A 115,343-nucleotide genomic window follows, 5' to 3' on the forward strand; every position below is an offset into this window, starting at 1 on the left:
TCAAATTAGGTAAAGTTGTTAGAAGATAAACTATTGTGGTACTTTTTACCGTATTACAATTACCTGACGTTTAAGCATTTTATGTTCCAACTTGGCATATCGCCTTGGTGGTCAGACATGAAATGCTTAGCGTCTGTTTATTTGACACGATAGAATGCGTTCCAGTATTCGTTAATCCGACAATTTGAGAAGTAGAGTGGATAAATACGCTGACATTAGACCGTATAATGATGATGAAGTGGTGCCAGCATTGGCACGTCTACTAGGTGATGATCAATTCATTGATGTGATTGCCAAATATAACCTGCCAGCTTGGTTGAATGCTTGGCCCGCTATTGCACGCCCACTCGTAAGAATGAAACTAAAAAAGAAGTGGGGAGATTTTTGTACAATTGAACAAGTACAAGATGAAGTGGCGTACTACCTACAAATTTTGATCAATAAAACGACGTCTAAAGTGACTTATTCTGGCCTTGAAACATTAGACTCGAATACCTCTTATTTATTTATTTCAAATCACCGTGACATCGTGCTAGACCCTGCGCTTGTTAACTGGGGCTTGCATCAGCAGGATATGCGCACGGTGCGTATCGCTATTGGTGATAACTTACTGCAAGTACCTTATATCACCGAGCTTATGCGTCTTAATAAGAGTTTTATTGTAAAACGTTCGGCAAAAGCGCCAAAAGAAATGCTAAAAGCATTAACTCAGCTTTCAGCCTATATTTTTGACTCACTAAGTGAAGGTAACTCCATTTGGATTGCGCAAAAAGAGGGCCGTGCAAAGGACGGAGTGGATCAAACCGATCCAGCACTGTTAAAAATGCTACAGCTCAATGGTCGCAAACAAAAGTTAGATTTTTCAGATTATGTAAAGCAGCTAAGAATTGTGCCCGTTGCTATTTCCTATCAATATGAGCCGTGCGCGGTTGCTAAGGCTAAAGAGCTATACCATAAAAAGCAGTTTGGCCAATATGTGAAAGCACAAGGCGAAGACATTGCTAGCATTGTCGAGGGCTTTAGTTCAGATAAAGGCCATGTGCATATCGCATTTGGCGACCCTATCACTGCGGATGTTGAAAACCCAGATGAACTGGCGAATGTCATCGATAAACAGATTTTAGATTTATACTATCTGCATTCAACCAATCACCTAGCAGCAGGCGATGATGCGCAAGTTAGTCCAGAAGATAAAGAGGACTTTATCTCTAAATTAGAGTCTGTACCTGAAGAGCTGAAGCAATTGGTGCTGAGCATGTATGCCGAACCACTGCGTCGCAAAGGCATTTAATAGCAGCGAACTAGCGCAACCCTGGTGTTAAGTGGTTGCGCTTTTGTTCGGTTAATTAAGAACTTTATGATAATAAACGACTTCCATATCTCCTAAAATATCTTTGTGAAGCCCTTTTTTCACATAACTCATCCCAAGTTTCTTCATGATGCTGATGGAGCCAAGGTTTTCTTCTTCAGCGATAGCGCTAAAGTGCGTCAAGGTAGGGTTTGCTGCTATTAGCTCTGGAATAAGGTGTTGTGCTGCCTCTGTCGCAAACCCTTTGCCCCAAGTGGCTTGTTTAAAACGCCAACCCAGCTCTAAATCCTTATAGTTTCTTTGTTCTGAAAAGAAGTTAGCAGGGCGAACCAAAACCCAACCAATAAACATCTTGTGTGGCAGCTCGAAACAGCCCCAAAGCCCCCAGCCTTTGCTCTCATCAGTAAATTCGGTTAAACGTGGAATATATACGGCTTTTACTTCTTCAAGTGAGTTAGTTTGACCGCCTGTGATGTATTTCATTACTTCAGGGTCGCTATCAAGATCGGCGAGCAGCTGTGCATCTTGTGGGGTGAGTAGGCGATAACTCAGTCTTGCAGAGTCCGTTACTTGCATTTGTATACTCCTAAGGTGAGTAGAGCTCAATAAAACTATAGAGTACAAAAGCTTGCGTGGTGAGTAAATGAGTTACATAAGTTTGCGTAGACGCCAGCCTAGCGCTTTACTAAAATACGCCAGCATTTTTAGATGGGGAACAGAGTGAATAATTCAGTACTAGCGCTTAGGCAGCGCCAAATCGCTGCGGCTCAACGTGAATATAAGGCAAGAGGGTCAAAGCTTACGCGCTGTGAATGCTGCTTATTAGCCACGACTCTATGTATTTGTGATAAAGTTGAAGTGGCTAAAGCAGACTGTGCTGTGTGCTTGCTTATGTATCATAACGAAAGCTTTAAGCCCTCTAACACTGGACGCTTAATTGCCGATGTGATCCCAAATAATCATGCCTTTCGTTGGGATCGAACTGAGCCTGACGCTGCGTTATTAGCGCTTCTTTCGGACGAGCAATATGCACCAATAGTCATTTTCCCAGAGCAGGGCGTGGAGCCTGAAAGGGTAATTACTAATGTGACTCGCACTGAAAATAAAACACCGCTATTTATCTTTTTAGATGGCACATGGCGTGAGGCTAAGAAAATGTTTAGAAAGAGTCCCTATCTCGATAACTTACCTGTGCTATCCATCGCCCCTGAAAAACTCTCGGATTACAAGTTGCGAGTCGCACCGCACGAACATCAACTTGGCACGGCAGAAGTCGCGTGTGTACTGTTTGCTGAATGCGGTGAGCAGGATGCGGCAGATAAATTAACCGCGCACTTTATCGATTTCAGAGATGCCTACTTAAAAGGTAAGCGCAGCAAACTGTAGGCCGGGCCCTAAACCGTAGGTCGAGGTTTATCTCGATAAAAAAACAGTATTGTTTACGCGGTACAGCGAGAAAGATGACGGTAGGTCGAAATTTATTTCGATAAAAAGCTGCATTATTTGCGCAGCACGGTGAGCAAAATGATGGTAGATCGAGACTTATCTCGACAAAAAGCAGTATTATTTACGAAATACGGCGAGCAAGATGGCGGTAGGTCGAAATTTATTTCGATAAAAAGCTGCATTATTTGCGCAGCACGGTGAGCAAAATGATGGTAGGTCGAGGCTTATCTCGACAGCACGCTCACCTTAACAACACAAACACAATATCACACGATAGATAGGAATAAAATAAGAAGCGCGCGACCCATTGCTGAGCCGCGCTTACGGAATCTTCTAAATGCATCCTGCAAAGTTGAGTAGTTCAACGTCCTGAATCTTTCCTCTTCCATGGCATCGCTTGGTGTTCTCGTTTTGCGAATAAAGGCATCTTGCCCTGTGTCCATCTTCCTTTTACACGTCCGCTGTCTTATCCATTGCCATCCACTTGCTAAGAACAAGCCCTTGTTCTAATTCTCCTTGTTTGCTACTTTCCAAAATAGCAGTGCCAATCATCACCTCATTTTACCTTGGCACTTGGTAGCCTGAACGTGTTGCTTCAAGCTAGGTGTTGCACTGTTAATTGCAACAATTGGCATCTCCTAAGCCACATTTTACCAGTACATCCGATGTACCTTCCTTCCTCATCCTTAACCACCTGCATATCCAATGCAGTAACGTTATCCTTCAACGTTTAGCCTCTCCCCTGAAGCAATCCCTAGATTCATCATGAACCTTTAATCCCTGTCCTTTAATGTAATCACACCATGTGACATACAATCTCGCTCGCTTTTCCCTATATTCCTTTAAGTGGGTGCTTATCCATTAGCAAGTCCTGCCCTGAGCGTATCCTGTGTATCCTTTATCTCTCTTCCTGAGATGTTGTAAAGTATATGCAGACTAAAAAAAATCGGGAGCAGTGAAATCCAATCTTTTTTGAGTCTTTTTCTAGTAATAATAAATAACTCTTTATTTTTTAATTGGTTACTTTAATTTCGAGTGTTATTTCAGCATGTCTTTACTCAATTTCTGGTAGTTAAGTGAGATATATCTCACAGGTAATTCTCCCGTTTTCTACAACGCTAATTTTATCTTGAGCGTAGTTTCAAATATTCAGGGTGTAAAACGGCACAATTACAGGTAGAATTAGTTGATAATAATTATTGTTTACCTAATGGAGTCTTTATGAAAAAAGCACTTGTTACTTTACTGGCAACGCTTACTTGCCTACCAGCAATGGCTGCAGAGGAAGTTAATATCTACTCGTTTAGACAACCTTTTCTGATCCAGCCTATTTTGGATGACTTCACCAAGCAAACTGGTATCAAGACCAATGTGGTTTTTGCAAAAAAAGGCTTAATTGAGCGTGTAAAGCGTGAAGGCAAACATAGTCGTGCCGATCTTGTACTCACTTCAAACTTCAGTGCGCTAATTCAGCTTGAGGACGAAAACTTAACACAAGCAATTGACAGTGAAACGGTCACTAAGAATATCCCAGCTAACTTCAGAGATCCTGAAGGTCAGTGGGTTGCGCTTACTAAGCGTGTGCGCAACGTATATTCTGCAAAAGACCGCATAGGCAAGTTAGATAGGCTTACGTATGAAGCGCTAGCGGATGAACAATACCGCGGTAAAATTTGTACGCGCTCAGGTAAGCATCCCTACAACCTTGGTTTAGTGGCGTCTATGATTGCTCATCATGGTGAAGCAAAAACCAAAGAATGGCTTGAAGGCGTGAAGAAAAACTTAGCTCGTAAGCCTCAAGGTAACGACCGTGCACAAGTCAAAGCAGTAAAAGAAGGGCTGTGTGATTTGGCCATCGGAAACAGCTATTACTTTGGTAAGATGGTGGAAGATGAGAAGCAAAAAGCCTGGGCTGAAGCGGTATATATCAACTTCCCAAATCAACAAGATCGTGGCTCACATATCAACGTTTCTGGTGTTGTCTTGACCAAGCACGCTAAAAATACAGAAAATGCCTTGAAACTCATAGAGTTTATGACCGACAATAAGGCGCAAAATATGTATGCGTCGATGAATATGGAATACCCGGTTAAACCTGGCGTCGAGTTATCGAAACTTGTGGCATCTTGGGGTGAGTTTAAGGAAGACAGCCTACCATTGTCAGAGATCAGTAAATACCGTCCGTTAGCGCTTAAGCTAATCGATGAGGTAAAATTTGACCTTTAATGCAATTATCATTTTCACTGTCTAAATGGCAGAGTTTTGCGTGGCTGATAGGGCTTAGCCTATCAGTCCCGCTGATATTTTTAATCTTTGAGTCGCTACAACCTGACTCCGAAGTCTTCGCTCATCTTTGGGATACCGTTTTGTGGGATTATGTCCGCAATACGATTTTGCTGATTGTGGGTGTATGCATCCTCTGCGCTTTGATTGCGCTGCCACTTGGCTGGCTAACCGCGTATTGTGAATTTCCTGGACGGCGCTTTTTCGAGTGGTCGTTGATGCTACCTCTTGCGATGCCAACCTATTTGATTGCTTACGTGTATACCGATTTGCTTGATTACGCAGGGCCTGTGCAAATTGCGCTGCGAGAGTGGTTTGGTTGGCAATCTCCAGACGATTATTGGTTCTTTGATATTCGCACTTTGTCAGGTGCTATCGTGATGATTGCACTGGTGCTTTATCCTTATTTGTTTTTGATTTTTAGAACGGCGCTAAGGGAGCAGTCGTTTAAGCTGGTTCAAGCTAGCCAATTGATGGGTAAGTCGCCTTCACAGAGCTTTTTTAAGGTAAGTTTACCTTTGTCGCGAGGCGCGATTGTGGCAGGGCTCGCGCTGATCGCCATGGAAAGCATGGCAGATTTTGCAACCGTACATTACTTTGCTGTGAGCACACTAACCACCGCCGTTTACGATACTTGGTTGGGTTATTATTCACTGACTGCTGCGGCTAAAATTTCAGGCATTATGCTACTGTTTTTATTTTTAGCCCTAACACTGGAGCGAGTGAGCCGCCCAACTCAGGTAGTGCACGAGCGCCAATCAAGTGTTAACAGTACCACGCTTTATCATCTTAAAGGGGTGCAGGCTTGGCTCGCGAGCGCTTTTTGTTGGCTTATTCTTATTGCGGCTTTTATCGTGCCTACATGGGTGCTTGCAGATTACGCCATCGACTATTTTGAACAAGCTTGGAATGACGACTTTTTCTTGTATGCGTGGCAAAGTTTAAAAATAGCGTTTTGGGTGAGTGTGGTATTAATTATCATGAGCATGCTGGTGGTGTTTAACCAGCGAGTTAGCAGTGGTAAACGGGTCACGCTACCGGGCAAGCTTGCAAGTACCGGATATGCGCTACCGGGCACTGTGCTGGCAATTGCGGTACTTATTCCACTCACTTTATTAGACGATAAGCTAAATACTTGGCTTGAAGGTACTTCATTTGAGCCAGGTTTGCTGTTCAGTGGGACGATTTTTGCGCTGGTTTTCGCTTACGTTGTACGATTTTATGCGATTGCGCAAGGTGCGGTCGAATCGAGTTATCAGCGGATCAGCCCAAGTCTAGATATGGCAAGCTTTTCGTTGGGTCGCAATCGTTTCAAAACCATGTTATCAATACATTTGCCATTGCTGCGTCGGGGCATTTTAACCGCAGCATTGTTGGTTTTTATTGAGTGTATGAAAGAACTTCCAGCGGCATTGTTATTACGACCCTTTAATTATGAAACACTGGCAACACACGTTTTCCAATATGTGAGTGATGAGCAGCTGGAGTTGGCTTCTGTCTCTGCGTTATTTATTGTGTTGGTTGGTTTAATTCCGCTTTATGTTGTAAACCGTTCTATGGAGCAGCGAAATTAATGCATAGTTTAGTGCTTGAAAATCTCTCTTATCGCTATGATGGTGAAGCCGTTGTGGATAGCCTAAATCTGACCGTAGAACAAAACGAGATAGTTTGTTTGCTTGGTGCCAGTGGCTGCGGTAAAACGACCACGCTGAAGGCGATAGCAGGCTTGATCGAACCATTTCAAGGCTCGGTGAGTATTTTAGGCAAAGCCATGAATGGTAACGGCACTTTCGTACCTCCACAAAAACGCAATATTGGCATGATGTTTCAAGACTATGCGCTATTCCCACACCTCACTGTGGCGCAAAATGTCGCGTTTGGCTTAACCTCAAAAAGCAAGCGTGAACGTCAAGACCGAGTGGCTGAAATGCTCCATTTGGTGCAGCTGCAAGACTACAGCGACCGATTTCCACACGAGCTTTCAGGTGGCCAGCAACAACGTGTCGCGATTGCGCGCGCACTTGCGTACAAGCCAAATCTGTTGCTGCTTGATGAGCCGTTTTCAAATATAGATGCTCAAGTGCGGTTTCAGTTAATTAACGATATTCGCCGTATAATCAAAGATCAGCAAGTTTCCGCGATTTTTGTTAGTCACTCGAAAGAAGAAGCTTTTGCTTTTGCCGATCGGCTGGCAATTATGGATAAAGGGAAGATCGCACAAGTGGGCGAGCCGAGAACATTATTCCAACGACCAAAGAGCAAAATGGTTGCCGAGTTTTTGGGTCAGGGTATTTATATTCCTGCACAGCGAGTGAATGGCGCTTCAGTAGAAACCCAATTTGGTGCCGTAAAATCTCTCGTTGAGCTCGGTGATCTCGACGCGAAGGGCGAAATGTATGTGAGGCCACAGCACATCACGTTAGAAAACGCCGAGCTTGGCAGCGTTAAAATACTCAATCAGCGCTTTATGGGAACAGAGTACATTTACCGTGTTGCATTAGAGGGTCAAGAGCTCGAAATACCGCATCCAGCGCATGAACCGCTCGACTTAAATCAACCAATCTCTTTAAAAATTAAGGCACATGCTGTAAATTTCTTTTCTTAATAGCAAATGAATAAACGCAGGGAGTAGAGCATGGCGCTTGCCCAATCAGGTGTGTGTGCTGAAGCCAATTTGCACGGCTTACACTTGTTCTTCAATGTGCTTGAAGGACAAGACGAGGCGCTAAGAGCGGCGCTCGCCAATTGTGGACGCTTGCAAGAGGAGTTGGAAGATAGATTCTCCGAGTCTATGTTATCGAGCTTTGTCGCAGTTGGTGCGCAATATTGGCCGCACATTTACCCTGAGTTTATTCCTAAAGAGCTGAAAAGTTTTCCTCATATTGTTGAGGCTGAGCACACCGTGCATACCCAGCCTTTTGACTTGCTTTATGTGATCCGCTCCGACCGGGAAGACGTTAATCATATCTTTGCTCAAAGTGTGCTACACATGCTAAATGGCCTAGTCGAAATGGTGGCACATGTGCGCGCTTTCCGTTTCTTAGATGGTCGTGATTTTAATGGCTTTATTTATGGTGCAGACACCCCTAGAGGGCGCAACAAACGGGAAGTTGCACTTGTGCACAACCCGAATGCAGCCGACCATCTCGGTAGTTATATTCACGTACAGCGGGTGAAGTTTGATTTACTGCGCTGGCAGGCGTTGCCGCTCGCTGAGCAAGAACAGTTGATGGGGCGTACACGTTTAGACAATGACCTAATTGAAGGTTGCGACCCCTGTAATCATGCAGCATTAACCGAATTGAAAGACGTAAACGGTAATGCGCTACTGCTTAACCAAAGCATGCCGTTTGGTGATGTATTTGAACAAGGAAGCTTGTTGCTAAGTTGCAGCGCCAAAGGCGATGCTTTTGAGCAGGTACTAAGAAGCCGATTGGGTGAAGGGGATGAATACGACCCCATATTGGATTATTCCAGTGCTGATATGGGTTCCGCGTTTTTTGCGCCATCTTTGGAGTTCTTGTCAGTGATGGCAAAAATGCCGGAATAAGGCGCAAGTTGATCTGAATATTATTTTGACTGAACGGCCTTCTTATCTGGAATTAGACAGAAAATGATATATAGCAACCATTGAGGCGATGGCCATCTCTGTCCTTTACTCAACCCAAATAGTTGTAAATTTACTTGTTACAAACTATCCAGCATGGTAATTTTCTGTAATTAATAATTCCCTGCTTATTCTTTTTGGGAATTATAATTGCGGGGCAGTGCTATTATCAACATAATTTACTCCCCTCAAAATAGTTCACTTATTTAAGCGAATTGGTAAAAGCAAGTTTGTATCACTTTAATAATGGATAATATAATGAGAATAAAAACCTTCTGCCTGACTACACTGTGTCTTTTTTCATGGTCGGTTAGTGCTGCAAATGACGTATATGGAACTGTCGAGCAACTGATCACAAGATCGGGCGCTAGTGACGACCACGCAGTTTACTTTAGAGTTGAAGTAATGAGAGAGCTCTCTAATTTTGAAGCTTGTATCGGCAATGGTGATGAACTTACATGGCAATTAGACCTTTCTTCACCTGTAGCTCAATATCAATTTGATATTCTAAAAAAATCATATTCGGAGCGTTTGCCTGTTCGGATCATCGGACATGAGGATGTTTGCGCTAATGGTGAAGCTCAGTCCGATAAAATATTTGAGCTCAGCCCTTGGTCATGGAGTGAGTACTCAATGGAAAAAGTCGCAGAGTCCAAATAATCTGAGCCTTGGATAATTCATATCAATTTGGTAACTAGTTTTAGCGCTAATTGCGCTGAAATTACTTCTAGCATCCATTGCCATATATTGGTGTGCAAAGCCCTTCCTTGGGCTTTTTATGTGCGACAATTTCTTACAACATGTACGGATTTTTCGCCGGTGAAGCGTTACTAACTACAGGTCTTGATTGAATTTCCTCAAGCTTTTGTAAAATGTCTTTTAGCTGTTGCTGCTGGACTTGTTCAGCGCTTGAGTTTGCTAAGGTATTTGTCAGCAAAGTGGTGACGGCTTCAAGCGCTTTTGCACTGCTATCATCAACGTGATTGTCGACTTGAATATGTGGTTGTGCCACCGCTTCTAAGCGCTCAGACAGGTTCTCAAATAGCGTATTTTGCTGCTGACCTTGTTGACCCAATGCTTGTTGTATTTGCGCTTGGTTGCTGAGCAAGTCATTGAGTTTGCCAAGGTTAGCGAGTAGCTGCTCGTTGTTCGCGGTGTGTTTGATGGTGTTTTGCAGCCCAGCAATTTCCTCTGCGACTTGTTGCTGTGAACCGATCAATTGCTTTAGTGGTGTAGCGTAAGGTTGCTGCGTTAAAGCCTCACGTAGTTCAGTTAACTGCGTGGCAAACTCTTGTTCATTAAACACCTGAGCCAATTGTTGCAACAGCGCGCTGTAATCAAAGCTAAGCTGCTCTTTATCGAGTTTAGCGGCGATTTGCGAAAGGGATTTATTAACAAAGCTCAGCTGTTCAACGGCTAGCTGTGCAGGACTACCCTCATCGCTATTGCGGTGCAGGCGGGCATATTCGGCCTTGATTTCATGCCAGCGCGTTGTTTCTTCAGCTGTTAAGGTACCGCGTAATTCAGCCAGTTTCAGTAAGTTTTCTTCGCTGCCTTTGCTAAGTGTTTGTGCTTCACCGCGATAGTGATCTTGAATTAGGTTTTCAAGTTCACTGTCATTCATGGCAGCAACCACCTTTTCAGCCATCTTATTCATGTTACGGTAACTGCCTTGTAGCTTAAACGGCGGCTCGGTTCGATAGCTATCATCTTGCGCTGCTGAGGCAATATATTGGGCATTTACTTTGAGCACGGTGTTGCGAATGATGAGCAGTTTTTTCAGTACGCTGACAATTTCATTCACTTGCGCTTGAGAGTAATTAAACTCCAATTCATTGATGGAGATGTCTTCTCCGTCGGCAATGCGCACTAACTTGTATAAGTCTTCCATACCACGATTAGCAAGTGGTGCAAGCACTGCATTGGAAGTGAGCGTATTTTCAATAAAGCTCATGGCAAATTCTTGTTCGCAGCCACTGAGGGTGTCACCGAGATTATAAATATCGGCTCGGTTGGCAAGCATATCAGGGATCTTAAAAGATTCACCGGATTCGGTGTAGGGGTTTCCTGCCATCACAACGGCAAACTTTTTGCCTCTGAGATCATAGGTTTTACTGCGGCCATTCCACACCCCGTCTATGCGTCTTGAACCGTCACATAAAGAGATGAACTTTTGTAAAAACTCGGGATTAGTATGCTGAATATCGTCAAGGTACAGCATCACATTATTGCCCATCTCAAAGCTTTGGTTAATCTTCTCAATTTCTTTTGCGGCGGTTGCGTTGATGGCTTGAGCAGGATCTAAAGAGACTTGGTCGTGACCGATAGATGGACAGTTGACCTTAACAAAGGTGAGTCCTAAGCGGTTAGCCACATACTCTATTAACGTGGTTTTACCATAGCCCGGTGGGGAGATAAGCAGCAACATGCCCATCAAGTCGGTGCGCTTATTGTTTCCCGCAGCCCCAATTTGCTTTGCTAAGTTATCGCCAATAATAGGGAAGTAGACTTTGTCAATCAGCTGGTTACGTACAAATGAGCTTAGCGGTCTGGGTTTAAACTCATCCAATTGCAAGCGCTGCTTTTGTGCCTCAAGCACTTGTGCTTTTAACTGTTGGTACTGTTTGTAGGCCGGAACATGAACCGTGAGATACTCGTTACTACGGGCAAAAAAGTCTGCATAATCTAGGTGTAGTACTTGGTTCTCGATACGTGGGTGTTGGCCCATCAAACCTGAAATTTCGGTTTTTATTTCGGCTTCTTTGACTTGGTATGTGATATCTAACTGGGTAGAAAGCAAAATGCAGTTAGCGGCCTCAAGCAAGGTCTCAGTACTTTCATTTTGCTTACTGCCATAGGCGCGCAGCCAGCTGCTTAACAGGCGGCATTTGTCCGCAAGTTTAGTCAAATGTGTTAATGAGTCTTCAAGCTGTTGCCAAACGCCTTTGGCCTTTGCCATCGAGATAAACTGCTCGCTGATGTGTTTTGCAGGTGAAGCTAAGTCAAATTGTCTCGGCTTGACTTGCTTGGCAAGGGCTTTAATTAAGTAAGTTGCGCTTAACTCGCCTGAAAAACGGTGTAGCTCGGTCAAATAGCTCGATAAATTTTGTTGGCAAAATGTGGTGATCTTTTCACTCAATTCTTTGCTTAGCTGTTGGCTAAAACTATGGTCATCTAACTTCGTTGCCATCAGCTCTGCTTGTGTAGCCTGAAACGCCAATTCAGCTAGCTCAGCCTTACTTTGCTGAGTATAAAATAGCTGTGCCGCAATTCGACAGCTGGCAGGGTAGACGAGTAACTCAAGCTGTCGTTTTTGTTTCAGTAAATTTGCTAAGATCAGGCTGGCATCTTGATCATGAATGCCTTTTTCATAACCTTCTTGATATCGGGGTTCTGCAAATTTTTGTACGATAGGCAGTAAACTTCCTTCATCAACGGCAAGTTCTAGATCTGCTTGACTAAAGTCGTTGCCATCTTGCTCCGCAGCCGCTAATACTTGAGCTGCTAAGTATTCGCCTCGATACAAGTGACGATTTTCTGAGATCAGGTTTTGCTGCCAATACTTGCTTGCGTCATTGAGCTGTTGATTGACCTTGGCGTCAGGAATAGGATCAAAATATTCAGTGCCAGTGAGGTGTAACATCAGCTCTTCACCACGAGGCAGTAAAGTCAAATCAAGAATTTGTTTATTGAAACTAAACGCATGTTTGCCGATTTTAACGGTATTGCCACCATCAATGTAAATATCTTGCTTGTCTCGCAAAGCGCGGATCGCTTGATCTTTGCAGGCCTTGAGTTTGGCTTGAATATCATCCGCTTTCACTTCATCGCTCAGACTTTTTAGCTCTTGCGTTAAATCGCGAAGCTTGCCAATCATAGGATCGGAGGCAAAATAGCTATTGATGTCGTCTAAGGTTTTGAAACTTTGTGAGCGTCGCGTCACCCCCTGTAAAATCCGCTCGGCAGCGTTTGCTAGGCTCAGGGCGCGGCGCTGTCTTTCGTCAATGAGCTGTTGTTTGTGCGCCTCAAAGCTCTCATAAACGTCATCACGTTTAGCCAAGATCTCCGTTAAAAACTCATCATACTGACTAAATTGAGACTCGAGCTCTTCTAATTGAATAAGTAAGCGAGATAGTTGGTCGTCACATTGCTCTGGGGTTTTGGCCGCGCTTAGACCGCTGGTAATACTTTGGCTGAAAAGCTTAAAACGAGCCGCGAATTCGGCTTTTGCTTCAACACTGCCCACGCTCTTTTTCTGAATTTCTAATGCTGCTTTGGCGCGGTTTACTTGACCATAAATGGCGCTGACATCTTCCAAAATTTTAGTGCGCACACGGCTATCGTCAATATCGAGATCCAGCATGGTATGGTTGAGCAAATCAAGTTCGGCGCTTAAGGTTTCCAAGGTCGCCAAAAAGCCGTTAAGCTCGGTAACACTCTCTGTTTGCGCTCTGGCTTGCTCTAAGGAATCTAGCTGCTCGTAGTAGGGCGCCAGAGCACTATCTTGCTGCAAAAACTCCGCGGTTTTATGGCTTAAACCCAAGGTTTGCTCATCAATCTGCTGCTGCATGGCAGATAGCGCGTCAAGATTGATGTACTTCACTTCTTCAAGGCTTATCACTTTGCCTTTTAAGCGTTTGAGAGACTCTAAGCTCTGGACAAATTGCTCGGCTGTTTTAAAGCTATCAGGTCTTACCTCGCGAAGCACATCTTGCATGGCTTGTTCGATTTCGGCTTCTGCGCGCCTAGCGTCGGCCTCAATTTGGCTTACCTTTTCAAATTCGTCTAGTACCTGCTCCGAGGTTTCAAAAATTTCATGTAGTTTTGCTGTGACATCCGCAAAGTCCGCCTCGGCAAGCCAATGATAGCGGTCTAAGATACTGCGGGTGAGTGCAATTAAATCTTCATAATGAAAGACCGTGGGGCTTTGTTCGTTAATGGCTTTGAACACACTGTATAAATCAGAAATTGCACGTACTAAATCCGGATTGCCTATCCGGCCAAATAAGCCGGTTGCTCGAGGGGCTTGTGCGGCAAACTCGCTGCCACAAAATGGGCTTTGCCAGATTTGAATAGGGTGCACGCGCTCAGGCTCAGGCTCTGCTTTAAAGGTTAGCGCTAAGCCATCATCATAGATACCATAGCCATGACAATAGATAGGATTTTGCAGGTTTTTCTCAATAATATTGTAAGAGAAAAGTGCGTAACGACCCTCGTTTGGTTCGTAGAAGATATACAGTACATCTTCACCGTTGGGTGATTTGATCTGGCGATGGAAAACTAAATCGTCCAGTTGGTCGTCAAAATAGCGTGTTTGCCCCGATTGTAAATAATAGCCACCAGGAAAAATAATCCCTTGGTTCTCAGGTAATTGAACACAGGCACCACCCAGCGCATCTTGGCGCAATACCTGCTGGGTGCGGCAATTATAAATAAAATAACGCCACTGTTTTTCTCGGTAGGGAAGTAACTTTAACAGCACCATTTCGCCAACTTCGGCAAAACGTAAATCACAATCTGCAAGTGATTGGCTGGCGTCATCGACGGCTTCTTGATAAATACCTTCACCGCTTTGGGTATTGTTTTCTATTTTTACGGTGAGTTTGCCACCCGATACTTCAATAAACACTTTGTCGTTTACATTAATATGTGGGTGACGGCCTTCGACGTGATCGGCGCGGTCGGTTTTTTGCCATTCAAAGTCAAAGTTTTCCACTTCACCTATGTCACGCTCTCCTCGATTATCAATATAATCTAAGGTTTCGTCTTTGGCGATTTGCCAGCGGAACACACGAACATCGGAGAGCTTTTCGCCAATTTGAAATAGCGCAAAGAGCTTGTTTGATTTAACAAATAGATGTTGTAGCCGGGTGTCTTTGTAATATGTGTATAGTTCATCAAAGTCCCGTAAGAAACGTTGGTCAGTGAGGAATTTGGTTTCTTGCGGATAAGGTTCTATTTCGTAGTGGTCTTCTTGCAAGTGCAGCTTTTGTACGGTGAATACATCGCTGACTTGGGTATTTTGTTTAAGCCCCATAAACACATTGTAAGCAAAGATAAGCTTGTCGCCGATCAGCACGATATCGCGCGGTACACAGTTATGCTCAGTACGCACTCTTGCTCGACCTTTCACTTTAAGCTCGGTGCTTCCAAAAGTGTCAACACGCTGTTGGTTGAGTTTATCTATTTGGCTTTTTAGATCATTACCAAAGTTACCAAGTCGGCGCTTAATCAGTTGATAAGAGTCTTGTTCGAGCGTTCGCTCTGGCGCTTGTTGCGTTGCTTCCGTCATTCTTTACTTTCCTATTGTGCGCTGTCGCAAATGGGGGAGAGGAGCCAAGAAGATTGACTCCTCAAGGTTAATTACTCTAGTGGTTCGCTTTGTTTACTGCCATTTAACGAGCCGCCAAGTAACTTGAGTAGCTGCTGTTTGTCCGCATCTGAGCTATTACTTAGTTGTTGGAAGAACTTACTCATGTTGATGTTTTTTAGCGTTTCTGACGACGCATTAGCACCAGCTAATACCCCTTTTAGATCGTCCATCAAATTACGCTCACCGTTTAGGTGATCTTTGAATACGGTTTGTACCGTCTTACTTTCGCCGACTAAGCCGTCAATTGACTTGCCTACTGTGATGGCATTCATAAACTGGTTAAAGAACTGGCCGTCGCCGCCCATAAAGTTGATATCTGCACCGCTCAGCGCTTTACCTAATACTTCAGCCTGACTTGCAGAAACCTGCTTGTTCGCTTCGATATTCGCAAGCGTCAGTTCTTTCTGTTGGTTTAGCTGTAGTGTAAAGCCTTCGTATTCACGGGCGTCTTTATCCATCTTATTAAGTGCTTCCAGCTTCTCCGTAAGGCCTTTAGCTTCTGCCGACATCTTACGCTCAAGGTTGATAGCTTCTGCTTCACCTTGTTTTTCAATTGCCTCAGCCATTGCTGCTTGTACTTCAGCTTCTGCCAAACCAATTTCACGTTTGCCTTGTGCTTCGGCTTCACTTTGCTTCTTAGTTGCTTCAGCCATTGCTGCTTGTACTTCGGCCTCGGCACGGCCAATATCACGTTTACCTTGCGCTTCGGCTTCTAGTTTTTGCTGTAGCACTTTGGCATCTGTTTCGCCTTGTATCGCACTTGCAGTGGCTTTAGCCTTGATGATATCAGCCTCAGCAAGACCTGGTGCGGCAGCCTCAACCTGAGCAGCCTCTGCAAGAATTTTCTTCGACTCAGCGGTCTGGTTCGCAATACGCAGCTCCGCCGCAGCCATTTTTTCCATTTCTCGGGCTTTAAATTCAGCAGCTTGTTCTTTGGCTTTAGCTGCTTCAATATCTTTAACCAACGCCTCTTCGGCTTCTGCTTGAGCAAGAATAATTTTCGCTTGCTTTTCTCGTTCAGCTTCTGCAATACATTGTACGTCTTTGATACGCTCCTGTTCTTCAGCAACGGTTTTCTCTACGGCAACACGTTCGCGTTGGACATCGGCGATTTCTTTTTGCTCGACTTCCAGTGCTTTGGCTTTTTGGATACGTAAAATTTCGGTTTCGCGTTCGCGCTCAATAATTTCTATCTGGCGAGAGCGTGTGACTTTTTCTTCTTCGATGCCGAGTAAGCGAAGGCGATTTTGCTCTGCAACATCGATTTCACGCTGTTTATTGTGTTCTGCAATTGCAATTGCTTCGTCCGCTTTGAGGCGTGCTTCTTCGGCTTTTAAGCGCTCTTCATGCTTAACACGTTCAGCTTCTGCGGCTTCGCGAGCGCGCACTGATTCGATTTCACGGCGCTGTCTTGCGCTAGCGTCTTCTTTTTGTCTCTCGACTTCTGCGGCTTTTTCAAATGCTGCTTGGTTTTGGTTGTCGATTTGCGCTTTTTCATCGCATTTAAGCTGGTTAGTTTCCACGTTTTGGCGTGAGGTTTTTTCGGTAATACGGCGAATACCTTCAGCATCAAGAATGTTATTTGGATCTAACTTGTCGATTGAGGTTTGTTCAAGATAGTCAATTGCGACATCCTCTAACGTATAGCCAGATAAATCTTGTCCAATCACTTCTTTAATAGAATCTCGGAACTCGTTACGATGTGTAAATAGCTCCTCAAAATTCATGCGCTTACCAACGGTTTTCAAGGCTTCGGAGAATTTTGCCTCAAATAATGCTTGTAAGGTTTCTGGTGCCGAGGCACGTGCACAGCCAACTTGTTTCGCAACGCGTAGGATATCTTCTTTGTTTTCGTTTACGCGAATGTAAAAAGTGATGGCGATGTCAGCACGGATATTGTCTTTACAGATCAGGCCGCTATTTTCACGACGCTCCAATACCATGCGGTTAGTTGAAATATCCATGACTTCCATTTTATGGATCACGGGTAGCACAATGCCGCCCGTTGTTGTGACATCAGGCTCATTTTTCATCTTGTTGATGATCAATGCCTGACCCTGTTCGACCTTGCGGTAGAACTTTCCAATCAGAAGTAGAATGGCAAAAATAATGACGATGGATATGCCCACGATTGCGAGCACCGGTCCGAGGTTGTTTAGAAATTCCATGTTTTTTCCTGCGTTGCGCTATGTTGTTTGAGTTGGTACTAGCTATGCCAACTCGTTCCTAAATTCCGTTATTTTCCGTACTATTACCAAGGTTTAGCCACAATCGTGTAGCTATGTGTAAGGGGGTCATGTTCGATAAGTAAGGCATTGTCTCCTAGTGTGAAAGTGTTTTCTTCGTCCGAGCGCACTTCGATAAGTTGCTCTGTTCCTTGAATATATACTCTGGCTTGACCAAACGTGTTGTTAACTCTTGATGTTGCAATAACGCATTCGAGCCCAACCAGCGCTTGCTTTGATGTGGTTTCTTGGCTTTCGAAAAAGCGTCGTAGTGGCCTTACAATGACGGCGGTTAGTGGTAATGCAACAATGAGGCTAGCAAGCATAAATACCGTGCCCATCAGGTAGTAAAAAATGCCATTACCCAGCAGGTAAGCAAAAAACTGTTGCACATAAATACTGGTAATCCAGCCTAGCGCGATGATTAAACTCAATGAAATACTCACTGGGACACCACCAAAAGCGACCTCCCAAAAAGAACCAGAGCTTGCGCCTTCGGCTTCAATATCAACATCGCCTTCTAAGATATCGATATCAGCAAAACCAAGTAAAGCAATTAACCAGAACAACAGCACAATCAGTAGTAGTGTTGAAAAAATAACAGTGGGAAACGTAAATGCAGTATTTAAAAATTCCATTGCTGTTCCTTAGTTCCTTGTATTTCCATTTTTTGCGGTAGGGGGCCTATCAATGTTATTAGGTGTCTCTAATTTGTCAGAGCGATTGAATCCCCGTTCCGTATCATAGGATAGTGAGATGATTGAGTAAAGAGAATAGCGAGCAGATCCAATGAGCTTAAATGCCGCCGAAAATAAGCTATAGAAGCTAATCAATCAGCTTAAAAAACTATCCACGCGTAATGAGAAAATCCCACCTTGCGTTTCTAAAGTTGCCACACACGGACATATTATGTCAAACATTTTTTGCTGTAAAGATAAGCAGTTTATTCTGTTTATTGTAATAGTGAGAAAGCGTAATTGCTCAGAGGAAAGTACCAGAGTAAGTGCTAACTTGTGAGTCAGCACTAATAAAAATAACAGACTAAACGTTATCGAACAGGGTTTTTACTTTGTCTAAAGTAATGTCGATTTCAGAGACTTTTGCAGGCGCAATGAAAATCGTGTCGTCGCCAGCAATGGTACCTAATACGCCATCTGCGGTACCTAAAGAGTCAAGTAATCTTGCAATTAATTGTGCAGCCCCCGGGCTGGTTCGAATTATAATCATCATTTCGTTGTGCATAATATCAACGACTAACTGACGCAAAGGACTTTTTGCTGTCGGTACGCTCATTTCTGCGGGTAAACAGTAAACCATTTCTTGCTTAGCATTGCGTGTACGTACAGCACCAAACTTGCTCAGCATGCGCGACACTTTACTCTGACTGACATTGTCAAACCCTTGTTGTTTTAGAGCATCAACAATTTCGCCTTGAGAGCCAAAGTTTTCTTCTTTTAAAATGGCTTTAAATGCTTTGATAAGTGCTTCTTGTTTTTCTTGCGGCTGCATAGTCTGTCTTCTTTTACGGCTAATCTTTAAATTCTACACAAAACCACTAAGATTCCCAAATTTGCGCGACCAAAATGACAGTCGTAAAGCATAAATAGACAAAGTGTCGCGATCTTTACACTTTTATTTAAGACATTAGTCAAAAAATCTCGAAAATAACCGTGATTAATTTGTGTTTAACAGCGCTTTTCATTATCTTTACTGCACACTCAATTCCACCTTCAAATTATGGAGAATTCAAATGAAAGTTGCTGTATTAGGTGCCGCTGGCGGTATCGGTCAAGCTCTATCTTTATTGCTTAAAAATGGTCTTCCAGCTGGCTCTGAGTTAGCGCTTTATGACGTTGCACCTGTTGTACCTGGTGTTGCAGTTGACTTATCTCACATCCCAACTGCGGTAAAAGTAGCGGGTTATGGTAAAGACGACCTAGACCCAGCTCTTGCTGGTGCTGACGTAGTGCTTATCCCAGCTGGTATGCCTCGTAAGCCTGGTATGGACCGTGCTGACCTATTCAACGTTAACGCAGGTATCATCAAGACACTTGCTGAAGGTATCGTTAGAAACTGCCCTAAAGCACTTGTTGGTATCATCACAAACCCAGTAAATGGCACGGTACCAATCGTTGCTGAAGTGTTCAAAAAAGCAGGTACTTATGATCCAGCTCGCGTATTCGGTGTAACAACGCTTGACGTTATCCGCGCTGAAACTTTTATCGCAGAGCTTAAAGGTCTAGACGTTGCTGAAGTTAAGATCCCAGTAATTGGTGGTCACTCAGGTACTACAATTCTACCTCTACTTTCTCAAGTTGAAGGTGTTGAGTTCACTGACGAAGAAGTTGCTTCACTAACAACTCGTATCCAAAACGCGGGTACTGAAGTGGTTGAAGCTAAAGCGGGTGGCGGTTCAGCTACACTTTCAATGGGTGCAGCAGCAGCACGTTTCTGCTTCTCACTAGTGAAAGGCTTACAAGGTGAAGAAGTACTTGAGTACGCATACGTTGAAGGTAACACAGGCGACGCAACATTCTTTGCACAGCCAGTCATCCTTGGTAAAAACGGTGTAGAGAAGTTACTTCCTTACGGTGAGCTAAGCGCGTTTGAGCAAAAAGCAAAAGACGACATGCTAGCGACACTTGAAAAAGACATCAAAGAAGGTGTTGATTTCATGGCGTAAGCCAAATTGATACAAAAAAACCAGTCGCTTCACAGTGACTGGTTTTTTTTATGCTTGATTCTTCTTAGTGAAGAATACGTGCTCTGATAGTGCCTTCAACCGCACTTAACTCTTTCAACGCCACTTCAGAGTGGTCACTATCGACGTCGATAACCACGTAACCAATAGATTCATCCGTTTGTAGGTATTGCGCCGCTATATTGATACCGTGCTGAGCGAACGCTTGGTTGATTTGCGTTAGTACGCCTGGGCGGTTTACGTGTACGTGCAATAAACGACTTCGGTTTGATAATTCAGGTAGAGAAACCTCAGGGAAGTTAACAGCCGTGACTGTTGAACCGTTATCTGAATACTTCGCCAACTTACCCGCGACTTCCACACCGATGTTTTCTTGTGCTTCTTGGGTAGAACCACCAACGTGTGGGGTTAGCAGAGCATTATCAAACTCGCGTAGTGGTGAGACGAATTCTTCATGATTAGATTTTGGCTCAACGGGGAATACATCGATAGCAGCGCCGGAAAGTTTCTTAGCCGCTAATGCTTCAGCTAAGGCGTCGATATCAACAACCGTTCCACGTGATGCGTTAATTAGGATTGCGCCTTGCTTCATCACTTCAATTTCAGCCATGCCAATAAGATTTTTGGTTTGTGGCGTCTCTGGTACATGTAAACTGACTACGTCCGCTCTTTGCAGCAGTTGCGTAAGCGTGTGTAACTGCGTTGCATTGCCGAGCGTTAACTTATCTTCGATGTCATAAAACTCGACGTTCATACCGATATTCTCAGCCATAATGCCGAGCTGGGTGCCGATGTGACCATAACCGATAATACCCAGCGTTTTACCACGGGCTTCGTACGAGCCGTCGGCAGATTTATCCCACTCTCCGCGATGCGCTTTTGCGTTACGTTCAGGAACACGGCGCAGTAACAAGAGAATTTCACCTAATACGAGCTCGGCTACAGAGCGGGTGTTAGAAAATGGGGCGTTGAACACGGCAATACCACGTTTTTTAGCAGCATCTAAATCTACTTGGTTGGTGCCGATGCAGAAGCAGCCAATAGCGACCAGCTTTTCAGCCTGTTCTAGTACTGCCTCTGTAAGGTGGGTACGTGAGCGGATCCCGACAAAGTGAGCATCTTTGATCCGCTCGATCAGCTCAGGCTCCGGTAAGGATGTTTTAACGTAGTCTATGTTGCTATAACCGTTGCGCTTTAGTGTCTCAACGGCGCTTTGATGTACGCCTTCTAACAACAAAATTCGAATTTTATCCTTTGATAACGAAACCTTGCTCATCTGTAATCTCACTAGTTGATTTTAGGCCCTTCTGGAGTGCCTGTTATTACAACGTCAGCGCCACGTGCGGCAAATAAGCCGTTAGTCACAACGCCAACAATCTGGTTAATTTTTTCTTCAAGCGCTTTTGCTGCGCTAATTTCTAGGCCATGCACATCAAGAATGACATTGCCGTTATCTGTGATAACGCCTTGGCGGTAAACCGGATCGCCACCTAGTTTTAGTAACTCTCTTGCCACGTAGCTACGCGCCATTGGGATCACTTCAACAGGTAGTGGAAATGCGCCTAGCGTCTCAACATGCTTTGTATTATCAACGATACAAACAAATTTCTTGGCAACTGCTGCAACGATTTTCTCGCGCGTCAGTGCTGCGCCACCACCTTTTATCATTTCGTTGGTGCTATTGATTTCGTCTGCGCCATCGACATATACCGCAAGCTCTGACACATCGTTTAACTCGAAAACTTCAATACCAAGTGCTTTTAGCTTCTCTGTTGAAGCTTCAGAGCTTGATACTGCCCCTTTGATTTGATCCTTGATACTGCCAAGCGCATCAATAAAGTGGTTTACCGTTGAGCCTGTACCAACCCCAACAATGGTGTTTTCTTCTACATAGTTCAAAGCTGCCCATGCTGCGGCTTTTTTCATTTCATCTTGAGTCATAACGCTACACTTAGTTGTCATTGAAGTTGTATGGAGTATAACTCAATCAAAGTGTCAGCGTCATGGTCAAAAGCGCCTCAAAATGCGCTTAACTATTTGCCTGCTCAATTATTTTTTGGCCAAGTGTACAGTTTGGTTGGAGTGAGGATAGTTGGGAGCGGTACATCCCAAGCAGCTGTTGGTAAGCTTGGAACTTGCTGGCAATCATGAGCAAGACCAACAAGTGCTGGTTTAGCTCGTTGCTCAGCGTAGTGTAACGCTAATGTTCTATCGTAGTACCCACCGCCCATACCGAGGCGATTACCTTGCTCATCAAAAGCAACGAGAGGCATCAAAAGTAAATCCAATGATGCAAGCGGTGCTACTGCTGAGCAATCTAACTTAGGTTCCAAGATAGCATAGCGATTTGCCTTCATGGGTGAGTTTTTTTCATACTTCTGGAAGAGCAGATTAGCATGATTAAAGGGGTGGATTACAGGTAAGAAAACGTGGTGTTTTTTATCCCAAAGAGATTGAATTAAAAGGGATGTATCTAGTTCGCCATCGTTTTGTATATAGACCCCTACATTGGCATTTTTAGGTAGCTCTATATGTTGAAAAAAATTAATGTTTAGGTTTGTCGCAGCTGCTCTCTGTTGCTCTGCTGACAGCGAATTTCTTGCGTTTCTAATCATTTTTCTCAAATTAGTACGATCAACTTGAGATTTATTTATGTTGCTATTAGTTTTATTCATTCTAACGCGAGCCACTCAGGGAAAAACAGACTTACGCCAAGCAGAATAAATAATACAATGAGTACAGCGAGCAGATAATATAGCCAAGTCTTCGATTTAGCAGGAGGGCTAGGTTCAAAGTCCAACTCATCGAATAGTTCTTTAGACTCCCACTCTTCGTCTGCTGTATCTTCAATTTCAGTATGAGTGGTGGGGGCTATGCGCTGTTCAAGTTCCTCTAATCGCTCTTCGATACGTATTAGACTGCTCGTAATGTAATCTAGCGCTTCAAATACGCGCTCTTGATCTGCATTGGTTGGTGCGGCGGTTGTTTGGCCTTGCAGCTTGGCATTGATCCCAGCGCTTGCAAGTAATTTTACCTGTTTCAACGCTTTGGTTTTATCTGCAGGAGCAAACAAGTTTTTGCCAGCGTAAAATTGCTGAATCTTTGAGGGTGAGGTTTTCAACCGTTCTGCCATTGCGATAGCGGCGCTTTGTTGATCCTTACCGTCGGCCATGCCAACGAAGACGACTTTAAACTGCTCGTTCATGGTGCGTGCCTAAGTTGTAGAGAGATTGTATTGAGTATATCTAGATTATAGGTAACTGTAGACGGATAAAAGAAAATTTTTACAATCTGGTGCACGTTAAGATAAGTGACCGCTTGCGCGGCCACAGTTGGTTGGAAATTTAGTAAAGCGCTGACTGATCCACTTTTGGTGTTGTTTTTAAGATAAACTTGCGGAGATCTTCGTTCGACTTTTGTAAATCTTCATGACGCAGGTACATCATGTGCCCGGAGCGATAACCTTTAAAGCTTAAGCGATCACGCATTTTTCCGCTCGGATCGAGTTGCCACATATTGTATTTGGCATCAAAGTAATTCGTTGCGCCATCGTAATAGCCAGATTGGATCATCACGTTTAGGTAAGGGTTTTGTGCCATTGCTAATCGTAATTGCTCACCGACATTATTATCGCTGTTATCCCAAGGGTGAACGGAGCCAAACATATTGTATTTTACATCGGTTTTATAGGTGAGCTCGGTTGCGAAGTAATGGTTAATCGCAGGGGTAAATGAATGCAGCCAAGAGGTTAGCTCAGGCCAATAATCAGGGCGAGAACCAGCGTCTCTTTTATCAATACCAAGATAGCGTGAGTCTAATCGGCCTAGCGTATAGCCACGGTCACGCAACAGTTCTTTCCAAAATGCCGCAGTAGGAATATCTAGGTTGTTTTGAGCCACAAAACGTTCGCTTAAACCACTATATTTAGCGACGGCCTGTGTCACACTTTGCTTTTCTTGGGTGCTGATAAATGCGCCTTTGGCGAGTGCGGGAAGATATTTTTCAATCGTATATTGTTCAACCTCAGCCAGTACTTCCAGTAAATCTTTATTTTGCAATTCAGAAGACAACGCTTTGTGGTACCAAGCGGCAGCAGCGTAATATGGCAAACGATTTGCTACTTTAACAGGACCTTCTCGCTTAATGCCGATCTCCGTCGGAGATACCAACACCACGCCATTGAGATAAAGCCACTGATTGTTTTGCATCGCGTGCGCAAGGCCTGACACTCGAGTCGTGCCGTAGCTCTCACCAATCAGGTACTTAGGGGAAAGCATACGCTCATTGCGGTGAATAAATGTATTGAGCCATTCGGCTAAGTACTTAACGTCAGCATTGACGCCAAAAAACATCTTTGTTTGTTCGGCTTTAGTCGGATATTTACCTTCAGCATTTTTTAGTACGCGAGAATAACCTGTGTTGACTGGGTTTACATAAACAATATCGGCAACATCTAGCACTGAATATGGGTTGTCTTTCAGGCCGTAAGGCTGCAATGGGTACCCTTCGTCATCAATTTTTAATACTCTTGGGCCAGTATAGGCAATGTGCATCCACACGGAAGCAGAGCCAGGACCACCGTTAAATGATATCAATAGCGGTCGCTTGCTCATATCTTTGATTTTTGTGCGCTTATAGTACGTGTAATGCAGCGTTGCAACTGCATCGCCGTTTTCGTTCCACACCGGCTGCGTGCCCGTTGTCGCGGTATAGTTAATACGTTCGCCTTTTATTTCGGCTCTATGCTCAGTTGTTATTTTATGATCTATCTCAATGGCGCGGTTGTGCTCTTCAGCTATGCTTGGCCTCGAGAGTAGAGCACAGCTCACTATCAATAGGGGCAGTAGTTTTTTCATTGCTTCCTCGGTAATGCAATAAGTGTGTCTGCATTAAAGAAGTATTTCACCCGAAATTCAAAGTCATTGAGACAAACTGAACAAAAAAAACGGCAAGTTTGAAAAAATAGACTGTTGTAACCTCACATATCGAAAAGTAACGAATTTGAGCCGATTTGGTTTTTTTTGGTTCAAGATTCGCGTATATTTGGTACTTAATTATGTAGTAATAAAGTATTTAGCCCCGTTAAATTCTTGTTTCACTGCGCTTCTCGTTGTACTTAAGAGATTTCATTCCATGCAAAGAATTTTAATTGTTGAAGACAGTAAAGTCGTACAACAGGTATTGCGACATCTTGCTGCCCAGCATCTTGATGTTGAAATAGATTTTGCTTGGTCCCTCAAGGAAAGTAAGGCCTTTTTAGCACAGCACCAATATACATTGGCGCTGGTTGATTTAACGCTGCCCGATGCGATGGACGCAGAGGTCGTGCAGCTTACGCTCAGTCATAAAATCCCCACCGTGGTGCTGACTTCAAAAATAGATGAATATAGCCGCCAGCAAATGCTTGAAATGGGTGTGGTGGACTATGTGATTAAAGACAACCGCGATTCATATCTATATGCGGTTAAGTTAGCATCTAGATTGTTGAGAAACCAAGGTTGCAAGGCGTTGATAGCCGATGATTCTGTGATTAGTCGAGCGGTAATGAAGCAAATGCTTGAAAAGCAATTATTTACGGTGCTTGAGGCAGAAGATGGTGAACAGGCACTGGAGATGTTGCTATCTGACCATGAAATTAAACTGCTACTGACTGACTTTGCAATGCCGACGATGGATGGTTTTGAGCTGGTGAAATCCGTTCGCAATAGTCGTGGGCGAGATGAGTTGGCCATCATCGGTTTGTCTGGCGCGGGAAGCCATGGCTTGTCAGCAAAGTTTATCAAATACGGCGCCAATGACTTTTTGGCAAAGCCGTTTATGAGTGAAGAGTTTCATTGCCGTATCATGCAGACGATGGAACAGCTTAATTTGATTGCAGAAATCAAAGAATATGCCCATCGAGACTATTTAACAGGGCTTTATAATCGCCGCTATTTCTGTCAGCAAGCGGAGCGTTTAATCAAAAACAAGCCGGGTCAGCATATATTGGCATTGTTAGACCTCGATCACTTTAAATCTATTAATGATCAATATGGCCATGAAAGCGGTGATGATGTACTTAAACAGGTCGCTGATTTACTGCGTAGTGCATTTGGTCATTATATTGTCGCACGTATTGGTGGCGAAGAGTTTGCGTTACTCATTCCAAGCTCCGATATGAAGGTGGCGCAGCAAATGTTGGAAGATTTCCGGGAACGTCTTGCTCAGCAGGCATTTAATATCCCAGCAGGTAAGTATTATTGCACCATCAGTATTGGCCTCGCCGCTTGCCAATCAAAGAGTTTAAGCGAAGTGATGCGCAAGGCAGATAAGGCCCTTTATAAAGCGAAAGACAAACAGCGCAATTGCGTTATTGCGCATTAGTTTTTCGTTATTTGTGTGCTTATGCACCAACTCAGTTCAGTCTTAATATCAATGCACCTAGATGGTGCATTTTTTATGCGTAAAATTCCATCTCCCACTTTAATTCATTGTTAATTAAGGAATAAAAAATTTGGCACAAAGGTTGGATTACTGCATACAACAGGATCAACTGTCCTAAGGGGACTCAGCATGAAAATGATAAGTGCAATAATAAAACCATTTAAGCTTGATGAGGTACGTGAAGCGTTAGCCGATCTGGGGATTGAAGGCATGACGGTTGTTGACGTTAAAGGGTTCGGACGTCAGCGCGGCCATACCGAACTGTATCGCGGTGCAGAATATCAAGTCGATTTCATTCCAAAAATAAAAATAGAAATTGCGACGTTAAGCGAAAACGCTGAGCGCGTTGTGGAAACGGTTACAAAGGCTGCATTCACTGGAAAAATTGGTGACGGAAAAATCTTTGTTTACGACTTAGACCAAGTTGTTCGGATCCGTACCGGCGAACTTGATGAAGAAGCCATTTAAGGGGAGCTAAGCGATGGAAAATACAATAATAGAACTACAATTTTCATTAAATACTTTTTACTTTCTGATCTCTGGCGTCTTAGTTATGTGGATGGCAGCCGGATTCGCTATGCTTGAAGCGGGATTAGTACGCTCAAAAAATACCACTGAAATCCTCACCAAGAACGTCGCGCTGTACGCTATTGCTTGTACTATGTATCTGCTTATTGGTTACAACATCATGTATGTTGATAATGCCGAAGGTGGGGTTTTACCAAGTCTTGGCACGCTCATTGGCAGTGCTGCTGACGACGCCGACCATGCGCTGCAATCTGACTTTTTCTTCCAAGTGGTATTTGTTGCAACGGCTATGTCAATTGTCTCGGGCGCTGTTGCCGAGCGTATGAAATTGTGGGCGTTTTTAGCATTTTGTGTGGTGTTAACTGGCTTTATCTACCCGCTAGAAGGTTATTGGACATGGGGCGGTGGTTTCTTATCTGAGCTTGGCTTTGTTGATTTTGCGGGTTCTGCCATTGTACATGGTGCTGGCGCTGCAGCTGCACTTGCGGGTGTCCTGTTACTTGGTGCACGTAAGGGCAAGTATGGAAAAAACGGTGAGATCTATCCAATTCCTGGTTCCAACATGCCCCTGGCGACACTTGGCACCTTTATTTTGTGGATGGGATGGTTTGGCTTTAACGGTGGTTCTCAACTGTTCCTTGCTGATAAAGAAAATGCCATTGCTGTCAGCCAAATCATGTTAAATACCAATGCGGCGGCGGCGGCAGGTGCGGTTGCTGCACTGTTGGTGTGTAAATTAATGTGGGGCAAGGCAGATTTAACTATGGTGCTAAATGGTGCACTAGCAGGTCTGGTGACCATTACCGCTGAGCCTGCCTCTCCAACACCTGTATTAGCACTGATCCTTGGGGCGCTAGGTGGTGCATTGGTAGTGTTTAGTATCGTTGCGCTAGACAAAGCAAAAATTGATGATCCTGTCGGTGCTATTTCTGTTCACGGTATATGTGGTGCGCTAGGTGTGATGATGGTGCCATTTTCAAACTCAGACGCCACTTTCCAAGGTCAGGCTGTGGGACTTATTACCATTTTAGGTTTTGTTTTCATTGCTTCTTATATTGTCTGGAGTGTATTGAAAGCGAGCATGGGGATCCGCGTTGGCGAAGAAGAAGAGCTAAGTGGTATGGATCAACATGATTGTGGCGTAGATGCCTATCCCGAGTTCGTGACAGTTCGCGGACAGTAATACCAATTTGGCTCTCGGTCAATATTGTAAAGTTCTCGTTGTCTAAACAAAGTGAGTCCAGTAGGACTCACTTTTCTTTATAAATATTATTCTACTTTCAGCAGTTGTTAATTTAGGTTACCCTACCATCTTGCGATTCATTTTTTAGTTTTACTTGGGTCATGACGGATAAAAAGAAAAGAACACCTGCCAAAAAATCAAACGTCAAAGCGAACACTTCGCGTAAAAACAATACCCAGCAAAACGGTTCTAAGATGCAAAGAGTGAAAAGCCGTGTACTGAGCTCATTGTGGTCTTTCTTTTGGAAGGGGACCATTGCGGCGATATTCCTTGTAGCAATCTATATCATCTACTTAGACGCGAAAATAAGCCGGCAGTTTGAAGGCAATAAATGGGAACTTCCTGTTCAGGTTTATGCCAGATCGATGCAGTTTTTCCCTGATCAGTTCCTAAATGAGGATGAAGTGTTGTGGGAGCTGAAACGGCTTAATTATTCCCGTGTAAATCGTATCAGTCGTACCGGTCAGTACATTGTTCAAGGTCGTACAATCACCATCCATCGTCGCGCATTCGAATTCTACGATGGCCCAGAAACCGCACGTATTTTTACGCTTAATTTTGCTGGTAAGAAGCTTGCCAATATTGTTGATAATCAAGGTCGACGCTTAGCCGGCGCTCGCTTGGAGCCGGTGCAAATTGCCCGGATCGGCAATGAATCGCGTCAAGACAGAGAGTTTGTTCCGTTCGATAAATTCCCTAATATTTTAAAAGAAACACTGCTAGTGGTAGAAGATAGAGACTTTTACGAACATCATGGCGTTTCTGCGCTGTCTATTTTGCGTGCGCTGTATGCCAACATCAAAGCTGGGCGAACTGTGCAAGGTGGTAGCACGCTTACGCAACAGCTCGCAAAGAACTTTTATCTCACTAGAGATCGCACCTTAATTCGCAAGGTGAATGAAGCATTCATCGCATTGATTTTAGATTTTCGTTACAGCAAAGATGAAATCCTTGAAGCCTATTTAAACGAAGTGTTTTTAGGACAAGCCTATAATCAGGGCGTTCATGGTATGGGGCTTGCGGCCGACTTTTATTTTGGTAAGCCTGTCGATGAGCTTGAGTTTGATCAGGTCGCTATGCTAGTTGCGATGGTTAAAGGGCCGTCTTTTTATAATCCAAGACGTTACCCTGAACGGGTAATGGAAAGGCGCGATTTAGTCTTAAGGTTGATGGTAGAAAATGGCCTTATCACAACGCCCGAATATCGCGCAGCGCTGGCAAGGCCGATTGATGTACAGCCTTTAAAAGCGAGCCGTATGCAGTCATACCCTGGATATTTGGAGTTGGTGAATCGCGAGTTAAAGAAGCTTGTGCCTGATGATGACATCGTAGACTCTGGAATTCGGATTTTTACCTATCTCGATTTACAAAAGCAAACGGCGATGGAAGATGCCGTTAAAAAGGGCTTACCTTACCTAGAGCGTCGCTTTAAAACGGAAGATCTAGAGACTGCAATGCTGTCAGTCAATGTTGAAAAAGCGGGCGTATCTGCGTTAGTTGCTGGTCGTCAGTTGAAGTTTTCAGGTTTTAATCGGGTATTAGACACCGAGCGCAATATAGGTTCACTGGTCAAGCCCGCTATTTATTTGAGCGCTTTGTCGAATCCAAACTATCACCTAGGTATGCTACTTGATGATAGCCCCCTTGAAGTGACAGATGGTTCAGGTAAGGTCTGGTCTCCAGAAAACTTTGATCATAAATTCAGAGGCCAAGTGCCAATGTTTGAAGCGTTTAGCAATAGCATCAATATCCCAGCAGTAAACCTTGGTCTAGATATGGGGGTTAATCGAGTGGCGCAAACTTTGAATGATCTTGGTGTCTCTAAGTCTATTCCACTTTATCCTTCTTTATTGTTGGGGGCGTTAGAGCTATCCAGTTTTGAAATTGCACAGGCGTACACCACACTTGCTGCAGACGGTAAGCAGAGCAAGCTGACCAGTGTCATGGCTATTACCGATTCACTGGGTAAGCTGGTATACGAACACCCAGTGCAAAAAAGCCAAACCCTAGACAGCGACGCGGTATACATGACGAAATACGGCATGAAGAGAGTAACCAAAAAAGGAACGGCTAAACGTCTTAACCTTCACTTTCCCTCTATTCAACTTGCAGGGAAAACGGGGACTAGTAATGATTTACGAGACAGCTGGTTTGCAGGCTTTGATCAAAATACGGTCACCGTTGCTTGGATTGGTCGTGATGATAATAAGCCAACGGGATTAACGGGCAGCCAAGGTGCGCTTGAGCTCTATATTCGTTATCTTAAACCACTGAACCCACAAGCGATTGTTGATGAGCGTCCAAAGTCCATTCGCTGGGCGTTTATCAACCCGAAAACGGGCAAGCAATCGCCTCCGAGTTGTGGTCCTGTATTACAGCTACCTATTAGAGAGAGCATGTTCGAACCAAGGCCCAGATGTTGAGCCAAGTAATGACAGCTAGGATCTATTGATACTAGCTGTCAGTCTTAGGCTTTAAATTTATCGATTTCTCTATTTAAACTTTGTGATAGTTTGCCAAGTTTTTTTGCATCGCTTTGAGTTGCTCTTGCAGAGCCCAGTGTATGTTGTGCTAAGTTACTGATCTCAGATGATTCATTCAATGCGTGTTCAGTCGCTTGGGTTTGTTGTTGCACTAACTGACTGATCAGTTTCCCTTGTTCATCTATGTCTCGCATGCTTTGCTCTGCGTGCTGAAGCACTTCATTGGTTTCATTGGCCGCAATAACACTTTGTGCCATATTGTCTTCACTGCTACGCATTTTGTCTTGCGTGTCTCTGGACGCGGCTTGTAGTGATTGAATAATATTATGTATTTCTTCTGTTTGTTGCTGCGTTCTTTGCGCAAGCGTTCGAACCTCATCTGCTACCACCGCAAATCCTCTACCTTGTTCACCTGCACGAGCAGCTTCAATTGCGGCATTGAGCGCAAGTAAATTGGTTTGCTCGGCAATCTCTCTAATCGCAGAACTCACTTGGCTAATGTTTTGCGTGTCTTCCGCGAGCTTATCTAAGGCTACGCGACTTTGTTGAAACTCAGCTTGTAGTTCGGTCATTTGTCCCGCTAAGGCTGTGGTATTGACGCTGCTTTGTTTTACTTGTTTAGCTGCTACGGAGGCCAGCTCTGTGGCGCTAAATGCGGCGTCCTCGACTGAGCGAGCAGACTGCGCCATATTCTCGAGTGAGTGGTGGATAGACTGGATCTTATTCTCCTGCTGGGCGACATCCTTCTCAGTATCTTGGCTTATTTGGTTGAGTGTTTTTGTTGCTTGCTGCAGCTCGTTACTACTTAGTCGAACGTTACCAAGTAAAGAGATAAAGGCGTTTAGTACCGCATTAAATTGTTCAATAATTTGACTAAGCTCGTCGGAACCCGTTGTCTGCGCTTTGATGCTTAAATCCCCTCGAGAAGCGCTCTGAGCGGCATGTGAGAAAGTCGTGATGGTACCCATGACAGAGGAGTAAAAGCCAAACATAAGATAAATGGCAATAATTAGTGCGAGTAGTGAAGCCAAGGCAACAGTGTTCCTTATCCACTGTTGTTGGTTTTGTTTTTCAGCGACAAGCGCGGCAAGTGTGGGTGTCGCAACATTAACAAACTGCTTGATAGCATCACTTGCACTTTGATAGTAATGGTTAAATTGCGCTTGTGAGAGTGCCAGCTCATCAGGATCTAACAAGCCTGTTTTCACCGCTTGCTGATAATCTGACAGGCTAGACTCAAGCTCAGCTAATGGTTGACTGAGCTGCTTTTTGAGTTGCTGATTATCATTGATTGCAATATTGAGTTTGCCGGAGAATTGTGTAGTAACGCCTGGGAGACCCTTGTTTAAATTGGACAGTGCAATAAAGCTATCAGGAGTAAAGCTTCCCCTTTTGATGATATCGCGTGCTTGCGCTTCAATTTGATTGATTTGCGATATTAATCTTGGCGCAGATTCAACAAGCGTGCGATTCAGGTAACTGCGTCCAAGATCATCATCGACGGCAAGTTGAGATGCAATAGAGAGCTGCTCAAGGGCGCTTGCACCTGCGGCATTCACTTTGGGCAACTTAGCGCGTTGCAATAAAATTGAATTATCGGAAGCTTTACCCGCTAATATATTTTCCAACATGCTAGGGTAAAGCGTGAGCCCCTGTCTTTGCATCTCACTGACAGAGATGGAATGGTTAAGTACGCCATTCAGAAAAAACAAGCTGAGGCTTAGCGGTAGTAATAAAATACCAAATACAACGGCCATTTTGGTTTTGTATCGCAACCGCGCCATCAAACGGGTTGCAGGATTAATTAGCGTATTAAATCCAGCCATCACTTCCTCTGTATGATAGTTTTAACTTTGCATAGCGTTATTAACTAAATGCGCTTAAATAACTTGAGTCTAGGTTATACCAATTGAATTAATTCTCTAATCAATTTGAAGGGTGAAATAGCATATTAGCTTCGTTAAAAATTTCTCATTTAGAACAACTAAAAAGCAAAATTTTTGCCTTGCTACTAAAGCTATTTCCCCGCTTCAAGATAGATCATTTACTTAATACAACTGGTATTAAATAGACCGAAGCTTTTGAAAAGCTTATTCAAAGCGTAGCTGAAAAAACAAAAAAAGCCCTGAATGGGCTTTTTAAATAGAAACTAATGTAAGTTTTAATCTGTGATTACAACTTGGCAAAAGCACGCTTTGCAGCATCGATAGTGTTAGCGATTTCTTCGTCAGAATGCATTGTACTCACGAAACCCGCTTCGAATGCAGATGGGGCTAAATAAATGCCTTCATCTAGCATTAGGTGGAAGAACTTTTTGAAGCGCTCTAGGTCACATTCAGTTGCTTGCTGATAGCTGGTTACTTTCTTAGCGTCAGTAAAGAAGAAGCCAAACATACCACCTGCGTAGTTAGTCGTAAGCGCGATACCTGCTTCATCAGCAGCTGCTTGGAAGCCTTCGCACAGGGCTTTACTCTTAGCTTCAAGCTCTGCGTGTAGCCCTTCTTTTGAAAGCAGCTCTAGCGCTTTTAAACCGGCAGCCATAGCAATTGGGTTACCAGACAGCGTACCTGCTTGATAAACAGGGCCAACTGGGGCGATGTAATCCATGATTTCTTTTTTACCACCAAATGCACCCACAGGCATACCGCCACCAATCACTTTACCTAAACAGGTCAAGTCTGGGGTGATGTTGTAGTACTGCTGAGCACCACCAAGTGCAACACGGAAACCCGTCATTACTTCGTCAAAGATAAGCACGCTTTGATTGTCAGTACATACTTCGCGTAGACCTTCTAAAAAGCCTTCTACCGGTGGAATACAGTTCATATTTCCAGCAACAGGCTCGATGATCACACACGCGATTTGATCTTTATACTGGTCAAAAATCGCTTTTACTTCATCAAGATTATTAAATGAAACTGTTAATGTATGTTTGGCGAAATCTGCAGGAATACCAGGTGAATTCGGCACACCCATGGTAAGTGCACCTGAGCCTGCTTTAACAAGCAAGGAGTCAGCGTGGCCGTGGTAACAGCCTTCAAACTTTAAGATTTTATCGCGGCCTGTGTAACCACGAGCAAGGCGAATGGCACTCATGGTCGCTTCTGTACCTGAACTTACCATGCGCACTTTTTCAATAGATGGTACTAGCGCTTTTACTTTTTCCGCCATTAGGATTTCAGTTTCCGTCGGCGCGCCATACGAAAGGCCATTTTCAACCGCTGCAAGCACTGCTTGTTTAATCTCCGGATGGTTATGACCTAAGATCATCGGGCCCCAAGAGCCTACATAATCAATGTACTGTTTACCATCGGCATCAAAGGTGTGAACGCCCTCGGCTTTGGTAATAAATAGTGGCGTACCACCTACACCATTAAAAGCGCGAACAGGAGAATTGACGCCTCCAGGGATTGAGTCTTGGGCGCGTTTGAATAAGTCTTGACTGATTGTCATTGTCGATCCTTTTTAGCTTTCACGTTTGCGGCTAAACCAAGGTACTTCTACCTCGTATTTTTCCACTTGGTTTTCAACACCTAGCGTTAGGGCAAAAAGTGCCATACGGATCAATACACCATTTTGAACTTGGCGGAAGATAGCTAGGTTGTTATTGTTATTTAGGTCGTTGTCTAGCTCGTTTGCATCGCTGCGGCTATCGCGTGGTAATGGATGCATTAATACTGAGCTTGGTTTACAGTGAGCGTCATAAATTGCTTGGCTGATCCTAAAACCGCCGCGGTATTTGTTTGCTTCTTCTTGAGACGGGAAACGCTCTTCTTGAATACGGGTTTGGTAAACGATATCGGCAGCTAAATTGCCTTCCATTTTAGACACGACTTCAATACGGTGACCTGCATTGTCTACGACATCTAAAATAGACTGAGGCATTTGTAAGCCATCAGGTGCAACCATCGTAAAGCGGATATCTTTGTAGTGACTAAGTAACTTGGATAAGGAATGTACGGTGCGACCATATTTTAAATCACCGACTAGCGCGATGTGCATGCCGTCAATTCCAGTACCAAAGCGGCTAAGCTCTCGGTCAATTGTCAGTAAGTCCAACAGTGCTTGAGTTGGATGCTCATTAGGACCATCGCCACCGTTGATGACAGGAACGTCGGAACCGGTCGCAAATTCGGCTACTGAGCCTGCATCTGGGTGGCGCATTGCCACGGCGTCAGCATAAGCAGAAATCACGCGGGCGGTATCATACAAAGATTCGCCTTTAGCCAATGCTGAACTTTGCATCCCGGTGGTTTCGCGGACTAGGCCGCCCAGCAGGTTAAATGCGGTGCCGAAACTTACGCGTGTTCTTGTGCTTGGTTCAAAGAATAGATTTGCCAAAATCGCCCCATTGAGTACTTGGGTACGTTTTTGCTTTTTAGCATAGGGTTCCATTTTTTTTGCAATGGAGAAGATGTGTTCAATTGAATCTCTGTCTAATTGGTTGACAGAAAGAATATTTTCACCTTGGAAACTGAACATTTGGCGATTCCTAAAGACAAATTGACTACCGGGTTGCAAGGTCGCTCACCCATCCAGATAACACGCAGAATATGGGCGGTTACTTGGGCGCATATTATACCCAAGAACCCCCAATAATGCACGGTTACAGTGCAGGTTTTAAAACGGCAAGAAAGACTATGGCTAATAAGATTAGTACGGGAAGTTCGTTGAAATAACGATAAAACTTGTCGCTTTTACGATTGCGATCATGTTTAAAGTCGGCAAGTAATTTAAAGCAATAACCATGATAAATATAAATTAAAATCACGAGCGCCAGCTTGTAGTGTAGCCACATACTGAGCTTAAACCACTCACGTCCGTATTCTGTAATCATTAAAACCCCAAACACTGCGGTGAGAATAGCAAATGGGGTTACAAAAAAGAGCAGACGGCGCTCCATGATTTTGAGCATTGAGCTGCAAGATTTTTCTTCAGTCATCGCGTGATATACAAAGAGACGTGGCAGATTAAAAATCCCTGCAAACCAGGCAATCATAAAAAAGATATGTAAGGCTTTATACGTTAGCAATAAGCTCATTATAAATTCCACTTTTTAGACTAGAGTAAACTGTTTCTGGTGGTGAGTATGTGACGAATTTGGTCCCATCGCAATAACCCAAGTATTTGTTTATCATCCTTTTGATTATATATATACACCGCGCCCGAACGCTTGTCTTTTAGCACATCAAAGGCATCAGCTAAGGTCGCTTGTGTACTTAATCCTTGTAGCTCGATATAAGAGACCGATACGCTACCTTCAGAGATTAAGTTCAAATCGTATTCCGCTAAACGGTAGCCGCTTTGTTCGTCATAAACAATGAGTGGCGTTTGGCTATCAACAGCAGACAGGGTCTCTTTTATTTGCTCTTTATCGTCAGAATAGAGCAGCTTAAAATTCTCATCCATCTCAGCTACTATTCCTACTTTCTGTAATGCCTCTTTTGCAGGGGATACTTGGTAAGGTAGTCCTTGGAAATCTAGTTGTTGAATAAAAATAGAGCGATTGCCAAATGCCTGTAAAGCTGTCACGTAAGCTGTGGTGATCACTAGCATAGCTGGAACAATTATTTTTGGGTTGGAAGTAAGCTCCATAACCGCAGTGAGCGCAGCAAGTGGAGCGTGTAGTGTTGCAGCAAGTAAGCCTGCCATACCGAGGACACCATAAGTTCCCGCAACATCGACACTGGGTTCAATAAATTGAGCAAAGAAAGACATCAAAGTGCCCATGATAACCCCAAGCCCAATTACTGGGCCAATAAGCCCGCCTGGTATACCAAGCCCAATTGCGAATATAGTTGCCATCAGCTTAGCAATTAATATTGTTGTAAGTAGCTGTAGGTTGTGTGGAGACTCCACGGCTTGGGTGATAGCACTCATACCTGAGCCCATTGCTCCCGGCACGGCATAGCCAATCAATCCCGCGATTAACCCCGCTAATAAAAGACGAGGAAACATACTGATGGGCTTAAAAGTTTTGATGATCAGCATTAGGTTTTGATTAAAAGCGAAAGCAACTGCCCCTAATGCCGCACCACAAATAATTAAATAGGGGTAATGCCAAAAGCTCAATGGAGTGATATGAATGAGTGCCAGCTCAGAGCTATTGCCAAATACATATTGCGTGCTCATTGCACCGATCACTGAGGCTAACATCACGGGCACGAAAATATGGATTTTATACTCCCTTAGCACGACTTCCATAACGAATATAACTGCTGCTAGCGGGGTATTAAATGAGGCAGCAATACCCGCAGCTACACCGCAACCGGCTAAAGTCCGTGCAGCATTTAATGGTAAATGTAAGCGCTCTGACAAAATACTCGCGGCTGTTGCTCCCATGTGTACAGATGGTCCTTCTCGACCAACAGAAAAGCCACTGATCAAAGCGACAGCGCCACCAAAAAACTGGTTAGCAGAGTTCCAAATTGGCATATGACCGTAATGGTGTTTGATTCGATTAATCACATATGGAATGCCCAAACGGTAATGCTTAAACCCTGTTAATGCTGCAAAGACTGCGATGAGTAGAGCAGCAAGCACAGGTAAAAATAACCGGTGTAGCTCAGAAAGCTCTGTAAAGTCATCTGGTTTGTCGAGAAATGTGCCTTGGATCAATTCAATAGTAAGACGAAAAGCAATGATAAGTATCGCCGCAAGCAGGCCTGCACCAGCACCAAGCAGGCACAGTTGTGCTGAAGTTTTAGGTTTTGCAAGGCTTCGTCTTAATGCATCCAACGACATGAACGTCATTCCACAGTGATAAACACGTTAAGAATAACAAATTTTTTATCTTAAGTCCTTGTGCCAGCGCAACTAAGCCGCTGAGATATTATTACTTTATTGTTCTTAATCTAGTGATAACTGAATCACATTAAGCGTCACAACCCTCAGCGAAATTAGCCTCAGGCGATATTATTGATGAAACTATGTTTTTCAAATATGTGGCATCTTGGTGGGGTTGGTACAAACGCTATACTTGATTAAAATACTCAGGTATTAGATAATTTACGGATTACAGGATTAGGGGTCTAAATCTATGTCTGAACAGTTACCAATTCAGTTTTCTGACGCAGCGGCAAGTCGCGTAAAAGAACTTATTGAAGAAGAAGAGAATGCCAATCTTAAACTACGTGTTTACGTAACAGGTGGTGGTTGCTCAGGCTTTCAATACGGTTTCACCTTTGATGAAAAAGTAAATCCAGGTGACTTAGAAATCGTTAAGAATGGTGTGACTATGGTTGTTGATCCTATGAGTATTCAGTATTTAATCGACGGCATCGTAGATTATACCGAAGGACTTGAAGGCGCGCGTTTTTTCGTAAATAATCCAAATGCAACGACCACCTGTGGTTGTGGTGCAAGTTTCAGCGTCTAAATCAAATTAGAATCGCTATATCGTTAAAGAGTCATGCTTTGGTCATGGCTCTTTTTGTTTTTGCCCACCACAACTCAATTTGCTTTATTCGCTAAAAACTACCTGTTAGATACATCATTAAGACGAAAAAACCTAAAACAAAAGATGAAAATACTAAGATGTAGATAAAGCCTTTTTTTCCTTGCTTAAGCGGCACGCCGTTTGAGCGAAGGAAGTAAACCCAGCCTAAGCACAGTAGAATTGGCAGTAAAAACAGTAATCGAATCATCTAAGAATAGCCTCTTTTTTAACCTCTTAATAAATGTTAGCTTTAAGTTTTTATTTTTTAAAGGAAAATAATTTATTTCAAATACTGGTACATTTTTTAAAAAATTTGTTAAAGTGTTACTGGATATTACAGGCCTTAACAATTTAAGAAAAAGTAAAAAATTAATTAGGTGTTACTTGTGTTTTAGTCTATACCTAATTGGGTACATAGGGACAAGTTAACAATTTGTCTACCTGTTACTAATTTTGGCACAATTTACCATGGATATCTGGTAAGTTGTAGCAAAATGGGGGTAAACTGTAATCTTGCTTAGAGTGAGTAGTAGTAAGCTTTAAGTTCATGCAGGCTTAATACTTTACCTCGTAAAGTTTTGGGTTCAGGTACAACTGTAGTATTTAGAGTATAACTAAATGAGACGGGCATATTTCATTTAGGTAATTTAGTCTTTCATCTAGTAGGAGATGTATAATTATGATGGGTAAAACGGTTTCTTCTGAAGAAAACGGTAAACTAACCAAGTGGCTAAAATCAAAGCGCCACGAGAAAGGTCACACAATGCGCAGCCTTGCGCAGGTGTTAGGTACGCCTCATTCATTCATTGGTAAGATCGAAAACCAAGAGCGCCGGTTGGATGTTATTGAGTTTTTACGTTACTGCGAAGCGCTAGAAGTTGATCCTTATGAAGGCTTACAGCTAATCAAAGAAGATCAATAAGCGTTTAGTTAGCAAAAAACGTAAAAGGTGCAAGGACCTGCACCTCTAGTTTTTGCTAGCATGATACGCTTTTTCAATAGCATAAAGCTTGTGCCGAATTAAATATAAAAATAATAATGATGGAAGCACCATAAGCGCTGTTAGCGCGAAGAAGAGTGCCCAATTACCTCCAAGCAAATCATCTATCACAAAACCGCTATAGCCCGACAGCACGGTACGGCCTAAACTGCCAAGTGATGCCAGTAAGGCATAGTGGGTCGCACTAAATGCTCTATCACAGAGCATAGAAATAAACGCCACCATGGCTACCAATGACCACGCCTGAGTAAAGCCATCCACTACAATTGCTAGTGCGTAAAGGTGTTCTTTGGGGCCTGCAATTGCAATCCAAGAAAACATTAAATTAGATGCGGCCATAGCGACGCCACTGATAAACAAGCCTTTTACGATACCGTACTTGTGGTTAAAAATACTGCCAAGAAATGCAAATACAATGGTGATCACACCGGTCCCAAGTTTGGAATATTGTCCGATTTGGGTGTTTGAAAACCCCACTTCTTTATAAAATACGATGGACATGCGGGCTAAGAAGGCCTCTCCTATCTTAAATAGGAAAATAAAGGCGAGTAGAGCACATGCCGTTTTAACCCCATTTTTTTCAAAAAATCGTTTAAAGGGTTCAATCAGGGTCACGGCAAGCCAAGCATAGACCTTTTTGGAAGCATTTGATGAAGCGCGGTGGTTAAGTTTTTGTTCGTAACTCTTCTGTAGCTGCTCTTGTACTTGCTCGCGATGAGATTTTGGCTCTTTTGCCAACAAAGTGACCACTAATAAACACACGACGACGACGCTTAGCATCTGATAGATAATGGGCCAACTAAAGCCGGGTAAATCGGCTATAAAGAACGGAATGGCACCAAGTAAGGCATAGCCAGACCACCAACCTGAAGTCGCCATCGCTGCCGCAGCCGTTGCCTTTTCACTTTCGTCTTCTGGTAAAATATCGATACGATAAGCATCTATTGCAATATCTTGGGTAGCTGAAAATAACGCAATAATAAAGCACAATAATGCAGCATACGAAAGGTGGGTTTTAATTGAAATAGTGGCTAATGCGAAGGTGGCAATAATAATAATAAATTGGCAACTTGCTATCCAGCTTCGCCTTTGTCCTAAGCGATTATACAGCAAGGGGATTTTTATGCGGTCAACGAGTGGGGACCACAAAAAATTAATGGTATATGCACCATATACTAGGCCAAATAGGCCAATGGTGCTGCGGCTTAATCCTTCATCTTTAAGCCAAGCTGACATCACCGAGCCAATCAATACCCAAGGAAAACCGCTACTTATTCCAAAAGCAAAGACAGTTAAGAGGCGCTTGTCTTTGTAATAACTAAGATATTGCGAAAAGCTAGATGATATCAACATAAAAGGGTATTACTCTGGCTGTTTTAATACTTCGACTGAAAGAATAATGACGGGCTCTTTAGGTATAAAGGTATAGCCAAGCTTTTCATTGTAGCCGGTTTCCACCTTCATAATTGCGTCCAATGTTTCATAGCCCTCAGAGACGTTCCCGAACACGGCAAAGCCCCAGCCTCTACCTGGGTTCAAGTGATCGTTGTCGTCCATATTAAAGAAAAACTGTCTGGTACCAGAGTGTGGTTTGTTGTCTTGGTATGCCATGGCAATGGTATACATATCATTCTTCAAACCATTACCGCTTTCATTGAAGATAGCTTCGCGCTCAAACATTCCATCGTACTCTTTGTCGTAACCTCCACCTTGAATAACAAAGTCTTTTTCGTTGGCTTCATCACGTTCAACTCGATGGAAAACAGAGCCGTTATAATCTTTGTTGATCACGTAAGTTAAGAAGTTATTTACTGTGATTGGGGCTCTCGATCTGTCTAGTTCGACAATAATCGGCCCTTTACTAGTATTGATTTGAACTCGAGGGAATAGATTATTCTTTTGTACAAATTTACCGCTCATTTCGGCAAAGACATTCATGCTTAATAATAGGGCGGTTAAGCTTAGAATTATTTTTTTCATTAACTTCCTCTCACAAATTGAATAAATTCAGGATCTTGAACGATTCGAGTAACAACCTGTTGAGCTAGGTTGTTGAGCTGTTCTTCGATTTTGGCTTGGTCGTGTTTTAGAGGACCATTTAAATTAGCGTTACCTTTATATTGCTTTTTGAAACTGCGAGCCCCTTGCTTTATCAGTACGGTGACGTCAGCTTCAGCATCGCTTTGGTGGTTCGAGAAAGACTCCTCAATAATGGCTTTAAAGCGATTGATATTCACAGTGATTTGCGTTGCAGCGACCGGTGTTATTTGCGCGCCATGTGCAGTGAGAGCTTGTGTTAATACCTGATTAAAATTAACTGGTAAATTAGCATCAGGTACGTAAAGTGCGGGTTCTTGGTTTTTCACGCGAATAGTGTATTTTGTAGTCCGTAGGTCGTTTACTTGTACCGCCACGTTGGCGGCGAGCGCGTTTGACGAAGGACCTTGATATTCCGGATGAAGAATGACACTGCGTGGTGAGCTTTCACAGCCCACGAGTATCAAGGTTAGCAGAATAATCAGCAATGAAAAACGCATGAAGTTAGCTCCTCTTTATTGCACTTAAAACAGTGAACTTTTTGTTATTGCCTAGTGTCTTGCTGTTACCGAACAAACGCTTGAGTTTATCGTCGTATTCCAAGTGGCGGTTACCGATAATTCTTAACTCACCCCCTTGTCGAAGCGCTGCCTTAGCTTGTAAAAACATCTGCCAAGCGATGTGATCTGTGATTGCATTGGCCTGATGGAATGGCGGGTTACACAGTACCAGATCCGCACCGTAATTTTCAAAACCCGTTAGACAGTCGTTTTGGACAAACTGACAATCAGCAACACGCTCAGGTAAATTATTAACGATATTTTGCTTCGCGCTGTGCACCGCCATCGCCGACTCGTCGATAAAGGTGACGGTAGCATTTGGCATTTTTGCGAGCGTCATCAATCCAATGACACCGTTACCGCAGCCAAGATCAATGACCTTCATTGGTTTCTTACCCATAGGAAGGTAATTAATAAAAAAACGAGCGCCAATATCAAGAGAATCTCGTGAGAAAACATTTGCTTCATTCGACAAGGTAAAATCGGTTTTTTCCAGCGGCCAAGACACAGGGAATTTACTATCAATGGCTTTGGCTGACGTCTTGCTGAATACCAAGCGCGATTTTTTTACCGCTAAGCTAGTCGTTGGCTCCGTCAAAAAGTGGCTAAAGCTTTTTAATGTGGAGGTGTGAATTTCTTTTGCTTTGCCCGCCGCAATTACGGGAATGCCTGAAGTTAGTTTACTTAACTGTGCAAGTTGCGCTTGCAATAGCCCTGAATTTTTAGGAATTTTTATTAATATCAGAGCGATATCTTGTGGTAGCTCATCCATGCTAGTGAGTACATCAACCTGAGCGCCTGCGAGTCCGTTGGCCTCCAAATTATGCTCGTAGGCGAGGGTACTCACATAAGAGTCGGTCACTACCGTGCAGTGCTTGTCGGCAAGTGCACAGCATAACGCGCCAAAACTATCGTTGAGAATGAGAATACGGTTTGCATCGTGGTGATGTTCAAAGACATAATCTAACAGGTATTCGTCGGCTGAATCCCAAGCTTGTAAGCTACGGTTTTTTTGATCGAGTGGAAACCTATGTAGCGTAAAAGGGTTTCCGGCTAGAATTGCATCAGTCGTCATGTGAATGTTCTATAAATAAAAGCAGCGGGTAGTTTAACATGAGAGCAGTAGACAAAGCACGGAACTTGCCGAGCGGTTTTAGCTATCAAGCACAGGCTATTAGCTTCGATAAAAGTCTAGCGCTATATAATGTACTACTGAGTAGCCTTGCGTGGCAGCAAAATACCATCACCTTATTTGGTAAGACCCATCAAACGCCTCGACTAGAACGCTTTATTGCCGACTCTGACGTGCATTACTGTTATTCGGGGAAGCGACTTGAAAATGCGCCTTGGCCTTCGGTATTGCTAGGGATAAGACAAACGCTAGAACGCAGATTTAATATTCCTTTTAATGCGGTATTGGCTAATTTTTATCGTGATGGTCAAGACAGTATGGGCTGGCACAGTGATGATGAACCTGAACTCGGTTTGACGCCTACAATTGCTTCACTGTCGCTTGGCGCGACCCGCAAATTCAAAATACGCCACAAAGTAAGTCACTCTGTAACCGATATTTTATTGGAAACGGGTAGCTTATTGGTAATGCAAGGTGATAGTCAGCGCGACTATCAACATGCTTTGCCAAAGCAGACCAAAGTGTCCCAAGGGCGCATTAATCTCACCTTTCGAAGTGTTGGAAATACGCGCTGAACGGCGTATAGTAGCGTCACGAATTGCTCTAGGAGACAAAGTATAATGTCAATGCAATCACAGATTTATGACAAGATAGCTGAAGCCGTTGCATGCAAGCACTTGAACGTTATCAATGAAAGCCATATGCACAGTCGTGGCGAAGAGTCTCACTTTAAAGTCATTGTAGTAAGCGAACAATTTATTGGCCAGAGACTGCTGCAGCGTCATCGAAAAATCAATGAAGTGCTAAAAGATGAGCTGCAAAATCATATTCACGCTTTGGCCATTCATGCCTATACACCTGAAGAGTTTTCAGAAAAGGAAGGTCAGACGCCTGAGTCACCAAAATGCTTGGGTGGTTCTAAGTTCGATAGCTGATCAGATGTGTGTTTTACATATCTGCCAGTACACTACGCAGTAATTTTAATAAAGTGAGTCCAACCTCACTTTTATTTTGTATCAAATCAATGGATAGGATCTCTTATGGTCATCAAACCAAAAATTCGTGGATTTATTTGTACTAATGCGCATCCTGTAGGCTGTGCAGCACACGTTCAAGAACAGATTGAATACGTAAAACAACAAGGCCAAATCGAGAATGGTCCTAAGAATGTATTAGTAATAGGTGCATCAACAGGTTATGGCTTGGCATCGCGTATTACTGCTGCATTTGGTGCTGGTGCGAAAACGCTAGGTATCTTCTTTGAAAAAGAAGGTTCAGAGAAGAAAACCGCATCAGCAGGTTGGTATAATACGGCTGCGTTCCAGCAAGCTGCAGAAGAAGCGGGTTTGTGGTCTAAAAATATTAATGGCGATGCGTTTTCTGATGAGTTGAAGCAAAAAACCATCGAAACCATTAAAGCTGAATTAGGCAAAATAGATTTAGTGATATATAGCCTTGCGTCTCCTCGTCGTAAAGACCCTAAATCTGATGAAGTTTACTCTTCAACACTTAAGCCAATTGGCTCAGCTATCACAACTAAAAACTTGAATACGTCAAAGCGCGTCATTGATGAAATGACGGTTGAAGCCGCGAACGAAGATGAAATCGCCAATACGGTTAAAGTGATGGGTGGTGAAGATTGGGAACTTTGGATTGATGCGCTTAAGCAAGCGGATGTGCTGGCTGATGGCTTTAAAACAACGGCATACACTTATATCGGTAAAGAGCTGACTTGGCCAATTTACGGTCACGCGACTATTGGTAAAGCAAAAGAGGATTTGGACCGTGCGACGCAGACAATTCGCGAAACCACAGCGGATATTAAAGGCGAAGCGTATGTATCATCTTTGAATGCGGTAGTGACGCAGGCAAGCTCTGCTATTCCAATTATGCCTCTTTATATCTCTGCACTATTTAAAGTGATGAAAGGTGATGGCACATATGAAGGGACTATCGAGCAAATCCATGGGCTGTTTACTGAAAATCTATATGGTCAATCGCCACGTTTTGATGATGGCGGTCACTTGTTCCAAAACTATAAGGAACTAGAAGACGGTGTTCAAGCGCGTGTACAGACCATTTGGGATACTGTTGATACTGATACAATCGATGAGTTAACTGATTATGTTGGCTACCACAATGAATTCTTGAAGCTATTCGGCTTTGGAGTAGACGGCGTAGATTACGAAGCGGATGTGAATGCGGCGGTAGAAATTAATCATCTCGTTTAATTTCACGGTTTTTGAATTTACGGGCAAAGTACTAATTGGTACTTTGCCCGTTTTTGTTTAATAGCGAATTTTTTACTTATTTTGCAGATTAGGGTAAGAAAAATTTTATCTATACCACTTTGGTCTATACTCCTTTCTGTGATGGATTTTTCAACTAATCCAAATCCACGTTAAAGTCGTATTAATTTCATAATTCCACTCGCATACTCAGTACGATTAATGTTAAAATCAGAGAAATATGTGAGGACTTTTATCACGACGCTGCTTTTTTGTGCGCGTTGAGGGGTATTTTAAAGGGGCTGTTTGGGAACCCTATCCGGACTCATAACTTTCTGCTCTTTATACCTAATACTTAGTACAAACGAGGTGGCGCTGTGGTGACTAAAGATATTTTCAGTTTCTTTCCGTTAATGTAATGCAAGTGCGTATGATCAACATAAAAAAAGGTCTGGACTTACCAATAGAGGGCGCACCTCAGCAAGTTATTCATGATGGTTCTGCTGTCAAACGAGTAGCTGTGCTAGGTGAAGAATTCATCGGTATGCGTCCTACCATGCATATTCGTGTGGATGACCAAGTCAAGAAAGGCCAAGTTCTTTTTGAAGATAAAAAGAACCCAGGCGTCAAGTTTACTGCGCCAGCTTCTGGTGTAGTTAAAGAAATTAACCGTGGTGCTAAGCGTGTACTTCAATCCGTTGTGATCGAAGTTCAAGGCGACGAGCAAATCACTTTTGAGAAGTTTTCAGCTGCTGACTTAAGCAACTTAGACTCTGAAAAAGTGAAGGAAGTGCTAATCGAGTCTGGTCAGTGGCCAGCACTTCGTGCACGTCCATTTAGCCGTGTCGCTGTGCCGAGTGCAACACCTAGCTCAATCTTTGTGACAGCAACAGATACTAATCCGTTAGCAGCAGATCCTGCTGTTATCATCGCGGAAAACGTGGAAGCGTTTGAAGCGGGTCTAGCGGTTGTATCTCGTTTGACTGAAGGCAAAGTATTTGTGTGTAAGAAAGCGGGTGCTAACGTACCTAGCTCTTCGATCTCACAAGTAGAAGTTCATGAGTTTGCAGGTGTTCACCCAGCAGGTAACGTGGGTACTCACATTCACTTCCTAGATTCTGTAGGTACAAACAAGCAAGTATGGCACATTGGTTACCAAGATGTCATCGCGTTTGGTAAGTTGTTCCTAACAGGTGAAATCTACTCAGACAGAGTTGTTGCTTTAGCAGGTCCTCGAGTTAAGAATCCTCGCTTAGTGAAAACTCATGTCGGTGCGTCGCTAACAGATTTAGTTGCAGGCGAGCTTGAAGACGGTGATAACCGAGTCATTTCTGGCTCTGTGTTAGCTGGTAAAACAGCAACTGGCCCTCACGCTTACCTTGGTCGTTACCATACTCAAGTATCAGTATTACTTGAAGGTCGCGAGAAAGAGCTATTTGGCTGGATCGCTCCGGGTAGTGACAAATTCTCAGTAACACGTACATTCATTTCACACTTAACACCTAGCCGTTTGTTCAAGATGACAACGTCTACTGGTGGCTCTAAGCGTGCGATGGTACCAATCGGTAACTATGAGCGTGTTATGCCACTCGATATTTTGCCAACGCTATTATTACGTGATCTTATTTCGCGTGATCTAGATTCTGCGATTTCGTTGGGTGCATTAGAGCTAGATGAAGAAGATTTAGCACTATGTACTTACGTATGTCCGGGCAAATATGAGTACGGTTCAATCCTGCGTGATTGCCTGACTACTATCGAGAAGGAAGGTTAAAAATGGCCTTAAAGAAATTTTTAGAAGACATTGAACCTCACTTTGAACCTGGTGGTAAACACGAGAAGTGGTACGCGCTTTATGAAGCCGTAGCAACTATCTTCTACACTCCTGGTTATGTAAACAAAGGTGCAACGCACGTTCGCGATAACATCGACCTAAAACGTATTATGATTTTAGTGTGGATGGCGACGTTCCCTGCAATGTTCTTTGGTATGTTCAACATCGGTCACCAAGCTGCACTTGCACTAGGTAACGGTTTTGAGCTTGCCAATACTTGGCAGGTAGCTATTTTCCAAGCGCTTGGTGGTGAATTAACCGCTGATGCAGGTTGGGGTGCCAAGATGTTCTATGGTGCGTGTTTCTTCTTGCCTATTTACGCTACTGTGTTTGCAGTTGGTGGTTTCTGGGAAGTGTTATTCGCGTCAGTTCGTAAACACGAAGTAAACGAAGGTTTCTTCGTAACCTCGGTATTATTTGCGCTTATCCTGCCTGCGACAATTCCGTTATGGCAAGCTGCTTTAGGTATTACGTTCGGTGTTGTAATCGCGAAGGAAATCTTCGGCGGTACGGGTCGTAACTTCCTAAACCCAGCACTTGCAGGCCGTGCGTTCTTATTCTTCGCATACCCTGCTGACATCTCTGGTGACACAGTGTGGACAGCTGTTGACTCATTCTCTGGTGCAACTTACTTAGGTCAAGCGACTGCAGGTTCACTAGACTACAACAACATGGACCTTTGGTTTAACGCGTTTTACGGCTTTATCCAAGGCTCTGTAGGTGAAACATCAACACTAGCAATCTTACTTGGTGGTTTGTTCCTTGTTTATGCTCGAATCGCGTCATGGCGTATCGTACTAGGTACATTCATCGGTATGGTTGTAATGTCATTCGTTCTAAACGCAATCGGTTCTGAAACAAATGCTGCGTTTGCTATGCCTTGGCACTGGCACTTAGTACTCGGTGGTTTTGCATTTGGTATGTTCTTTATGGCAACAGACCCTGTATCTGCGTCTTTCACAGACAAAGGTAAGTGGTTATACGGTGCGCTAATCGGTGTAATGGTTGTGCTTATCCGTGTTGTTAACCCGGCATACCCAGAGGGCATGATGTTAGCAATCCTATTCGCTAACCTTTTTGCTCCACTATTCGACCACTTCGTAGTGCAGTCAAATGTGAAGAGGAGATTGGCACGTGTCAACTAATAATGAATCAATGGGCAAAACGCTCGGCGTAGTTGTTGGCTTATGTTTAGTGTGTGCAATCGTAGTATCTTTTGCTTCGGTTCAGCTTCGCCCTATGCAGCAAGCAAACAAAAACGAAGATATTCAACGAAATATTTTAGCCGTTGCTGGCTTCGATAAAGTTAAAAATGTATCTGAAGTTTTTAACCAAAATATCGAATCGCGTGTTGTTAGTCTTAAAACCGGTGAGTTTGTAGAAGACGTTAAAGCGGAAACCTTTGATTTTGAAGCAACTAAGTTTGATGCCAAACGTAGTTACAAGCTTTCAAAAGAAGAAGACAAAGCAGGTATTCAACGTATCACGAATAACTCTCCAGTTTATTTTGCAAAAGATGACCAAGGTCAAGTCTCTACTATCATTCTACCAATCCAAGGTTATGGCCTTTGGGGTGTGATGTATGGCTTCCTTGCGCTAGAAGCTGATGGTGAGACAATTAAGTCAATCAACTTTTATAAGCACAGCGAAACTCCAGGTCTGGGTGGCGAAATTCAAAACCCTAAGTGGACTGCACTTTGGGAAGGTAAAGAGCTTCCTGTCGACGTAGTTAAAGGCAGTGCTGGCGGTAACGAACACAAGATAGACGGTCTATCTGGTGCAACGCTTACCTCTAACGGTGTTGATCACACAGTTGATTTCTGGACAAGCGACAAAGCGTTTGGTCCATTCCTTGCGAAAGTACGTAAAGGAGCATTGAACTAATGGCTAATGCAAAAGAAATGAAGGAAGTCTTGTTTGGTCCTGTTTTTGCGAACAACCCGATTGCACTGCAAGTGTTGGGGATTTGTTCTGCACTAGCGGTAACTTCAAGCCTTAAAAATGCACTTATCATGTCAATCGCGTTGACATTGGTTACTGCGTTTTCAAGTTTATTTATCTCAATGATCCGTAATCACATCCCTTCTAGTGTGCGTATCATTGTACAAATGACGATTATTGCATCTCTAGTAATCGTTGTAGACCAAGTGCTTCAAGCCGTTGTTTACTCAACAGCGAAAGAACTATCAACGTTCATCGGCCTTATCATTACTAACTGTATCGTAATGGGTCGTGCAGAAGCATACGCAATGAAGTCACCACCAACAATGTCGTTCCTTGACGGTATTGGTAACGGCTTAGGTTACTCTGTTGTACTTCTAACAGTTGGCTTTATCCGTGAGCTATTCGGTGCGGGCACATTGTTTGGCGTTGAAATCTTACCACTTATCTCTGAAGGTGGTTGGTATCAGCCTATGGGTCTACTAGTTATGCCATTCAGTTCGTTCTTCATCGTAGGTGCATTTATTTGGGCACTGCGTACTTGGAAGAAAGACCAAGTAGAAGCGAAGGCATAAGGGGAGAGAGATGGAACAATATATTAATTTATTTATCAAAGCAGTTTTCATTGAAAACTTAGCTTTATCTTTCTTCTTAGGTATGTGTACTTTCTTGGCGGTATCTAAGAAAGTAACCACGTCGCTAGGTCTAGGTATTGCGGTAATCGTTGTGCTAGGTATTTCTGTACCAGTAAACAACTTAGTTTACCACGCAGTGCTAGCGCCAGGTGCCCTAGAGTGGTTAGGCTTCCCTGAAGTGGATCTTAGCTTTCTACGCTTCTTGACGTTTATCGGTGTAATCGCAGCGCTTGTTCAAATTCTAGAAATGACATTGGACAAGTTCTTCCCAGCTCTATACAACGCGCTAGGTATCTTCTTACCGCTAATCACAGTTAACTGTGCGATTTTCGGTGCGGTATCATTCATGGTTGAGCGTAACCTAAACTTCGGTGAATCTGTAGTTTATGGTCTAGGTTCAGGTGTGGGCTGGGCACTTGCTATCGTATTGTTAGCAGGTATTCGTGAGAAGATGAAGTATGCAGATGTTCCTGATGGTTTACGTGGCTTAGGCATTACCTTTGTTACTGTAGGTCTAATGGGCTTTGGCTTCATGTCATTCTCTGGTATTTCACTGTAAGGTAGCGAGGAAACTATACGATGGAAACTATTGTATTAGGCGTAAGCATGTTCATCGCTATCGTTGTGATGCTAGTGCTTATCATCATTGCAGCGAAATCTAAGCTTGTAGCAAGCGGTGACGTTACAATTGATATTAACGGCGATCCTGAAAAAGCGATCAAGACTCCTGCTGGCGGTAAGCTATTAGGTGCACTTGCAAACGCGGGTATTTTCGTATCGTCTGCATGTGGTGGCGGTGGTTCATGTGGCCAGTGTCGCGTACATATTAAAGAGGGTGGTGGTGATATTCTACCAACCGAACTTGACCACATCTCTAAAGGTGAAGCACGTGAAGGCTGTCGTCTGGCGTGTCAGGTGAATGTTAAAAACGACATGGAAATCGAAGTTGAAGAATCAATCTTCGGTGTTAAAAAGTGGGAATGTACAGTTATCTCTAACGATAACAAAGCAACTTTCATCAAGGAGCTAAAGCTAGGCATCCCTGAAGGTGAAGTTGTACCTTTCCGTGCAGGTGGTTACATTCAGATTGAAGCACCAGCTCACCATGTTAAATATGCAGACTTTGATATTCCTGAAGAATATCGTGCTGACTGGGAACGTTTTGGTTTCTTTAAGCTAGAGTCTAAAGTTGACGACGAAACGATCCGTGCTTACTCAATGGCTAACTACCCAGAAGAGTTTGGCATCATCATGCTAAACGTACGTATCGCAACTCCGCCGCCAAATAACCTAACATTACCTTGTGGTAAGATGTCATCGTACATCTGGTCACTTAAAGAAGGTGATAAGGTCACTATTTCTGGTCCATTCGGTGAGTTCTTCGCGAAAGACACTGATGCAGAAATGGTATTCGTTGGTGGTGGTGCTGGTATGGCGCCAATGCGTTCGCACATCTTCGATCAGCTTAAACGTCTTAACTCTAAGCGTAAGATGTCTTTCTGGTACGGTGCTCGTTCTAAGCGTGAAATGTTCTATGTGGAAGACTTTGACGGCCTAGCTGAAGAAAATGATAACTTCGAATGGCATGTTGCCCTTTCAGACCCTCAACCTGAGGATAACTGGGAAGGTTACACTGGCTTCATTCATAACGTACTTTTTGAAAACTATCTTAAAGACCATGAAGCGCCAGAAGATTGTGAGTTCTACATGTGTGGTCCTCCAATGATGAACGCAGCAGTTATTAACATGCTTAAAGACTTAGGTGTTGAAGACGAAAACATCCTACTTGATGACTTCGGTGGTTAATTAGGTTTCGGTCTAACAATGAACTTAAGTTAGAATATAAGCCCTCCAGCAAAATGCTTTGCTCGAGGGCTTTTTTATACCCGTTGGTACTAAACTCAGGGAATTCAGATGCAAGCAAGTTACGCTTTTTTATCTAGATTTTTTATCATTTCGTTTTTATTTGTTTTTTTAGCAGGGTGCCAAGACGCAAAACCTGAAACCAAGGAAATCTTGCTGTCTGGTAAAACTATGGGCACGACATACAACATCAAAGTATTCCCCGGTGAAAAGCCGCTCGGACAAGCACAGTTGCATGATGAGGTTGAGCAAGCATTAAAGGCTGTTAATCAATCTATGTCCACCTATATCCCAGACTCTGAGATTAACCAGTTCAATCGTTTAGCAGCGAATACCGTGATGCCTATCAGTGAAGACTTTCGCTTGGTAGTTGCAGAATCTATCCGCCTTGGGAAGTCGACCAAAACGCTTGATGTTACCATGGGACCGCTTATCGATTTGTGGGGGTTTGGTCCTGACAAAAGGCCAACAATGCGTCCGTCACAGTCAGAGTTAGACGATATGCGTACTCGTATCGGTGTCGATAAACTTGTATTAAATGACAGCGGCCTTGCTAAAACAATCGCTGGGCTTGAGTTATCATTCTCAGCAACCGCTAAAGGTTATGGCATTGATAAGGTCGCTGAGGTGATTGAAAACCATGATATTCATGACTATATGGTTGAAATCGGCGGTGAGCTACGCGTTTCTGGCAAGAAGCCGGATGGTGAGTGGCGTATTGCTATCGAGAAACCCGATGCGCCTGTTGGTCAACGCCAAATTCATCGCGTGATAGAGCCAGGCAAAAACGGTATTGCAACTTCAGGTGACTATCGTATTTTTTATGAAATGGATGGTGAAACCTTTACACACCTTATTGACCCAACAACGGGTCGCCCAGTTAAACATGAGCTGGTATCGGTAACGGTACTACATCCATCTGCGATGACGGCTGATGGCCTAGCAACAGCATTGACTGTGATGGGCACGGAGCGTGCAAAGGCTTATGCCACTGAGCATCAACTCCCCGTGTATTTGATGTATAAAAGTCCTGAAGGGATCAAGAGTTACGCGAGTGAAGCTTTTCAGCCGTACTTGAATTAAGCTGCACAACACCCCATAATTTAATTGTGAGTGACGTCATGAAAGCGTATAATTTGCGCGTCGTCACTCAATTCAATGTAGCAATAAAAGGGGCTAGATAATGTCTTTATTCCTCCTTACTTTCGGTTTACTTATGCTTATCGCTGTTGCGATGGCTGTAGGCGTTATCGTACAAAAGAAATCCATGGCCAGTAGCTGTGGTGGTTTGGGCTCAATGGGCATTGACAAAATTTGTGATTGCGACGATCCATGCGACAAACGCAAAAAGCGGTTAGCAAAAGAAGAGATGTGGAAAGAAAACCAGATCCTGTAATCGTAGAATGATATTAATTGAAAACGCAAGCTTAGCTTGCGTTTTTGCTTTTTGGGTAACAAACCTCAGGTTAAGTAAAAATGCAGCGGCAGCTATATTTTGTTCGTCATGGTGAAACGACTCTATCAGGCCATTTACTTGGAGTGACAGATCCCGAACTCAGTAACATAGGTGCTCAGCAATTGCTGCAATCGTTAACGAGCCTAAGTGGCCTGCAGCGAATTATTAGTTCTCCAAGGAAGCGCTGCCTGAATACTGCTAACGCTTTTGCAAAGCAGTATCAACTCCCTGTTGAGGTGGAGCCAAATCTCGCCGAATTTGATTTTGGTTTATGGGATGGACAACCTTATGATACGCTTTGGCGAGAAACCCAATCTCCAAGTATTGGCGATTTTTGGCAAAATCCTTGGCTGCACACGCCTCCTGAGGGCGAGTCTATGTATGATTTTCATCATCGGGTCACCACGTGGTGGCACAGCATTTTGGCGTCGCCAAGTGAAGAGTGTATCGCTGTTGTTGCGCATGCAGGAGTAATAAAAGCGCTTGTAGCACTTATTCTTGACCTATCGCCCGAACTTACCGCATACCAATCGAAGATAGATATTCCCTATGCGGGTATAGTAAAAGTTGAGGTGTTTTACGACAGCAGCCAAACCGCTTGGCCAAAAGTTGTATTTTAGACGTCTAGACTTCATAATATTGCAAATTTCGTGATAGGCAGATATTGGGAATGAGGTGTGAGTCCTCAACTGTCCCCGCAACTGTAAGTGCTTGAGCCTTGTCTCTTGCATAAGTCAGATACCAAGGCCTATCCATATACTTAAGCGGGCAGACTTAAGTCAAAGTTGTCGCTTGTCTATAAGCTACTACTTTGCCGTGCCCAATCAGAGGTGCTATGGCAGTCACTCCACAGTTTCAAGTCGATAAACTTAGCGTGCAGCTTGGTGGTAAAGCCATCTTAAAGGCACTCAGCTTTGCTATTAATTCGGGTGAATTTATTGGTTTGCTCGGACCGAATGGTGCTGGAAAGTCGACTTTGCTGCGCACTTTATATCAATACACAGCACCAAGCTCTGGGACGCTATTTTTCAACGGTAAGCCGCTAGCTAGTTATGGACGTAAGGCCTACGCGAGACATGTTGCTGTGGTGCTGCAAGACATCCCCGCTGAGTTTTCTCTGCCATTATTTGATATGGTATTGATGGGTCTAACACCGAACAAATCACTGCTCGCGACAACGACGGCTGCTGAAAAACAGGCAATCCTACATGCCATTGAGCAGGTTGGATTGAGCCATAAGTTGGAGCAATGTTTTAGCTCCTTGTCTGGCGGGGAGAGGCAAAGGGCAATGATCGCACGTGCCATGGTGCAAGCGCCTCAAGTATTGATAATGGATGAGCCCACCAGCCATTTGGACATTAAATATCAAATCCAAATTATGGAGCTGGCCAAACAGCTTGGTGTTACTATCATTGCGTCTTTTCACGACTTAAATTTGGCTAGCGCCTTGTGCGACCGCTTTTTAGTATTAAATAACGGTGAGCTGGTTGCAAATGGGTCGCCACTTGAAGTCATTAACGAAACCCTATTAAGCCAAGTTTTTGGGGTATGTGCAGAGGTTTCTACTGTCCGTCATCCGCCAAATAACGGTGAGATCCCACATATACGCTTTCATTACGGGTATCAGTTATGATTGCCGCAAAGCGGATCGCGTTGATCTCGATACTGCTATTGAGCTTATGCTGTTTTAGCATGCTGATGGCACTTAAGATCGGTGCGATTGATTTATCTTGGCATACGGTTATACAAGCGATTATTAATTTCGATCCCAACGTACTTCAACAACGGGTGGTAGTTGAACTTCGTCTGCCACGGACGTTACTGGCGATGAGTGCGGGAGCAGGACTGGCGATAGCGGGTCTTATTTTGCAAACCGTGACGCGTAACCCGCTAGCTGATCCTTATTTATTTGGTATTTCTTCAGGTGCTTCATTCGGTGTGGTGGTGCTTATTGCGCTATTTGGTGCACAGTCTAGCCTAATGATGTCTGGGGCTGCATTTGTCGGAAGTTTGCTGTCGATCATACTGCTTTTATTTGTAGCAAAGCGCAATGCACTACAGCAGGTGGAAACTATGCTCTTGGCGGGCGTCGCACTTTCTTTTCTGTTCAGTGCCTTTACCAGCTTGTTGCTTTATTGGAGTGACCCTCAAGCCATCAGTGCAATCTTGTTTTGGAATCTAGGCTCATTTGCAAGGGCGAGCTGGCAATGGCTATGGCTTCCATGTTTGGTCGTGTTGCTGAGTTTTATCACGCTTTTAGTGATGCGTCGGCCACTCAACGCCTTGTTGCTCGGAGATGAAAGCGCCACCACGCTTGGCGTGAATGTAGGACGAGTGCGAATAGGTATGTTGTTATTGAGTTCTTTACTCACCGCAGTACTTGTGGCTGCGTGCGGCGGAGTCGGATTTGTAGGCTTGATGATCCCGCATATCGTGCGCTTTTTTATCTCGCAAGCAAAGGTGATTGGGCTTGTGGCCACCGCGCTGTGCGGTTCGCTTTTGATGCTATGGGTGGATGTATTGTCGCGCACGCTTATCGATAATCAGGAACTTCCCGTGGGGGTGATCACCGCCGCCATTGGCAGCGTGTTCTTCTTAGCATTGCTTATTTTCAAAAATCGCCGCTCTGGAGGCATCGGAGTTACCCATGGTTAAACCGTTAGATACTCGCTTAAACACGCTTATTCAACAGCGCATTGACTTAAAAACCAAACCGCTAGGTGCGCTTGGTAAGCTTGAGGCTTTGGCCGCGCAGCTAGTACAGATCTTCTCACAAGGGCAGGCGCAATTAGACGTAGATCAGTTAGCAATAACACGCCCTGCAATGTTTGTTTTTGCGGGCGACCATGGTATTGCAAGTCAAGGTGTTTCTATTGCGCCAAGCGAAGTGACTGGGCAAATGGTTGCAAACTTTGTGCAGGGCGGTGCAGCGATCAACGTCTTTTGTCGACAACTTGGTTGGCAGTTAACCGTAGTAGATTGTGGCACATTAGTGCTATGTGAGCCTGCGCCGAATTTTCGCTCACAGCGACTTGGCGATATTACTCATGCCTTCCATAAACAGCCTGCGATGAGTGAAATGCAGCTCAAACAAGGACTTGAATATGGAGAGCAAGTGGTGATGTCCGCTATTGAAGCGGGTAGCAACGTGATTGCTTTTGGTGAAATGGGGATTGGCAACACCAGTTCTGCAGCTGCAATTTTAGCGGCGCTCAGCGGGGCGAGTGTGGAATTATGTGTGGGGCGCGGTACAGGCATTGACGATGAAACGCTTTGCAAAAAACGGGCACTTATCAAACAGGCTCTAGAATATCATCAAGATAAGCTTGCGACGCCAGAACAAATTTTACAGCGCCTAGGTGGCTTTGAAATTGTGCAAATGGTTGGTGCCATGCTGGCGGTTGCTCGTGCACAAAAAGTGATTATAGTGGATGGCTTCATCTCCACCGCAGCGGCTATGTTGGCAAGTAGAATAGCACCACATAGTAAGCAATATATGGTGTTTGCTCACGGCTCTATGGAGCAAGGCCATAAGTTAATGTTAGAGCAGTTAAACGCTGAGCCATTACTGTATTTAAATATGCGCTTGGGTGAGGGAACGGGCGCCGCTCTAGCGCTTCCATTATTACAAGCTGCGCTAGGCTTTTTTTGCGAAATGGCAAGCTTTGCCGATGCCCATGTTACGCAAGTGGTAGACGCATAATGCAGTGGCAACAAGAGTGGCGACTGTTTAAGCTTGCTGTGATGTTTTTAACGCGGGTGCCAATTCGTTTGGATCCTGCCCCTTCATCTGATGAACTTAACGAAGTGAGTGGTTACTTTGCTTTAGTTGGTTTATTTGTTGCTAGCTTCTCGGCCATACTTGGCTATGTTGCCGGTAGTAGTGTAGCGCCAATGTTCGGCGCCGTCGTTGCACTGGCTGTGAGTATTTTACTTACCGGGGCTTTTCACGAAGATGGTCTTGCCGATGTTTTTGACGGTTTTGGCGGTGGCTGGAGTCGTGAACAAAAGCTTGAGATCATGAAAGATAGCCGTCTTGGTACATATGGTAGTTGTGCGCTGATATTGCTGTTATTGGCCAAATTTTCGCTTTTGGCCATGCTCTTTAATGACTTTGCAGTGACACTCGCTGCACTTATTTTAGCCCATAGCCTCAGCCGTGCCTTTGCGGTGTCTTTAATCGGTGCACTTAACTATGTACAGGCTGATGAGCTGAGCAAAGTTAAGCCGGTAGCGAAACATCTATCAAGTGCTGCGGCGACTCGCCTTACGCTCACTACCATCGCGATTTTAATTTTCTGTTGGCCATGGCTTGCGCTTTCACTGTTCGACTTGCTGATGCTGTGTACTTGCTTATTTGTGTTAAGACTTGTGTGCATTAAATGGTTTAACGCTCAGCTTGGTGGTTACACCGGAGACTGTTTAGGGGCTGCGCAGCAACTTGCTGAGCTTGTTATTTTGCTTTTTATTGTGGGTCATCTCTAATGGCACAAATACAGTTAATACTGGGCGGTGCTCGCTCAGGCAAGAGTCGCTTGGCAGAGCAGCGCGCTATTCTATTGTTAGAGCAAGGTGCGGTGAACGAACTTTACTATGTTGCAACTGCAAAAGCTCAAGATGAAGAAATGAAAAGCCGAGTGTTTGCTCACCAGATGCAGCGCGATAGCCGCTGGCATCTAGTAGAAGAGCCATGGCATATTGATAAGCTTATTGCTACTGCACGCGAAGATACGCTGTTACTTATCGATTGTTTGACCTTATGGCTGAGTTTTGGCTTATGCGAAATGGGCAAAGCCGCGACCATAGACAAAAAAGAGCATTTGCTGGCGGCACTAGAAAGCTGCGTTGCCACTGTTATTTTGGTGAGTAATGAAGTGGGGCATGGGATAATCCCGCTTGGCGAGCTAAGCCGTGAGTTTGTTGATGAGTCTGGTTGGCTACATCAAGACATTGCTAAAGTGGCCGACAGAGTCGATTTTGTTATTGCAGGCTTGCCACAATGTTTAAAAGGTCAAGACGTATGAAAACCTTAATGGTACAGGGCACCACGTCTGATGCCGGTAAAAGTACACTGGTTGCGGGACTTTGCCGGGTGCTGCAACGAAGAGGCTTATCGGTTGCACCTTTTAAGCCGCAAAATATGGCACTAAATAGTGCCGTCACACCTTGCGGCGGTGAAATTGGTCGAGCACAAGCACTCCAAGCCGAAGCCGCAAAAGTCCCGCTATCCACAGACTTTAATCCAATTTTACTTAAGCCAAATTCCGACACTGGCGCACAAGTGATCATTCACGGCAAAGCCATTAGCAATATGGAAGCAGCCGCTTATCATGATTACAAAAAGGTAGCGCTGGACGCCGTACTTTCCTCACATCAACACCTCAGCGAACAATTTGAGCTGTGCATAGTGGAAGGGGCGGGGAGCCCTGCTGAGATCAATCTGCGTGAAAATGACATAGCCAATATGGGGTTTGCCTGTGAAGTTGCATGCCCCGTGATCATTATCGCTGATATCGACAAAGGCGGGGTGTTCGCACACTTGGTTGGCACACTTGCACTATTAAGCGACTATGAACAAAGCTTGGTGAAAGGGTTTGTGATCAATCGCTTCCGTGGTGATATTGCGTTATTGCAATCAGGACTTGACTGGCTCGAGCAAAAAACGGGTAAGCCTGTACTTGGGGTATTGCCCTATTTGCACGGCTTAGCGCTCGATGCAGAAGATGCGGTGACGGTGGACAATATCTGTGAACGGGGATCGTTAAGCGTTAGGGTTTTACTATTTCCTCATATTAGCAATCACACCGACTTTGACACCTTGCGCTTAAACCCTGAAGTGGATTTGCGTTATGTACGCTATCAAGAATCTATCGGTCCTTGTGACCTAATCATATTGCCTGGCAGTAAAAATGTGTTGAGCGATTTAACCTTCTTAAGCAAACAGGGTTGGGCAGAAGAAATCAAACGGCACCTGAGATATGGTGGTAAGGTACTAGGTGTGTGTGGCGGTTTGCAAATGTTAGGTAAGTTCATCAGAGATCCAAATGCGGTGGAATCAACACTCGGTGAAGTCGCTGGGCTTGGTCTGGCTGACTTTGAGACCACACTCTCAGAACAAAAAGTACTGACGCAAGTATCTGGCATTTGTCAATTGGATGAGCAAAGTGCTGAAATTTGTGGTTATGAGATCCATGCAGGGGTTTCTTCTGGAGCGGCACTAGAGGTGCCATTCTTGCGATTTAACACACATCCAAATAACAATGTGCAGGACGGTTTTATCTCCCGAGATAATCAAATTGCAGCCACCTATTTACATGGTTTATTTGATACGGTCGCCGCCACACAGGCTATCTTGTCTTGGGCCGGTAGTAAGCAAGCGGGCACTGCCGCGATTGATTTAGCGAAGCACAGAGAGCAGCAAATTACGCGTCTTGCCGACAGCTGTGAAGCACATTTAGATTGGCAAAAATTGATGAAAATAATTGAGGAATAACATGAGCGAACAACAAGATAAGCATCAGCAACGACAGCAAAAAGTAAAACAACAAGTCGATGAAAAAATTGCCGCAGCGCAGCAAGAGCAGGGCATTTTGCAAGTGATCACAGGTAACGGTAAAGGTAAGTCAACATCTGGTTTTGGCACCGTTGCGCGTTGTGTCGGTCATGGTATGAACGCAGCAGTTGTGCAGTTTATTAAAGGAACCTGGGATTGTGGTGAACGCAATCTGCTCGAAAAAGTCGGCGTACCATTTGCGGTCATGAAAACGGGCTTTACATGGGAAACGCAAAACCGTGAAACCGATACTGCCGCTGCACAGGCGACATGGCAGCAAGCAAAAGTATGGCTACAAGACGAAAGCATCGACTTGGTATTGCTCGATGAAATTACCTATATGTTGAGCTATGACTATCTAGATTTGGACGAAGTCATAACGGCGCTAGAAAACCGTCCTAGCATGCAGTCAGTGATTGTAACTGGACGCGGTGCACATCGACGCCTGACCGAGCTTGCAGATACCGTGAGTGAAGTGCGTAATGTGAAGCATGCGTTTGAGGCCGGCATTAAGGCGCAAAAAGGGTTTGACTACTGATGCTAAAATTCGCCTTATTTATTGTACTAGGCTTGGCCTTTAGCGTTAATGCTAAGCCCGCAGAGCGGATCATCGCGCTTGCGCCTCATATTGTCGAAAATTTGTATGTAATAGGAGCTGGGGAGCGGATTGTAGGCACGGTCGCCTATGCCGATTATCCAGAATCAGCCAAGCAACTGCCTCAAGTTGGCGACTATCAAGGCATTTCGGTTGAGAAAATTTTGGCACTTAAGCCTGATCTTATCATTGCGTGGAAAAATGCAAGTCACGTTCCTATGCTTGAAAAGCTCGAAAGCTTTGGTGTTGACGTGATTTATAGCGAAGCGAAATATCTAGATAAACTACCTGAGGAGTTGCTACGCCTAGGTAAAATTACTGGCCTTGGAGCTCAAGCACAGCAACAGGCTGATTTATTTACTAAACGTTTAAATGAACTAAAAGATCAGTATAAACAAAGCGCTAGCTTAGCTGTATTTTATCAATTGTGGCCATCACCGCTGATGACCGTAGGAGGCGAAAGTTGGCTACAGCAAGTCTTTACTGTGTGTAATGTGAAAAATGTTTTTGCTGACGCCACCACGGACTATCCACAAATTAGCATTGAAAATGTTCTGTTGAAAGCACCACAAGTGATAGTGATCCCTGAAGAAAAGACCAAAAAAGAGGTTAAATCAATAGCATGGCAGCAATGGCCTTCAATCCCAGCGGTAAAGCATCAACAAACCATTTCGGTAGATGCCGATCGGCTCCATCGTTATAGCTATCGTATGCTCGAGGGAATATCGGATTTATGTGGTAAACTCGACGTTTCTCGAAGCCATTATAATATGATGAAAAAAGGTGAAGCATGACAACGTGGAGTGACGTGTTAGGTCAGGAAAAACAACAAGATTACTTTAAACAAACCATGGATTACGTGGCAGAGCGTCGCGCTCAAGGTATAAATGTGTTTCCGCCCCATGAACAGGTATTTGAAGCGTTCAAAGTCACGCCTTTCGACCAGGTGAAAGTGGTAATTTTAGGGCAAGATCCCTACCACGGCCCCAATCAAGCCCATGGTCTATGTTTCTCTGTGTTGCCGGGGATTAAGCCGCCGCCGTCGTTAAATAATATGTATAAAGAGTTGGTGCAGGATATTGACGGCTTTCGCATACCTAATCACGGCTACCTAATTGACTGGGCTAAACAGGGCGTGCTGTTGTTAAATACGGTGTTGACAGTAGAACAAGGCCAAGCCCATTCACATAAGCATTTGGGCTGGGAGCGCTTTACAGATGTAGTGATTGAAAAGCTGAATGCTCACAGCGAAGGTGTTATTTTCTTGCTTTGGGGATCACACGCCCAGAAAAAGGGTAAGAGTATAGACACAAATCGTCACCATGTTTTACACGCACCACATCCTTCGCCGCTCTCCGCACATCGCGGTTTCTTTGGAAGTGGCCATTTCAGTAAAACCAATCAGTTGCTCACACAAATGGGTAAGCAGCCAATCGATTGGCGATTGGCCGAGCTATAGCAGATAGAAACCAAAAAGAGCGCCGTGAAGGGCGCTCTTTTTAGCTTAAATCAAATTCGTCTAAATCAACATTGTCTGCGAAAATATCTAATTCCTGTAGTTCTTTGCGTAGCCGCTGTTTATCTTTTAGCGCTTCAATTTCACGCCATTTTCTCTTTTTGCCCTTAGATGAAGTTTTTTTCCTAGTATCCGGACTTTCTAATAATTCTAATAACTCGTCTAGGGTATCCATGAAAATCTCCTATTGATAAAAACAACCTAAAGTGACATTTGCTTTGGTTGTTGTTAGTACTACAACTGCAATGACACCGTTGATTTCTTCATACTATTTGGCAAACCTCTACATGAGGAACCGATAAAAGTCTGATAGCTAAAGTACGTTACAAACAACCCCATGTTGCTTGCTTTTTGTACCAAAACCAGAAGGTAGCGGTATCAATTTTCACTTCAAGTGATATTGATATACCACAGACGGGATAAAAATAAAACACAATTGTGTCTTTTGGGTTAAAAGCAAGTGACAGTTTGATGAAAGTCAAAGAAGGTGTGGAGGAGAGTCTTAATGCAGAGTGTGGGGGAGGGTTTAAAGTTATAAGAAACGCCGCATTATGCGGCGCTTTGAATTCGAATGTTTAAGGCTCTTATAATGCTTTAAAGCGTGCAACTAGTGTTTCTTGCGCATCGGCAAATGAGCGGATACCCTCAGCTAGCTTTTCAGTGGCCATTGCATCTTGGTTATGTAACCAGCGGAACTCACTTTCGCTAAGCGCTGCAGGTTTTGCTTTAGGCTCAAAGTCAGCTTCAAGTAAGTAATCTTCGTTTGCAGGCATTGCAGCAAGCTCTTCTAATAAAGAAGGGCTAATCGTGAGCTTATCACAACCCGTTAGGGCTAGGATTTCACCTGTGTTTCTGAAGCTGGCGCCCATTACAACGGTTTTATAACCGTGCTGCTTATAGAATTCAAAAATACTACGAACAGATTGCACACCCGGGTCTTGTAGTGGGTCAGTTGGTTTTTCTAAGCCATTGGCAACGTGCCAATCTAGAATTCGACCAACAAATGGCGAAATTAAAAATACGTTTGCATCGGCACATGCACGCGCTTGCGCTTCGCTAAATAGTAGCGTTAGGTTACACTTAACACCTTCTCTTTCCAGTGTTTCAGCAGCTTTAATACCTTCCCAAGTCGATGCAATCTTAATCAAGATTTTGTCTTTGCTAACGCCTTGCGCTTCATATAAATTTAATAGCGTTTTTGCTTTTGCGATAGTCGCTTCGGTATCAAAAGATAGACGTGCGTCTACTTCGGTTGAGATATATCCCGGCACAGAGTTCGCGATTTCTTTACCAATCACAACGGCAAAATAGTCACAAGCAAGCGCTAATTGCTTGTCAGCGTCACTTTCATTGGCTTTGGCATAATCCCAAGCTTCTGTTAGATAAGGCTGATAAGCAGGCGTCTCTGCTGCTTTAAGTAAAAGAGAAGGGTTGGTCGTTGCATCCTCTGGCTGTAGCTTACGGATGGCTTCAATGTCACCGGTGTCAGCGACGATTGATGAATGTTGTTTTAGCCTATCTAATGCTGAAGTCATGTGTTCCTCATTCCAATATTGATAACAGCGAAGTGATATTAGACGCCTTATGTTGCAACACCATTAAATGGCTGAATAGGTCATATGTCCGTATCGGGCGACATATCACACTCGCTATTTAAGGTTATTGTTATATAAGGTCGAGTTGTAAAGCGAAGCTGTACTTTCTACAGCGAATTACTTAAACCCAAGTGAAAGCGGACAAACACTTGAAGTTACTTGGGGATAGTGTTGAAATTGACATTAATTACTAGCTAAGTCAATAGGCAAACCATGATCACAGTTATCTCTCCTGCGAAAAACCTAGACTATGAAACACCCGCACCAATCAAGACGCATACTCAGCCAGAGTTGCTGGAGCATAGCGAGTCACTTATTCAAGTTTGTCGTGAGTTATCTCCACAACAGATCGGCAGCTTAATGAAGATAAGCGACAAGCTCGCAGGCTTAAATGCGGCAAGGTTTGCCGAGTGGTCAAAGCCCTTTACACAAGACAATGCTAAACAAGCTATTTTTGCTTTTAATGGCGATGTATATGTCGGTTTAGAAGCGCAAAGCCTAACTGAGGCTGATTTAAATTATGCGCAAAATCATTTACGTATCTTATCTGGGCTGTATGGCATTCTAAAACCACTTGACTTAATGCAGGCCTATCGTTTAGAAATGGGTACAAAGTTAAGTAACCCGCGTGGCAAAAACCTATACGAGTTTTGGGGCACGATTATCGCCGAAAAACTGAATAAGGTCATGGAAGGGGCACAAACACAATACTTGGTGAACTTAGCTTCAAACGAGTACTTTAAAGCGGTAGATAAGAAAGCGTTAAAAGGCGAGATTATCACACCTATCTTTAAAGATTGTAAAAATGGTCAATACAAAGTCATCAGTTTTTACGCGAAAAAAGCGCGCGGTATGATGGCAAGGTATATCATTGAGAACCAAGTATCGGATTTGGAAAGCTTGAAAGCGTTTGATATTGCAGGATACCGCTTTAGCGAAGAAGCGACGCAAAAGGCCCAAGAACCGGTGTTTTTGAGAGACGAACAATGACAACAAAATTATGGGTAGCAACCGTGTTCGCCGCTGTGTTTGTTAGCGGCTGTAGTGGACATTTTACAACTAGAGTTAGTAATGTGCCGGTCGATTGCGAAGGCGATTCACGTTCGTGCTCGCATAGTTGCCGCAAAGATTACTCTGATCCGATGCAAGTGCAAAACTGTGAGGACCGCTGCTTCCAACAGCAAAATCAATGTCGAGTAGATAGACCGACAGAAGATAAATGGGAAATTACTGACGAAAAACCGACTTATCCCATTACCTTCTAATTCACTATGCTACGCGCCTTTGGGCAAACTCATGTAGGCGCGTACGACTCGATCTCTAAATGTTAAATCTTCTGCTTTTGCAGCCGTTCTGTATAGCTGGCAAAACCCTTCTGGCTTCCCTGTTTGTAATAAAATGTCATCTAAAGAATCGATGTCAGTTAGGGTCTGCCTCCAGCGTGATACTATGTTAGTGTCTGGCTCTGGTAGCTGGGAGAGGATTTGCTCAGATAGCTTAAATTCACTGTTGGTAGCGACTTTGATCATATCGTCATTAGCCGCGGCTAGCCAAGTAGCGCCTTTTGCGTTGACACAAATTAACGGTAAATAAGGTGCGATGGCTGGAAAGGCTGTGTTTTGAAACACATCCACTTGCCAATAAGATCGGGCAATCTTCACGAACTGCTCGAAACTGGTGATGGCTGAAAAGCCTGATTGTGCAATGGGCTTAATTTCAACTCTGGGCTTGTTTGCGTTCACGGTATCGTTTGCAGTATCTATATACCAATCTCCTACAAACATTGCATTTTGAAAGTATTCATCGCGCAGTGAACCCCATACCTTTGTGAGCTCGGCATTTTCTCTAAGCATGTAATTTCTGAGTACAGATAAACATTCTGAATTTTGTTTTAGTTCAGTTGTGACGAGTTTAAACATTTCATCGCGAATCTCTAAGCTGCGACCAAGCGGGTAGGGTTTATCTGAGAAATAGGGATACTTTGGCGCGAGTGTAAGATCGGCTTTGAGCCGAAGGTTTGCAAGTTCAAAAGCGAGTAAATCAATTTCCTGTTGTTTCAAAACAAAGCCACTGTGTCGATACGAGGTAGTACTAGTATAACCACAGTGGCGAATTTGGCCTATTTAATTGAAGAAATTAAATAACTTAGGATTGCATCTGGCTCTGGATCTCGGCTCGTGTCCGGCAGATACTTAGGTCTTGTAAAGATGCCTTGTTCTACTAACGCGTCCAGCGCATCTAAGTGTGCAATGCCCGTTTTACCGAGATATAAATTATCCAAGCTGCGAGCATTGGCAAGCTGCACTATGTCTTTAAAGCCTTTTAAGTAGAGATGGTCTTTAGTAAAGCCACCACCACGGAAAATACGTGTGGTCAGCGCAAAGGCTTCATTGACGTTTAATACGCCTGAGTCAGCTAAAAACTCATACACTTGATAGAATTTATCGCCTTTAAGTAGCATATTAACCGCAATCACCCTAAGCGCTAGTACCTTTAATCGTGTCAGATTTATTTGCCCTGATTGATACTCGCGATAGATGGCAAGGCCTTCTTGGGTGTAAGTATTACCAGGTAGACCTAAGTGCAGCACTTTTAGTTGCTGAGCGTCAGCATTTAAAGTCGTGAGTAAGTGCACGCCAATTTCATGCTCTATCAAGGCATTGATATCGAGCTCAGATAGCATCGCACTGCTATTTACAAGCAGAAGACGCTTACCATTGTCGACCATTGCTTTGGCAACGAGCTTGCTTGATATCGCGACCTTGCAAGGTAAGCCCATAGTCTCAATCGCTTGATTAAAACGTACCAAGGCTTGCTCGGCTGTAATGTCTTTTTTTGGCAAGGTCTCTGTTTCGCGCGCGTGCAGTAAGAAGGTCGCATTATTTATATCGTTGTAATCCGGCTCACCATAATAGCGTAGCGAGTTATACAAAAAGGCTTCGCGACCAATTTGGGTGATCAGTTCGATTTTAGTGGCGTAGCTATCGATCACTTTACGATATAAGTCTTTTACGATCGGATCTTGAATTTTTCCAACGGGCAAGCGATAGAGTTGCTCTTTAAACTCATACGGGTCAATTTTCAGCGGACGATATTTAAACGCAGGCTGGTAATGACGTTTCGAGAAAAAGCGTCGTTTCTCTTGCGCGATATTACTTGGGTTAACGTAATGCAGCGTTTCAAGGTTTTTGGCTATGCGGTAAAGTGCAGAGTCTACATTAATCAGTGCAGGGTCAAGCTGCGACGCTGATTTTGCTTTGCGAAGTGGCTTATAGCAGTGATTTTTAGCAAATGTTTTTGCCGTTTTACTCAAAGCTACATGCATGTTGCGCTGTAGTTTTTCAAACACCACAGGGAATAATTCGCCACTGTTTTCGTCCATAAAGACTTTTTTCACTTCCAGCGGTACCACTAAGGTGTTATCAAAGTGGCAGGTAACATAGTGCGCTTGATAACCTTGGCCCTGAAAGACTGTATTTTCAGCACAATCCACCAGCTGGCCTGCCAGTTTTTTCAGCCCTAGCTGTTTTTTCAGTTCATCTAATACGGCACGAAAACGCAAGGTATCCAGTTGTGCAGTGCCAATGTTAAAGGTTGGTGCATAAGGGTAGCTACGAATTTGATAGTTATAGCTGTGCACATCAAATAGCAAGCAGGCACCAAACTTACGCTCAAGCGTGGTTAATAGTGCACTGAGCACACGGTAATAGGCTGCATGCTTTGACAAGCTAATATCTATGTCTGCATTTGGTAGCGCTTGGTTCCACACTTGTTTACCCCATGCTTCTTTGTATATCGCAAGCTCTGGCGCACGGTTAAGATCGTATTCGTAACGTGAGTCACGCGCGATAAGTGTGATGGGTAATGATTCAATCATGCCATCGGTAAAAGGGTCTTCTTCTTGTAAGCGTTCAGCATCGCTCATGGCGAACAAGCCTTTTAGGCTAGCACGGGTACGGTGGCCTGCGTGTACAGCGGTGGCGACATAAGGTACGTATTCTCTCACTTCGAGGTGAAAGGCGCCTTCAGCAAATTGTCCACTGATGGGTTTACCGGCTTCAAGCGCGGCAATGATGACTTGTTCAGATAGCATGAGCATCTTCTATTACTTGGCGGAATTGGTTTTTGCGATGCGTTACTAGCTCTTTGGCATGCACCACACTCTCTACAAAATCGATAACTTGCACTTGCAGCTTGCAGCGGTTTAAACGGTTAATACGGGTTATCCCACCAGGCGAGAGTACGTTAACTTCAATAAGCTTGCCGCCTATTACGTCAATGCCTACAAAGTACAAACCATCACGCACAAGCTTAGGACCGATATGCTTACATAATGCTTTTTCTTGGTTGGTGAGTTTGTGTTTTACCACTTTGCCGCCAGCATGCACGTTAGCACGCACTTCATTTGCTGCAGGCACTCGTTTCATGGCGCCAATCGGTTCGCCGTTAAGCATTAGGATACGAACATCACCTTCGTCGGCACCTTCAACATAGTCTTGTAAAATGACATAGTTGCTGCCTTTACCGGCCTCGTCGCCACCAATATAAAACTCAAGGAGTGAACTAAAGCTTTGCTTCGCGCGTTTTTCAACGACGATAACACCGCGACCACCAAAGCCATCAAGCGGCTTTAAGATCATTTTCTCTTGCTCTGATTCAGAGAATATACGCTCTAAATACTCTTTGTTTTTAGATACATGCGTATTTGGAATAAATTCTCTCGCAATACCTTGGAACGACGCCGTGTATAGCTTGTTATTTGCAATACGCAGGCCATCAATATCGTTGACAATGAAAGTGTCATCACGAACAGAGTCTAAAAAGTTCATCGCTAAGGTATCAAGTGGTGGGTTGGCGCGCATAAATATCGCGTCAAAACCTGCCAAAGGAAGTTGTACTTTTTTAAACTCAGCTTTGTTGTAAAAGCTCACTAAGTTGTCAGATACTTTTTGGCCCGCAACAAATACATCACAGAAGGCACTGGCGACACTTTCGCGAATAGTGAGGTTGTTTACGGTGGTGATAGCAACGACGTGACCGCGTGATACGGCTTCGTGGATAAGTCTTAGCGTGCTGTCGTTTTCAGCTTCTACACGCTCCCAAGGGTACATAATAAAACAGATTTTCACGGGCTATTTTTGCTCAGCAAATAAATTGGCAATATAGCGGTAAAATAGCGTAGATGCTCACGGATTATTTTTATCGACAAGATAAGGAATATCAATCATCTATTGGGCAAGAAGCAGAGCACTGACTGGTGCTCTGCAAGGTGGGTATCATACTTTAAAGCGGTTAACTATGTCACTCAATTCGTGACTTGCCTGTGTGAGTTGCTCACTGGTATTGTTGAGTAAGTGTGTGGTATCCAAAGAGTGGTGGGTGGAGTCAGAAAGTTGAGCTATTCGCTCGTTGACTTCTTGTGCTGCAAGACTCTGCTCATCAGTGGCTTTGGCGATGTGGGTGCTCATATCCGAGATAGCGTCAATTAGGCGCTCAATCTCTGTCAATGCGCTATCTGCATGTTGGACCTGTTCCACTGTTTGCTCCGAGATTTGCTGGCTAATTTTAACCGCAGCTACGGCTTGCTGCGCTTCTTTTTGCAGTCGCTCGATCATGTTGTGGATTTCATCTGTGCTTTGTCCCGTACGACTTGCAAGGGTGCGTACTTCATCGGCAACAACAGCGAAGCCGCGCCCTTGTTCACCTGCTCGAGCCGCTTCTATCGCCGCGTTTAACGCAAGTAAATTAGTTTGCTCGGCAATACCTCGAATAACATCGAGCACAGATCCTATATGTTGACTCTCTTGTGCAAGACTCGTTGTTGTCACGCTCACAGATTGAATTTGCTCCGACAGCTTTTTAATGGCGGCGATGGTTTGAGAAATTGTTTGTTTGCCTTTTTCACTGTAATTACGTGCGTCTGCGGCGGAATGCTCGGCAGTATCTGCATTGCTACTGATCTCACGAACTTGCATGGTCATTTGTTCTGCAGCAGTAGCTACTTGGCGACTATTGTCATTTTGTGACTCAATAAATGCAAGATTCTCTTCACCAGCCGCTTTTACCTGATTGGCCAGTGTTTCCACTTCTTTGGCGTTATGGGCCACTGTCGCGATGGAATGACGCATCTTTTCAGTATATAAGTTAAAGTACTTGGCAAGCGCGGTTACTTCATCTTTACCACTCTCGTCGAGTTGTCGAGTCAAATCACCCTCGCCCTGTGCGATATCTTTCATCATGTCTTTGGCTTGTGTGATAGGGCCGATAATACTCTTACTAATGAGTGCGCTAAACGGGAATAACAGCACGATGAGTACAGCCATTTCAATTAACAGCAAATTTCGAATATAGGAAAACTCAGCTTCTATCGTGTCGAGGTACACACCGGAGCCAATGATCCAACCCCAAGGTGTAAATGCTTTGACATAAGATATTTTCTCGACAGGAGCATCTTTGCCTGGCTTTGGCCACAGGTAAGGAACAAATCCTGCTCCACTTTTTTCTGCCACTTGTACCATTTCAACGAATAAGCGCTTGCCGTTGGGATCTTTTGATTGGCTGAGATCTTTGCCGTTAAGCTCGCTCTTGAAAGGGTGCATCACCATTTTTGGGTGATAGTCGTTGATCCAAAAGTAATTATTTCCTTCGTATCGTAATGCGGCAACGGCATTAAGGGCTGCGGATTGAGCTTGCGCTTCAGGGAGTTCCCCAGATACATATTGTTGATGGAAGTAAGCCACTAAACTATAGGCATTTTCAACAAGGTTTTGGGTTTTATGATATTGCTGCTTTTCGAGTGCATCATATTGCTGCGATAAGCTCACTGCGCTTTGAAGGATAACGCCAATAATAACCACTATGATCAGTAACGCGAGTCGCTGGAAGATGGTGAGGTTTCGGAAAAACTGTTTGGACATAATGCAATCCTTATGTCGTTTTATTATTGAAAGTAGCAAGCGGCGCGAACGCCTCATCAATTCATACTAATTAATCTTAGTAGTCATAACTTGAGATAGAACAATAATTTCAGTTTTTCTTAGTCTTGACGAATAAACAATTAGACCAATGGATTAGAACTAAATGTTGAAAAAGGAGAAGAAGCGCTCAGCTTATAAGAGGCTGAGCGCTATTAAGTGTTTACTTAGCTTCAACCTCAAAATGACGATTAAAAAAGTCAGTAATGGTTTGATGCAAGTGGGTTTGTACTTTTTTGCCACGTAAGCTGTGCTTCGAGCCTGGATAAGTCATCATTTCAAATGGCTTAACTTCGTCCTGCAACTGTTTGAATAGTTTAGTTGCATGGGTAAATAGTACGTTGTCATCGGCCATACCGTGATAGATCATCAGCGGGCCCTTTAGTCCATCAGCATAAGGGAACACAGCACTTTGCTCATAGCCCTTGGCATTTGTATTTGGGTGACCAAGATAACGCTCAGTATAATGTGTGTCATATAGAGCCCAATCAGTTACTGGCGCACCAGAAACACCGGCTTTAAAGTAGTCGCCAGCTTTAAACATTGTCATCAGCGCCATATAACCACCATAGCTATGACCATAAATACCGATACGCTCAGGGTCGACGTACTCTAGCGTACGCAAGAACTCTACGCCTTTAATTTGGTCGGCGACTTCCACGACGCCTAAATGCTTGTAGATTGGATCTTCAAACTTCTTACCACGGTTATATGAACCTCGGTTATCTAATTGGAAAATCACATAACCTTGCTGTGCAAGATATTGGAAATACAAGTTTTTGCTACGCCAGCTGTTGGTCACGCGTTGTGCATGAGGTCCGCCATACACGTTCACAATAACAGGATATTTCTTACCGTTTTCAAGCTTTGCGGGCTTAAATAAGCGGTAATACATGGTTTGACCATCTTCCGCTTTAAGCGTGCCATATTCTGGCGTAGCTAGATTGCTCAAATAAGGCGTTAACGGATGTTCGTTATTCAGCGCATTTTCTTCAAGCCAAGTAACAAAGTCTCCATTCACTTTGCGTAGCGCAACGGCTGGTGGACGGTTTACAGAAGAGCTTTTATCGATAAAGGTACGGTTATCTTTCGCCAGTACAACACTGTGATAGCTGCCTTTTTCGGTAATACGTTTTGCTTCACCATCTTTAAAAAGTGGTACGCTGTATAGGTGGCTTTCGAGCGGCGTGTCTTTGCGGCCAGAGAAGTATACGATACCTTTTTTCTCATCAATGCCCTGAAGGCTTTCAACAATCCAATCGCCTTTAGTGATTTGGCGCACAAGTTGGCCATTGGTTCTGTACAGGTAAAGGTGTTTAAAGCCATCGCGCTCAGATGCCCAAACGAAATGCTTTTTGTCTTTTAAGAACTCAAGGTCAAAATGCAGGTTAATCCAGGTATCACTGGTTTCGGTTAGGGCGACTTGCTGTTTTTTGCTTTTAGTATCGTAAAAGCGCAGTTCCAGTTTTTGCTGTGAGCGATTTTGCCACTGATATGACAATGTTTTGTTGTCTTTCAACCAGTTTGCACGGGCGATGTAAATGTCTTTATCTTCGCCTAGATCAATCCAATCCACCTTTTGGTCATTGATCTTTACAACACCTAATTCAATCTCAACGTTAGCAGTCCCGGTGTATGGGTATCGTTGATTGAATAGCTTGACTTCTTCGGCATAGATTTCGTTACGAATGGCTTCTTGAACTGGGCTTTCATCAATGCGAGTAAAAGCAATTTGTTGCTCATCACCCGACCACCAGTAACCTGTCATGCGGCTCATCTCTTCTTGGGCAACAAACTCAGCCATGCCGTTTTTAATTACGCCACCGCCGTCTTTAGTTAATTGCGTTTCTTTGCCTGACTTGAGATTGATGGTATAGAGGTTTTGCTCACGAATAAATGAAACAAAGTTACCTTTTGGTGAGAAGCGAGCATCGGTTTCGAATGCTTCAGTTTCCGTTAGTTTCTTGCTCTTACCTGAAGCGATTTCATAGTAGTACAAGTCGCCATTGAGTGGGAAAAGTAGCGCTTTGCCATCTTTTGACCATTTGTATTCTAAAATACCACGGCCAAAAATACGTTGACGCTCACGTCGTGCTTTTTCTTCATCTGAGAGGTTCTCTGGGCCAGAAAATAGCGCCGCAGAATCTACCAACAAGCGGTTGGTATTGTCTTTTAGATTGTATTCCCAAAGGTCGTAACGGTTATAGTCTTCTTTTTTACCTTGAAGATAAGTAACACGAGAACCGTCAGGAGAAAATTGCAGTTTTACAGGCGCTTTACCTGAAAGAGACGGGTCGTCAAAAAGTCGCTCTAGCGTTAGTTGCTCTGCGCTAGCGGTGACAGAGGCAAGTGCTAATGGAAGAGCGATGGTGTAGTGTTTAATGCGAGAGTGCACGGTAGCCACCTTGTTATATTTTTAAAGTCTGATTGGATGGTAATGAAGCTACTTTGCAATAGCAACAAATTCGGATAGAGTGCCGAGTAAATCGGATTTAAAGAAGTTCACTATGTCATTTGAATTAGCCAAAGAATTACAACGAGACTGTATCCTAATTACCGAGTGGCCGTTGTGTAGTGTGTTGTTAATGAATGATGCTCAGTACCCTTGGTTTATCTTAGTACCTAGGATTGTGGGCGCGAAAGAAATTATTGATTTACCTGAGTCGCAGCAAGTTCAATTTTGGCAAGAATCGGCCAAGCTCAGTCGTTTGTTGCAAGACACCTTTACCCCAGATAAATTAAACGTGGCTGCGCTTGGTAATATGGTGCCACAACTACATGTGCACCACATCGCGCGATTTAAAACCGATATTGCATGGCCAAAACCGGTTTGGGGACTCTATCCAGCAAAACCCTATAGTGATGAGGAAGTTGAGCAGCTAAAAGCGAGTTTTGAATAGATAAGTATTGTATTAGGGACGAGGGTCGATTAAAGTTTCATTGAGTTTGTTTCTGTAAAAGGGATTTGAAAGGTGTTCCATAATAGCTTTACCTCTCTTTTCCAGCTCAAGCCAAATAAGAATAACTTCTAAAACAAAGGAATATTATGAAAGTTACTAATCTATTTAAATCAATTGTGCTTGCTTCTTTGGTTGGCGCTTCAGCTATGTCTTATGCTCTCGCGGAAGGTGAGTTGAGCTCGCAGCAAGGCGTCGTGATAAGCGCAGAAAATATGGAGGTGGGTGAGCAGGGTGTTAATCGAGGGCGCTGTGAGACTTATAAGTACACCAGATATAAGAGCGCTAAAGTGGGCCAAGAAGTTACCCTAACTCGCTTTTCTAGCGCTAGTATTAGCTGCAACTCTTACTTCTTCACCATAGAGAAAAACTATGACGGCCATGATATGGAGCTAATTTTATATCGTGATAGCAAAATAATTGACCGAGGCACGCATATTGGTAGATATCTACCTCGTGGTAACTATCGCTTAGCGTTAATGAATAATGGCGGTGGTACAGGCACTCGTGGTGGTGTACGTTACGAATACCGAGAGAATTAATTCAATATTACGCAGGCTACTTAAGCCTGCGTATCAATTAGTTGAGTTTCTTGGCTTTTTAAAAAGCTGATTGCTTTTTCTTGATATTCTTTAATAAAAGATTCGGAAGTGATGAGCGCTACAGTTTCTTGTTGCTCTTGAGCATACCCTAATACACCATGAAAAGAGCGGTAGTTCTCTTCTTCCATATTTCTGGCTTCATCTACTGACTGCCCATAAAATTGTGAAATGTTGATTTTTTCGTCAGGCTTTATTCCTTGCTTCTCATAATTTACACCTTCCAAAGAGCCCTTAACAGACATCACATCATGCCAAAATGTATCACGTAAACTTCCCGTATTACCACTAGCACGTTCTATATCAAACTCTAAGGTTCGAATCGCATCAACAACATCGTAAAATTCATTGAGGGACATATTGTCAAAATCAAAACCTTCTGGGTTTAATAGTGCATTGTAAGGTGAACTATTGGGAATATCACCAGTGTAGGCTGCAATAGCATTTGACTTGTCTGATGGTTGTTGTACTTCATCCCCCTTAGGGGTAGCAGCTTCTGACGCTGCTTTCACTTGTGTAGCAGCAGGCTTTGCGGGTGCCATAGTCAGTGATGCAGAATGGATGCGAAAGTTCATTGTCATAAAAACTCCTTTTTGTTTTAACACAATGTTTGTTTTCTATCGGCCTTGTTCCTAGTTTACTTTAGGTGATGTCGCGATTTTTATTTAACTTGCAGTGTAATGGGGTAAGTCATGCCATAGGCGTTTAGCTTGCGCTTCAGTCACTATGGCATGGTGCGCTTGTTAGTACTAGAGTCCTAGCACCTGCTTACCTTGCTTAAAGGTAACATCAACAGGAATGTTCGCTTTAGAAAGCTTATCTAGGTCTTTTTGTAGTTCTGCTTTGATATCGCCGTGCGTGGCGATCAGTTGATCGACTTTTTGATAGTCGCCGTCACCTTGTAGCGTTAGGATAAGGTTAGACAGTTTCTCCATCGCTGCGCCCATCTTCTCCATATTCACTTGATATAGACCGTCCGTGTTTTTAGAAAATGCGCCTTCTTCTTTAAAGAAGTTAAAGCGGATCATGTTCGCTTTACCATGTGCACTGGATGCGCCAAAACGTACTGAGCGGAAGATACCAGCCATAAAGGTGATGTAATAATCCTCAAGCGTACCTTCGGTGATCTCGCCTTTTTTAAGTAGTTGCTCAACCATGTATAGGCCTAGAATATCGGCTTTACCTTCTTCAAGTGCACTGGCGTGTTCTTGCAGTGATTGGCGCACAGTACCTTTACCTGTAATGGTATTCTTAATACCTAGTCCATGGGCGACTTCATGGAACATGGTATTAGCAAAGAAAGCATCAAAGGTGATGTGCTTACGTTGCTCCTGGACGATAAGTTGATCAGCGATCGGTACTAAGATCTTATCGAATTTTGCGCGCATAGCGTTTTTAAGCTGTAGGCGACGCGTGCCTTTTTGGAGTTGCACCTCTTCGTCATTTGGCAGGTTAATCGCAATGGTTTTACTACCAGCGTTTGAGTGGCCTGCATAATAAATGACGTCATATGCGTTTAGGTCGGCGTCAGAGCCTGGCACTTCTTGCTTGTATTTATCATCAACTGGCAAGCCAGTTTGTAGCTCAGGTAAAAAAGCGGCAAACTTAGCGAGACGCTCACTCCACGCCAAGTCTTTAACTAGAACGTAAGATTCAAAAGCGGCGCGATAGCCAAATAGCTGGTCTTCATAGGTTTCAATTGGGCCAATCACCACATCAATCGGGTTATTCTTCATGTCCATCCAAGCAAAGTCAGACGCTTGGTAGCTATTATTGACTAATGCATCTGCGCGCAAGTTTAAGTAATTTGCAAACTCTTTGTCTTGTGCCAGTTTACTTGCTTGGCGTAATAGCGCTGCGGCTTTATCCAACTCTGCTTTATATGCAGATGAATAAGAAGTGCTGTATAGCTTGCCGTTTTCATCGCGACGGATAAGAGAATAAAGTCCTGATTTATCTTTTACATCGACGTTATTTAGCTCATCTTTGGTGATGTCGCTTGGGTAAAACTCCGCGCCCAGTGCTTTTTCTTCAAAGCCAGAAAGAAAAACTTGGTCGCCATTTAAACGATCCCAAGGCCCATAGTTGATGTCTGCGAATTGGCGTACTTTTTCGTCTGAGATTTTGCTTAGGAATGTTGCTTTGTCTTCGCCGAACGCTTGTTGCCAAAATAAATCATCCATAATAACCGAAGCGTCGATGAGTAAAGCTAGCATCTTTTTCTGGTTGTCGCTTAGGTGACTTAAGTCTGTTTCTAGCGTTACTGGGGTATAAATATCTAGCCGCTCTTGAGATGCATTAACTAGCTTATAGCCTGACTGCTTGACATCTTTTTGTACTTGTTCAGTTTGTGAGCTAGGTTTTTCAGAAGAAGTGGATGGCTCAGAGCAGCCTGTTAGGGTGAGACCTGTTGCAAGCGCGATTGCAACTGAAATCATAGAGTGTTTCATAATGCTCCCTTGTTGTCTTAATTATGTGGCGATCACCTTACACGATTTTGTATCACTATGCTTAGTTAACTTAGACTGGTATGTGGTACGTAAGCCGCAGTTAACGTGAAAGGTTACCATTTGCACCCCATTTGGGGTCATTTTCAGTATTTTTGCGATAAAGCGTGCCGCAAAGTACGGTATGCCTTGAATTCTAACTTGCTAATTATTGAGGGTATATAAATAAAATATTATTTTCCTAGATTTTCTTAACTTTATCCGAAAGTTAGACAATACTTACGACATAGATACTAAAAATCAGCAGTGTGACCACCAGCAAGCGCAGTGCCTACTTTTGCTATAAACTTACGTTTGCAGTCGGGTCTTTTATTCAGTTATTAAGGGATTTGGTTTCATGTCTACAGAAAATGCTTTGCTCACGATTCTAACTGATAGGATCAATAACGACACCTTGGTATTGCCGACATTACCTGAAATTGCAGTGCGTGTTAGGCAGGCGGCAGATGATCCTGAAATTAACCTGATGCAGATGGCTGACGTTATTTCTCATGACCCAGCTCTTGCTGCGCGTATGATAAAAGTTGCCAACAGCGCTTTTATGGGCCGTTCGGTGAAGGTGAATACCCTAAACCAAGCGGTAACTCGGATCGGTCTTAGACAAATCAAGAATATTGCTACTGCAATGGCAATGGAGCAGTTATTTGTTTCTAATAACAAACTCATCAAGACATACATGGACAAAGCTTGGCAGAAGACGTTAAAAGTCGCTTGCCAAGCGATAACGACAATGGACTTTTATCTCCGTGTCAATAAGCACACTTCGCTCAACAGAGATACAATCACGTTGGCCTCTTTGGTGTTCAATATCGGTGTTTTACCTATTTTGACAGAGGCTGAACGCCACCCTGAAGTGTTTGCCAACCCAAGCTTTTTGGCCCATGCCATCCAGAAATTAGGCGGTAAGATAGGTGGAGCAATAATGCGTGAGTGGGAATTCACCGACGAGTTTGTTGAGGTCGCAGAAAGCTGGGCAAATCCTAATTATCGGCCTGAACATGTTTGTTATGTCGACTTTATTCGTGTGGGTGCAATCGTAGAAGGTATTTTACAGGTGTCTGATAAGTCCGCAGCATTAAAACAGTATGAAGAAAAGGGGGTTATTAAGGAGGTGAACATGTTTGCCGATGATACTTATTTAAGTGTACTCGAAGACGTCAAAACAATGTTTGCCTAGTGCCTTTTGCTTCCTTTGAATACAAAGACCTCTGTTGAGGTCTTTGGCGTTTAGGGCAAAACCTCGGCTCGGGGCTTTCTAAATATTTTGCTTATCCGAGCACCTGTAACTGAAATCGTTAAGCCACATAAAATAAAACCAGCCCCAATAGCTTCCATTAGCATCAACTGCTCATTAAGTAATAAGGCTGAACCTATAATGCCGACAATAGGGATTAATAAAGCAAAAGGCGTTACTGCTGCGGCCTTGTGATTTTTAAGTAGCCAACCCCATATTGCGAATGCAATCAGTGTCGAGATATAACCCACATAGGCAATGGATAACCAAGACTGTGTTGTGGTGTTCAGTAGTAAGGTCAATGGAGAGTCAGTTTCAATAAAATAAGACAGTGTAAAAAGTGGCAATGGCGGCACAAGGCTTACCCAAACAATAAAATGGAGTAAATTAACGCTTTTCAGGCGCTTCATGATGAGGTTTGAAAACGACCAAAATAATGCCGCGAACAGAATGAGCACCGCGCCCAATATCGTCGTTGACCCAGACGAGTTGATAAAAAACAAACTAAAGCCAAACGTTGCGATGCTGATCCCCACCATTTGAAAGCGATTCATGGTTTCCTTTAACAACAATACACTTAGCAAAATCGTGAAAATGACTTGGGCTTGTAGCAGCAAAGAAGCAATGCCAGCTGACGCATTTGATTCCATCGCAATAAACAGCAAGCTAAACTTAAGCACACCTAAAAATAGCCCAACACTGAGTACGTTCCATACCGACGTTTTAGGAAAAGGAATAAAGAATACTGCAGGGATCGCGACTACCAAAAAACGCAAGCCTGAAAATAAAATAGGAGGCAACTCTGCTAGGCCAAATTTAATGACCGAAAAGTTAAGCCCCCAAATTATCACTACTATTAAAGCCAATGAAATGCTTTTTACATTCACGCGCGTAAAACTCCGTTTAATTGTACTTATTACTGCTTCGGGTATCGGACTACTGATGTAAATTGTCTTCGATGCCTGAAATTCAGGTTAGCAAAGCGTTACTGCCAAAGCCGGATTCCTATCATGCCATTGAAGAGTAAATAAAGCGCTACAAATGCGTTGGTTAGTGCAAATAAAGTGGCGAGCCAGTAACTATACGTTTGCACTTGAGTGCGTGCAGTCCGTTCGCTATTGGCACAAAGTAACCTTGTGAAGATAGAGTATTGCGCTGGATAAAGAAAAATTGATAGCTATATCCGCTATCAATTTTTCGTATCAAAAGCTCAACAAGCTCTGGATGATGACTCTAAGATTAAGACTCTAGGCTTTCGTCGTCACCAAGGCCTTTGGTTAGATCTTCTAACAACTCTTTGATTTCTTCCGAGACCAAAATAAAGTCAGCATCAAGTTTAACGGCTAGATCTTCTTTCGGAATATCCGCATTCTGGTCCTTAAGTGTTTCTGCATAGCTTAAACGCTTTAACGTACCATCGTTTTGTAAAACGAATTTCACGCGCTCACGCCAATCTAATGCGAGTTTAGTCACACGCTTACCGTTTTCTAGGTGCGTTTTGATTTCGTCTGATGAAAGGTCATGTTGTTTTAACTTGACTTGAGCACCGTTGTCGTCTGGCTCTTGCAACTCAGCGTCGGTGCCTATTGCAAAGCCTTCAGGTGCACTAAACTCGGTGAGCCAGTGTGTTAGCTGTAAGTCTAAATCATAGTTTGCAAACGCAGGTACAACAGGAAGCGTGCCCAGAGATTTACGCAGTAGTGCAAGTAGTTCTTCCGCTTTATTGAAGCTGGCACTATTTACAATAACCCAACCTGATTTTTGGTCGATAAAAGCAAATTGTAGGCTCGATTTTTTGAACGCTTGAGGTAATAAAGTCGCTAGGATATTCTCTTTAATATCGTCTTTTTCTTTTTTCTTTACTGGACGGTTTTCTTGCTGCTCTATTTGCTCAATTTTTTCGGCGACCATTTCATTGACTACGGCTGCAGGAAGCACCTTTTCTTCACGCTTAGCACAAACTAAGATACTGTCTTGAGAAAAATGTGAAAGCATCTGACCATGTTTACCGAAGGCTTTTGTCCAGCCAAAAGTGGTCATGTCTTGACTACCACAAGGACGAAAAATATCCTGTTCGAGTGCTTTTTCGAAATCTTCTTGTGCGTAAGTTACATCTTGTTTGAATTTGTAGCAGATTAAGTTACTGAACCACATAGAAATATGCCCGTCTGGAATAAAATTGCGGTCATCATAGCAAAAAGGTCACAGCTTGTATTCCACTAGATGATGTTTGGTGGTGGGGGAGGTATCTTGCGCCAATACGCCACTTTGCAGCTTGGCGTATTGGACGCTTGTCGTGTACTAAACTTGGTTAGCTAAACATCGCCATTGGCTTTTGTAAGTCTTTTGGGAAGCTGATGTAGTAGGTGAGACCCTTGCCTTCTTCACTATTTACTTCGATATCCCCATTCAAGGTTTGTTTTACGAGGTTTAGGGTAATATGGGTACCAAGCCCACTGCCACCTTGATCGCGTTTGGTCGTAAAGAAGGGGTCAAACAACCGGTCTAGTTGGGCTTTACTTACGCCCTTGCCGTTGTCTTTGTAGACGATATTTACCATACCGTTGTCTTCTTTAATTTTAATATCAATTTGGCCTTGCTCTTGATTCTCAAAACCATGGATCAAAGAATTCATGATAAGGTTCGTGAATATTTGACTAATTGCTCCCGCTGGTAAGTTTAGTGTCATGTTTTCAGGGCATTCAATATTCACTTGATGATGAGTTTTCTTCAATTTTGGGTGTAATGAGCGGATCACTTCACCGAGGTATTGTTTAAAGTTAATGGTACGAATCGCTTCACTGGCCTGATCGACTGCAATTTGTTTAAAACTCGCCACGAGTTCTGAGGCGCGGTCTAAATTGGTGGTAAGTAGGCTAGCACTTTGCTTTGCTTCACTAATGAATTCTTCTAACGCTTTTGGTGATAAGGTTTTTCCGTTGTACGCCGCTTCAAGCTGATCTAAGCGCTCCTGCAAGAACGACGTCGCAGTCACGCCAATACCAACAGGAGTATTAATATCGTGCGTAATACCGGCAACAAGGCCGCCGAGTGCCGCCATTTTTTCAGAGCCCACTAAGCGCTCTTGTGCCATATTCAGCTCATCTACGTATTTCTCAAGCTCTTTTTGTTTTGTTAGTAGCTCTTCTTCTGTTTGTTTTCTTAAATCAATTTCTTCTGTGAGCGTTAACTTCTGCTTTTCTAATTCATACTTTTGTTGCTGGAGATCCATCATCGCTTGGCTAAGGTTTGAGGTCTTCCGTGCGACCTCTTGCTCCAACTGAATATTATGTTGATCAAGCTTTTCATTGCTGATCAGCAGCTCCTTTTGAGTTTGATCGAGTTTTTTCCGATATTCAGAGACCTTGTCAATCAGCTTATTAAACGCCTCTTCCATGATCTTAAGCTCGTTGCGCTCTTTGGTTCCGATATCAATCTTATGACCATCAACGTTGTCGACTTCAAAATCTTCTATTTGCTCGGTGAGATCGGTTAGCGGTTCAGTAAGTAGCTTTCTAAAGGCAATTAAAAATAGAATGATCAAGAACGTTGTCTTTATCATTGCATTGCCTATCAAAAAGTAAATTGAGATCATGATGCGACTAAAGACGACCTCTCGACTAGAGAATAGTGTCACGTCACCGACTTGCGTTGCGCGTCCCGAGAATTCAAAAATCAACGGAAAGGTGTAACCAAACAAACCGGATGGCGTATCTTCAATTATTGCTTCTTCTTGAACAAGCTGCTGACTGTAAAGTTCGTGAATATCTAACGAGCGACCGAGTTGTGAAATAATTTCCCCACTGTCATCACGTACAATAATCCCTTCGATCATAGGGATCGCGAGCAAGCCTTCTGCTGTAGTAACAGTTTGCTTTGTATTAAGTTCCCAAATAGCGCGGGTCAAGCTTCGGCTAAAGGTTTTTTGCAGCATGGTAAGTTCATTACGAATATAGTCTTTGGTATTGACGTATTCAGCAATGATTTGACCACATGTGACGACAAAGGTTAGAAGGAAGTAAACCGACAGCACATTGGTGAGCAATTTTTTTGAGAGGCTTTTTTGCAGCATGAATTAAGCTGAGCTCCTACGGTAAGTTCATCGCCTTTGAATAATCTGCTTTTAAAGTTAGCCAATAAATGGTTAAAAATAAATAATTATCTTCATTAAATATGCTTTTTAGCGCCTTACCTAGGAAAGTTTAATATGTTATAAGATAGTGGTGTCCATTGAGATTAATAGTACAAGACTGACCACCTTATGAGTTATTCCGTCTTAGTTTGCGATGATTCGGCTGTCGCCCGTAAACAAGTCATTAAAAACTTACAGAGCAAATTAGAGCTGACCTTACATCAAGCACAGAATGGTCAGCAGGCGATTGATTTGCTGAAAACTCAGCAAATAGATTTATTGTGCCTCGACTTAACCATGCCAATACTTGATGGAATTGCTGTGTTAGAAGCAATAAAAGCCAATCGAATTGAATGTTTTGTTGTGGTTATTTCGGCGGATGTTCAGGCCAAGATGAAAGAAAGAGTAGCAAATTTGGGGGTGTTAGGGTTTTTAGAAAAGCCGGTTAAAGCAGAGCAGTTATTAGAATTACTGCACCAGTTTGGTATCCGCTAACTTATCTATGCAAATTACAAATGTCACTATTAAAAATTTGCATAATCTATTTTGCTCTTTTGTGTTGACAGTGTGGCTAAACATCAGGCACTCTAAAATTATGAAAACGAATATTATCACTACGACCATTATTACAACCACCATCCTAACGGGATAGTGGCATAGGTCGGTGCGAGTTTGAAAAAGGCCTGTGTTCACTACGAACACAGGCCTTTTTTGTTTTTGGAATGAGGAAAAATGATGCGAGTACTAAAGTTTGGAGGGTCTTCCCTCAAAGATTTTGCCTGTTTACAAAGAGTCAGAGAGCTAGTTAAAAATCATGGTCAGCAGCAAGCGCTTATCGTGCTGTCGGCTCCAGGTGGCATGACAGATCAGCTCGTTGAGCTTGCTGATTTGGCTGGGCGAGGAGAAGCGTTTGACTCCCAGTGGCAGTCATTTATATCCCGTAGCCAAGGCTTGTACGATGAAGTGCAAGCGGTGTATGGTGGTGTTGTAGGCTGGCCTGACTTTGAATTACTTAAGAATAAACTAGATGGGGCTAAGTTATTGGGCCATTGCCCAGATCAAGCAAGAGCCTATGTTATTAGCTTTGGTGAGCGCATTAGCGTTGCGCTGATGGACACAATGCTGCAATCAGATTCAGTGGCGCTCAGTGCCGACGCTTGTGTAAAAACGCAGGGCGGGTATCTTGATGCTGAAGTTGATCTTAAGCTAAGTAAATTATGTTTTGCAGAGTTGGTGCGTGCCCAAGCGTCACGTTTTTATATCATGGCGGGCTTTACTGGAAGCAATGAAGCGGGTGAGCTAACAACACTGGGCCGTAATGGTTCTGACTACTCAGCGGCTGTCGCTGCTGCGTGTCTTGAAGCCGAAATCTGCCAAATCTGGACTGACGTCGATGGTGTCTACAGTGCAGATCCTCGCCTGATAAAGAAAGCGACTAAGGTCGACGTGTTATCTTATAAAGAAGCCATGGAGCTATCTTATTTTGGCGCTAAGGTGCTGCACCCAAAAACCATTTTACCTTGCGCCAAAGCCGATGTGCCGTGTGAAATTAAAAATACTCATGACCCAGAAGTACCAGGTTCACTGATTTGTGCTCAAGGCGGTGGCGAGGCTCCAGTAAAAGCGCTTTCGAGCCTTGATAAACTGGCTATGTTGACCGTGGCAGGGCCTGGAATGAAAGGCAAGGTTGGCATGGCTGCCCGGGTATTTTCCGCACTGGCAGCAGATAACGTATCTATCGTACTTATTACGCAATCTTCTTGTGAATTCAGCATTAGTTTCTGTGTTCATGAGCAAGACTTAACACTCGCGCTGGCTGCGCTTGAGCAGGCATTTGAGCTTGAAACGCAAGCCGGCTTGATCGACCCAATTGAAGTGCAACGCAACCTTGCTATCGTGACTTTGGTCGGCGACAACATGAAAGCGCACAAAGGTCTTGCGGCCAAATTCTTTGCTTCACTTGCACAAGCTCAGGTGAATATCGTTGCCATCGCGCAGGACTCAACGGAGAGTTCTATTTCGGCGGTGGTTGACGGTGAACTTTGCCAAGATGCAGTAAAAGTGTGCCACGAGAACTTCTTCACGCACGTACCGTCCATCGATGTTTTCTTAATTGGCTGCGGTCTAGTGGGTCAAGAATTAATGAAGCAGTTTCATAAGCAGCAAGCATGGCTTGAAAAACGCAATATACGCTTGAATCTTTATGGCATTGCAAACTCAAGTAAGTGTTACTTAGACCCAGACGGCGTACCGTTTGATAACTGGGAGCTGGCGCTTGAGAAAGCGGAGTCTGGCTTTGATTTACAACAGGTTAGCCAGTTTGTGAGACAAAATCATTTAATTAACCCTGTGATTGTCGATTGTAGTGCAGCTCAGTTCGTTGCCGATGGCTATTTAGATTTTCTTAATGCGGGCTTTCATGTCGTTGCGGCTAACAAAAAAGCTAACACTGGCAGCTATGAGTATTATCAATCACTGCAGCAAGCTGCACTAGCTAAGCGCCGTCACTTTCTATACGAAACTAACGTTGGCGCCGGACTCCCTGTATTAGACAACCTTAAACTGCTGTTTGGCGCAGGAGATGAACTGCTTTCATTCAGTGGCATTTTATCTGGCTCGCTATCGTATATATTTGGCGTATTGTCGGACGGTTTATCGCTATCCGAAGCGACAGAGAAAGCCAAACAAAGCGGTTTTACAGAGCCAGATCCGCGTGATGACTTATCTGGTACGGATGTCGCGCGTAAGCTGCTTATCATAGCCCGTGAATCGGGGCTGCCGTTGGAACTCAGTGATATTGAAGTTGAATCTGTGTTGCCTGAAGGGTTTGCAGAGGGCGCCAATGTTGATGAATTTATGGCGCAATTACCGCAATTAGACGACGCTTTCGCAGCACGTATTGCTGCGGCAAACGCACAAGGCCAAGTGCTACGTTATGTCGGTTCAATCGTAGACGGTAAATGCCGCGTTGGCATTGAAGCGGTAGATAAAGAGCACGCTCTGTACGATATTCGCGATGGTGAAAACGCACTGGCTATTTTAAGCCAATATTATCAACCAAAGCCTTTTGTGATCAGAGGTTATGGCGCGGGCGCAGAGGTAACCTCTGCAGGCGTATTTGCTGATATCCTAAAAACGCTGTCGAGGTAGGAGTTATGAAAACATTTTATGCACCAGCGTCTATGGGCAATTTTTGTGTTGGCTTTGATGCCCTTGGCGCCGCACTCCAGCCTATTGATGGCAGTTTACTGGGTGATCAGGTCAGCGTTGAAGCCGCAGAGCGTGATACGTTCAATTGTATTGGTCCATACGCTGAAAAGCTCTCCGCCGATCCTAAAGATAATTTGGCGTTTCAGTGCTTACAGCACTTTAAACAGCATGTGGCACCCAACATGCCTGCGGTTGCCATGACCTTGTATAAAGGGCTCCCTGTTGGTTCAGGTCTAGGTTCAAGTGCTTGCTCTGTGGTTGCCGCTTTTGCTGCACTCAATGATTTTGCTAATACACAATTAAGCCAAGAGGCGCTTATTGAGTTGATGGCCGACTTTGAAGCTAAGGTCAGTGGTGGTCGTCACTACGACAACATCACGCCCTGCTACCTTGGTGGGCTACAACTGACAGCAGACTGCATTCCAAGTAAAGCAATCAGCGTTGCGCATAATGAAAGCTGGTTTTATGTTATTGCATACCCTGGCTTTGCGTTGAATACAGCGAAAGCAAGACAAGCACTACCACAGCAGTTTTCTTTGCATGATACGGTGGAATTTGCCCAGCGACTGTCGGGCTTTTGCTTATTGATGCAGTCAGGTCAATTTGACAAAGCACTGTCGATGATGAAAGACAGTATTGCCGAGGAAGCGAGAGCACCACTCATTGCCGGCTTTAACGAAGCTAAAGACGCGCTACCAGCCCTCGGTGCCGAGCTGGTGAGCATTTCAGGGGCTGGGCCTACGCTATTTAGCATTTGTAAGTCTGAGCAACAGGCAAATGCAGTGCAGCAGTGGTTGCAACAAAATTACATTAATGAAGCGGGTTTTAGCCATATTTGCCGATTAGATGCGCAAGGCACAAGAGAATTAAAGGATCAAAAGTAATGAAATTAGTGAATTTAAAAGACGAACATCAGGTTGTTTCATTTGTAGAAGCGGTAAAAATTGGTTTAGGCCGTAACCAAGGGGTCTTTTTTCCTCCTACATTTGAGCGTATTGCGGATGTTGATGCATTACTTGAATTACCTTTTGCTGAGCGTAGTGCCAAGGTACTACATCACCTTATTGGTGATGAACTACCACAAGATACGCTCGATGCGATGGTAAAACGCGCCTTTAATTTCCCGGCTAAGCTAGTAGAAGTTGCTAAGAATCAGCATTGCTTAGAGTTGTTTCATGGTCCAACATTAGCGTTTAAAGACTTTGGCGGCCGCTTTATGGCGGAATGCATTAGCATGTTTAATCAAGGTGAGCGTGTGACTATCCTCACGGCAACAAGTGGTGATACAGGCGCCGCCGTTGCCCATGCATTTTATGAAAAAGAAAATGTCGATGTTGTGATCCTTTATCCTCATGGCAAAATCTCCCTTGCTCAACAAAAGCTGTTTACAACACTTGGGAAAAACATTCATTGTTATGCTGTAGATGGTAGCTTTGATGACTGCCAAGCGATGGTGAAGTCAGCATTTCTTGATGACGAGGTAAAGCAAAAGCTTGGTCTTAATTCGGCAAACTCAATCAATATCAGCCGCTTAGTAGCGCAAGTGTGTTATTACTTTGAAGCACTAGCGCAATTACCTAAGTCTCAGCGTGATAAAGTACATGTTTCAGTACCAAGTGGTAACTTCGGTAACGTCTGTGCAGCGATGATTGCAGCGGCGATTGGATTACCTATTGCCAAGTTAAGTGCCACGACAAACCAAAATGATACAGTGCCCCGTTACATCGCCTCGGGTGAGTGGCAACCAAACGACACTTTGGAGTCACTTTCTAATGCGATGGACGTGAGTAAACCTAATAACTGGCCTCGAGTTGAAATCATGTTGGAAAGAGGGGATTTTAACAAACATGACTTTTATTCACGTTCGGTGTCGGAAGCACGCACTCAAACAGTGATGCAAGAATTACATGATAAAGGTTACTTGGCCGAGCCGCACACTGCGATAGCCTACGAGGGATTAGCGCTGGACTCTCAAGCGGATGAAACCGGGATTTTCCTTGCCACTGCACATCCTGCGAAGTTTAAAGAATCTGTAGAAGGTGTTTTAAATCAGGAGCTTGATATGCCGAAACCGTTGGCCGATGCATTGCAAAAACCATGTTTAGCTGAGCCACTTAGCGCGGATTATGATGCTTTGAAGGCAGCAATGTTAGCAAAACTCAACTAAATCAGAGAGCTTGTCTGGGTGGGTAGAATGCCCATTCAGATAAGGTCAATTTCGAGACTATATTAGCTTTTCAAATGCAACTTAGGTTGTCTTATTTAAAATATTAATGTTTAAATAAAAAAATATCATCGCGATAGGGGTGTGAAATAAATTCAATCCCTGCTTAAATATGCCCATGCTGATTTCATAGGCAAACTGGTTATCTTGTGATGCTAGATTGTCTTTAAAAATACCCTTACGTTTACCTAGGAGAAACCATGTTAGAACGTAACATGAATATTGCAGATTTTGACCCAGAACTATTTGCAGCGATTGAAGCAGAAACTTCACGTCAAGAAGAGCACATCGAGCTTATCGCTTCTGAGAACTACTGTAGCCCACGTGTACTTGAAGCGCAGGGTTCTCAGCTAACAAACAAGTATGCTGAAGGTTACCCAGGTAAGCGTTACTACGGCGGTTGTGAGCACGTTGACGTGGTTGAGCAACTTGCGATTGACCGCGCCAATGCGTTATTTGGTTCGACTTACGCAAACGTTCAGCCTCACGCTGGCTCACAAGCAAACGCGGCGGTATTCCAAGCGTTACTTCAGCCACATGACACTGTACTAGGTATGAGCCTTGCTCACGGTGGTCACTTAACGCACGGTTCACACGTAAACTTCTCTGGTAAAACGTACAATGCTATCCAGTACGGTCTAAACGAAGAAACTGGTGAAATCGATTACGCGCAAGTTGAAGCGTTAGCACTTGAGCACAAGCCAAAAATGATCATCGGCGGTTTCTCTGCATACTCAGGTATCGTTGACTGGGCTAAGTTCCGCGAAATCGCTGACAAAGTAGGCGCTTACCTACTTGTTGATATGGCGCACGTTGCAGGTCTTGTTGCCGCTGGTATCTACCCAAGCCCTGTGCCTCATGCACACGTTGTAACAACAACAACGCACAAAACGCTAGCGGGTCCTCGTGGTGGTCTTATCATCTCTGCTTGTGATGATGAAGAAATCTACAAAAAGCTAAACTCTGCGGTATTCCCAGGTGGCCAAGGTGGTCCTCTATGTCACGTTATCGCTGCAAAAGCGGTTGCGTTCAAAGAAGCACTACAACCAGAGTTCAAGTCATACCAAGAGCAAGTGGTTAAAAATGCACAAGCTATGGTTGCGGTACTTCAGGAGCGTGGTTATAAAGTGGTTTCTGGCAAAACTGAAAACCACCTGTTCCTACTTGACCTGATTGATAAAGACATCACAGGTAAAGATGCGGATGCAGCGCTTGGCCGTGCAAACATCACAGTAAACAAAAACTCTGTACCAAACGACCCACGCTCACCGTTCGTTACTTCTGGTCTGCGTATCGGTTCTCCTGCGATCACTCGCCGTGGCTTTAAAGAAGCTGAGTCGAAAGAGCTTGCTGGCTGGATCTGTGACGTACTAGACAACATCAACGATGAGTCTGTACAGGCACAAGTGAAAGAAAAAGTAAAAGCAATTTGCGCTAAATTACCTGTTTACGCATAATTTCGCTCACAAAAAAGCAGTTTTTTGTTATGATTAAGGCCGCATTCAAGCGGCCTTTTTTGTTTTTGAGTCAACGAGAGCGTCTATGCATTGTCCATTCTGTACAGCCAAAGATACCAAAGTGATAGATTCACGTTTGGTTGCTTCCGGCCACCAAGTCCGTCGCCGTCGTGAGTGCATTTTATGCCACGAACGCTTTACTACCTTCGAGGGCGCAGAGCTCTTAATGCCGCGCGTGATAAAGCAAGATGGTACTAGAGAGCCGTTCAATGAAGATAAGTTACTTAATGGCATGCACCGAGCGCTGGAAAAGCGTCCCGTTAGTACAGAGCAAATAGAAGAAGTAGTGCACCAAATTAAATCTCAAATTCGGGGTACTGGCGAACGTGAAGTACCAAGCGACATGATTGGCGAATGTATTATGGAAGCGCTCAAAAAGCTCGATAAAGTGGCTTATGTGCGATTTGCTTCGGTATATCGCTCTTTCGAAGATATTCGTGAGTTTGGTGAAGAAATTGCGAGGTTGGGGGATTGAGCCAGTTCACAGCGCAAGACCATGATTACATGAGCCGTGCTATCGCGCTTGCAAAGCGCGGTAAATACACCACAACACCCAATCCAAACGTCGGCTGTGTGATCGTAAAAGACGGTGAAATTGTCGGCGAAGGCGCGCACTTAAAAGCAGGTGAAGGCCATGCTGAAGTGCATGCGCTTAAGCAAGCTGGAGCTAAAGCCGCTGGTGCAACTGCCTATGTAACGCTTGAGCCATGTAGTCACTATGGTAGAACGCCGCCGTGTGCAAAAGGTTTGATTGACGCAGGCGTCAGCAGAGTGGTTGCAGCTATGGTTGATCCCAACCCACAGGTTGCAGGGCGTGGATTGGCAATGTTAGAAGCCGCGGGCATTACAACAGCCTATGGTTTGCTAGAGCTACAAGCTAGGGCACTAAATAATGGTTTTTTGAAACGAATGGAGTATGGAGTGCCGTTCGTGACCTGTAAACTTGCCGCTTCTGTTGATGGGAAAACCGCATTAAACAATGGCCAGAGTAAGTGGATAACCTCAGCTGCAGCGCGCTTAGACGTACAGCGCCACCGCGCGCAAAGTTGCGCGGTCTTGACCGGAGCCGATACGGTTATGGTAGACAACGCCAGACTCAATGTTCGTGAAGAATTTTTGCAAGACACCGATTATCCTCAATCTGAGCTACGCCAGCCGATACGTGCGATTATTGACTCACAAAATCGTCTGACACCAGATCTTGCGTTATTTACAATTGCATCTCCAGTGATTATTTTCCGCCGTACTATTGATAATTCAGTGCAATGGCCTCATTTCGTAGAGCAAATTGTCGTGCCTGAAATCAACGGTAAGCTCGACCTAAAAGCCGTGCTCAACAAGCTGGCTGAAAAGCACTGTAATTATGTTTGGCTTGAGGCCGGTGCCACCCTTGCGGGAGTAATGCATGAACAAGGGCTAATTGATGAATATATCATCTATTTGGCACCGAAAATAATTGGCGTTGGAAAAGGGCTGTTTAACACCACACCACTGAGTGCCATGTCGCAAATACCAGAGTTAGTGTTTGGCGACGTTTGCCAAGTGGGGCCTGATCTCAAACTTATCGCGACTAAAGAGAAGTAAAATGTTTACAGGTATTATCGAAGCAACAGGAACATTAACTCAATTGCAGCTCAAGGGCGGCGATTTAATTGTTCGTGTGACCACGACATCTCTTGATATGAGCGATGTAAACTTGGGTGATAGTATTGCCACGAACGGGGTTTGCCTGACCGTAACTGAGAAGTTTCATGATGGCTTCAAAGCCGATGTTTCTAACGAAACCTTAAGTTTGACGCGTTTTGCCGAGTACCAACAAGGCCAAAAGGTCAACCTTGAAAAGGCATTGCAGCCGATTTCACGCCTTGGCGGTCATTTGGTGTCTGGCCATGTGGATGGCATCGCTGAAGTGGTAGAGATAACCGCTAATGCCAGAGCGACCGACTATTGGTTGACTGCGCCATCATCGCTAATGAAGTATATTCCGTATAAAGGTTCAGTTGCCATTGATGGCATCAGTTTGACGGTCAATGCCGTGGAACAAAATCGCTTTAAATTGACCATAGTGCCACACACGGCTCAAGAAACGACGATTGCAGGTTTTCAAGTCGGGTCAAAACTAAACCTAGAGGTTGACCAAATCGCCCGCTACCTCGAAAGACTAATTCAGGGTGAGCCAAGCGCTGCCAGCGAGTCCACTCTCACAACCAGTCTATTGGCGAAAGCTGGCTTTATAAAGTAGCCACAGACAAAGTAAAAATGGGAAAACTATGAGTTTAAATAGTGCTGAGGAAATCATCGCGGACATTAAAGCCGGTAAAATGGTTATTTTGATGGACGATGAAGACCGAGAAAATGAAGGTGATCTGATCATTGCAGCAGAGCACATTACACCAGATGCAATTAATTTCATGGCAACATATGGTCGCGGGTTAATCTGTTTGACCATGACACAGGAGCGCTGTGAGCAGCTGAACTTGCCACTAATGGTGAAAACCAATGGCGCTCAGTTCTCTACCAACTTTACTTTGTCTATTGAAGCCGCGAAAGGCGTAACGACGGGAATTTCAGCGGCAGATCGCGCTCGTACAGTGCAAGCTGCAGTTGCCAAAGGTGCAGTACCTGATGATATTGTACAACCTGGTCATATCTTCCCAATCATGGCGCAACCAGGCGGCGTTTTAACGCGTGCAGGCCATACTGAAGCTGGATGTGATTTAGCGCGTTTGGCGGGATTGGAGCCTGCATCTGTGATTGTTGAAATTCTAAATCCAGATGGCACTATGGCACGTCGCCCACAACTAGAAGTATTCGCAAAAGAGCACGATATTAAAATCGGCACCATTGCTGATTTGATTGAATATCGTAACTTAAACGAAACCACCATCGAAAAGGTAGCAGAGTGTAAACTTCCTACCGAGTTTGGTGAGTTTAACCTGGTGACGTACAAAGACACCATTGATAATCAACTGCACTATGCGATGGTGAAGGGCGAGATCAAATCGGAAGAAGCCAATTTAGTCCGTGTGCATTTGCAAAGCACGTTTAACGACATTCTTCATTCAGATCGTAGTGCGGATAGAAGCTGGACACTGCAAAGTGCCATGAAGCACATCGCCGACAACGAAGGCGTATTAGTCATTCTTGGTAAACAAGAACGCAGCGAAGAAATGGAAGCGCTGGTTAAGGCATTTGCTGCGGAAGATGCGGGTGAACAGGTGAACTACCGTAAATTCCAAGGTACTTCGCGCACCGTAGGTGTGGGGTCGCAAATTTTGGCTGATTTAGGCATTCAGAAAATGCGCCTAATGAGTCTACCTAAAAAATATCATGCACTGTCTGGTTTCCACTTAGAAGTGGTTGAATACGTCGAACCAAAATAATCCCAAAATGCTAAATTGATCGCAATCGCCTATATTCAGATAGTAGGCGATTGCCATATTACTGTGCTATCATGCGCCTCAATTTGGCAATTGCTCATACAGATTAGGAACATCTAATGAAAGTAATCGAAGGTAATAAATACGCTCCTGGCAAAAAATTTGCCATTGTCATTTCACGTTTTAACGATTTTATCGGTAGCAGCCTACTTGAAGGCGCTGTAGATGAATTAAAACGTACCGGTGGTGTTAGCGATGAAGACATCACGGTTGTATATGTACCGGGAGCGGTTGAACTACCACTGGCAGCAAAACGCGTTGCGATGAAAAAAGAGCACGATGCGATTATTGCGCTAGGCGTGATTATTCGTGGTGGTACGCCACACTTCGATTTAGTTGCTAACGAGTCTAACAAAGGCTTAGCTAGCGTTTCATTAGATTATGACATCCCTGTTGCTTTTGGTGTACTTACTACTGAAAGCATTGAGCAAGCTATCGAGCGCGCGGGCACTAAAATGGGCAACAAAGGGGGAGAAGCCGCCCTTGGAGCTCTAGAAATGGTGAACGTGCTAGAGCAAATTTAAGAGGAATCTCAGTGAAACCAGCAGCTAGACGCAAAGCACGTGTACTTGCTTTACAAGCTATTTATTCTTGGCAGCTAAGTGGTAACCCAATTGCCGATATCGAACAGCAAATGCTGATCGAAAACGACGTAACGAAAGTCGATGTAGAATACTTCAAAGACTTAGCACGTGGTGTTGTTGTTAACCAAAAGCAGCTAGACGAGGCAATTCGTCCGCATTTAGCTCGTCCACTCGAAGAATTGGATATGGTTGAGCTTGCCGTATTACGTGTTAGTGCTTATGAGCTTAAATTCCGTGAAGATGTGCCATACAAAGTGGCTATCAATGAAGGCATTGAGTTGGCAAAAATGTTTGGCGCTGAAGAGAGTCACAAGTTCGTCAATGGTGTACTAGACAAAGCGGTTAAGTTTATTCGCAAATAAGCTTTACTATAGGAATAGCCGGCCTTGGCCGGCTTTTTTGTGTATGAAAGAATTTGAGCTAATCAATCACTATTTTAAAGGCCGTGGCATTATTCGCCGAGATGTAGAACTTGGAATAGGTGATGACTGTGCCTTGGTTTCAGTTCCTGCTGGCAGTCAACTTGCAGTAACAACCGATACGCTAGTTGCGGGTGTGCACTTTTTTGAAGATATTCCACCGCGGGCGCTTGGCCATCGTGTTATTGCGGTAAATCTTAGCGACTTAGCAGCAATGGGCGCTGAACCTACTTGGGTGTCGCTTGGTTTAACGTTACCCAGCGCTGACATAGAGTGGCTAGAAGCCTTTACTGAGGGGATGCATGAAATCGCTGAGTACTATAACGTACAGGTGATAGGTGGCGATACAACGCAAGGTCCATTGACCATCACAGTGTGTGCAAAAGGTATTATACCAACCGGTAAAGCGCTCAAGCGTTCAGGAGCACGAGTAGGTGATTGGATTTATGTGACTGGCCCACTTGGTGATGCAGGACTTGCAATCGAAGCGCGCAAGCAAGGTTGGACACTTGAGCCAAAACACGGCAAAGCGGCTCTGGAAAAGTTTCATTACCCAGCGCCACGTGTTGCTGCGGGTCAAGTTCTTAGGGGTCTCGCCACCTCTGCAATTGATATCTCAGATGGTCTACTTGCGGATCTTAAGCACATTTTACGTAGCTCTTTAGTGGGGGCTAAGATAAATGCGGATAAAGTTCCACAGTCAGATGCACTGCGTTCAAGCCTTGATGAAGACGCACGCATGCGATTGGCGCTCGGTTTTGGTGATGACTATGAATTGCTCTTCACTGTCAATGATAATAACAAAAATGCCGTGGAAACTAGGTTAAAGCAATATGGCGTTGAACCTGTTTGTATTGGTCAAATAACGGCTAATAATGGTGAGGTTCAATTACTCAACAAAGGCCAACCTTACCAGCTCACCGGGCTTGGTTTTGAGCATTTTAGCTAGGAGTAGGTTTGGCTAAACAACGTGTATTTAATTTAAAGAAGCCGCATCAATTTTTTGCGCTCGGGTTTGGTTTAGGATTAGCAAGGAAAGCGCCAGGTACATTTGGTACTTTAGCTGGATTACCATTTATCTTTGCAACTCAAGGTGCAGCGATTTGGCTGCAATGTCTAATTGCTATTGCCATGACGTTATTTGGGATCTGGGTGTGTGGTAAAACAGCGGACGATGTTAATGTTCATGACCACCCCGCGATTGTTTGGGATGAAGTGGCGGGCTTTTATATCACCATGATAGGGGCTGCACTGAGTTGGCAGTCACTAATCGTTGGGTTTATTTTGTTCCGTTTTTTCGATATTTTGAAACCGGGTCCGATAAAGTGGCTCGATAAGCGCTTACACGGTGGCTCTGGGATTATGCTAGATGATGTATTAGCCGGCATTTTTTCATTGATTTGCGTGCAAGCTTTGTTTAAAACTGGCATTTTAGTCTAATTGTACTGATGTGATGGAATCGAGATGACAAGGCTATTGTTTTTCATTTTCACCTTGCTGCTACCAATGACGAGTGTAGCGGCGATAGATGATTACGTGGTTAAACAGTGGAATATCCAAAGTGGTTTACCATCACAAAGTGTCAAGAGTGTCGTTCAAGACAATCAAGGCTATATTTGGCTCGGAACTCAGTTTGGCTTAAGTCGTTTTGATGGTCATCAATTCCAAAACTTCAATACGCAAAATACCGAGTTTTTGAATAGCAACGCTATCAATAAATTGGTGGTGGATCAATTCGGTATGCTCTGGGTTGGCACACGTCGAGGACTGTTAAGACTTAACCCACAAACCTTAGAGGCTAGGCGCTTCGACATACAGGGCCCTGTCAGAGATATACTACAAGATGAAGATGGCGGGATCTGGATTGCTGCAAATGGTCTGTATTATGTTTCTGCGAAAAAGCTGACGTTAGCTGCAAATAATATCGAACAAAGTACGTTAGATGTTACCCAAATCAATCAAATAGTGGGCTCAGTGACTAAAATGGCGCTGGTTCCCGATGGCATTTGGTTAGTAAATGAACGTCACTTACTTAAAATTAGCGAATCGAGCAATCGTAATGGAGATGGAGTTAGACTTGAGTTAGCGAGCAAGGTCTCACTACCTGAGCAGTTAGCGCAAACCATCATTCATGACCTAGCTTGGGTTGATGGTAAGCTGTTTTTAGCATCAGAGCTGGGGGCTTATTTTCTAGATATTGATGAAGTATTACGCCGCTATCAAGAAGTGGGTAATAACGCTGTGTATAAATTTCTCAACGATAAAGACGGTGGGCTGTGGGTCTCTACTTATGGGCGACTACTTTATCGACAGAATAATGGCGTTTGGCAAGCGGTAGAGCCGATACAACTTGATCAAAGTATCTGGTTTGCTGATATCTTTATGGACAAAGACAATAATATTTGGCTTGCTAGTTTAAACGAAGGACTTTGGCTTGCGCATTCGGGGAAGGTCGAGCGTCATCATATTGGTTTGAAGACTAACCAAGCCATTTCGGCAATCACACAAGGACCCGGTGGTCAGCTCTGGGTTGCAAGCCGAGAAGGGCTTGGGATCATTGAGCCGAACGACAATTATCAACCAATACTGACGAGTGCTCAATTGAACCGCTCAGTAATACATGACCTTGAGTTTATCGGCGAAAAACTTATCCTCGGTACCGATCGCGGTGCACTTATCTATGAAAACGGTTCACTGCAAAAATTAAATGAAAGAGAACTTAGGCAAAACCCAGTCTTTTCACTTAGCCCATCAAATCGCGGAGGAATGTGGTTTGGTACGGGAAGGGGGCTATACCGGTTAGATTACAAAGGTATAACACCATTTGCCTATAATGCCTTCCTTGGCAGCCAATTCGTTACTTTTATTCAGGACTTTCCGAGGTATGGCTTTATTGGCACGAATAAAGGTGCATATCGCTATAATGAAAAAGGTATTGAAAAAATTGGTGCGCAAACCTCGTTGGACACCGCTTACATCACCAGTATTTTGCATTTAGATACAGTGACTACTTTAGTTGGCTCCCTCAATGATGGATTATTCTATCGCACCTCCGATGGTGACTGGTACCAACTTGATGCCTCAAATGGCCTACCTTATGGCTCAATTTTTTCGTTGCATTATGATAAGAGCAATCAGCTAGTTTGGGTAAGTACGATGAAAGGGGTATATCGCATGCCCGTTGCACAATTTGGCGATGTGATAGAGAGTTTACAAGTTGAGCAAGTGATCAGCCCATTTGACCGGCAGCTTGATGGCAGACCGAGCCAGTGTTGCTCGGGTCTTGGCCATGATGCTGTAGTGGAAACTGAGTCCGCTATTTTTTACCCCAGCTTACAAGGCGTGGTAGAGATCCCCAAAAACGTCCTGCTGTTTGGTGGTGGAGATCTAATGCCTCGATTAGAATCACTCTCTACCCATGACAGAGTATTTAGTACTGAGTCCTTAAATCAAGTTATTCAGCTTAATACTTCAGAGCGTGACTTAACCATTAATTATACTGCAATCGATTTTTACGCGCCGCATAGCATTGAATTTAGATACAAGCTAAAAGGGCACGATACGCAATGGCGTGATGCTCAATCTCGGCGTGAGGCGATTTATACTAATCTACCACCAGGTAACTTTACCTTTATGTTAGAAGTTAAGCGCCAAGGGCAAGATTGGGAGCAGGCGAAGGTGCTTGACTTATCCATCACATTACCGCGCCGTTTCGATGAGACGATTTATTTTAGATTATTTATCACCTGTGCATTTATCTTTATGTTCTATCTGATTTTTTGGGTATTCAGAGCACAAGAAAGAAGAAAACAAGCTGCACTTGAGGCATTAATCGCAGAGCGTACGACAGAGCTCAGGAAAGCTAACGAGAAGCTGAATCAGGTCAATACTCAGCTTAAACTTGTGAGTCACTCAGATGAATTAACGGGGTTACGTAGTCGTCGCTTTCTATTTGATCAGTTACCAAAAGACGTTGAGCATTATCAGCGCAATGCACAGTCATTGCAGGCTCAAAATAAGAGTTTGGTATTGATGATCATGAATATTGATGATTTCAGTAAAATTAATGACTCTTATGGTCCAATTGGCGGTGATAGTTGTTTGCAGCAATTGGCTACGTTATTAAACACACGCACTCAAGGGTCAGACTATGTGGTTCGCTGGAGTGGTGATGAATTCTTATTGCTATTGCGCGATTTTAGCCGAGACTATATCGAAGAATACGTTAGCGACTTGTGTAAAGCGATTGCTGAAACCGATTATCTCTTACCTAACGGCAAAACTACCAAGCTCACAGTGTCAATGGGCTGGTCTTACTATCCGCTACCACTGTTGGGCGGTAAGGTTATTGGCTGGGAGTCTTCGGTGAATCTTGCTGATATTGCCTTGCATCAAGTTAAGCAACGTGGCGGTGATGGCGCGGCTACTATCATTTTTGATGAACAGTTAGATGCGTTTGAGTTTGAGCAAAGTGCGAACATAGAGTCTCAGTTGCAACTATTGCAGGGCAATGGGCTTGCAGACGTTAGGGTGTGGATGAGGTAAGTCTTTAAAACTGCCAATATATCCGATAGTTTGTAGAGAATAAAAAAGGCTTTCAACTGAAAGCCTTTTTTGCAACTTTAAATTTATTTAAGCCAAGCTTTAATTTGTTGGCTTATTCCTTCACTACTTAAACCAAGCTCTGCGTGGATCTCAGCTTGTGAGCCGTGTTTAATAAATTCATCAGGCAAACCTAGTAATTTAATCGGCTTAACGTGCCCTTGAGTCGATAAATACTCACACACAGCAGAGCCTGCACCACCTGCAATGGCATTGTCTTCAAGTGTAACGAAGCGCTCATGAGTTACCACTAGCTCTTCGAGAAGAGCCGTGTCTAAAGGTTTTACAAAGCGCATATCCACAAGTGTCGCATTTAGCTCGTCGGCAACGGTTTGAGCATTTTCAAGCAATGTACCAAAGCTTAAAATTGCAAGCTTTTCACCCTCTCTTACAATTTTTCCTTTGCCAATTTCTAACTCAGCCATGTCTGTACTAATGTCTGCGCTTCCAGCACTGCCTCTAGGGTATCTTACCGCTGCTGGCCTATCTAGGCGATGACCTGTGTAGAGCATTTGACGACACTCATTGAGATCGCTTGGTGCCATGATCACCATATTAGGGATACAGCGCAAGAAACTTAAGTCATATGCGCCTTGGTGTGTTTCACCATCCGCACCAACGACACCTGCACGGTCAATAGCAAACAACACCGGTAGGTTTTGTAGCGCGACATCATGAATGAGTTGGTCGTATGCGCGTTGTAAGAAACTAGAGTAGATTGCAACCACTGGGTTGAGGTCTTCACATGCAAAACCCGCGGCCAGTGTTACAGCATGTTGTTCAGCAATGGCAACGTCGAAATACTGAGTAGGGTACTCTTTTGAAAAGCGCACCATACCTGAGCCTTCACGCATTGCTGGTGTGATTGCCATCAACTTATTATCTTGCGCTGCCATATCACAAAGCCAATCTCCAAACACCTTTGAAAAGGTCGGTGCGCTGGGTTTTGATTTGGGTAAGCTGTGCACGCTTGGATCGAACTTAGGCACTGCATGATAACCAATAGGATCTGCTTCTGCTGGTTTATAGCCTTTTCCTTTTTGGGTTTTAACATGTAATAGTTGAGGGCCTTTCAGATTTCGCATATTGCGCAGTGTATCAACCAAGGTATCTACGTTATGCCCGTCAATTGGTCCAATGTAATTAAAACCTAATTCCTCAAAGAAAGTGCCCGGAATTATCATCCCCTTTAAATGCTCTTCCATACGGCCTGCAAGCTCCTTGACCGGAGGCACGCCAGACAGCAATTTTTTGCTGCCTTCTCGAATGTTGGTGTAAAAGCTGCCGGAAAGGATCTTGGCGAAATGGTTGGTGAGTGCACCAACGTTTTCCGAAATAGACATTTCGTTGTCGTTTAGGATAACCAGCATATCTGGATTGATGTCGCCTGCGTGATTCATTGCTTCAAACGCCATACCTGCGGTCATCGCACCATCACCAATAACAGCGACGGTTTTACGTCCAACTCCCTCTTTTTCGGCTGCGATAGCCATACCAAGTGCTGCTGATATCGATGTACTTGAATGGCCAACGCTAAACGTATCGTATTCGCTTTCTTCTCTGTAAGGGAAAGGGTGCAAGCCATCCTTTTGACGGATAGTATGCATTTTATCTCTTCTACCTGTCAGTAACTTGTGCGGGTAGGCTTGATGACCAACATCCCAAACGAGTCTATCGCTTGGTGTGTTATACACATAATGCAAAGCCACGGTAAGTTCTACAGTACCTAAGCCGGAGGCAAAATGACCGCTACTTTGAGAGACTGAGTTCAGCAAATACTCGCGAAGCTCATCACTGAAGGCGGTTAACTTGTGCTGGGGTAATTGACGGAGTTGACTTGGCTCGTCAATTAACGCGAGTAATGGATACTTGCTACTATCAAGTTTCATGGTATTTATCAGAGTCCTAAGTGAATCTCAGCGCAATTCCTCACGTGGTTCACTTCATAATTATTAAAATTCTTCACTAACTGGTCATGATATTATGTTAGCCAGCGTTTACAAAGTACTTGTGAATATTTTCTTAGCTTGGCGTAGTTATTTTATACGTCAGCTTAATATTCTCGATCTATGATGTATTTTGCTAAATCTGCAAGTATTTCCGTGTTGCCATCGATAACTTTGAGTGCATCTAGTGCTTCATCAATCAATTGTTCCGCTTTCTCTTTTGCTTGTGCGAGACCAAGGAGCGCTGGATAGGTAGACTTGTTGTGTTCCAAGTCAGAACCTTGTGGTTTGCCAAGCACAGAAGTATCGCCTTCTACATCTAGGATGTCATCTCTGACTTGGAATGCAAGGCCGATTGCACGCCCGTATATATGCATTGCTTCACGCGCTTGCTTGGTAACTTGTTCAGGGTTACCGCACAAAATCCCCAACTCTACTGCGCAACTTAAGAGAGCACCAGTTTTTAGCTTATGAATACGCTCAAGTTCAGTAATTGTAATAGACCGATCTGTGGCTGCAATATCCAGCGCTTGACCTCCAACCATCCCCGCTAGACCTGATGCTTTGGCTAGTGCGGAAATCATTTTGATTTGTGCATGATGGCTCACTGTGAATTGCTGATCACTTAATAGTTCAAAAGCCAGCGTTTGCAGAGCGTCACCAGCCAAAATAGCGGTCGCCTCGTCAAATTGAATGTGACAAGTTGGGCGGCCGCGCCTAAGCTCATCATCATCCATAGCCGGTAAATCATCGTGCACCAAAGAATAGCTATGCACACACTCTATTGCGGCGGCGGCCTTGTCTAAGTCTTCTGGAGCAGCACCAAATAATTCACCAGTGCAATATACCAAAAATGGTCGCAGACGTTTGCCACCGTTTTCGATGCTATAACGGGTAGCTGCTTTTATATTTTCTTCGGTATCAAGCGCATTATCAAAATAGTGTAAAACGGTGTTCTCTACACGGGTTTTAGCATGCTGCAGTTTTTCTTTTAATTTTGCTGACATTAGGCTTCGTTATCAAATGGCTGTAATTGTGCTTGCTCACCTTCGCCCATTAAAATAGCGACCTGCTGCTCAGCTTGCTGAAGTTTTTGATTTGATGCTTTTGCAAGCTTAATCCCGCGCTCAAATTGTTTAAGTGCTTGATCTAAAGGCAAGCTACCATTTTCCATGTCCGCAACGATTTGCTCCAGTTCTTGCATAGCTTCTTCAAAGCTCAAGTTATCTGGTTTTTTTACTGCCATATATCACACCGACCCGTAAAGTAAAAGTGTGGCAATTTTAGGGGGATTGGACGTCAAGGTCAAAAAAACCAGTGACTTTTTGATCTGTCCGAGTATCGGCATTACAAGATCTGCTATAAACTCGCATTTTAAACTCTTTTTAATATAATAGTGTTAAGTTGTAGAAAAACTTGCCGATAACTCAAACAACAATAACTGCGTGATTTATCACAAATAACTTCCCCCGGAGGACATGTGGATTTAGCAACGGTAATAGGGATCCTGGGTGCCATAGGTTTGATTGTAATGTCAATGGTATTGAGTAGTGATGGCCAGATCGCTATGTTCTATAACACGCCTTCCGTCGTTATCGTATTTGGTGGTTCAATTTTTATCGTGTTGTCCAATTTTACGCTTGGGCAGTTTTTCGGTATTGGTAAGGTGGCCGGGAAGGCCTTCATGTTTAAGATTGAAACCCCTGAAGAGCTGATTGAAAAAGCAGTTGAGCTAGCAGATTCTGCGCGTAAAGGTGGTTTTTTAGCGTTAGAAGAAGCTGAAATCCCCAACCAATTTATGCGTAAAGGCGTCGATATGCTAGTCGATGGTCATGATGCTGATGTTGTGCGTGCTACATTGCAAAAAGATATTGCCTTGACGTCTTCAAGGCATGAATTAGGCGCAGGTTTATTCAAGTCCCTAGCGGATATTGCGCCTGCGATGGGGATGATTGGGACACTTATCGGCCTAGTGGCGATGTTGTCTAACATGGATGATCCAAAAGCAATTGGACCTGCTATGGCCGTTGCGCTTTTAACAACTTTGTATGGTGCGTTTTTAGCTAACGTGGTTGCGATCCCTATTCAGGTAAAACTTGAACTCCGTAAAGATGAAGAAGAACGAAATCAGCGACTTATCTTGGATGCTATATTAGGTATACAAGATGGCCAAAACCCGAAGGTCATTGAAGGTATCTTGAAGAACTATTTGCCTGAGTCTAAACGTGGTGCTGAGGCTGAGGAATAATCATGTCAGATGAGAACGAATGTAAATGTCCCCCTCCAGGTCTTCCGGCTTGGATGGGAACCTTTGCCGATCTGATGTCATTGTTAATGTGCTTCTTCGTACTACTGTTGGCTTTTTCTGAAATGGATGTGCTGAAGTTTAAGCAAATCGCCGGTTCGATGAAGTTTGCTTTTGGCGTACAAAATAAAATTGAAGTAAAGGATATCCCAAAAGGTACCAGCGTTATCGCGATGGAGTTTACTCCAGGAAAGCCAGAGCCGACACCGATTGAAACTATTCAACAGCAAACGGTAGAGATGACGCAGCAGATGCTCGAGTTTCAGGCTGGTGATGAATCTTCTGCGGGTGGTCGGCAAGAACAGCGTGGCAACAAGCGTGGTGGTGAATCAGCCAGTACTGCGCAGGAAATGGCGTCAACGCAAGCAATTGCATCAGCGGATCAAGAACAAGTTAATGAACTTGTGAAAAAGATTGCGCAGCAGCTAGAAAAGCAAATTATGGATGGTGCAATTGAGCTTGAATCGCTAGGGCAACAAATCATTATACGCATTCAGGAGAATGGCTCTTTCCCAGCAGGTAGTGCATTTTTGCAGCCTAAATTTGAGCCTGTGGTTGAAGAAATTGCAGAGTTACTAAAAGATGTTCCTGGTGAAATCACTGTGTCGGGTCACACCGACGATTTTAGAGTGACGAACGAGCTTTATTCGAATAACTGGGACTTATCGGCAACTCGAGCTGTGGCCGTCGCAACTGTGATGGAGCGAGTTCGTGGTTTTGATAAGAACAGAATGGTCGTGGTTGGACACGCAGATACCAGACCGCTTGTTCCCAATGAGAGCAACGCTGATAGACGGCGTAATAGGCGCGTTGAAATCTCTATCTTACAGGGTAAAGCGAAAGAGTCAGACCCTATTGAAGTGAGGCAAAATTAATTACAGTTTGTTGCCAAATTACCGGGAATTCGCTAAAGTTCTAGCTGCTCTACATACTCTCGATAAGGATAAAATGATGAACATTAAAAATTATAGATTACCTGGTGATAACGGCTCCGGCGGTGATGATGAAGCTGAAAAAAAGCCAAGTTTGACAAAATAATTAATTATGTGGTCCGCGTGGGAGCCTGTTAGGCTCTTCTTTGTTGAGCATAGCGTTTGGGTGTCTTTCATCGCGGTTGTTCTGTGCCTCGCAGTTCGTGATATAAAAGCGTTAAGGTATGCAACTTTAATTGCGCTGTTTTATGTCTTGGGAGTTCTGAATTCTGACTTTATTAGGGCGGCTGATCCCGATAAAATTTATCGGTATATCTATTGGGCTTTTTCAGACATTGTCTTTATGGCAATTATTGCTTATTGGGCTGTTAAAGATAAGATGTATCTTTGGCAAAGTATTCTTGCCCAAATAATCATTATTCCGGCTCCGCTATTACAGTTTTTTAGACTTGTCGACAGACATTTTATGGATCTTTCCTATTCAACTTACCTGTACCCCACAGTTATCCCTATGGTTAATGTGGCTACTCTGTGCTTAGCATTTGTGCCAGTGTTTACTTTTTGGAAGTTAATGCAAGATAGAAAAGAAGCGAGACTGGCTAGGGAACACAGTCTAACAGAAACTACTAGTTAATCTGAACCTTGGATAATTAATGCTTTTCCAAGGTTCAGATTAATTTGCTGTTGTTTTGTTTACCCTAAACTAGGAATAAGGCCAGCCATTTGCATCAGCTGGGAAGCAATGATCATTACACCGAAAGCGGCTGCAAGCCCTAGCCCAAGCGTACCACCTTTAACCTGATATCCATCATTGCCTCTAGCTTTTCTCTGTTTCCAAACCATAGCAACTGGCAGAAACACCGCCAATACCACCAATGCAATCGCTGCGTATCCCAGTGCCATGATAAAACCTTTGGGATAAAAAAGGGCAAACCCTAGCGGTGGTAAAAAGGTAATGAACGCCGTTTTTATACGGTCTTTCTTGGTGTCTTGCTTTTTAAAGGTATCAGCAAAAAAGTCGAATAAACCAAGGCTTACACCCAAGAACGAAGTCGCGAGAGCAAGATCTGCAAATATAGTCACAAATAACTGTACGTTGTCGTTGTGTGCGATAGACGAAATACTAGTGACAAAACCCGGCAGTCCCTCACTTGCCATTAGGCTCTCTTGACCCATAACACCTTGGCTGAGCAACTGCCAGAACACATAGATGATAAGCGGGAGGGCAGCACCAAACATCATTACTTTACGTAGTTGGCGGATATCTACACCCACATACTTAACGATTGATGGGATTGAGCCATGAAAACCAAAGGAAGTAAAAATGACCGGAATTGCTGCAATTACCAGCCCTTGTTCTACCGGCATATCGATGAGGTGTTGGCCGTGAACATAAGGTGTTAAAATAAAGAACAAACTCGCGAGCACAATAACTTTAATAGTAAATAATAACTGATTGAGCTTATCAACTGTACTTGTGCCTAATGTCACTATGGTCGCTATGATAACAGCAAGCAGTACAGAGCCCAGTTGAGGGGTTATGCCATCACCTAACATGCCGACAAGTTTGGTTTGAAGCTGTGCGCCGCCACCTGCGATATAAGCCGCACATAAGGCATAGAACAAAAAGACCATTGAAAAGTTAGCGACATACTGCCCCGTTTTACCAAGTAAGTTTTTTGCTAGTGTATTTAATGTTGCGTCTTGATCTGCGTATTGATGTACTTCCAGCATAAGCAATGCAGTATAGGTCATTAATAACCATGTGATTGCTAATAATGCGATAGCGGTAGAAAAGCCAAGTCCTGCTGATGCAATAGGGAGGGCGAGCATACCTGCGCCAATTGTAGTACCTGCTACAATCAGCATGCTGCCCAAAGTTTTATTCTTAAGCACGTTTTGCCCCTGATTATTATTATCTGGTGAGGCAAGATATAACGAATAGCACGGAATTGAAACCGTTTTGCTGTTAATGGCTGTTAGACGGGGAATTACGGATACAAAAAAGCCGTATAGGAATACGGCTTTCAAAACAGTGAATATAATGGCACTGTTTATTTTACTTCTTTACCCGCGGCTTGCTGATCTGCATGGTAGCTAGAGCGCACAAATGGTCCGCAAGCGGCGTGGCTAAAGCCTATCTCGTCGGCATATTCTTTTAGCCCATCAAACTCAACTGGTGGCACGTAGCGTTTGACTGGTAAGTGGTGCTTTGAAGGTTGTAGGTACTGGCCTACGGTAAGCATATCTACGTTATGCTCGCGCAAGTCTCTTAATACTTCTTCAATTTCAGAGATTTCCTCGCCTAGTCCAACCATCAAGCCAGATTTAGTTCTCACTTCTGGGTGCATTTCTTTAAAGCGGCGTAGCAATTCAAGTGACCACTTATAATCGGCACCCGGACGCGCTAGTTTGTAAAGTCTTGGTGCTGTTTCAAGGTTATGGTTGAATACATCCGGTGGGGTTTCGCTTAAGATTTCAAGCGCTCTATCCATACGACCACGGAAATCAGGTACGAGAATTTCGATTGTAATACCTGGATTGTGCTTACGGATCTCGCGAATACAGTCGGCAAAGTGTTGTGCACCACCGTCGCGCAAGTCATCACGGTCAACAGAGGTAATAACAACGTAGCTTAACTTCATGTCTTTAATCGTAAGCGCAAGCTTTTCCGGCTCTTGTGCATCAGGTTTTAGTGGACGACCATGGGCCACATCACAGAATGGACAGCGGCGAGTACAAATTGCACCTAAAATCATAAAGGTTGCTGTACCGTGATTAAAGCACTCAGACAGGTTAGGGCAAGATGCTTCTTCACAAACAGAGTGTAAACCGTGCTTACGCATTGCTTGTTTAATGCCATCGATACGTTCACTTGATTTTGGCAAACGGATCTTTAACCACTCAGGCTTTCTCAGCATTTCTTCGCGTTCTGTTGGCATGACTTTAACTGGGATCAATGCCATTTTTTCTGCATCGCGGAGCTTTACCCCTGGCTCCATTTTGACTGGTTTACTCATACGTTTTCAAACCCTTCAGTGTATTCGACATGCTCAGCATTAATGCGTTTTAGCATGTGTTTTACCAGACCAGCCCCCGCATCAGCGACGGTTTGAGGTCCATTAATTTCGCTACTTTGCACCATATTCATGCCCGCATAACCACACGGGTTTATTCGTAAAAATGGACCAAGGTCCATATTAACGTTGAGTGCGAGACCATGAAACGAGCAGCCACGGCGGACTCTAAGTCCAAGAGATGCTATCTTGCTATCGTTGACGTATACACCCGGCGCATCGGCTTTAGCGTAAGCTTCTATCCCATATTCTTTTAGGGAGTCGATTATACTTTCTTCTAGCCAAGTGACGAGTTCACGTACCCCTATTTTCAATCGTCGTAAGTTGAGCAATACATAAAGCATTTGTTGCCCTGGACCGTGATAGGTAACTTGACCACCGCGGTCCACTTTTACGACAGGAATATCACCGGGCGCCAAGACATGCTCTTCTTTACCAGCTTGACCTTGTGTAAAAACAGGCTCATGTTCCACCAGCCAGATTTCATCCGCTGTGGTGTCATCACGCTCATCGGTAAAAGATTGCATTTTGTGCCAAATTGGCTCGTAACTACAAAGGCCGAGTTGGCGCACAATTAACTTACGAGATTCCATAATTAGGGGTCCTTACCAACTACAGGATGTAACGGACGTCTTCGATGCCACCGATCTCGGTATAAATCTGCTCGATATGCTCTTTGCTGGTTACGGTAACGACAAGAGATACGGCTTCATAGGTGCCTTTGCTGCTTGGTTTAACCTTTGGTGCATAATCACCCGGTGCAATAACCTGCAGTTTAGTTAGGATCTGATCCGTCAAATCGACATTTGCAAGGCCCATAATCTTGAATGTAAATGGGCAAGGAAATTCTAAGTATTCATCAAACTTAGTATTTTTAACTGGTTTTACCACGACGGTATCCTCACAACGAACTACTTGCTGACGCCTTTATTTGGCCACTAAGATGCTCTTTCAAGCCAGGAGCTGCCAAGGTCGTCATTTATTGGCCGCATTCTATCATTTTTGGCGCAAAAAAAAACGCCTCATGATGAGGCGTTCACTTACATAAAATAGGGTTATTGCGAGATCTGTAAACGTAGATAGTCGTAGATCTTGCTGAAGAATCCACCTTCTTGGATCTCTTCAAGTGTAACTAGCGGGTATTGTGCTACGTCTTCACCTTCAAGCTGTAAGAACAAAGTACCAACTTTAGTGCCTTTCGCCAGAGGTGCTTCGAGTGTTTTATCTAACTCAAAGTTAGCCTTTAAATTCTTACTTTGACCGCGTGGAATAGTAATAGGAGTGTCTTCCATAATGCCCAGCGATACGGTTTCTTTGTTACCCATCCACACACGCTGATCGGCAAAAGCGTCACCAGCTTGGTATGGAGTAATGGTTTCAAAGAAACGGAAGCCGTAGTTAAGTAGCTTTTTGCTCTCAACTTTACGTGCACGCTCACTTTCTGTGCCCATGACTACCGCAACAAGACGCATATCGTCTTTAACCGCTGAAGTAACTAGGCTGTAGCCTGCATCCGAGGTGTGGCCTGTTTTAATGCCATCCACTTCGAGGCTTGCATCCCAAAGTAGTGAGTTACGGTTATATTGCTTTATACCGTTGTATGAAAAAGACTTTTTCTTGTACAAAGCGTATTCATCAGGTACATCACGAATAAGTGCCGCCCCGAGTGTTGCCATGTCTCTTGGGGTGGTGTAATGCTCATCAGTATCTAAACCATGACTGTTAATAAAGTGGGTATTAGTCATCCCCAGTTTTTCAGCATGTGCATTCATCAGATCGGCAAACGCACTTTCGCTGCCAGCAATGTGCTCGGCCATTGCAACACAAGCATCGTTGCCTGATTGAATAATGATCCCATGGTTTAAGTCATCAACACTGACCTGCTTACCTACTTCGATAAACATCACCGACGAACCAGGAAAATTCTTAGCCCACGCTTTTTCACTAATAGTGACTTGATCTGATGGGCTAATGTTACCTGCAGCGATTTCGGTACCAATAACATAGCTGGTCATCATTTTGGTTAAACTTGCTGGCGCTAGCTTAGTATCCGCTTCGCCCTCAGCAATCACTTTTCCAGTTGTGAAGTCCACAAGGAAATAGCCTTTCGCATTGATTTGCGGCGGCGAAGGAATAATTTGTGCGCTGGCACTCATAATAGAGAAAGTGCACACCAGTCCAAGGACTTTTTTAACGATTTTTGGTTTGATAGAAGTCATTATGCTCGCTTTTTTGTTTATCGGCATTCATTGCGGTTATTCTAAAGTTCCTGCTCACTGTAAAGCAAGAAAGCACGACTAAATTGACCTTGTTGTAAGGTTTTTAGTAAAGATTGTGCTTGATTGTCGTCGGTAATAGGGCCGACTCTAAGCTTGTACAGGTTGTTTTCAAACGTGATGGGTGTACCTAACCCCAGCTCTTGTTTTAACTGACCTGCTAATAACTGTATATTCTCAAGTTTACTGCCAGCAGCAACTTGTACATAAGTTAGCCTTGGAGACTCGCGCGATAGAGTAATGGCTTCGACCTTAACGCGCGCTGTACCCTGAAGGTGATAGCCTAGCTTGTAGGCAGCCGCATAAGAGAGGTCGATTAGTCTATCGTCATGGAACGGACCTCGGTCGTTAATTCTAACGATGGCAGAGCGTCCGTTGTCTAAGTTTGTTACTTTAGCAAAGCTAGGGAGTGGCAGCGTTTTATGTGCTGCTGTCATATCGAACATATTAAAAATTTCACCATTGGAGGTGTGGTAGCCATGGAATTTTCGGCCATACCACGAGGCAATGCCTTGTTGTTGATACCCATGTTCGTCCGAAATTGGCGTGTAACGTTTTCCAAGAACAGTGTAGGGGCGATTGGCACTGACGCTCTTTTTCTCGTTGGTGACAATGGCATCCTGCATTTCCAGTTCGGTAGGCTCGCGCAGTGGCGCTTTGTCATGACGAATATGATAACGACTACCGCAAGCGCTTAGCATGCTTAACAGGGCAAATACTAAAATCAATTTTGAAATCAGAGTAATACGAACAGTCATTATTTTAACAACATCCTCTTATCTGTTGCGATTGCCATAATAATGCCAAAACCGGCCATTAAGGTCACCATCGATGTGCCACCATAGCTAATTAGGGGCAGAGGTACACCGACTACTGGCAAGAGACCAGAAACCATTCCGATATTTACAAAGACATAGACGAAGAAGGTCAACGTCAGTGCTCCTGCAAGCAGCTTACTGAAAGCGTCTTGTGCCTGTACTGCGATATATAATCCGCGACCAATTATAAAAAGATACAAGCTGAGTAATATGGTGACACCTAACAAGCCAAACTCTTCGCTCAACACCGAGAAGATAAAGTCGGTATGGCGCTCTGGCAAAAATTCTAATTGAGATTGGGTTCCGTGTAGCCAGCCTTTGCCCTCAACACCACCAGAGCCTATTGCAATTTTTGATTGGATGATATGGTAACCAGAGCCCAGCGGGTCGCTTTCCGGATCTAAAAAAGTCAGTACACGTTGTTTTTGATAGGCATGCATTCCGTAATGCCAAAACGCATAGCCACCGGGGACCGCAAGTAATATACCTGAACCGATTAAACGCCAACTTAATCCAGCTAAAAAGAGCGCAAAAATACCAGAACTGGCAATTAAGATAGAAGTACCGAGGTCAGGCTGCTCTTTGATCAGAATAGTTGGCACTAGCACAATCACAAAGCCGATTGTTAAATTTAAAATACTTGGAGGTAAGTGAGAGCGGCCTATAAACCAAGCGACCGTCATGGGCACTGCTAGCTTCATTATTTCAGAGGGTTGAAAACGGGTAACGCCTAAGTCTAACCAGCGCTGAGCCCCTTTACTGCTGACACCAAAAAACAGCACCGCAACGAGCATGCCAAGGCCCACGAGATAAACGGGAATAGCCACACGCTTAAGCGTATTTGGAGAGAATTGTGCCATAAATAACATGGCAACTAATGCACCAAACATGCGTGTACCATGACGCATCATCATGCCCATGTCTTGCCCACTAGCGCTATAAACAATCGCTAGGCTGCCAACCATCATCGTAATCAAGGCTGCAAATAATGGTAGGTCGATATGAACCTTTTCAAAGAGTGAACGTGGCTTATTCAGCGGACTCATTGCTGTTGCTCCTTCTCAAGCGGGTAGGCTGAAAAGTAATAATCCATCACTTGTCTTGCCATTGGCGCTGCGATTGCACTACCGCCACCTTGGTTTTCCACGACTACAGTAATAACAATTTGCGGATCATCAAAAGGCGCAAAACCCACGTAAATACCATTGTCTCTGTGTTTTTCTTTTAGCTTCTTGGCATCATACTTTTCGCCTTGAGCAATGCTAATAACTTGCGCGGTTCCCGTTTTACCAGCGTGATCATAAGTTACGCCCTTAAACGCATTTTTTGCGGTACCTATTTTTACCGTGTTGTGCATGGCTTTTAATGCAATATCCCAGTGATAAGGGTTTTTCAGCACGACAGGTGGCTTTTCTTCCGTAAATAACTGCTCCACTTCAGTATCTTGCTTAGAGATTTGTACTAAGTGTGGCTGCCTATGTATGCCTTTATTGACCAAAATGCTCAGCGAGTTTGCTATTTGCATTGGAGTGGCAGTCCAGTAACCTTGGCCTATCCCTACGGAAATAGTATCCCCAGGATACCAAGCCTCTTTAAAACGAGCTCTTTTCCACTCAACGGATGGTAAAATAGCAGAGGTTTCTTCGTGAATATCGATACCCGAAAGCTCACCAAAGCCAAACTGGTTCATAAAGTCGCTAATTTTGGTTATGCCGAGTTTATATGCGGTTTCGTAAAAGTAGGTATCACAAGACTGCTCAATAGCTTTATACACATCAACATGCTCATGGCCCCAAGGACGCCAGTCACGCCATTTATGTTTTACATTTGGAATTTGAAAAAAGCCGGGATCCCAAATTTTGGTTGTTTCGGTGACAACACCTTCTTCCAGTGCAAGCACTGCGAGATGGGGCTTCACTGTGGAAGCAGGCGCATAACGGCCCTGAGTTGCACGGTTTATCAGTGGCCTGTCTGGGTTAAGTAAGGCTCGGTAATCTTTGCCACTGATCCCATGGACAAAAAGGTTTGGGTCGTAACTTGGATTAGAATAGAGCGCTAAAATACCCCCGTCGCGCGGATCCATAACGATGATTGCGCCTCGGGTGTCTTTAAGTACATGTTGTACGATTTGTTGTAAACCGATATCAAGCGTTAGCACCAAGTCTTTACCTGGTTGCGGTGTTTCCATGCTCAGCGTGCGAATAATGCGACCACGGTTATTCACCTCGACGCGACGAGAGCCAACAATGCCATGTAGCTGTTCTTCATAAAACTTTTCGACACCGAGTTTACCGATATCATGGGTGGCACGATAGTTCGTGTCTTTGCCCTCAAGCTCTAAATCATAGAGCTCCTCTTTATTGAGTTTTGCTACATAGCCAAGGGCATGAGTGAGGGTATCGCCATATGGATAGTAGCGAGATAAGCGGGCTTCAACGCTAAAGCCGGGCAAGCGGTGTTGGTTAACCGAGAGGATCGCAACTTCTTCCTCATTCAAGCGGCCCTTTAGTACTTGGCTTTTGAAGCGACGGTTATGCTTGATTTCTTTTTTAAAATCTTCTATTTCTTGCTCAGAAATCTCAATAAGTTGGCGTACAGAAGCTAATGATGCTTCGAGGTCTTCAACGTCTTCTGGGATCACTTCAAGATTGTAAACGGGGCGGTTTTCGGCGAGCAACACACCATTGCGGTCATAAATTAGACCACGATTAGGGGCGACAGGAATGACTTTTATACGGTTATCGTTAGAGCGGGTGCGATAGGTTTCGTGTTCAGTCACCTGAAGCGTGTAAACATTGTGAAACAAGATCCCAACAATAATAACGACAAAAACAAAGCCGACAAAGGCCCGTCTCGCAAAGAGGTTCGCCTCGGCAGAATGATCCCTAATCGTCGGCCGCTTTTTTATCATTATTATTCTCTGTGGTAAGGATGATTGTTATTTAAACTCCAGCCGCGATACAAGCTCTCGGCAACCACTATACGCACCAAAGGGTGGGGTAGGGTTAAGTTTGATAATGACCACTTTTGTTCGGCCGCAGCAATACATTCTGGCGCAAGCCCTTCAGGGCCGCCAATCAGTAAGCTGACATCGCGACCGTCCAGCTGCCACTTTTCCATATTGCTCGCAAGTTGGTGTGTATCCCATGGCTTGCCAGTCACTTCTAAGGTTACGATCCGATTGCCTTTTGGGATAGCGGCTAAGGTTTTTTCACCTTCCTGTTGCAAAATGCGTTTAATATCTGCGTTTTTCCCCCGTTTACCCGCGCTAATTTCAATTAACTCCAGTGGCATATCTTTGGGAAAGCGTCTTTGATATTCGGTGAAGCCAGTTTCAACCCACTTCGGCATTTTGGTACCTACTGCAATGAGTTGGATCTTCACATTAACCCCACAGCTTTTCTAGGTCATAAAAGTCGCGGGTTTGATCTTGCATCACGTGTATAACAACGTCGCCCAAATCAACCAATACCCACTCTCCAATGTCTTGACCTTCTTGGCCAATTGGTGTTTCTCCAGCATGACGTGCTTCTTTTGCAACATGATCGGCAATCGATTGTACATGGCGTTTTGAGGTGCCTGTACAGATCACTAAGTAGTCGGTGATTGAAGAAGTTTCGCGAACGTCGAGCTTAACAATATCACGCGCTTTCATATCATCTACTTTGTCTAGCGCGAAATCTAATAACTGTTGTGAATCCAAGTTTTTGTCTCTGTATTTCAAATAATCGGCGATTTTAGCACGCTTTATGGGGTTAATCAGCATACAAGCCATGGCTATTTATATAATCTATGACCAAAGCGGGCAGCCAATGTTCCAAATATTCTGTATCTTGCTGCACGATTGCAGCCCTAATTGTACTCGATGCAATGTCTTTTTGCTCACCGTGAAGGAAATAGCAATGTCCCGCGTTGGTGGTTTGGAGCTTATCTGCGTTATCTGTGCCTGCTTTGGCTAAATAAGCCGAGACTTTAGCATCCGGCGAGCAATGTTCTTTTGGGCGTTGATACACCACAAGATGACACAGCTTTGTGATTTCTTGCCATTGATACCAAGTGTGCAGACTATTAAACGAGTCCATACCCATTAAAAATAAAATCGGTTGGTCCTGATATTCTCTACGCAGTTCTTGCAGTGTTAGCAGGCTGTAAGAGGGCCCTTGTCGGTCAAGTTCTCGTCTATCAATAACCAGTTTTTGTTGCCCTGATAGCAAATTTGCAAGCATCGCTAGGCGATGCTCGTCACTGATGCTGGGCTTTTGTTTATGAACCGGTATGGCACAAGGTAAAAACTTTAACTCAGCCAGACTTAGCTCGTCGACGCAGCGCATCGCCATATTTAAATGGCCTAAATGCGGAGGATCGAAAGTACCACCAAACAAAGCAATCATACATGCTCACTCTGACTAATTGGCAACGGCATTGTGATGGGTGTGGCAAAGGCCAGCGCAATGTGTGCCAGAGCTTGGTATGGCGCAGTGACCCTTGCTTCTTTATATGCGGTATCAAAGTCTGCCATCATACAGAGCAACTGTTTCATCTGCTCTAGCGTTAACCTGTCTAACGCTTGCTGCGTGATGGTTTGCTGATTTTTCCAGACATTATGCTTTTTATAGGCATCCGCAAGTGTAGTGCCAGTTTGCCATAAGGTTTTAACTCCCAGCAGAGTACGAGCTTGGTTTTGCAAGGTCCAGAGAATACTCGCGGGCTCTACATTATCGCTGGCGAGCTTGTTCAATACTTTGATAATTTGCTTAGGGTTGCCAGTTAATAATCCGGTATTTAAATCAAAGATATCGAACTTAGATTGATTTAATAAGCCGCTTAGCAATTGCTGTTCATCAACTGGGTTTTTACCAAATAGTAAGGAGAGCTTTTCGAGCTCCTGATGCGTTGCAAGCAAGTTGCCTTCTGTGGCGACGAGTAGGGCGCGCTTGCCTTGTGGTGAGACAGAAAGCTTCAGCCGCTTACACTCATCATCAAACCAACGTTCAAGATGACGGCCTGTTAACGCATAGCAAGGAACAAATAGGCCTTTAGGCTCTAATGCTTTGAACCAAGCAGTGCGTTGAATGTCTTGACCCGCGCCTAGCCCTTTAAAAATAACAACGACATCAGGATTGACCTGTTCGGCCAAAGACTTTAAAACCGCAACACCTTGGGTAGGAACTTTTTGCTCATTAAAGTCGAACTCGATGAGCGTACGCGCACTGAACAAAGACATACTATTGTACTGCGCACTGAGCTCTTGCCAGTCAAATCCCGGGAGTAGAGCAAATTTAATGACTTCGTCAAAGCCTTGTTGCTTAGCTGCTGTTCGTATTGCAAGTACACATTCACCTTGTTGAAAGGGTTCTTCACCAAAGACAAGATAAAAAGGCGCAAGCCCCTTATTCAGGTAATTGGAGAGTTGATTGGCATAACAACGCATTACAGTTGCGACAACTCTCGAATAATACGTTGGCTTGCAAGGCGGCGCATTTCAGTGAGGATCAGCTCAAGCTCTTTTGCCTTTGCTAGCGCGTTGTCAGGATCGTCCTGATAGTTGCGATACAGCTCGAACATTTGTTTAACGGGTTCTTGGCCCGGACGACTCAATCGATAAGATACGCGATAAGCTAGTTCATACTGAGCAACCTGACCATTTTTGAACAAACTGAGTGTTTGACGTTCAAGTGAGTCATTGTACAAGTACAACTCGGCAGCTTGTTTGGTATTTTTTGGTGTAAGGGATACCTGAGCACGTTGAAGATCGGACTGTAATTGTTCAAACAAGGCTGAGCGCTTGTCGTCACCGCTTAAGGTGATCTCTTTCAGATCGTCAGGAAGGTAAGAGGCTTGCTTGAGGTGAAAACCGCAGCTCGCCACGAAGAAGCAAGCTAGCAAAACTGCTAGCTTGCTGGTGTGCCAAAATAGGCTACGCATCTTAGTTTGCAACCACATTAAGTAGTTTACCAGGAACATAGATCACCTTACGAATGGTCTTGCCGTCAGTAAACTTAGTGACGTTTTCTTCGCTAAATGCAATCGCTTCAACTTGCTCTTGCGTTGCATCTGCCGCTACGGTGATTTTAGAGCGCAGTTTACCGTTTACTTGCACCACGATAAGCTTTTCATCTTCAACTAGTGCGCTTTGGTCGACGATAGGCCATGCCGCATCAAGAATATCACCAGCCTTGCCAAGCTCAGTCCACAGCTCGTGACACATGTGCGGTGTGATAGGCGCAAGCATGATCACCATAGCTTCTAGTGCTTCGTTTGCTAGTGCAATGTCTTGCTCATCATTAAGTGGCGCTTTGATAAGCTTGTTTGAAAGCTCCATCACTGCCGCAATTGCCGTATTAAACGTTTGGCGACGTTCGATATCGTCTGTCACCTTTGCAATGGCTTTGTGGATGTCGCGACGTAGCGTCTTTTGCGCTGCATTTAGTTTGCTTAAATCAAGCTCGGCAGTGCCTGCTTGCTTTACGTCAACCGCGTACTTCCAAATACGACGAAGGAAACGGTGCGCACCTTCAACGCCTGAGTCAGACCATTCCAGCGTTTGCTCTGGTGGAGCCGTAAACATCATGAATAAGCGAACTGT

Annotated in this window: 106 protein-coding genes and 1 riboswitch (2 of these 107 only partly in view); of the genes, 58 read left to right on the plus strand and 48 right to left on the minus strand. The window is 44.0% G+C overall.

Annotated features, from left to right (window positions below):
• Both CWC29_RS02735 and CWC29_RS02740 read left to right on the plus strand, forming a co-directional pair.
• Positions 1-29 carry the final stretch of an SO_0444 family Cu/Zn efflux transporter gene (locus tag CWC29_RS02735; RefSeq protein WP_138522073.1) on the plus strand. It extends 1,246 nt beyond the left edge of the window, so only the last 29 of its 1,275 coding nucleotides appear in the window; the start codon falls outside the window, past its left edge; the stop codon is at positions 27-29.
• A 167-nt stretch (positions 30-196) separates the two neighbouring features.
• Positions 197-1,291 carry a 1-acyl-sn-glycerol-3-phosphate acyltransferase gene (locus CWC29_RS02740; RefSeq protein WP_128728515.1) on the plus strand — a complete coding sequence of 365 codons (1,095 nt, stop codon included), beginning with the start codon at positions 197-199 and terminating at the stop codon, positions 1,289-1,291.
• Positions 1,292-1,342: 51 nt separating this feature from the next.
• Here the strand turns inward: CWC29_RS02740 and CWC29_RS02745 are convergent, their stop codons facing one another.
• Positions 1,343-1,885, minus strand: coding sequence for a GNAT family N-acetyltransferase (locus CWC29_RS02745; RefSeq protein WP_128728514.1), 543 nt, complete (start codon positions 1,883-1,885; stop codon positions 1,343-1,345).
• A 144-nt stretch (positions 1,886-2,029) separates the two neighbouring features.
• On the opposite strand from CWC29_RS02745, the gene CWC29_RS02750 reads away from it, so the two are divergent.
• The 6 genes from CWC29_RS02750 (at position 2,030) to CWC29_RS02775 (ending at position 9,305) form a co-directional block, all read left to right on the plus strand.
• Entirely contained in the window at positions 2,030-2,695 is a 666-nt protein-coding gene (locus CWC29_RS02750; RefSeq protein ID WP_128728513.1) for a tRNA-uridine aminocarboxypropyltransferase, read from the plus strand.
• Between the two features lie 1,281 nt (positions 2,696-3,976).
• On the plus strand, positions 3,977-4,981 hold the full coding sequence (locus tag CWC29_RS02755; protein WP_138522808.1) for a Fe(3+) ABC transporter substrate-binding protein: 1,005 nt from the start codon (positions 3,977-3,979) through the stop codon (positions 4,979-4,981).
• A complete protein-coding gene (locus CWC29_RS02760; protein ID WP_138522806.1) occupies positions 4,981-6,612 on the plus strand; it encodes an ABC transporter permease in 1,632 nt (543 codons plus the stop codon). Before CWC29_RS02755 ends, CWC29_RS02760 begins: the two co-directional genes overlap by 1 nt.
• Positions 6,612-7,643, plus strand: a complete 1,032-nt coding sequence (locus CWC29_RS02765; RefSeq protein WP_128728510.1) for an ABC transporter ATP-binding protein — start codon at positions 6,612-6,614, stop codon at positions 7,641-7,643. The genes CWC29_RS02760 and CWC29_RS02765 overlap by 1 nt, the downstream gene beginning before the upstream one ends.
• Before the next feature lie 30 nt (positions 7,644-7,673).
• The gene (locus tag CWC29_RS02770; protein ID WP_138522804.1) at positions 7,674-8,588 is read left to right on the plus strand and encodes a Dyp-type peroxidase; all 915 of its coding nucleotides are present in this window, start codon (positions 7,674-7,676) and stop codon (positions 8,586-8,588) included.
• 315 nt (positions 8,589-8,903) lie between these two features.
• Positions 8,904-9,305 carry a hypothetical protein gene (locus CWC29_RS02775; RefSeq protein ID WP_128728508.1) on the plus strand — a complete coding sequence of 134 codons (402 nt, stop codon included), beginning with the start codon at positions 8,904-8,906 and terminating at the stop codon, positions 9,303-9,305.
• A gap of 133 nt (positions 9,306-9,438) precedes the next feature.
• On the opposite strand, the gene CWC29_RS02780 is transcribed toward CWC29_RS02775, so the two are convergent.
• From CWC29_RS02780 to argR, 4 genes are all read right to left on the minus strand, one after another.
• Positions 9,439-14,937, minus strand: a complete 5,499-nt coding sequence (locus CWC29_RS02780) for a DNA repair ATPase (protein ID WP_138522802.1) — start codon at positions 14,935-14,937, stop codon at positions 9,439-9,441.
• 71 nt (positions 14,938-15,008) lie between these two features.
• Positions 15,009-17,186, minus strand: a complete 2,178-nt coding sequence (locus tag CWC29_RS02785) for a hypothetical protein (RefSeq protein WP_128728506.1) — start codon at positions 17,184-17,186, stop codon at positions 15,009-15,011.
• Between the two features lie 83 nt (positions 17,187-17,269).
• On the minus strand, positions 17,270-17,881 hold the full coding sequence (locus CWC29_RS02790; RefSeq protein WP_128728505.1) for an OB-fold-containig protein: 612 nt from the start codon (positions 17,879-17,881) through the stop codon (positions 17,270-17,272).
• Between the two features lie 403 nt (positions 17,882-18,284).
• Positions 18,285-18,752 (minus strand): transcriptional regulator ArgR, encoded by a 468-nt coding sequence (gene argR / locus CWC29_RS02795; RefSeq protein ID WP_095729866.1) that lies wholly within the window; start codon positions 18,750-18,752, stop codon positions 18,285-18,287.
• 241 nt (positions 18,753-18,993) lie between these two features.
• Between argR and mdh the strand changes: the two genes are divergently transcribed.
• Complete coding sequence (gene mdh, locus CWC29_RS02800; protein ID WP_128728504.1) at positions 18,994-19,926, plus strand: malate dehydrogenase; 933 nt, start codon at positions 18,994-18,996, stop codon at positions 19,924-19,926.
• Positions 19,927-19,990: 64 nt separating this feature from the next.
• On the opposite strand, the gene serA is transcribed toward mdh, so the two are convergent.
• From serA to CWC29_RS02825, 5 genes are all read right to left on the minus strand, one after another.
• A complete protein-coding gene (gene serA / locus CWC29_RS02805; protein WP_138522800.1) occupies positions 19,991-21,220 on the minus strand; it encodes a phosphoglycerate dehydrogenase in 1,230 nt (409 codons plus the stop codon).
• 11 nt (positions 21,221-21,231) lie between these two features.
• Positions 21,232-21,885 (minus strand): ribose-5-phosphate isomerase RpiA, encoded by a 654-nt coding sequence (gene rpiA / locus CWC29_RS02810; protein ID WP_010372275.1) that lies wholly within the window; start codon positions 21,883-21,885, stop codon positions 21,232-21,234.
• A 104-nt stretch (positions 21,886-21,989) separates the two neighbouring features.
• Positions 21,990-22,619: a 5-formyltetrahydrofolate cyclo-ligase gene (locus CWC29_RS02815; RefSeq protein ID WP_138522798.1), complete on the minus strand. Its 630-nt coding sequence runs from the start codon at positions 22,617-22,619 to the stop codon at positions 21,990-21,992.
• A complete protein-coding gene (locus CWC29_RS02820; protein ID WP_128728500.1) occupies positions 22,616-23,149 on the minus strand; it encodes a hypothetical protein in 534 nt (177 codons plus the stop codon). The genes CWC29_RS02815 and CWC29_RS02820 overlap by 4 nt, the downstream gene beginning before the upstream one ends.
• 139 nt (positions 23,150-23,288) lie before the next feature.
• On the minus strand, positions 23,289-24,800 hold the full coding sequence (locus tag CWC29_RS02825; protein ID WP_138522796.1) for a S10 family peptidase: 1,512 nt from the start codon (positions 24,798-24,800) through the stop codon (positions 23,289-23,291).
• 277 nt (positions 24,801-25,077) lie between these two features.
• Here CWC29_RS02825 and CWC29_RS02830 point away from each other — a divergent pair, with 277 nt between their 5' ends.
• The 4 genes from CWC29_RS02830 to mrcB all read left to right on the plus strand — a co-directional run bounded on the left by CWC29_RS02830 (position 25,078) and on the right by mrcB (position 30,561).
• On the plus strand, positions 25,078-26,307 hold the full coding sequence (locus CWC29_RS02830; RefSeq protein ID WP_128728498.1) for a GGDEF domain-containing response regulator: 1,230 nt from the start codon (positions 25,078-25,080) through the stop codon (positions 26,305-26,307).
• Positions 26,308-26,496: 189 nt separating this feature from the next.
• Positions 26,497-26,835, plus strand: a complete 339-nt coding sequence (locus CWC29_RS02835; protein WP_010372259.1) for a P-II family nitrogen regulator — start codon at positions 26,497-26,499, stop codon at positions 26,833-26,835.
• A gap of 13 nt (positions 26,836-26,848) precedes the next feature.
• Positions 26,849-28,078: an ammonium transporter gene (locus tag CWC29_RS02840; protein WP_128728497.1), complete on the plus strand. Its 1,230-nt coding sequence runs from the start codon at positions 26,849-26,851 to the stop codon at positions 28,076-28,078.
• Between the two features lie 161 nt (positions 28,079-28,239).
• Complete coding sequence (gene mrcB, locus CWC29_RS02845) at positions 28,240-30,561, plus strand: penicillin-binding protein 1B (RefSeq protein ID WP_138522794.1); 2,322 nt, start codon at positions 28,240-28,242, stop codon at positions 30,559-30,561.
• A gap of 44 nt (positions 30,562-30,605) precedes the next feature.
• Here the strand turns inward: mrcB and CWC29_RS02850 are convergent, their stop codons facing one another.
• The 5 genes from CWC29_RS02850 to CWC29_RS02870 all read right to left on the minus strand — a co-directional run bounded on the left by CWC29_RS02850 (position 30,606) and on the right by CWC29_RS02870 (position 37,365).
• Positions 30,606-32,447, minus strand: a complete 1,842-nt coding sequence (locus tag CWC29_RS02850; protein WP_138522792.1) for a methyl-accepting chemotaxis protein — start codon at positions 32,445-32,447, stop codon at positions 30,606-30,608.
• A gap of 346 nt (positions 32,448-32,793) precedes the next feature.
• Positions 32,794-34,074 carry a glutamate-1-semialdehyde 2,1-aminomutase gene (gene hemL, locus CWC29_RS02855; RefSeq protein WP_128728494.1) on the minus strand — a complete coding sequence of 427 codons (1,281 nt, stop codon included), beginning with the start codon at positions 34,072-34,074 and terminating at the stop codon, positions 32,794-32,796.
• A gap of 12 nt (positions 34,075-34,086) precedes the next feature.
• On the minus strand, positions 34,087-35,103 hold the full coding sequence (locus CWC29_RS02860) for an aspartate carbamoyltransferase (protein ID WP_128728493.1): 1,017 nt from the start codon (positions 35,101-35,103) through the stop codon (positions 34,087-34,089).
• Positions 35,104-35,227: 124 nt separating this feature from the next.
• Positions 35,228-35,662, minus strand: coding sequence for a CopD family protein (locus CWC29_RS02865; RefSeq protein ID WP_128728492.1), 435 nt, complete (start codon positions 35,660-35,662; stop codon positions 35,228-35,230).
• A gap of 20 nt (positions 35,663-35,682) precedes the next feature.
• Complete coding sequence (locus tag CWC29_RS02870) at positions 35,683-37,365, minus strand: chloride channel protein (protein ID WP_128728491.1); 1,683 nt, start codon at positions 37,363-37,365, stop codon at positions 35,683-35,685.
• Positions 37,366-37,660: 295 nt separating this feature from the next.
• Between CWC29_RS02870 and erpA the strand changes: the two genes are divergently transcribed.
• Both erpA and CWC29_RS02880 read left to right on the plus strand, forming a co-directional pair.
• Entirely contained in the window at positions 37,661-37,999 is a 339-nt protein-coding gene (gene erpA, locus CWC29_RS02875; RefSeq protein WP_010372235.1) for an iron-sulfur cluster insertion protein ErpA, read from the plus strand.
• 739 nt (positions 38,000-38,738) lie between these two features.
• Positions 38,739-38,981: a helix-turn-helix domain-containing protein gene (locus tag CWC29_RS02880; RefSeq protein WP_017216404.1), complete on the plus strand. Its 243-nt coding sequence runs from the start codon at positions 38,739-38,741 to the stop codon at positions 38,979-38,981.
• A gap of 45 nt (positions 38,982-39,026) precedes the next feature.
• Here the strand turns inward: CWC29_RS02880 and CWC29_RS02885 are convergent, their stop codons facing one another.
• Genes CWC29_RS02885 through CWC29_RS02900 form a run of 4 tightly spaced genes read right to left on the minus strand, consistent with a single transcriptional unit; the run spans position 39,027 to position 42,731 of the window.
• The gene (locus tag CWC29_RS02885; protein WP_138521626.1) at positions 39,027-40,412 is read right to left on the minus strand and encodes an AmpG family muropeptide MFS transporter; all 1,386 of its coding nucleotides are present in this window, start codon (positions 40,410-40,412) and stop codon (positions 39,027-39,029) included.
• A gap of 9 nt (positions 40,413-40,421) precedes the next feature.
• Entirely contained in the window at positions 40,422-41,039 is a 618-nt protein-coding gene (locus CWC29_RS02890; protein WP_128728489.1) for a peptidylprolyl isomerase, read from the minus strand.
• Entirely contained in the window at positions 41,039-41,596 is a 558-nt protein-coding gene (locus tag CWC29_RS02895) for a YajG family lipoprotein (protein ID WP_128728488.1), read from the minus strand. The genes CWC29_RS02890 and CWC29_RS02895 overlap by 1 nt, the downstream gene beginning before the upstream one ends.
• Positions 41,597-41,600: 4 nt before the next feature.
• The gene (locus tag CWC29_RS02900) at positions 41,601-42,731 is read right to left on the minus strand and encodes a methyltransferase (protein WP_138521624.1); all 1,131 of its coding nucleotides are present in this window, start codon (positions 42,729-42,731) and stop codon (positions 41,601-41,603) included.
• A 38-nt stretch (positions 42,732-42,769) separates the two neighbouring features.
• Between CWC29_RS02900 and CWC29_RS02905 the strand changes: the two genes are divergently transcribed.
• The 21 genes from CWC29_RS02905 to ung all read left to right on the plus strand — a co-directional run bounded on the left by CWC29_RS02905 (position 42,770) and on the right by ung (position 61,352).
• Positions 42,770-43,363 carry an alpha-ketoglutarate-dependent dioxygenase AlkB family protein gene (locus CWC29_RS02905; protein ID WP_138521622.1) on the plus strand — a complete coding sequence of 198 codons (594 nt, stop codon included), beginning with the start codon at positions 42,770-42,772 and terminating at the stop codon, positions 43,361-43,363.
• Between the two features lie 45 nt (positions 43,364-43,408).
• Complete coding sequence (locus CWC29_RS02910) at positions 43,409-43,723, plus strand: BolA family protein (RefSeq protein WP_128728485.1); 315 nt, start codon at positions 43,409-43,411, stop codon at positions 43,721-43,723.
• Between the two features lie 105 nt (positions 43,724-43,828).
• Positions 43,829-45,019 (plus strand): enoyl-ACP reductase FabV, encoded by a 1,191-nt coding sequence (gene fabV / locus CWC29_RS02915; protein WP_128728484.1) that lies wholly within the window; start codon positions 43,829-43,831, stop codon positions 45,017-45,019.
• 427 nt (positions 45,020-45,446) lie between these two features.
• Entirely contained in the window at positions 45,447-46,790 is a 1,344-nt protein-coding gene (locus tag CWC29_RS02920) for a Na(+)-translocating NADH-quinone reductase subunit A (protein WP_039493970.1), read from the plus strand.
• Between the two features lie 2 nt (positions 46,791-46,792).
• Positions 46,793-47,995 carry an NADH:ubiquinone reductase (Na(+)-transporting) subunit B gene (locus CWC29_RS02925; protein WP_128728482.1) on the plus strand — a complete coding sequence of 401 codons (1,203 nt, stop codon included), beginning with the start codon at positions 46,793-46,795 and terminating at the stop codon, positions 47,993-47,995.
• Positions 47,985-48,734, plus strand: coding sequence for a Na(+)-translocating NADH-quinone reductase subunit C (locus tag CWC29_RS02930; RefSeq protein ID WP_128728481.1), 750 nt, complete (start codon positions 47,985-47,987; stop codon positions 48,732-48,734). Before CWC29_RS02925 ends, CWC29_RS02930 begins: the two co-directional genes overlap by 11 nt.
• On the plus strand, positions 48,734-49,366 hold the full coding sequence (locus tag CWC29_RS02935; RefSeq protein WP_128728480.1) for an NADH:ubiquinone reductase (Na(+)-transporting) subunit D: 633 nt from the start codon (positions 48,734-48,736) through the stop codon (positions 49,364-49,366). The genes CWC29_RS02930 and CWC29_RS02935 overlap by 1 nt, the downstream gene beginning before the upstream one ends.
• A gap of 10 nt (positions 49,367-49,376) precedes the next feature.
• Positions 49,377-49,985 carry an NADH:ubiquinone reductase (Na(+)-transporting) subunit E gene (nqrE, locus tag CWC29_RS02940; protein WP_088529916.1) on the plus strand — a complete coding sequence of 203 codons (609 nt, stop codon included), beginning with the start codon at positions 49,377-49,379 and terminating at the stop codon, positions 49,983-49,985.
• A 20-nt stretch (positions 49,986-50,005) separates the two neighbouring features.
• The gene (gene nqrF, locus CWC29_RS02945) at positions 50,006-51,232 is read left to right on the plus strand and encodes an NADH:ubiquinone reductase (Na(+)-transporting) subunit F (protein ID WP_128728479.1); all 1,227 of its coding nucleotides are present in this window, start codon (positions 50,006-50,008) and stop codon (positions 51,230-51,232) included.
• Between the two features lie 108 nt (positions 51,233-51,340).
• Complete coding sequence (locus tag CWC29_RS02950; RefSeq protein WP_138521620.1) at positions 51,341-52,372, plus strand: FAD:protein FMN transferase; 1,032 nt, start codon at positions 51,341-51,343, stop codon at positions 52,370-52,372.
• A gap of 100 nt (positions 52,373-52,472) precedes the next feature.
• Entirely contained in the window at positions 52,473-52,685 is a 213-nt protein-coding gene (nqrM, locus tag CWC29_RS02955) for a (Na+)-NQR maturation NqrM (protein ID WP_010372193.1), read from the plus strand.
• A gap of 80 nt (positions 52,686-52,765) precedes the next feature.
• Complete coding sequence (locus tag CWC29_RS02960; RefSeq protein WP_138521618.1) at positions 52,766-53,365, plus strand: histidine phosphatase family protein; 600 nt, start codon at positions 52,766-52,768, stop codon at positions 53,363-53,365.
• Between the two features lie 18 nt (positions 53,366-53,383).
• A riboswitch (cobalamin riboswitch) is annotated at positions 53,384-53,511 on the plus strand.
• A gap of 69 nt (positions 53,512-53,580) precedes the next feature.
• Positions 53,581-54,378: an ABC transporter ATP-binding protein gene (locus CWC29_RS02965; RefSeq protein ID WP_138521616.1), complete on the plus strand. Its 798-nt coding sequence runs from the start codon at positions 53,581-53,583 to the stop codon at positions 54,376-54,378.
• A complete protein-coding gene (locus CWC29_RS02970; protein ID WP_138521614.1) occupies positions 54,375-55,400 on the plus strand; it encodes a FecCD family ABC transporter permease in 1,026 nt (341 codons plus the stop codon). Before CWC29_RS02965 ends, CWC29_RS02970 begins: the two co-directional genes overlap by 4 nt.
• Entirely contained in the window at positions 55,393-56,448 is a 1,056-nt protein-coding gene (gene cobT, locus CWC29_RS02975) for a nicotinate-nucleotide--dimethylbenzimidazole phosphoribosyltransferase (protein WP_138521612.1), read from the plus strand. The genes CWC29_RS02970 and cobT overlap by 8 nt, the downstream gene beginning before the upstream one ends.
• Positions 56,448-57,230 (plus strand): adenosylcobinamide-GDP ribazoletransferase, encoded by a 783-nt coding sequence (locus tag CWC29_RS02980; RefSeq protein ID WP_128728473.1) that lies wholly within the window; start codon positions 56,448-56,450, stop codon positions 57,228-57,230. Before cobT ends, CWC29_RS02980 begins: the two co-directional genes overlap by 1 nt.
• On the plus strand, positions 57,230-57,769 hold the full coding sequence (cobU, locus tag CWC29_RS02985; RefSeq protein ID WP_138521610.1) for a bifunctional adenosylcobinamide kinase/adenosylcobinamide-phosphate guanylyltransferase: 540 nt from the start codon (positions 57,230-57,232) through the stop codon (positions 57,767-57,769). The genes CWC29_RS02980 and cobU overlap by 1 nt, the downstream gene beginning before the upstream one ends.
• Positions 57,766-59,238 (plus strand): cobyric acid synthase, encoded by a 1,473-nt coding sequence (locus CWC29_RS02990; RefSeq protein ID WP_138521608.1) that lies wholly within the window; start codon positions 57,766-57,768, stop codon positions 59,236-59,238. Before cobU ends, CWC29_RS02990 begins: the two co-directional genes overlap by 4 nt.
• 1 nt (position 59,239) lies before the next feature.
• On the plus strand, positions 59,240-59,836 hold the full coding sequence (cobO, locus tag CWC29_RS02995; protein ID WP_128728470.1) for a cob(I)yrinic acid a,c-diamide adenosyltransferase: 597 nt from the start codon (positions 59,240-59,242) through the stop codon (positions 59,834-59,836).
• The gene (locus CWC29_RS03000; RefSeq protein ID WP_138521606.1) at positions 59,836-60,687 is read left to right on the plus strand and encodes a cobalamin-binding protein; all 852 of its coding nucleotides are present in this window, start codon (positions 59,836-59,838) and stop codon (positions 60,685-60,687) included. Before cobO ends, CWC29_RS03000 begins: the two co-directional genes overlap by 1 nt.
• Positions 60,684-61,352: a uracil-DNA glycosylase gene (gene ung / locus CWC29_RS03005; protein ID WP_128728468.1), complete on the plus strand. Its 669-nt coding sequence runs from the start codon at positions 60,684-60,686 to the stop codon at positions 61,350-61,352. Before CWC29_RS03000 ends, ung begins: the two co-directional genes overlap by 4 nt.
• A 40-nt stretch (positions 61,353-61,392) precedes the next feature.
• On the opposite strand, the gene CWC29_RS03010 is transcribed toward ung, so the two are convergent.
• Together CWC29_RS03010 and tal are read right to left on the minus strand one after the other, a co-directional pair.
• Entirely contained in the window at positions 61,393-61,584 is a 192-nt protein-coding gene (locus tag CWC29_RS03010) for a DUF3545 family protein (protein ID WP_128728467.1), read from the minus strand.
• Between the two features lie 409 nt (positions 61,585-61,993).
• Entirely contained in the window at positions 61,994-62,944 is a 951-nt protein-coding gene (gene tal, locus CWC29_RS03015; RefSeq protein WP_138521604.1) for a transaldolase, read from the minus strand.
• A 273-nt stretch (positions 62,945-63,217) separates the two neighbouring features.
• Between tal and yaaA the strand changes: the two genes are divergently transcribed.
• Both yaaA and CWC29_RS03025 read left to right on the plus strand, forming a co-directional pair.
• Positions 63,218-63,994: a peroxide stress protein YaaA gene (gene yaaA / locus CWC29_RS03020; RefSeq protein ID WP_128728465.1), complete on the plus strand. Its 777-nt coding sequence runs from the start codon at positions 63,218-63,220 to the stop codon at positions 63,992-63,994.
• Positions 63,991-64,269, plus strand: coding sequence for a hypothetical protein (locus CWC29_RS03025; RefSeq protein WP_128728464.1), 279 nt, complete (start codon positions 63,991-63,993; stop codon positions 64,267-64,269). The genes yaaA and CWC29_RS03025 overlap by 4 nt, the downstream gene beginning before the upstream one ends.
• Before the next feature lie 9 nt (positions 64,270-64,278).
• Here the strand turns inward: CWC29_RS03025 and CWC29_RS03030 are convergent, their stop codons facing one another.
• The 5 genes from CWC29_RS03030 to CWC29_RS03050 all read right to left on the minus strand — a co-directional run bounded on the left by CWC29_RS03030 (position 64,279) and on the right by CWC29_RS03050 (position 72,373).
• A complete protein-coding gene (locus tag CWC29_RS03030) occupies positions 64,279-65,064 on the minus strand; it encodes a hypothetical protein (protein ID WP_138521602.1) in 786 nt (261 codons plus the stop codon).
• A gap of 59 nt (positions 65,065-65,123) precedes the next feature.
• Complete coding sequence (locus CWC29_RS03035; protein ID WP_209319012.1) at positions 65,124-67,103, minus strand: flavohemoglobin expression-modulating QEGLA motif protein; 1,980 nt, start codon at positions 67,101-67,103, stop codon at positions 65,124-65,126.
• Positions 67,087-68,133, minus strand: coding sequence for a glutathione synthase (gene gshB / locus CWC29_RS03040; RefSeq protein WP_128728462.1), 1,047 nt, complete (start codon positions 68,131-68,133; stop codon positions 67,087-67,089). Before gshB ends, CWC29_RS03035 begins: the two co-directional genes overlap by 17 nt.
• 147 nt (positions 68,134-68,280) lie before the next feature.
• The gene (locus CWC29_RS03045) at positions 68,281-69,921 is read right to left on the minus strand and encodes a methyl-accepting chemotaxis protein (protein WP_138521600.1); all 1,641 of its coding nucleotides are present in this window, start codon (positions 69,919-69,921) and stop codon (positions 68,281-68,283) included.
• A gap of 220 nt (positions 69,922-70,141) precedes the next feature.
• Positions 70,142-72,373 carry a S9 family peptidase gene (locus CWC29_RS03050; RefSeq protein WP_128728460.1) on the minus strand — a complete coding sequence of 744 codons (2,232 nt, stop codon included), beginning with the start codon at positions 72,371-72,373 and terminating at the stop codon, positions 70,142-70,144.
• Positions 72,374-72,485: 112 nt separating this feature from the next.
• On the opposite strand from CWC29_RS03050, the gene CWC29_RS03055 reads away from it, so the two are divergent.
• Positions 72,486-72,878: an HIT domain-containing protein gene (locus tag CWC29_RS03055; protein WP_138521598.1), complete on the plus strand. Its 393-nt coding sequence runs from the start codon at positions 72,486-72,488 to the stop codon at positions 72,876-72,878.
• A gap of 146 nt (positions 72,879-73,024) precedes the next feature.
• A complete protein-coding gene (locus tag CWC29_RS03060) occupies positions 73,025-73,477 on the plus strand; it encodes a hypothetical protein (RefSeq protein WP_088529936.1) in 453 nt (150 codons plus the stop codon).
• A gap of 20 nt (positions 73,478-73,497) precedes the next feature.
• On the opposite strand, the gene CWC29_RS03065 is transcribed toward CWC29_RS03060, so the two are convergent.
• On the minus strand, positions 73,498-74,115 hold the full coding sequence (locus CWC29_RS03065) for a hypothetical protein (protein WP_128728457.1): 618 nt from the start codon (positions 74,113-74,115) through the stop codon (positions 73,498-73,500).
• A 168-nt stretch (positions 74,116-74,283) separates the two neighbouring features.
• Positions 74,284-75,984 carry a dipeptidyl-peptidase 3 family protein gene (locus CWC29_RS03070; protein WP_138521596.1) on the minus strand — a complete coding sequence of 567 codons (1,701 nt, stop codon included), beginning with the start codon at positions 75,982-75,984 and terminating at the stop codon, positions 74,284-74,286.
• A gap of 394 nt (positions 75,985-76,378) precedes the next feature.
• Here CWC29_RS03070 and CWC29_RS03075 point away from each other — a divergent pair, with 394 nt between their 5' ends.
• Entirely contained in the window at positions 76,379-77,218 is an 840-nt protein-coding gene (locus CWC29_RS03075; protein ID WP_128728455.1) for an HDOD domain-containing protein, read from the plus strand.
• Between the two features lie 50 nt (positions 77,219-77,268).
• On the opposite strand, the gene CWC29_RS03080 is transcribed toward CWC29_RS03075, so the two are convergent.
• The 3 genes from CWC29_RS03080 to CWC29_RS03090 form a co-directional block, all read right to left on the minus strand.
• The gene (locus CWC29_RS03080; RefSeq protein WP_138521594.1) at positions 77,269-78,162 is read right to left on the minus strand and encodes an EamA family transporter; all 894 of its coding nucleotides are present in this window, start codon (positions 78,160-78,162) and stop codon (positions 77,269-77,271) included.
• Positions 78,163-78,514: 352 nt separating this feature from the next.
• Positions 78,515-79,429: a recombination-associated protein RdgC gene (gene rdgC, locus CWC29_RS03085; RefSeq protein ID WP_138521592.1), complete on the minus strand. Its 915-nt coding sequence runs from the start codon at positions 79,427-79,429 to the stop codon at positions 78,515-78,517.
• Positions 79,430-79,586: 157 nt separating this feature from the next.
• Entirely contained in the window at positions 79,587-81,347 is a 1,761-nt protein-coding gene (locus CWC29_RS03090) for a sensor histidine kinase (RefSeq protein WP_128728452.1), read from the minus strand.
• A 189-nt stretch (positions 81,348-81,536) separates the two neighbouring features.
• Between CWC29_RS03090 and CWC29_RS03095 the strand changes: the two genes are divergently transcribed.
• The 14 genes from CWC29_RS03095 to CWC29_RS03160 all read left to right on the plus strand — a co-directional run bounded on the left by CWC29_RS03095 (position 81,537) and on the right by CWC29_RS03160 (position 97,346).
• Positions 81,537-81,902 (plus strand): response regulator, encoded by a 366-nt coding sequence (locus CWC29_RS03095; protein ID WP_138521590.1) that lies wholly within the window; start codon positions 81,537-81,539, stop codon positions 81,900-81,902.
• A 240-nt stretch (positions 81,903-82,142) separates the two neighbouring features.
• Entirely contained in the window at positions 82,143-84,557 is a 2,415-nt protein-coding gene (gene thrA / locus CWC29_RS03100; RefSeq protein ID WP_128728906.1) for a bifunctional aspartate kinase/homoserine dehydrogenase I, read from the plus strand.
• A 5-nt stretch (positions 84,558-84,562) separates the two neighbouring features.
• Positions 84,563-85,501, plus strand: a complete 939-nt coding sequence (thrB, locus tag CWC29_RS03105) for a homoserine kinase (RefSeq protein ID WP_128728450.1) — start codon at positions 84,563-84,565, stop codon at positions 85,499-85,501.
• On the plus strand, positions 85,501-86,784 hold the full coding sequence (gene thrC, locus CWC29_RS03110; RefSeq protein ID WP_128728449.1) for a threonine synthase: 1,284 nt from the start codon (positions 85,501-85,503) through the stop codon (positions 86,782-86,784). The genes thrB and thrC overlap by 1 nt, the downstream gene beginning before the upstream one ends.
• Positions 86,785-87,041: 257 nt before the next feature.
• Positions 87,042-88,298: a serine hydroxymethyltransferase gene (gene glyA / locus CWC29_RS03115; RefSeq protein ID WP_010372111.1), complete on the plus strand. Its 1,257-nt coding sequence runs from the start codon at positions 87,042-87,044 to the stop codon at positions 88,296-88,298.
• Between the two features lie 85 nt (positions 88,299-88,383).
• On the plus strand, positions 88,384-88,833 hold the full coding sequence (nrdR, locus tag CWC29_RS03120) for a transcriptional regulator NrdR (RefSeq protein ID WP_010372109.1): 450 nt from the start codon (positions 88,384-88,386) through the stop codon (positions 88,831-88,833).
• The gene (ribD, locus tag CWC29_RS03125; protein ID WP_138521588.1) at positions 88,830-89,942 is read left to right on the plus strand and encodes a bifunctional diaminohydroxyphosphoribosylaminopyrimidine deaminase/5-amino-6-(5-phosphoribosylamino)uracil reductase RibD; all 1,113 of its coding nucleotides are present in this window, start codon (positions 88,830-88,832) and stop codon (positions 89,940-89,942) included. Before nrdR ends, ribD begins: the two co-directional genes overlap by 4 nt.
• 1 nt (position 89,943) lies before the next feature.
• On the plus strand, positions 89,944-90,600 hold the full coding sequence (locus tag CWC29_RS03130; RefSeq protein WP_128728447.1) for a riboflavin synthase: 657 nt from the start codon (positions 89,944-89,946) through the stop codon (positions 90,598-90,600).
• A gap of 28 nt (positions 90,601-90,628) precedes the next feature.
• Positions 90,629-91,741: a bifunctional 3,4-dihydroxy-2-butanone-4-phosphate synthase/GTP cyclohydrolase II gene (gene ribBA, locus CWC29_RS03135; protein WP_128728446.1), complete on the plus strand. Its 1,113-nt coding sequence runs from the start codon at positions 90,629-90,631 to the stop codon at positions 91,739-91,741.
• A 116-nt stretch (positions 91,742-91,857) separates the two neighbouring features.
• Positions 91,858-92,322, plus strand: a complete 465-nt coding sequence (ribH, locus tag CWC29_RS03140; protein ID WP_010372096.1) for a 6,7-dimethyl-8-ribityllumazine synthase — start codon at positions 91,858-91,860, stop codon at positions 92,320-92,322.
• A gap of 11 nt (positions 92,323-92,333) precedes the next feature.
• Positions 92,334-92,744 (plus strand): transcription antitermination factor NusB, encoded by a 411-nt coding sequence (nusB, locus tag CWC29_RS03145; protein ID WP_010372094.1) that lies wholly within the window; start codon positions 92,334-92,336, stop codon positions 92,742-92,744.
• Between the two features lie 43 nt (positions 92,745-92,787).
• The gene (gene thiL, locus CWC29_RS03150) at positions 92,788-93,750 is read left to right on the plus strand and encodes a thiamine-phosphate kinase (protein WP_138521586.1); all 963 of its coding nucleotides are present in this window, start codon (positions 92,788-92,790) and stop codon (positions 93,748-93,750) included.
• Positions 93,751-93,758: 8 nt separating this feature from the next.
• Positions 93,759-94,241: a phosphatidylglycerophosphatase A family protein gene (locus CWC29_RS03155; RefSeq protein ID WP_128728444.1), complete on the plus strand. Its 483-nt coding sequence runs from the start codon at positions 93,759-93,761 to the stop codon at positions 94,239-94,241.
• A gap of 24 nt (positions 94,242-94,265) precedes the next feature.
• Entirely contained in the window at positions 94,266-97,346 is a 3,081-nt protein-coding gene (locus tag CWC29_RS03160) for a ligand-binding sensor domain-containing diguanylate cyclase (RefSeq protein ID WP_128728443.1), read from the plus strand.
• A gap of 83 nt (positions 97,347-97,429) precedes the next feature.
• On the opposite strand, the gene dxs is transcribed toward CWC29_RS03160, so the two are convergent.
• The 3 genes from dxs to xseB all read right to left on the minus strand — a co-directional run bounded on the left by dxs (position 97,430) and on the right by xseB (position 100,595).
• Positions 97,430-99,292, minus strand: a complete 1,863-nt coding sequence (gene dxs / locus CWC29_RS03165; protein ID WP_138521584.1) for a 1-deoxy-D-xylulose-5-phosphate synthase — start codon at positions 99,290-99,292, stop codon at positions 97,430-97,432.
• A 164-nt stretch (positions 99,293-99,456) separates the two neighbouring features.
• The gene (gene ispA / locus CWC29_RS03170; protein ID WP_128728441.1) at positions 99,457-100,356 is read right to left on the minus strand and encodes a (2E,6E)-farnesyl diphosphate synthase; all 900 of its coding nucleotides are present in this window, start codon (positions 100,354-100,356) and stop codon (positions 99,457-99,459) included.
• The gene (xseB, locus tag CWC29_RS03175; RefSeq protein WP_128728440.1) at positions 100,356-100,595 is read right to left on the minus strand and encodes an exodeoxyribonuclease VII small subunit; all 240 of its coding nucleotides are present in this window, start codon (positions 100,593-100,595) and stop codon (positions 100,356-100,358) included. Before xseB ends, ispA begins: the two co-directional genes overlap by 1 nt.
• Before the next feature lie 234 nt (positions 100,596-100,829).
• On the opposite strand from xseB, the gene pomA reads away from it, so the two are divergent.
• The 3 genes from pomA (at position 100,830) to CWC29_RS03190 (ending at position 103,220) form a co-directional block, all read left to right on the plus strand.
• Complete coding sequence (gene pomA / locus CWC29_RS03180) at positions 100,830-101,597, plus strand: flagellar motor protein PomA (protein ID WP_010606140.1); 768 nt, start codon at positions 100,830-100,832, stop codon at positions 101,595-101,597.
• A gap of 2 nt (positions 101,598-101,599) precedes the next feature.
• Positions 101,600-102,529, plus strand: coding sequence for a flagellar motor protein MotB (locus CWC29_RS03185; protein ID WP_138521582.1), 930 nt, complete (start codon positions 101,600-101,602; stop codon positions 102,527-102,529).
• Positions 102,530-102,698: 169 nt separating this feature from the next.
• Positions 102,699-103,220, plus strand: coding sequence for a hypothetical protein (locus tag CWC29_RS03190; RefSeq protein WP_138521580.1), 522 nt, complete (start codon positions 102,699-102,701; stop codon positions 103,218-103,220).
• A 59-nt stretch (positions 103,221-103,279) separates the two neighbouring features.
• On the opposite strand, the gene CWC29_RS03195 is transcribed toward CWC29_RS03190, so the two are convergent.
• The 14 genes from CWC29_RS03195 to leuS all read right to left on the minus strand — a co-directional run.
• A complete protein-coding gene (locus CWC29_RS03195; protein WP_167815409.1) occupies positions 103,280-104,482 on the minus strand; it encodes an aromatic amino acid transport family protein in 1,203 nt (400 codons plus the stop codon).
• A gap of 158 nt (positions 104,483-104,640) precedes the next feature.
• On the minus strand, positions 104,641-105,606 hold the full coding sequence (gene lipA, locus CWC29_RS03200; protein ID WP_010372064.1) for a lipoyl synthase: 966 nt from the start codon (positions 105,604-105,606) through the stop codon (positions 104,641-104,643).
• A complete protein-coding gene (lipB, locus tag CWC29_RS03205; protein ID WP_010372061.1) occupies positions 105,603-106,256 on the minus strand; it encodes a lipoyl(octanoyl) transferase LipB in 654 nt (217 codons plus the stop codon). Before lipB ends, lipA begins: the two co-directional genes overlap by 4 nt.
• A gap of 19 nt (positions 106,257-106,275) precedes the next feature.
• Positions 106,276-106,554 (minus strand): DUF493 family protein YbeD, encoded by a 279-nt coding sequence (gene ybeD / locus CWC29_RS03210; RefSeq protein WP_095728297.1) that lies wholly within the window; start codon positions 106,552-106,554, stop codon positions 106,276-106,278.
• 164 nt (positions 106,555-106,718) lie between these two features.
• Positions 106,719-107,882 (minus strand): serine hydrolase, encoded by a 1,164-nt coding sequence (locus CWC29_RS03215; RefSeq protein ID WP_010372052.1) that lies wholly within the window; start codon positions 107,880-107,882, stop codon positions 106,719-106,721.
• Between the two features lie 41 nt (positions 107,883-107,923).
• Positions 107,924-108,697, minus strand: a complete 774-nt coding sequence (locus tag CWC29_RS03220) for a septal ring lytic transglycosylase RlpA family protein (protein ID WP_128728437.1) — start codon at positions 108,695-108,697, stop codon at positions 107,924-107,926.
• Positions 108,697-109,803 carry a rod shape-determining protein RodA gene (gene rodA / locus CWC29_RS03225; protein ID WP_128728436.1) on the minus strand — a complete coding sequence of 369 codons (1,107 nt, stop codon included), beginning with the start codon at positions 109,801-109,803 and terminating at the stop codon, positions 108,697-108,699. Before rodA ends, CWC29_RS03220 begins: the two co-directional genes overlap by 1 nt.
• Complete coding sequence (gene mrdA, locus CWC29_RS03230; protein WP_128728435.1) at positions 109,800-111,668, minus strand: penicillin-binding protein 2; 1,869 nt, start codon at positions 111,666-111,668, stop codon at positions 109,800-109,802. Before mrdA ends, rodA begins: the two co-directional genes overlap by 4 nt.
• A gap of 2 nt (positions 111,669-111,670) precedes the next feature.
• Complete coding sequence (rlmH, locus tag CWC29_RS03235) at positions 111,671-112,141, minus strand: 23S rRNA (pseudouridine(1915)-N(3))-methyltransferase RlmH (protein WP_010372039.1); 471 nt, start codon at positions 112,139-112,141, stop codon at positions 111,671-111,673.
• A gap of 1 nt (position 112,142) precedes the next feature.
• Complete coding sequence (rsfS, locus tag CWC29_RS03240) at positions 112,143-112,460, minus strand: ribosome silencing factor (RefSeq protein ID WP_128728904.1); 318 nt, start codon at positions 112,458-112,460, stop codon at positions 112,143-112,145.
• Between the two features lie 52 nt (positions 112,461-112,512).
• On the minus strand, positions 112,513-113,148 hold the full coding sequence (gene nadD / locus CWC29_RS03245) for a nicotinate-nucleotide adenylyltransferase (RefSeq protein ID WP_138521578.1): 636 nt from the start codon (positions 113,146-113,148) through the stop codon (positions 112,513-112,515).
• The gene (gene holA, locus CWC29_RS03250; RefSeq protein WP_138521576.1) at positions 113,145-114,188 is read right to left on the minus strand and encodes a DNA polymerase III subunit delta; all 1,044 of its coding nucleotides are present in this window, start codon (positions 114,186-114,188) and stop codon (positions 113,145-113,147) included. Before holA ends, nadD begins: the two co-directional genes overlap by 4 nt.
• On the minus strand, positions 114,188-114,700 hold the full coding sequence (locus tag CWC29_RS03255; RefSeq protein WP_010606155.1) for an LPS-assembly lipoprotein LptE: 513 nt from the start codon (positions 114,698-114,700) through the stop codon (positions 114,188-114,190). The genes holA and CWC29_RS03255 overlap by 1 nt, the downstream gene beginning before the upstream one ends.
• A protein-coding gene (leuS, locus tag CWC29_RS03260; RefSeq protein ID WP_128728432.1) for a leucine--tRNA ligase crosses the window boundary here: on the minus strand, positions 114,684-115,343 show its end. The gene runs 1,929 nt beyond the window's last position; 660 of the gene's 2,589 nt are visible here — the last part of the coding sequence; the start codon falls outside the window, past its right edge — the gene reads right to left on this strand; its stop codon occupies positions 114,684-114,686. Before leuS ends, CWC29_RS03255 begins: the two co-directional genes overlap by 17 nt.

Origin of the sequence: Pseudoalteromonas galatheae, assembly GCF_005886105.2 — a bacterium.
GTDB classification, from domain to species: Bacteria; Pseudomonadota; Gammaproteobacteria; order Enterobacterales; family Alteromonadaceae; genus Pseudoalteromonas; species Pseudoalteromonas galatheae.

What these genes read in the sequence shown, in the direction of transcription:
- CWC29_RS02745 (WP_128728514.1), bottom strand. Translation starts at nt 1,885, where the DNA reads ATGCAAGTAACGGACTCTGCAAGACTGAGTTATCGCCTACTCACCCCA.
- CWC29_RS02755 (WP_138522808.1), top strand. Translation starts at nt 3,977, where the DNA reads ATGAAAAAAGCACTTGTTACTTTACTGGCAACGCTTACTTGCCTACCA.
- CWC29_RS02760 (WP_138522806.1), top strand. Translation starts at nt 4,981, where the DNA reads ATGCAATTATCATTTTCACTGTCTAAATGGCAGAGTTTTGCGTGGCTG.
- CWC29_RS02765 (WP_128728510.1), top strand. Translation starts at nt 6,612, where the DNA reads ATGCATAGTTTAGTGCTTGAAAATCTCTCTTATCGCTATGATGGTGAA.
- CWC29_RS02770 (WP_138522804.1), top strand. Translation starts at nt 7,674, where the DNA reads ATGGCGCTTGCCCAATCAGGTGTGTGTGCTGAAGCCAATTTGCACGGC.
- CWC29_RS02775 (WP_128728508.1), top strand. Translation starts at nt 8,904, where the DNA reads ATGAGAATAAAAACCTTCTGCCTGACTACACTGTGTCTTTTTTCATGG.
- CWC29_RS02780 (WP_138522802.1), bottom strand. Translation starts at nt 14,937, where the DNA reads ATGACGGAAGCAACGCAACAAGCGCCAGAGCGAACGCTCGAACAAGAC.
- CWC29_RS02785 (WP_128728506.1), bottom strand. Translation starts at nt 17,186, where the DNA reads ATGGAATTTCTAAACAACCTCGGACCGGTGCTCGCAATCGTGGGCATA.
- CWC29_RS02790 (WP_128728505.1), bottom strand. Translation starts at nt 17,881, where the DNA reads ATGGAATTTTTAAATACTGCATTTACGTTTCCCACTGTTATTTTTTCA.
- argR (WP_095729866.1), bottom strand. Translation starts at nt 18,752, where the DNA reads ATGCAGCCGCAAGAAAAACAAGAAGCACTTATCAAAGCATTTAAAGCC.
- mdh (WP_128728504.1), top strand. Translation starts at nt 18,994, where the DNA reads ATGAAAGTTGCTGTATTAGGTGCCGCTGGCGGTATCGGTCAAGCTCTA.
- serA (WP_138522800.1), bottom strand. Translation starts at nt 21,220, where the DNA reads ATGAGCAAGGTTTCGTTATCAAAGGATAAAATTCGAATTTTGTTGTTA.
- rpiA (WP_010372275.1), bottom strand. Translation starts at nt 21,885, where the DNA reads ATGACTCAAGATGAAATGAAAAAAGCCGCAGCATGGGCAGCTTTGAAC.
- CWC29_RS02815 (WP_138522798.1), bottom strand. Translation starts at nt 22,619, where the DNA reads ATGAATAAAACTAATAGCAACATAAATAAATCTCAAGTTGATCGTACT.
- CWC29_RS02820 (WP_128728500.1), bottom strand. Translation starts at nt 23,149, where the DNA reads ATGAACGAGCAGTTTAAAGTCGTCTTCGTTGGCATGGCCGACGGTAAG.
- CWC29_RS02825 (WP_138522796.1), bottom strand. Translation starts at nt 24,800, where the DNA reads ATGAAAAAACTACTGCCCCTATTGATAGTGAGCTGTGCTCTACTCTCG.
- CWC29_RS02830 (WP_128728498.1), top strand. Translation starts at nt 25,078, where the DNA reads ATGCAAAGAATTTTAATTGTTGAAGACAGTAAAGTCGTACAACAGGTA.
- CWC29_RS02835 (WP_010372259.1), top strand. Translation starts at nt 26,497, where the DNA reads ATGAAAATGATAAGTGCAATAATAAAACCATTTAAGCTTGATGAGGTA.
- CWC29_RS02840 (WP_128728497.1), top strand. Translation starts at nt 26,849, where the DNA reads ATGGAAAATACAATAATAGAACTACAATTTTCATTAAATACTTTTTAC.
- mrcB (WP_138522794.1), top strand. Translation starts at nt 28,240, where the DNA reads ATGACGGATAAAAAGAAAAGAACACCTGCCAAAAAATCAAACGTCAAA.
- CWC29_RS02850 (WP_138522792.1), bottom strand. Translation starts at nt 32,447, where the DNA reads ATGGCTGGATTTAATACGCTAATTAATCCTGCAACCCGTTTGATGGCG.
- hemL (WP_128728494.1), bottom strand. Translation starts at nt 34,074, where the DNA reads ATGACAATCAGTCAAGACTTATTCAAACGCGCCCAAGACTCAATCCCT.
- CWC29_RS02860 (WP_128728493.1), bottom strand. Translation starts at nt 35,103, where the DNA reads ATGTTCAGTTTCCAAGGTGAAAATATTCTTTCTGTCAACCAATTAGAC.
- CWC29_RS02865 (WP_128728492.1), bottom strand. Translation starts at nt 35,662, where the DNA reads ATGAGCTTATTGCTAACGTATAAAGCCTTACATATCTTTTTTATGATT.
- CWC29_RS02870 (WP_128728491.1), bottom strand. Translation starts at nt 37,365, where the DNA reads ATGTCGTTGGATGCATTAAGACGAAGCCTTGCAAAACCTAAAACTTCA.
- erpA (WP_010372235.1), top strand. Translation starts at nt 37,661, where the DNA reads ATGTCTGAACAGTTACCAATTCAGTTTTCTGACGCAGCGGCAAGTCGC.
- CWC29_RS02880 (WP_017216404.1), top strand. Translation starts at nt 38,739, where the DNA reads ATGATGGGTAAAACGGTTTCTTCTGAAGAAAACGGTAAACTAACCAAG.
- CWC29_RS02885 (WP_138521626.1), bottom strand. Translation starts at nt 40,412, where the DNA reads ATGTTGATATCATCTAGCTTTTCGCAATATCTTAGTTATTACAAAGAC.
- CWC29_RS02890 (WP_128728489.1), bottom strand. Translation starts at nt 41,039, where the DNA reads ATGAAAAAAATAATTCTAAGCTTAACCGCCCTATTATTAAGCATGAAT.
- CWC29_RS02895 (WP_128728488.1), bottom strand. Translation starts at nt 41,596, where the DNA reads ATGCGTTTTTCATTGCTGATTATTCTGCTAACCTTGATACTCGTGGGC.
- CWC29_RS02900 (WP_138521624.1), bottom strand. Translation starts at nt 42,731, where the DNA reads ATGACGACTGATGCAATTCTAGCCGGAAACCCTTTTACGCTACATAGG.
- CWC29_RS02905 (WP_138521622.1), top strand. Translation starts at nt 42,770, where the DNA reads ATGAGAGCAGTAGACAAAGCACGGAACTTGCCGAGCGGTTTTAGCTAT.
- CWC29_RS02910 (WP_128728485.1), top strand. Translation starts at nt 43,409, where the DNA reads ATGTCAATGCAATCACAGATTTATGACAAGATAGCTGAAGCCGTTGCA.
- fabV (WP_128728484.1), top strand. Translation starts at nt 43,829, where the DNA reads ATGGTCATCAAACCAAAAATTCGTGGATTTATTTGTACTAATGCGCAT.
- CWC29_RS02920 (WP_039493970.1), top strand. Translation starts at nt 45,447, where the DNA reads ATGATCAACATAAAAAAAGGTCTGGACTTACCAATAGAGGGCGCACCT.
- CWC29_RS02925 (WP_128728482.1), top strand. Translation starts at nt 46,793, where the DNA reads ATGGCCTTAAAGAAATTTTTAGAAGACATTGAACCTCACTTTGAACCT.
- CWC29_RS02935 (WP_128728480.1), top strand. Translation starts at nt 48,734, where the DNA reads ATGGCTAATGCAAAAGAAATGAAGGAAGTCTTGTTTGGTCCTGTTTTT.
- nqrE (WP_088529916.1), top strand. Translation starts at nt 49,377, where the DNA reads ATGGAACAATATATTAATTTATTTATCAAAGCAGTTTTCATTGAAAAC.
- nqrF (WP_128728479.1), top strand. Translation starts at nt 50,006, where the DNA reads ATGGAAACTATTGTATTAGGCGTAAGCATGTTCATCGCTATCGTTGTG.
- CWC29_RS02950 (WP_138521620.1), top strand. Translation starts at nt 51,341, where the DNA reads ATGCAAGCAAGTTACGCTTTTTTATCTAGATTTTTTATCATTTCGTTT.
- nqrM (WP_010372193.1), top strand. Translation starts at nt 52,473, where the DNA reads ATGTCTTTATTCCTCCTTACTTTCGGTTTACTTATGCTTATCGCTGTT.
- CWC29_RS02960 (WP_138521618.1), top strand. Translation starts at nt 52,766, where the DNA reads ATGCAGCGGCAGCTATATTTTGTTCGTCATGGTGAAACGACTCTATCA.
- CWC29_RS02965 (WP_138521616.1), top strand. Translation starts at nt 53,581, where the DNA reads ATGGCAGTCACTCCACAGTTTCAAGTCGATAAACTTAGCGTGCAGCTT.
- CWC29_RS02970 (WP_138521614.1), top strand. Translation starts at nt 54,375, where the DNA reads ATGATTGCCGCAAAGCGGATCGCGTTGATCTCGATACTGCTATTGAGC.
- cobT (WP_138521612.1), top strand. Translation starts at nt 55,393, where the DNA reads ATGGTTAAACCGTTAGATACTCGCTTAAACACGCTTATTCAACAGCGC.
- CWC29_RS02980 (WP_128728473.1), top strand. Translation starts at nt 56,448, where the DNA reads ATGCAGTGGCAACAAGAGTGGCGACTGTTTAAGCTTGCTGTGATGTTT.
- cobU (WP_138521610.1), top strand. Translation starts at nt 57,230, where the DNA reads ATGGCACAAATACAGTTAATACTGGGCGGTGCTCGCTCAGGCAAGAGT.
- CWC29_RS02990 (WP_138521608.1), top strand. Translation starts at nt 57,766, where the DNA reads ATGAAAACCTTAATGGTACAGGGCACCACGTCTGATGCCGGTAAAAGT.
- cobO (WP_128728470.1), top strand. Translation starts at nt 59,240, where the DNA reads ATGAGCGAACAACAAGATAAGCATCAGCAACGACAGCAAAAAGTAAAA.
- CWC29_RS03000 (WP_138521606.1), top strand. Translation starts at nt 59,836, where the DNA reads ATGCTAAAATTCGCCTTATTTATTGTACTAGGCTTGGCCTTTAGCGTT.
- ung (WP_128728468.1), top strand. Translation starts at nt 60,684, where the DNA reads ATGACAACGTGGAGTGACGTGTTAGGTCAGGAAAAACAACAAGATTAC.
- CWC29_RS03010 (WP_128728467.1), bottom strand. Translation starts at nt 61,584, where the DNA reads ATGGATACCCTAGACGAGTTATTAGAATTATTAGAAAGTCCGGATACT.
- tal (WP_138521604.1), bottom strand. Translation starts at nt 62,944, where the DNA reads ATGACTTCAGCATTAGATAGGCTAAAACAACATTCATCAATCGTCGCT.
- yaaA (WP_128728465.1), top strand. Translation starts at nt 63,218, where the DNA reads ATGATCACAGTTATCTCTCCTGCGAAAAACCTAGACTATGAAACACCC.
- CWC29_RS03025 (WP_128728464.1), top strand. Translation starts at nt 63,991, where the DNA reads ATGACAACAAAATTATGGGTAGCAACCGTGTTCGCCGCTGTGTTTGTT.
- CWC29_RS03035 (WP_209319012.1), bottom strand. Translation starts at nt 67,103, where the DNA reads ATGCTCATGCTATCTGAACAAGTCATCATTGCCGCGCTTGAAGCCGGT.
- CWC29_RS03045 (WP_138521600.1), bottom strand. Translation starts at nt 69,921, where the DNA reads ATGTCCAAACAGTTTTTCCGAAACCTCACCATCTTCCAGCGACTCGCG.
- CWC29_RS03055 (WP_138521598.1), top strand. Translation starts at nt 72,486, where the DNA reads ATGTCATTTGAATTAGCCAAAGAATTACAACGAGACTGTATCCTAATT.
- CWC29_RS03060 (WP_088529936.1), top strand. Translation starts at nt 73,025, where the DNA reads ATGAAAGTTACTAATCTATTTAAATCAATTGTGCTTGCTTCTTTGGTT.
- CWC29_RS03065 (WP_128728457.1), bottom strand. Translation starts at nt 74,115, where the DNA reads ATGACAATGAACTTTCGCATCCATTCTGCATCACTGACTATGGCACCC.
- CWC29_RS03070 (WP_138521596.1), bottom strand. Translation starts at nt 75,984, where the DNA reads ATGAAACACTCTATGATTTCAGTTGCAATCGCGCTTGCAACAGGTCTC.
- CWC29_RS03075 (WP_128728455.1), top strand. Translation starts at nt 76,379, where the DNA reads ATGTCTACAGAAAATGCTTTGCTCACGATTCTAACTGATAGGATCAAT.
- rdgC (WP_138521592.1), bottom strand. Translation starts at nt 79,429, where the DNA reads ATGTGGTTCAGTAACTTAATCTGCTACAAATTCAAACAAGATGTAACT.
- CWC29_RS03090 (WP_128728452.1), bottom strand. Translation starts at nt 81,347, where the DNA reads ATGCTGCAAAAAAGCCTCTCAAAAAAATTGCTCACCAATGTGCTGTCG.
- CWC29_RS03095 (WP_138521590.1), top strand. Translation starts at nt 81,537, where the DNA reads ATGAGTTATTCCGTCTTAGTTTGCGATGATTCGGCTGTCGCCCGTAAA.
- thrA (WP_128728906.1), top strand. Translation starts at nt 82,143, where the DNA reads ATGCGAGTACTAAAGTTTGGAGGGTCTTCCCTCAAAGATTTTGCCTGT.
- thrB (WP_128728450.1), top strand. Translation starts at nt 84,563, where the DNA reads ATGAAAACATTTTATGCACCAGCGTCTATGGGCAATTTTTGTGTTGGC.
- thrC (WP_128728449.1), top strand. Translation starts at nt 85,501, where the DNA reads ATGAAATTAGTGAATTTAAAAGACGAACATCAGGTTGTTTCATTTGTA.
- glyA (WP_010372111.1), top strand. Translation starts at nt 87,042, where the DNA reads ATGTTAGAACGTAACATGAATATTGCAGATTTTGACCCAGAACTATTT.
- nrdR (WP_010372109.1), top strand. Translation starts at nt 88,384, where the DNA reads ATGCATTGTCCATTCTGTACAGCCAAAGATACCAAAGTGATAGATTCA.
- CWC29_RS03130 (WP_128728447.1), top strand. Translation starts at nt 89,944, where the DNA reads ATGTTTACAGGTATTATCGAAGCAACAGGAACATTAACTCAATTGCAG.
- ribBA (WP_128728446.1), top strand. Translation starts at nt 90,629, where the DNA reads ATGAGTTTAAATAGTGCTGAGGAAATCATCGCGGACATTAAAGCCGGT.
- ribH (WP_010372096.1), top strand. Translation starts at nt 91,858, where the DNA reads ATGAAAGTAATCGAAGGTAATAAATACGCTCCTGGCAAAAAATTTGCC.
- thiL (WP_138521586.1), top strand. Translation starts at nt 92,788, where the DNA reads ATGAAAGAATTTGAGCTAATCAATCACTATTTTAAAGGCCGTGGCATT.
- CWC29_RS03160 (WP_128728443.1), top strand. Translation starts at nt 94,266, where the DNA reads ATGACAAGGCTATTGTTTTTCATTTTCACCTTGCTGCTACCAATGACG.
- dxs (WP_138521584.1), bottom strand. Translation starts at nt 99,292, where the DNA reads ATGAAACTTGATAGTAGCAAGTATCCATTACTCGCGTTAATTGACGAG.
- ispA (WP_128728441.1), bottom strand. Translation starts at nt 100,356, where the DNA reads ATGTCAGCAAAATTAAAAGAAAAACTGCAGCATGCTAAAACCCGTGTA.
- xseB (WP_128728440.1), bottom strand. Translation starts at nt 100,595, where the DNA reads ATGGCAGTAAAAAAACCAGATAACTTGAGCTTTGAAGAAGCTATGCAA.
- CWC29_RS03185 (WP_138521582.1), top strand. Translation starts at nt 101,600, where the DNA reads ATGTCAGATGAGAACGAATGTAAATGTCCCCCTCCAGGTCTTCCGGCT.
- CWC29_RS03190 (WP_138521580.1), top strand. Translation starts at nt 102,699, where the DNA reads ATGTGGTCCGCGTGGGAGCCTGTTAGGCTCTTCTTTGTTGAGCATAGC.
- lipA (WP_010372064.1), bottom strand. Translation starts at nt 105,606, where the DNA reads ATGAGTAAACCAGTCAAAATGGAGCCAGGGGTAAAGCTCCGCGATGCA.
- lipB (WP_010372061.1), bottom strand. Translation starts at nt 106,256, where the DNA reads ATGGAATCTCGTAAGTTAATTGTGCGCCAACTCGGCCTTTGTAGTTAC.
- CWC29_RS03215 (WP_010372052.1), bottom strand. Translation starts at nt 107,882, where the DNA reads ATGACTTCTATCAAACCAAAAATCGTTAAAAAAGTCCTTGGACTGGTG.
- CWC29_RS03220 (WP_128728437.1), bottom strand. Translation starts at nt 108,697, where the DNA reads ATGACTGTTCGTATTACTCTGATTTCAAAATTGATTTTAGTATTTGCC.
- rodA (WP_128728436.1), bottom strand. Translation starts at nt 109,803, where the DNA reads ATGAGTCCGCTGAATAAGCCACGTTCACTCTTTGAAAAGGTTCATATC.
- mrdA (WP_128728435.1), bottom strand. Translation starts at nt 111,668, where the DNA reads ATGATAAAAAAGCGGCCGACGATTAGGGATCATTCTGCCGAGGCGAAC.
- nadD (WP_138521578.1), bottom strand. Translation starts at nt 113,148, where the DNA reads ATGATTGCTTTGTTTGGTGGTACTTTCGATCCTCCGCATTTAGGCCAT.
- holA (WP_138521576.1), bottom strand. Translation starts at nt 114,188, where the DNA reads ATGCGTTGTTATGCCAATCAACTCTCCAATTACCTGAATAAGGGGCTT.
- CWC29_RS03255 (WP_010606155.1), bottom strand. Translation starts at nt 114,700, where the DNA reads ATGTGGTTGCAAACTAAGATGCGTAGCCTATTTTGGCACACCAGCAAG.